Below are 115,343 nucleotides of genomic sequence, written 5' to 3'. Positions count from 1 at the left end.
CTGGTCGCGTAATGCCGCTCGGCCGTGCCCTCGCGGTATTCGACGTCGAAGTAGCCCTCGTCGACGTGGCGGTAGGTCTGGATGTAGTGCGCCGTCTCGGCGCGGGCGACCGCATCGCGCAGTTCGTAGATCAGGTAGTTGTTGCCCGGACTCAGGCCGGCGACGAGCTGCCGGAGTTGGGCCGGCGTGGGATCGGGCCGGACGCTGCCGTTCTCGGTGTGCGCCAGGTATTTCACTTCCCGCGCATCGGCGCTGCCGATGTCGCCGAGACGGAAACCGTTGAGCACCACGGCATCCTGGTCGACCGGATCCGGTTCGAGAAGCGTGCCGCCTTCCCCGTGAAAGCCGAACAGCTCCCCCAGCGCATCGTCGCCGAGGTCTGCGGCAAGGGGATCGCCGATGTCGTCCGGTAGATCTCCTGCCCGACAGGGCGATTCGAATGTCAGACGGTCACCGAGGTCCTCGAGCGTACGACCGTCGTAGGTCGAGAAGGACCGCACCAGGGCCCCGCCACGCCACACGGCGAAGCTGAGCCGATCGGTGACGCTGTGGCACGAGTGCAGGTGGATATCACGCCCATCGGCAGCGCCGAGGATATGACTCGGCAGCGCCGAGGGATGGTCCAGCGCGAGCAGCAGAGACCCGACAACGGTCAGTCCGGGAAACACCCCGGCGTAGACCACGTCCTCGTCCACCGGATACCTGGCCGACCAGAGCGCCTCGTCCTCGATGTCCTCGATGACGCGATACGGGAACATACGCCGCAACAGCTCCCGGGCCGCGGCACGGTCGGAGACCGGCGCCCGTTGCAGCACTCGCCCCGGCCGACCGTCCGTGTAGGCCAGCAAGGCCGTCTTGACACCCACCCGTTCACCCCTCGACAGCATCGGCTCGGCAGCATCGGCTCGGCCGATGGACAGCTTATTTCAGGCCCAGGTCGTTCTTACATCGCCGGGGCATGTCTGCCGTCCGGAAACCGTCGCGGCGACCGCCGGCCGGACCGTGGTCCTCCGAGTCGATCCGATCCGAAAAACGCTCTGCGCCAAGTATTTCGGTACTGTCTCATACGCTGCCACGCCCGCGGTACGCCACGTTGTGACCTGCGCTTTCGATCAGGTTCATCCCCAGTTTGGTTGCCGCGGAGGGATACCGGTGTCACCCTGACTAACGTGTCCACGCCAGAGCGGACGAAACGAGGGTACGCCGAGATCACCCCGGCCTACCGACTCCTCGACATCGTTCACGCCACGGCGCTCGCCCGCGCCGAACGCCGGCTGCACCGCGAGTTCACGATCTTGTTCGACGCCAACACGATCCACCGTTGCCTGCACGAGTCCTATACCGAGATCGGGGCCCGGGCACCGGTGAAGCTGTACCTGCCGCTGCTGGCCGAGCGTTTCGCCCGGCAGCAGCTGCACGCGCGGGCCAAGGTGGAGGGCCGCATCGAGCACACGATTCCGGTCGTGCTGTTCCTGTGCACGTTCAACGCCGGGCGTTCGCAGATGGCGCTGGGCTTCTGCGAGCACTACGCGCAGGGCCGGACGCTGGCCTGGTCCGGCGGGGCGGAGCCGAGCGGCGCGCTGAACTCCGCCGCGGTCGCGGCCATGGCCGAGGTGGGCATCGACATCTCCCACGAGTTCCCCAAGAGCTGGACCGACGAGATCATCCAGGCCGCCGACATCATCGTCACCATGGGCTGCGGTGACATGTGCCCGGAGCTCCCCGGCATCCGGTACGAGGAATGGAACGTCGACGACCCGGCCGGCCTGTCCGTCGCCGAGGTCCGGCCGATCCGCGACGATATCGCCCGCCGCGTCACCGACCTCCTGACCCGCCTCGACATCCCCCGCACCCGCTGAGCCCCGCCGCACAACCGAGCGGGCCGACAGCCGCAGGGAGTGGCGGATTCCGGGTGCCGGCCGCCGAGAGGCACGGCTCAGCATCACCGGGGCCGCCGGAAAGGAACGCTCGGACATGGCCGTACGACAGATTCCCTGGACCGGTCTCCGCCACCTGCCGCAGTTGCTGGGGCACAGGGCCGCACCTGTTCAGCTTCACCCGGTTCACCCCGAACAAGACCACCGGCATACCCGCGATCTGGCTCGCCGCAACGAGTTTGGCCGACCAGCTCGTGGGCATCGACGAAGCGGTCGGCGTCATGACGTACATCCGCCCCGCCCGCGGCCGCCAGATCGGATCGCTCTCGGTATGGACCGACGACAGCGGACTGGAGACCTTCATGTCCTTCCCCGACCGGCCGCCCTTACTACGCCGCCGATCCGCCCGTCCAGTACGGAAAAACGGGCCGGAGTGGCCGTAGGGGGTCGGCGCCCTGCGGGGTCGGATAACGCCGATGACCGCCCCCGCGAAGTTACCGCCGAGTTGGGCCTGACGGCCGACCTGTAAACGCCGATAATCCGGTAGGACATAAATATGGTGTAAGCCGTGTCGAGCCACACCGTGCCGGGCCCCGACCTGTGTGTCGTCGGGAAACATGCACGTCGCCCGGACACCGGGGAGCTGATTCGATAACGTGCTGCATCGCGGTGCGAGGCCGATCCGAATGCGGCCGCGTACCGCTGCCCGCAACACTTTCGTAGCCAATTTGGATACATATCGACAAGCGGATGTGGCTGCGCGGCAGCAGAATCTGAGAGATTCGAAGGGAGCCGGTCGGCCGGCCGGAGCTGTGGAGAGGAAGGGCTGCGGAGTTGTTCAGCCGTATCGCAATCGTCAACCGCGGAGAGGCCGCGATGCGGCTGATCCATGCCGTCCGGGATCTGTCCGCCCGGACCGCGACGCCGATCGAAACCGTCGCGCTGTACACCGATGTCGACCGCACCGCCACCTTCGTGCGCGAGGCAGACATCGCCTACGACCTCGGGCCCGCGTCCGCGCGCCCCTATCTCGACCTGAAGGTGCTGGAGCGCGCGCTGGTGGCGACCGGCGCCGACGCCGCCTGGGTCGGCTGGGGCTTCGTCGCGGAGGATCCGGCGTTCGCGGAGCTGTGCGCGGAGATCGGAGTCACCTTCGTCGGGCCGAGCGCCGAGGCGATGCGCAAGCTCGGCGACAAGATCGGCGCGAAGATGCTCGCCGAGGAGGTCGGCGTGCCGGTGGCGCCGTGGAGCCGCGGCGCGGTCGAGACCCTCGACGCCGCCGTGGCCGCCGCCGCGGAGATCGGCTATCCCCTGATGCTGAAGGCCACCGCGGGTGGCGGCGGGCGCGGCATCCGCGTGGTCCGCAGCGACGAGGAACTCGCCGACGCCTACGAGCGCACCAGCCAGGAGGCGGCGCGCGCGTTCGGCAGCGGCGTGGTGTTCCTGGAACGCCTGGTGACGGGCGCCCGGCACGTCGAGGTCCAGGTGATCGCCGACGGCCAGGGCACCGCGTGGGCACTCGGCGTCCGCGACTGCTCGGTGCAGCGGCGCAACCAGAAGATCATCGAGGAGTCGTCCTCGCCGATGCTCGCGCCGGACCAGTCGGCCGAGCTGAAGGCGTCGGCCGAGCGGCTGGCCAACGCGGTCGGTTACCGCGGCGCGGCCACCGTCGAGTTCCTCTACCACCCCGGCGAGAAGCTGTTCGCCTTCCTCGAGGTGAATACCCGCCTGCAGGTGGAACATCCGATCACCGAATACACCACCGGATTCGATCTGGTGGAGGCCCAGCTGCACGTGGCGTCGGGCGGCCGCCTGGAGGGCGAGCCGCCGGTGGAGCGCGGGCACGCCATCGAGGCCCGGCTCAACGCCGAGGATCCGGACCGCGATTTCGCGCCCGCCCCCGGCCGCATCGCCCGGCTCGACCTGCCGTCCGGTCCGGGCATCCGGGTCGACACCGGCGTGAGCGCGGGCGACACCATCCCCGCCGACTTCGACTCGATGATCGCGAAGATCATCGTCTACGGCCGCGACCGCCACGACGCGCTGGGCCGGCTGCGCCGCGCGATGGCGGAGACCACGGTGATCATCGAGGGCGGCGCGACGAACAAGAGCTTCGTGCTGGACCTGCTCGACCAGCCCGAGGTGATCGACGGCACCGCCGACACCGGCTGGATCGACCGCGTCCGCGCGGAGGGCCGGCTCGTCTCGCACCGGCATTCGGCCGTCGCGCTGGCCGCGGCCGCCATCGATGCCTACGAGGAGGGCGAGCGGGTCGAGCAGCAGCGGCTGCTGTCGACCGCGTTCGGCGGCCGCCCGCAGGTGCAGCACAAGAGCGGCCAGCCGCTGGACCTGCAACTGCGCGGCGCCACCTACCGCGTGCGTGTCGCCCGCGTCGGGGCGCACCGGTTCCGCGTCGGCGTCGAGTCGGGCGAGGAGATCCACACCGCCGACGTCGAACTCGACCGCTTCGACCGGCACACCGGCCGGATGGTCGTCAACGGCGCCCGCTATCGCGTGGTCACCGGCACGCACGGTCCGGTGCACCTGGTCGAGGTGGACGGCGTGGCACACCGGGTGACCCGCGACGAGGGCGGCGTCGTTCGTTCGCCCGCGCCCGCGCTGGTCGTGGCCACACCGCTGGAGGTCGGCGCCGAGGTCGAGGCGGGCGCACCCGTCCTCGTGCTGGAGAGCATGAAGATGGAGACGGTGCTGCGCGCACCGTTCAAGGCCCGGCTGAAGGAGTGCCTGGTCTCCGTCGGCACCCAGGTGGAGACGGGCGCGCCGCTGGTGCGGCTGGAGCCGATGGCCACCGAAGACGAGGCCGCCGAGGATGTTTCGGCCACCGAACCCGTCGACCTGGACCTGCCGGCCGAGCCCGAGCCCGCCCTCATCCCGGGCCGCCAGCGCGCCGTGCACGGCCACGAGAACCTGCGCAGCCTGCTGCTCGGCTTCGACGTCGACCCGCACGACGAGCGCCGCACCCTCGACGACTACCTCGCCGCCCGGCGCGCGGCCGATCAGGACGGCCACCGCACGCTCGCCATCGAGATCGAACTGGTCGACGTCTTCGCCGATCTCGCCGAGCTGAGCCACAACCGGCCGGCGGGCGAGGACGGCGGCGCCGACCACGTGCACAGCGCCCGCGAATATTTCCACACCTACCTGCAGAGCCTCGACGTCGAACGGGCCGGGCTCTCCTCGGCGTTCGAGGCGAAGCTCGCCAAGGCGCTGGGCCACTACGGCGTCACCGACCTGGAGCGCTCCCCGGAGCTCGAGGCCGCGGTGTTCCGGATCTTCCTGGCCCAGCAGCGCCCGGCGGCCACCGCCGGGGTGGTCACGACGCTGCTGCGGGAGTGGCTGCAGGAGCCGCAGCCCGACGAGATCCTGCGCGAGCCCGCCGGACTGGTGCTGGAACGGCTGGTGGCCGCGACGCAGGTCCGCTTCCCGGTGATCGCCGACCTGGCCCGCGGCGTGGTGTTCGCCTGGTTCGGCCAGCCGCTGCTGCGGCGCAACCGCGCCCGGGTCTACGCCGGCGTCCGCAAGCACCTGCGCCACCTGGACGCCCACCCCGACTCCCCGGACCGCGCCGAGCGGATCGGCGAGATGGTGCGCAGCACCGAGCCGCTGGTCCGGCTGCTGGGGCAGCGGCTGGTCCGCACCAACCGGAACAACGCCGACAACGCGATCATGCTGGAGGTGCTGACCCGCCGGTATTACGGCAACAAGGGCCTCACCGGCGTGCGCACCCACGAGGCCGCCGGATGCACGTTCGTGGTCGCCGAGCGCGAGAGCTCCCATATCGTCTCGGCCGCGGTGAGCTTCGATGCGCTGGGCAGCACGCTGCGCGGTCTCGCCGAACTGGCGAGCGGCGCGCACGCCATCGACGCCGACATCTACCTGGCCTGGGAGCCGCAGCCGGAGAACCCCGACGCGATCGCGACCGCGCTGCACGAGGCCGTCGGCGCGCACCGGCTGCCCGACCAGGTCCGCCGGCTCACCGTGGCCGTCGCCGGCAGCCGCGGCGCGGTCATGCACCACCACTTCACCTTCCGGCCGTCGGCCACCGGCATGGCCGAGGAGCGGCTGATCCGCGGGCTGCACCCGTACATCGCGCAGCGGATGCAGATCGAGCGGCTGAGCAAGTTCGACCTCACCCGGCTGCCCTCCTCGGACGAGGAGGTGTACCTGTTCCGGTGCGTGGCGCGGGAGAACCCGTCGGACGACCGCCTGGTCGCCTTCGCCCAGGTCCGCGACCTGACCGAGCTGCGCGACCACGACGGCCGCCTGGTCGCGCTGCCGACCGCCGAGGACACGCTCGCCACCTGCCTCGACTCGATCCGCCGCGAACAGTCCCGGCGCCCGTCGGCAAAGCGCCTGGGCACCAACCGGATCGTGGTCTACATCTGGCCGCCGAGCGATATGACCCGCGCCGAACTGGAGATGATCGCCGAGCGCGTGGTACCGACCGCCGCGGGCGCCGGGCTGGAGGAGATCCTGTTCATCGCGCGCCAGCGCGACCAGGAGACCGGCGAGCTGACCAAGATCGCGGTGCGGCTGGCGTTCGACGCCGCCGGCGGCACCGAGCTGACCGTCGGCGAGCCGTCGGACGCGCCGGTCGAGCCGCTGGACGGGTACCGGCAGAAGGTGCTGCGCGCACGCAGCCGCAACACCGTCTACCCGTACGAACTGACCGGCCAGCTCGGCGATTTCGCCGAGTACGACCTGGAGGGCGAGGCGCTGGTCCCGGTCGACCGGCCGAAGGGGCACAACACGGCCGGGATCGTCGCCGGCGTGGTCACCACCCCGACCGACCGGTACCCGCAGGGCGTCACGCGGGTGGTGCTGCTCGGCGATCCCACGAAATCGCTGGGCGCGCTGGCGGAACCGGAGTGCCGCCGGGTGATCGGCGCACTGGATCTGGCCGAGCGGATGCAGGTGCCGCTGGAGTGGTACACGCTCTCGTCCGGCGCCAAGATCTCGATGAAGTCGGGTACCGAGAACATGGACTGGGTGGCCGCCGCGCTCAAGCGGATCGTCGAGTTCACCCAGGACGGCGGCGAGATCAACATCGTGGTCACCGGCATCAACGTCGGCGCGCAGCCGTACTGGAACGCCGAGGCGACGATGCTCATGCACACCAAGGGCATCCTGGTGATGACCCCCGACTCGGCGATGGTGCTCACCGGTAAGCAGGCGCTGGACTTCTCCGGCGGCGTCTCGGCCGAGGACAACTTCGGCATCGGCGGCTACGACCGCGTGATGGGCCCGAACGGCCAGGCGCAGTACTGGGCGCCGGACCTCGCGTCGGCCCGCGACGTGCTGATGTCGCACTACGACCACACCTACGTCGCACCGGGCGAGCGGATGCCGCGGCGCACGCCGACGACCGACCCGGCCGACCGCGACATCACCGGCTTCCCGCACAACCTGGCGGGCAGCGACTTCACCACCGTCGGCGAGATCTTCTCGGCCACGGCCAACCCGGATCGCAAGAAGCCCTTCGACATTCGCACGGTGATGCGGGCGGTGGCCGACCAGGACCACCCGGTGCTGGAACGCTGGGCCGGCATGGCCGACGCCGAGACCTCGGTGGTCCAGGACGCGCATCTGGGCGGTATCCCGGTATGCCTGCTCGGCATGGAGTCGCGGGGCGTGCCGCGCCGCGGCTTCCCTCCCACCGACGGCCCCGACACCTACACCGCGGGCACCCTGTTCCCGCGGTCGTCGAAGAAGACGGCGCGGGCGATCAACGCGGCCAGCGGCAACCGGCCGCTGGTGGTGCTGGCGAACCTGTCGGGCTTCGACGGCTCGCCGGAGTCGATGCGCAAGCTGCAACTGGAGTACGGCGCCGAGATCGGCCGCGCGATCGTGAACTTCCAGGGGCCGATCGTGTTCTGCGTGATCTCGCGGTACCACGGCGGCGCGTTCGTCGTGTTCTCCAAGGCGCTGAACCCGAACATGACCGTGCTCGCGCTGGAGGGCTCGTTCGCCTCCGTGCTCGGCGGCGCCCCGGCCGCCGCGGTCGTGTTCTCCGGTGAGGTCGACGCCCGCACCGCGGCCGATCCGCGGGTACAGGAGCTGGAGGCTCGCGCGGCCGCCGGCACCGGCGCCGAACGCGCCGCGCTGACCGCGGAACTCGACGAGCTGCGCGCGTCGGTGCGCGCGGAGAAGCTCGGCGAGATGGCCACCGAATTCGATGGCGTGCACAGCATTCGGCGCGCCGTCGAGGTCGGCTCCGTCGACGCCGTCATCGGCGCGGCCGAGATGCGCCCGCGCATCATCGAGGCGATCGAGTCCCGGCTGGCCGCCTCCTAGGTCACATCCCGGCCGGCCGCCGCAGGGGCGGCCGGTTCAGGGCTTCCGGCCGATACCCGCCCAGTACCAGGCACTGTGCGGATCGCCGACGGCGGTGGGGCCGTCGGCGAGGTCGGGACGCCAGCTGGCGACGGGCACGATGCCCGGCTCGATCAGTTCGGTGCCGCCGAACAGGGTGCCGATCTCGGCGTGGCTGCGGGGTACGAACGCGATACCGGAGGCCTCGGCGGCCGCCGCGGCGGCGGCCATGGCCTCCGGATCGAAATCGGCCGTGGGATGGGTGAGGACGAGATAACTGCCGGACGGCACGGCGTCCAGCAGGGTGGCGACGACATCGCCCGGACGATCGGCGTCGCGGAAATACATCATGATCGCGACGAGCATGATGCCGACGGGCCGGTTCAGGTCGAGCGTCTCGACGAGCGCGGGATGGTCGAGAATGCCGCGCGGATCGTGCAGATCGGCGGGGATGAAGCGGGTGCTGCCGGTGGGCGTCCCGGTCATCAGCGCGCGGGCGTGCGCGAGCACGATCGGATCCTTGTCGACGTAGACCACGCGCGCACCCGGATCCAGGCGCTGGGCGACCTCGTGGGTGTTGCCGGCGGTCGGGATGCCCGTCCCGATGTCGAGGAACTGGGTGATCCCGGCATCGGACACCAGGTAGCGGACCGAGCGGGCGAGGAAGTCCCGGTTGGCGCGGGCCATCGTCTTGATCGTCGGGACGTGGGCGGCGACGGCATCGCCGAGCGCGCGGTCGGCGGGATAGTTGTCCTTACCGCCGAGCCAGTAGTCGTAGACGCGCGCCTCGTGGGCGATCGAGGTGTCGATCTCGATCTCCGGTGCGCCGGAATCCTGGTCGTCGATCATCAGCCTATCCAGTGGTCGGAATGGTCGGTCCGGCAACGATGGCCGCGGAGATCAGGTCGCGGGTCCGGCCGGGCGGGGCGGCGTGCACGCACAGCCTGTCCCAGATGCCATGGTAGGCGTCCAATTCGCCGCGCCGGTCCAGAAATTGGGCGCCGGTGGCGTGGTGCAGGTGCACGATGTCGCTCAGGTCCGGTGCGTCGAATCGGAGCAGGGTGAACGGGACCGCGCAGATGGCGGGCCCGCCGATGTGGTCGGGCACGATCTGCACGGTGGCGCCGGTCCGCTCGGCGACCTCGGCGACGTGGTCGAGCTGGTCGCGCCAGACCTCGAGCCCGCCGAACGGGCGGCGCAGCACCGCCTCCTCGATCGCCAGCCACACCTTCGGCCCGTCCGGGCGGCGCAGCAGCCGCTGCCGCCGCATCAGCAGTTCGACCCGGCGCTGCACGTCACCGGTCGGACCCGGCCTGGTGATCGTGGACACCGCGTGCGCGTACGCCGCGGTCTGCAACAGTTCGGGAATCACGCCCGGCGCATACGAACGGACCGCCGAGGCCGCATCCTCCAGCGCCAGGTAGGTGTCCATCCGCTGCGCGGCGAAATCGTCGTCGACCTGCCAGCGCACGCTGGCATTGGCGCGTTCGGCCAGGAGCAGGAATCCGGACCGGACATCCTCGTCCTCGACGCCGTAGAGGCTCAGCAGATCGTCGATATCGATCGCCCGGAACCCGACCCGGCCGGCCTCGAGGCGGCTGATCTTCGAATGGGAGGCACGGATCGCCCGGCCGGCCTCCTGCCCGCTGATCCCCGCGGCCTCGCGCAATTTTCGCAGCCGCGCGCCCAGCACCATGCGCAGCAGTGCGGGATCGGCGTCCGGACCGTCTCCGTCCGCCGCATCCGCACGGCCGGCAGTGCTCTCGATCACGGGTCCCTCCCGTCAGAGGCTGTGGTCACGCGTCATCGAGTGTGCCACAACATTTTCGGCGGCACCTCCGATGTCCGTGCCCGCGCCGCCGCCGATTGTGCACGTGCTGCTGCACGTGCATTCGGACGGTAGACTCGACGGGCACACCATCGGACCACGTCTCGTCAGGGGGACACCCGTGACCGATGCCATGAAGATCACCATGGACACCGCCGCGGACATGCATGCCGTCGCGACACCCGCGCCCTCGTATGCGAGCCGCATCGGAATACTCGACGTCACAAGGGAATACGGCATCAACGCCGTCTACGAGCGGATCGCGCAGCTGCGGGCGGCCGGGCAGCACCACGCCGCGCTGGCGATCGAACAGGAACTCTCCCGCCTCGGCGCGGCCTATCCGGACACGGCGTAATTCCTTGCGCGGGAGGCGAGTCCCGCAGGTAGCATGAGCCGATGACCGACGATCGCGCGGCTGTCGAGGGCGCGGCTGCCGAGGGCATCGATATCGAGACGCCCCAGGCCGCCCGCATCTGGAACTACTGGATGGGCGGTAGCGACAACTACCCGTCGGACCGCGCGGCCGGCGATGCGGTGGCCGAGGTCTATCCCGATATCGTGCGGATGGCCAAGCTGTCGCGGGAGTTCCTGGTCCAGGTGGTCGGCCATCTGGCCGGTGCGGCCGGAGTCCGGCAGTTCGTCGACGTGGGCACCGGCTTGCCCACGATGCAGAACACCCACGAGGTGGCCCAGCAGATCGCGCCCGAGTCCCGCATCGTCTACGTCGACAACGACCCGCTGGTCCTGGCGCACGCGCGCGCGTTGCTGACCAACACGAGCCCGGAGGGCATGACGACCTACGTGCACGCCGACTACCACGATCCCGACCGCATCCTCGACGAGGCCGCGAAGATCCTGGATTTCGACCGTCCGATAGCGGTGCTGTTCATGGGCGTGCTCGGCTACGAGCCGGATGCCGAGGTCGTCTCCGATATCGTCGCGCGCATGCTGCGCCCGTTGGCCCCGGGCAGCTACCTGGTGCTGTGGGACGGCACGAACACGGGCGACGCGGTGGTGGCCGGCGGCGAGAAGCTGATCGAATCGGGCGGCGTGCCGTACGTGCTGCGCAGCCCGCAGCAGCTGGGCGCGTGGTTCGACGGTCTGGAGATGGTGGAGCCCGGGCTGGTCCCGATCACCGACTGGCGCCCGCTGAAACACCGGATCGGCACGACCGACCTCCTCGACGCCTACGGCGCCGTCGCCCGCAAGCCTTAGCACCGGCCCACGAGCCCTAACACCAGCCCACGAGCCCTGGCACCGGCCGCGAACCGTAGCGCCCGCCCGGGATACCGCAGCGGCCCCACGGCACGTCCGACGATGTCGGCCCGCACGCCGCGCGACGGCAGCCCGTAAGGCACAGTGCCGCAGCGGCATTCCTGCCCGGCTTACTCGTCCACTGCCAACAGCTCGCCGCCCATGCTCTCGACGAACCGCCGGAACCGTCCGGTGGGGTAGATCGACACGTGATCGTCGTCGCCGCTGGTGGTGGCGGCCAGATCGAGCTGGCCGTCACGCCACCAGTACACCCACGGATTGATCGGCCCGGGCTCCTCGGCGTACGCCGTGACGGCCACCTGCGCGAGCGCCGTCACGGCCGAGACGACCTCTGCGCCGGCCACCGGGTAGGCGTAAACGGACTGTTGCGACGGCATGGTCAGCACCGCACCGCCGGGACCGACGACCGCGTACTCGCCGAGCCAGCGGACGTGCGCGGTCAGGTAGTCCGGACCGGTCAGCATCGACATCGGCGGCAGATCCTCGGCCACGGGCTCGCCGGACTCGTCGCGGTGCACGGTCACCCCGGCCGCGGCGCGGACATTGTGCTCGGCGAGGGCGAACAGCTCGAATTCGCCGATCCGCCACTGCCGCAGCAGATCGTAGGTGACGGGGGCGACGGTATCCCCCCGGTCGATCAGGATCCGCTGGATGATCCCCGGCGCGACGATCCGCCGCACCACATCCACGCCCGCGGATTCGGTGGAGTACAGCCTGGTCCGCAGCAACCCCCGCACGGTGGCGAAATCGATGCGGCCGCGCGGGGTTTCCCGCTCGCGCGCGCCCGCGACCGCGCGATGGTCGATATGGGCGGCGACCAGCGCGGGCCACTGATGTTCGGGTCGATCCGCCGCCTGCTGCCGCACGACCCCGAGCGGGACGGTGAAAGTCGTTGCTCCGGACAGGGTTACCACGTCGCGATCGGTCAGATGGCAGGCGTATCCGCGGTTGTTGGCGACGGCACGCACGATGGACAGCAACCGATCGTGATGTGCGACAGACATTGGCTGCCGGTCCCCTTTCGTGACTCGAAAGTTCGTTTGTGGCCGAAGGCGGTTCGATATGTGGCCGAGAGCCACGACTAGAACGGATCGCACCCGGCCGGGGTTCCCGGCGATCATGAACCCGTGTCGGCCCGGCCGGTGTTTCGACCTACGCGGTGCGGGTAGCGCGGGGATACGACCGTTGGCTCACGACAGGAGGGAGCAGGGCGATGACCCAGGCCACCGACACCCAGGCCACCGACACCCAGGCCACCGAAACGGGCGAGATCACCGGCACCATGGACAAGGATTACAACCTGATCCGGTTCACCGAGGCGTGCCTGAACAACGCGCTGAAGATGCAGACCTACGCGGCCGACGCCGACCGCGCGGGAGACACCGAACTGGCCGAATTCTTCCGTCGCGCGCAGGGCGAGAGCCGCAAGGGCGCCCAGCAGGGCAAGGACCTGCTGCGCCGCCGCCTGACGCAGTAGTAGCCCCCACAGACTGCGCCGGGCGCGCGGACAGTCCCCACAACACCGCCGCCCGCGTCGACCCGGCGCACCCCTTCGAACCTCAGCGCTCGGTGGGTTCCACCCACCGGCGTAAGGCGTCGATGGTGTTTTCAGGTGCGGTGTTGAAGCAGAAGCGGATTCCCGGAGCAAGGTCGGTGAGTGTGTTGACCAGGCACTCGAACAGGAGAGTGTGTTCGGGAGCCATGCGAACGCCTGCGCCGATCATGGCGACTCGGAAAGTCCGGCCCGTGACGCATTCGCGCACCTTCGTCTCGGCGGCCTCGGGATCGGCCGGAAGCCGGCAGGTAACGATGTCGAATCCGGCGTCGCGCAGTGCGGCTTCGCCCGCTTCGATACGCGCGGTGAGTGTCGCCTCATCCAACTGCGGGTACCGGCTGTAGTCCACGGCGCTGGGGTGCAATCCGACCGACAGCACGGTCGAGGTGTACGCGTTCCGGTGTTCCATCGGTCCTCCCGGTTTCGATCACGATCGTGCCAGTAACGGGGGACCACCGCCATCGCGACAGCATTGAACTGCACTGCGGGACTGTTCCTTGTCGTCGGAGTCCGGTTGACCGGTGGCTGTCCTGTCGGCAGGGCCGGTGAAACGCCGTGCGCGGCACGGCATAATCGATGTGGTGCACCGGCCGCCGAGATCTTGTTCCGCTCTTGACCTTCGGGTTTCGTGTGTGCAGCGGTGTACGCGGGCAACGACTTCGAGACGTCGCTGATATGTGGGGGCTGCGCCGGGCGGCGGTCGTGGTTGTCGTGTGCGTGCTCGCGGCGCTGGCCGGGGGTCCTGCGGCGATGGCCGACGGCGCGGCGTCCGGCGGTGATATCTCGGTGGCGCAGTCGCTCGGCGATCGGGAGCTGACCGTGATCGTGCGCCGGGCACAGCCGGTGCCCGGTCCGTTGCGGGTCGACATCGTCACCCATGCCGGATCCGCGCCGGGCACACTGACTCTCGGCGCGACACCGGCCGACCGCGCGGGCGCCGGCTCGTCCACCACCGTCGATCTCGGTGATCGCGCCGGGCCCCATCCGGCAACCTTGCGGGTGGACCACGCGGGCCCCTGGGAATTGACCGTCGCCGACGGCGAGCGCACGGCGCGGATCCCGTTCCTGGTGGCGGCGCAGGTCGTCACGCCGTGGGAACGCGCCGCGTACGGCGGTTTCTTCGCCGCGGGTGCGCTGTTGCTGATCTCGGTCGGCACGGCGCTGATCTCCCGGCGCGGCTGGGTCACGCTGCTGCCGGCGGGCGCGATGGTGGCGGCGCTGGCGGTCGGCATCACCGGTGCCACGCTGTCGTCGAGCGCGCCGCCGCCGCGGCCGGCGGGCAGCCTGCTAGACCCCACCTCCGCCACGGCCGGCGATCCCTATCCGGAACGCGACCTTCCGGCCATCACGAATTACTCGCGGCCACCGGCCAATCTGACCCTGCGGACCCCGGGCGGCGCCCGGCCCGGCGGCCCCGCCGAACTGAACCTGACGCTGACCGACAGCGCCACCGGCCGCCCTGTCGACGACCTGCTGATCACCGACGACGCGCTGATGCACCTCATGATCGTCGGACCGTCCGGGCAGTTCTGGCATGTCCATCCGATCCGGACGGCTCCCGGCGCGTTCCAGGTTCGGCTCGCGCTCCCCGAACCCGGCGATTACGCCGTCGCCGCGGAGGTCTCGCGCCGCGGCGGCGGGCTGCAACTGCTGCGGTCGGCGCTGCATGTCCCGGGAGGTCCGGCCGAGCCTCCGCCCCGCGCACCGATTCCCACCACGCCGCCCACATCGTCCGTATCGGAGCACCCCGGTACGACACCGCCGTCGAGCGAACTCTCGCTGAGGACAACCGATCCGATCGCGGGCAGCCCCAGCACCCTCACCGTCCGCTTCGGCGGCCCCGCCGATCTGCAACTCTGGCTGGGCATGCTCGGCCACCTCATCGCCGTCGGCCCGCTCCCCGAATCGGCGCCGGCGGGAACCGCCGCCACCGCCGCTCCCGTCTGGGCACACGCCCACGCCATGGCACCGATGCCGGCCCCGGGCACCCAGCCGCCCGACGAAACCGTCGCCGCCTACGGCCCGGACGTCTCGTTCACCTACACCTTCCCGCTCCCCGGCCGCTACCTGGTCTGGGCCCAGGCCGAACGCGACTACTCGATCCGCACGGTGCCGGCGATTCTGGACGTGAAAGCAGGTGCGCCGCAATGATCGGACGTCACTTCTCGTGCGGCGGTGCCGCGGTGAACCGGCGGGCCGCGCTCGGTGCCGCGGCGGTCGCGGTGGTGGTCGCCGGATCGGCAACGTGGTTCTGGTGGCCCGGCGGTGACGGCGAGGTGCAGCGAATTCCCGCGGGGCCCTATCTGGTTCGGCTGGACGGCTCGGTGCGCTCCGGCGCCGATACCGTCGAATTCGACATCACCGACCGGCAGGCCGCGCCCGCGTCGCCGACCCGGGTGCTGGTGGAGCCCGCGATGCCGCAGATGGGTCATGCCGTACCGCCCGCCACGGCCGAGGCGATCGGGCCGGGCCGCTATCGCGCCGCGCTGGATCTGCCGATGTCCGGGCAGTGGGAGATCACCGTGCGGTTGTCCGGCCCGTCCGGCGACGGCACCGCCACCTTCTCCGTCCGGGCCGCCTGACCACGAAGCACGCCGGAACACGAAGCACGCCGGAACACGAAGCACCTCGATGAGGAACCAGGAGCAGCCACCATGGATCTGACCGCCTCCCTACCGGGCACCGCCGCCCCGCCGGCCGCCCGCGCCACCGGCATCCGGCCCTGGCTGCCCGCCTCGATCCTGTTCGCCGCCACCATCATCTGGGCGGTCGGCTCCACTTGGGATATCCAATGGCACGCCGACGTCGGCCCGGACACCTTCTTCACGGTGCCGCACCTGTTCATCTACGCCAGCGCCGCCATCGCCGGAATCACCGGTCTCGCAGTGGTTCTCGCCACCACAGCGGCCGGGTGCGGCGGCCGCCCGGCCGACCCCGAACTCGGCGGACCGGGCATCGGCGTCTTCGGCCGGACCTTCACCGCCCCGCTCGGTTATCTGATCACCTGCCTCGGCGCGGCATCATTCCTGCTCTACGGCCTGTGGGATCTGTGGTGGCACAGCCTCTACGGCTTCGACGCGGTCATCGACTCGCCACCGCACATCGGGCTGTTCCTGTCCAGCACGGTCACCTCGGTGGGCACCGTGATCGTGTTCGCCGCCGCCCGCCACCGGCTGTGGGGCCGGCTCGGCACGCTGGCGAGCCTCGGGCACCTGGTGGTGTCGAGCGTGATCACCGCGCTGGCCGTGCAGCAGCTGTCCGCCGGCACCGTCCGGTGGACCACGGCGGTCACCGCATTCATCGTGGTGCTCCTGATCCTCGCCGGCGCCGGATTCCTGCGCTGGGGAGCGACGATCGTGGCCGTCTCGGCGGCCGTACTCCAGGCGGTGTTCTGGTGGTTCGCCCCGTGGGCGGCCCACGCCTACGCCGATGCGGTGGGACTGCCGATGCGCGAGAACGAGCAGTTCATCCCGGTCACGCCGACCCTGATTCCGCTGTGCCTGGTCCCCGTCGCGGTGATCGCCGATCTCGTCCTGCTGCGGGCGCAACGCACCGGATGGCTGGTGCCCACCCTGGCCGGCGGTCTCGGCGGGCTGATCATCGCCGTCTGCGCGCCCTGGCAGCGGGTGATGGTCTACGACTCGCTGCTGCCGGGCGTCGCGGTGATCGTCGCCACCGCCGTCGCCGGTGGCGTACTCGGTTGTCTCGGCGGCTTTCTCGGCCGGCGGTTCGGCGCCGTGCTGCGCCTGGCGGCGGAGGATCGCGCATGATCACCAGACTGTTGTCGGCGGCCACCGCGCTGCTCGTCGCGTTCGGCCTGACCATGATCCCGGCCGGCACCGCCGCCGCCTACGAACCGGTGAACATCGTGCACACCGAGCGCGTCCAGGCGGGGCCGTACGCGATCACCGTCGGATTCAGCACCTGGCCGCTGCGGGCCATGCAGTCGCTGGACTTCACCTTCATTCCCGACGGCGGTATCGAGGGCAGGTCCGGCACGCTGACCCCGATCGAACCGGACGGCCGCGCCTACCGTCCCACACCGCTGTCCCGGCATCCCCGCAAGCGCGACGTCTGGGGCCTGGACGTCACCTCCCTGGAAAAAGAGGGGAATTGGACCTTCCGGTTCGAAATCGACGGCCCCCAGGGACACGGCACCGGTGAACTGCGCAACCTCGCCGTGCTCCAGCAACCCGGCCCGCCACTCGGAATCAGCTGGGCGATAAGCACTGTCCCGCTGCTCGGCCTGGTGATCTTCCTGGCCTACGTCTGGCGGCGCACCCGGCGCGGCATCGGCGAATCCGCTCCGCCGGCGCCGCGACTCGTCGAAACCGATGCCGTATGAGAGGCCGTCCGCATTCCGCCTCTGGGCGCCCCACTGGTTTCACCGGCTTGACATGCTTGTTCCGCTCCCCCGGCATGCTTTCGGCCCGGTTCCTACGGCCGGGTAATATGCCGAATTTCACGCGCCTTACCCAGAATCCGAGTGCGCGAAACCCCCGGCACGACAACACGGCGGGACAAATTTTCCCGGCCCGAATCGCGAGTTGTCCACGGGATAACCATCCAGCTGGAAACGATTGCGCATATCACGGTCACCACTGGTAGACCGCGCATTCGGCGAGATCGGACGCACCGCGACCAGAGTTAGCCACGGCGCGATCGAACCAGCGTAGCCCCTCCGGGTACCCGGCCGAGTAGGCGGTACCCGCTGCGCCACCGCATGGGACGCTGTACGGTTGCTCAAACTAGTAATGGGGGCTTCAAGCAGCCTGCGCCCATACTCTGAAAGGAACTCGGATCTGATGTCGATAGACACCGACCGCATATCCGACGGATCAGATGACAGCGTCGAGAATCCGACCGCAGAGTCGCATCGCAATCGCGGCTTGGATCGGCTGGTATTCGGCGTCACCGCGATCGGCTCGTTGGCTTTTGTCGCCTGGGGCATCTTCGATCAGGCGGGCCTCGGGTCCGCGTCGTCGAATGCGCAATCCTGGGTCATTACCAATACCGGTTGGCTATTCGTCCTGATCGCGTCTGCTTTTGTCGTCTATGTCATCTGGCTGGCGGCCAGCCGGTACGGCAAGATCCCGCTCGGCGACGACGACGAGGGACCCGAGTTCAAAACCGTGTCCTGGATCGCGATGATGTTCAGCGCCGGCATGGGCATCGGCCTGATGTTCTGGGGCGTCGCCGAACCGCTGACGTACTTCGTGAAGCCGCCGCCGGGCACCGCCGACCCGGAGACCGACCAGGCGATCGAGGCGGCGATGGCGCAGACGCTGTTCCACTGGACGCTGCACCCGTGGGCCATCTACGCCGTGGCCGGCCTGGCCATCGCCTACGGCACCTTCCGCAAGGGCCGCTCACAGCTGATCTCGTCGGTGTTCCGCCCGATCATGGGCCGACGGTCCGAGGGGCTGGCCGGCCGCGCGATCGACATGATGGCGATCTGGGCGACCCTGTTCGGCTCGGCCGCCTCGCTGGGCCTGGGTGCGCTGCAGATCGGCGCGGGCATGGAGTTCAACGGCTGGGTCGATTCGATCGGCAAGGTCGGCTTGGTCTCGATCATCACGGCGCTGACCATCGCGTTCATCTTCTCCGCGATCTCGGGCATCGACCGCGGTATCCAGTGGCTGTCGAACATCAACATGGTGCTGGCCCTGATCATCGCGATCTTCGTCTTCGTGCTGGGCCCGACGCTGTTCATGCTCAACCTGCTGCCGACCACGTTCGGCGACTACATCGACAAGCTGCCCGCGATGGCCTCGCGCACCGCGGCGATCGGCGGCGACGCCGAGAAGAGCTGGCTGTCGCAGTGGACGATCTTCTACTGGGCGTGGTGGATCTCGTGGACCCCGTTCGTCGGCATGTTCATCGCGCGGATCAGCCGCGGGCGCACCATCCGCCAGTTCGTCACCGGCGTGCTGCTGGTGCCCAGCCTGGTGAGCCTGGTGTGGTTCGTGATCTTCGGTGGCGCGGCCATCTTCCAGCAGCGCGAGAGCCACGATCTGACCGAACCGGGCGGATCCGTCGATTCCAACTTCGCGCTGTTCCATCTGCTCGATGAATATCCGATCCCTTCGATCACCGCCGCGCTGGTGATGGTGCTGGTCGCGATCTTCTTCGTCTCCGGCGCCGACGCCGCCTCCATCGTGATGGGCACGCTGTCGGAGAAGGGCAGCCTGGAACCGTCCAAGGTGACGGTGACCTTCTGGGGCGCCGCCACCGGCGCGGTCGCCGCCATCATGCTGGTCATCGCCGACGCGAACGAACTCGACGGGGCCTTGAACGGTCTCCAGGCCCTCACGACAGTGGTATCACTACCGTTCGCCATCGTGATGGGCCTGATGTGTGTGGCGCTGTACAAGGACGTGTCCCAGGACCCGATCATCCTGCGCGAGAAACACGGCGCGCTGCTGATCGAGAATGCCGTGCTGGCCGGTACCGAACAGCACGACAGCGAGTTCGGCCTGGTCACCGAGCCGGTCGAGACGGAGGAGGTATCGGAGGGCGACAAGGACTCCGATACCAAGGACCCCGACGCCGAGGACTCCGACGAGGTGAAGGTGCCCGAGGACGGTAAGAAGCCGGACCCGACGACGACCGGTTAGCCGCCGCTTCCGCGAGTTCTGCCCCCGCCGCACCCGATGCGGCGGGGGCAGTTCTGTGTCCGCGTAGCTCGCATTCCGATAACAGTCGCCGCCGCCGGCCCGCCCAACCGGTAGCATCCCGACCAATCGGTCTGTATCGACTGCCTCTGCACCACCGCGTGATCCACACCGCAAGCACTCACGAGGGAGAGCGGCAATGGCGAAGAACGTCGCGGACGGTTTGTGGGAAATGCTCGCTTCGGCCGGGGTGCGGCGCTGCTACGGCATCGTCGGCGACGCGCTGAACCCGGTGATCGATGCGATGCGTCGCAACGGCTCCATCGACTTCGTCCACGTGCGACACGAGGAGTTCGGGGTGTTCGCCGCCGTCGCCGAGGCATGCCTGACCGGGCGGCCGGTCGCGGTGTGCGGCACCGCCGGCCCCGGCGTGGCGCACCTGATCAACGGCCTGCTCGACGCCCGCAAGGAGGGCGCCCCGGTGATCGCGATCGCCGGGGACAGCGAAACCGTTGTGCTGGACAGCGATACGGTCGAGGAGCTGAACCCCTACAAGTTCTTCGACACCGCGGCGCACTACATCGGCCGGATCGGCAATCCGGCGCAGCTGCACCACGTCGTCGGCAGCGCGATCACGGTCGCGCTCGCCGAACACGGCCCGACCGTCATCTCGCTCCCCGGCGATGTGGCCGCACAGGACGCACCGAATATCGCTCTGCGCGTTCCGATTCCATGCACCAAGATCGGTCCGGCCGCGCCCGCCGAGGTCGCCGCCACGGCCGACCTGATCAACGCCGCGGGAAATATCGCGATCTTCGGCGGCGACGGATGCGCGGACGCGGGACCGCAGGTTCGCGCGCTCGCCGCGAAACTGCAAGCCCCCGTGGGCTATTCGATGAAGGGCAAGCAGTGGCTGGAGTACGAGAACCCGAACGCGGTCGGGATGACCGGCTTGGTCGGCTACGGCGGCTGCTGGGAGGCGGTGAACAAGTGCGACGTGCTGCTCATGCTGGGCACCGACTTCCCGTTCGCCAACTTCCTGCCGCAGTCGAAGGTCAAGGTGGTCCAGATCGACCGCACGGCACGACATCTGGGCCGCCGGGTCCCGCTCGAGCTCGGCCTCGTGGGTGATGTCGGCGCCACCGTCGACGCGCTGCTGCCGCTGGTGGAACCGAAGAGCGACGACCATTTCCTGCACAAGTGCGTCGAACACACCGACCGCTTCCGCAGGCAGATGCAGCATTACGTCACCAAGGGCCCGGATATGACGCCGATCCGGCCGGAGTACCTGGCCACCATCCTGGACGAGGAGGCCGACGACGACGCCCTGTTCTTCGTCGACACCGGCACCGCGGTGATCTGGGCCTCGCGCTACATCACCTACGGGCCGAACCGGCGCATGTTCGGGTCGTTCTCGTGGGCGTCGATGGCGAACGCCTCGCCCAACGCCTTCGGCGCGCAACTGGCCTTCCCCGACCGCCAGACCATCGCGCTGTGCGGCGACGGCGGTTTCACCATGCTCGGCCTCGGGGACCTGCTCACCGAGGTGGAGCGCAGGACGCCGGTCGTGCACATCGTGCTGAACAACAGCATGCTCGACTTCGTCAATATCGAACAGCAGGAGGCCGGCCTCATCCCCTACGGCACCGGCTTCCGGAACCCGAACTTCGCCCGGGTCGCGGAAGCCCTGGGCGCCACCGGGATTCGGGTCGAACAGCCCAACGAGATCCGGGCCGCCCTGCGCGCCGCGCTGAATCACCGGGACGGCCCGTTCGTGCTGGACGTGCTGGTCGACAAGTACGCGCTGGCGATTCCGGGCCACGTCCCCGCCGAAACCGCCGCCGGCTTCACGCTCAGCCTCGCCAAGCAGACCCTCAGCGGCCACTTCGACGAGGTCCTGGAGACCGCGAAGCATAACGTCCGGCTCCTGTAGCAGCTACCGAAACCGCTGCGGCGGAACGGAACCGGAATCTACGGCTTACGGCCGACGCCGCCCACGATGCAGTGACGCACCGGGGACAGCGGCGCCAGCCGCGGCCCGTCCGGCCACCAGTCGTCGCACAGCACCAGGCCCGGCTCGACCAGCTCGAGGGTGCCGAACATCGCCCGGATCTCCGCGTGTGTGCGGAACCGCCCGCTGCCCATCGGGCTGTGTACGAACTTCTCCTCCATCTGCCGGGCCAGCTCGCTGGACTCGGGCGTCTCCGGATCGCAGAAATGAGCAATGGCGAGATAGGACCCCGACGGCATCGCATCGATATAGGTCTGCAGCAGCGCCGCACCGTCGTCGCCCAGATAGTGGTGCATCGTGCCGATATGGAAAATCGCCAGCGGCCGGCCGAAATCCAGCTCGCTGCGCACCACCGGATTCGCGAGCACGTCCAGTGGCCGGAAGATGTCGCCGGTGACGATGCTGGTATCCGGATTCTCCTCCAGCAGCGCCCGCGCATGCGCCAGCACCATCGGGTCGTTGTCGACATAGACCACCCGCGCCGCAGGCCGGACGCGCTGCACCACCTGGTGGGTGTTCTCCGCCGTCGGCAGGCCCGAGCCCAGGTCCAGGTACTGATCGATACCCGCCTGGCCGGCCAGGAAGCGGCAGATCCGGATGAGGAAATCCCGGTTGGCCCAGGCCAGGTCGTTCACCTGCGGGGCCACGGCGCGCACCTGTTCGAGAACCGTGCGGTCGACCTCGAAATTGTCCTTGCCGTTGAGGGCCGCGTCGTAGACGCGGGCGATGCTGGCGCGGGTGGTGTCCACCCCGACCGGCGCCACGCTCGGATAAGCGGCAGAAGGCTGGGCCATCGTTACTCCCTGACATCGTCCGGGTCGTTTCCGACACCGAGTTTCTCGCATTCGCGCGGATTTCGTATCGGTACCGGATATTTCGGAGGGCAAGTGCTCGATCGAATCCTGCCGGACCGAAGACGATCATGCCACGCCGGGTACCGTGGCGCGCATGTCGGAGACCTTCGTGCACCGAGCGGAACGGATCGTCGACGCCGTCCTGCGGGCGGACCCGGCCGTCGCGGCGGCGGTCGGCGATCACCGCGCCGACGATCGCCTGCCGGACTGGTCCGAGGACGCGGTGCGGGCGCAGACGGCGATGCTGCGGGAGGCGTCGCACACGCTGGCCGAGGTGGACGAGCTGGAGCTGCCGCCGGAGGATCGCATCGACCACGCGCTGCTGCAACAGGCGGCCGACGCGGAGCTGTTCGCGCTCACCGAGCTGCGCGAACACGAATGGAATCCGTTGCTGCACAATCCCGGACCGCTGCTCTACAACCTGCTCGAGCGGCCGTTCGCGCCGCCCGACCGGCGACTGGAACTGCTCGCCGCCCGGCTCGAGGCCCTGCCCGACGCGCTGGCCACCGCGCGCACGGTCCTGCGGGAGTGCCCGCGCATCCACGTCGAGACCGCGATCGGGCAGTTCGGCGGCGTCGCCGGGCTGATCCGCGACCAGGTCCCGAGGCTGGCCGAGCAGGTGCCGGGCGCCGATATCGGCCCGGCCGCCGCGGCCGCCTCGGCGGCGCTGAGCGAATTCACCGGCTGGCTCACCCATCGCCTCGAGCACTCCGCCCGGGACCCGCGGCTGGGCCGGCGGCTGTGGGAGGCCAAGCTGTGGCACACCCTCGACACCGAGCTGAGCGCCGCCGACCTGCTCGACCGCGCGCACCGTCACCTGGACCTGGTATCCGACGAAATACGCTCGGCCGCAGGCGAACTACTCGGCGTGGCCGACCCGGACGACGACACCGTCCGCACCGCACTGGCCAAGTTGTCGGCCGACCGCCCCGACGACGACACCGTCGTCTCGGTCGCCGAGACGGCGCTGGCCGATGCCGAATCCTTCACCCGCGCACACGATCTGGTCACGCCCGTCGACGATGCCCTGGTCGTGCTGGAAATGCCGGAATTCGCGCGGGGTGTCGCCGTCGCCTACTGCGATTCCGTGGGACCGCTCGAAACCAGTGATCTGCCAACCCTTTACGCCATTTCCCCGGCACCGGCGGACTGGCCGACCGAGCGGGTGGCGTCATTCTATCGCGAATACAACAATCACATGCTGTGCAATCTCGCCGTGCACGAGGCGATGCCGGGGCACTTCCTGCAACTGGCGCACGCGCGGCGGTTCCGCGGTTCGACGGCGGCGCGCGGGCTGTGCGCCAGCGGCACCTTCATCGAGGGCTGGGCCTGCTACGCGGAACGGCTGATGGCCGACCACGGTTTCGGTGGCGTGCCGGTGCGCCTGCAGCGGCTGAAGTCGCTGCTGCGCACGACCATCAACGCGATTCTGGATCAGGGCGTGCACTGCGACGGGCTGAGCGAGTCCGAGGCGATGGATCTGATGCTGCACCGCGGCTTCCAGGAGGAGGGCGAGGCGGCCGGCAAGTGGCGGCGTGCGCAGCTGAGCTCGACCCAGCTGTCCACCTATTTCGTGGGCTACACGGAGATGTCGGCGATCGCCGATGCCCGCCCTGCCGCCGTATCGCTGCGCGGGTGGCACGATGCCATGCTGGCCCACGGATCACCCTCGCCGCGGCACCTGCGGACACTACTCGGCATGGACATGTGACCTGAACCACAGACACGCCGGGGAACCTCTCCGCCCCTATCGATAACTAATGGTTTGCTCTTATTCGCACCATCGGCCTTTCGGGATTCGCATGCCGACGCGGAAGGAGCGTGCTCGCGATGCCGCAGCCGAGATCGCGCACTATGCGCTTGGCCCGTACGGCCATTGTCGTGGTTCTGGCAACGGGCGCCCTGACGGTTTGCGCCGCCGTCGCCGCCGCGGAGGATGCGGCGGCCTACGACGACCCGGTCTCCAGAGCCGCCGCCTGCACGGCACCGACCCGCACCGCCGGCACGGCTCTGGCCGACACCGCTCCGGCCGGTCCGGACGATGCGGTCCCCGGCCCGGCCGAGAACGATGCCGCGGCCGCCGAGCCCGCCGCGGCACCGGCCGGTCCGGACGGCTGGGCCCATTCCCTCGGCGACCAGCCCCTCAGCGACCAGCCCCTCGGCGACCACGCCCTCGACTCGGACGAGGCCGCCGACCGAGTGAAGGCGCAGGCCGCCCGGGCCCGGGACGCGGATACCTGCCTCGGACGCACGCAGGCGGGCTCGGCGCTGGTTCCCGACCTGGTCGGCATCGGTCTGGGCGTGGTGCTGCCGGCCTTCCGGCTCGCCCCGCAGACCATGGCCCGCTTCATCGTTCCACCGCACCAGTTCTCGTCCTTCGACAACGTCATCACCCGGGAGAGCAGCTGGAACGTCTTCGCCGTGAACCCGACGTCGGGCGCCTACGGGCTGGGCCAGGCACTTCCGGCACACAAGATGAGCACCGCCGGTCCGGACTGGTGCTGTAATCCGGTGACCCAGATCCGCTGGACCTACGACTACATGAACAAACGCTATGGCGGGCCGGACGGTGCGTGGGCGTTCTGGCAAGCCCACGGCTGGTACTGAGACCCACGGCTGGTACGAAGGAATGTATGGGGTTCCGGATAGGCTCACCCGATCTCACAATCTGTACCGATTGTCGTTTCTTCCATTTGGCTGCAACAATCGAGTGAGGGTTGCGGGCACTCTGGCTGCCGCTGCCCGTGGAGATCCACAAGACCCCCGCGGGTTCGGTCTACTGCGAAAGGCATCGGCATGTTCGTGCGTGTGTTCGCCCTGTCATTCATAGTTACCGCGCTCTCCCTGGTTGCCGCACTGATCTACGGCGGCCCGGAAGCCCTGCTCCTCGCGGTAATCCTCGGCATCCTCGAGGTGTCGCTGTCGTTCGACAACGCGGTGGTCAACGCCAGCGTGTTGCAGCGCATGAGCGTGTTCTGGCAACGGATGTTCCTCACCATCGGCGTGATCATCGCGGTGTTCGGCATGCGGCTGGTGTTCCCGCTGGTCATCGTCGCGATCACCGCCCACCTCGATCCGCTGAACGCCTTCGAGCTGGCCCTGAATCCCCCGCCCGACGGCGCGGCCTACTTCGCCGACGGACGACCGAGCTACGAGACGCTGCTGAACGAGGCCAATCCGAAGATCGCGGCATTCGGCGGGATGTTCCTGCTGATGCTGTTCCTCGACTTCGTCTGCAACAGCCGCGAATTCACCTGGCTGACCTGGCTGGAGCGGCCGCTGGCGCGGCTGGGCCGGTTCCCGATGTTCCCCACCGTCGTGTCGCTGCTGGCGCTCGTGGTGGCCGCGGGCTTCATCACCGCCGACAACAAGGCCGACGTGGTGATGGTCGCCGGTGTGCTGGGCATCGTCACCTACATCCTGGTCAACGGACTGAGCGAGGCGCTGGACGGCGAACACGAGGCGGAACGCAGCGGACCGGGCCCGCTGGTCGTCGCGACCGGAAAGGCCGGATTCTTCGGCTTCCTCTACCTCGAGGTATTGGACGCGTCGTTCTCCTTCGACGGTGTCATCGGAGCGTTCGCGATCACCGCCGACCCGATCATCATCGCCCTCGGGCTCGGCCTGATCGGGTCGATGTTCGTCCGCTCGATCACCGTGTTCCTGGTCCGGCACGGCACCCTGTCGGAGTACGTCTACCTCGAGCACGGCGCGCACTGGGCCATCGGCGCCCTGGCCGCCGTCCTGCTCTACTCCACCGGCCACCACCTCAACGAGATCGTCACCGGCCTGCTCGGCGTCACGATCATCGGGGCGGCGTTCATCAGCAGCATCGTGCACAACCGGCGCCATCGAAGCCGCGACGACGCGTCACAGGAGCACGACCTGACGGCCGCTACCTCGTCCGCTGGATGACGCCGCGCAGGTACGCGGCCTGACCGGCATGCTGTAGATCGTCACCGATCACGCTGACGAGCCGGACGCCGAGCGTCACCGGCGGCGTCCAGAAGGTGTCGACGACGCGATCCAGATCCGCGTCGGTGAGGCCGCGGAGGTAGTGCAGCGTCTGCTCGTGCACCGCGTCGTAGTAGCCGGTCAGCAGGTCGGCCGGGGCCTGAATGCGCGCGACGTCGGCGGGACCGTCGCCGTAGCCCGTGGCGTCCTTGCCGATCGGTAGCGCGAAACGGTCATACCAGCCCTGCGCGGTCCACACCTGTTCGGTGCCCGCCACATCCGCGACGTGATCGTCCTGCACCCGGGTCAGATGCCAGATCAGCCACGCAATCGAGTTCGCCCCCGGATCAATGCGGTAGGTCAGCGCCTGCTCGTCCAGGCCGTCGGCCGCCTCGTGCACCACCTCCCGGATCCGTTCGTATGCGTCGACCAGCACATCGGCGCTTGTCGCCACCTCTCCCCTCCTTCCTGGCGAAGCCGGCTCATTTCCCCTGGGACCGTCGAGTCCGACCGTACTCCGAGGCTCCGACAGGGAGGCGTTTCCCGGCTCCGAGCGGCGGTATCGTCGGAGCATGAGGTCCAGGCCGCTGACGTTGATCCAGGACGAGCTCGTCGACTACGACAAGGCGATGGAGCGCATGGCCGACATGGTGGACCAGCGCCACCGCGGCGAACGCCCGGACTCGCTGTGGCTGCTCAGCCATCCCCAGGTCTACACGATCGGCCGGCGCACCCCGCGCGAGCATCTGCCCGATCCGGCCCACCACATCCCGGTCGTCGAGACCACCCGCGGCGGCCAGCTCACCTACCACGGCCCCGGTCAGCTCGTCGGCTACCTGATCGTCCGGTTACAGCCGGGCGAGGGCGTGGTCGACTACATCCGCGAAGTCGAGTACCGCCTGATCGACGCGCTCGGCACGCTGGGCGTCGCCGCCGAGCGCCGCGACACACCGCCCGGCTCCGAACTTCTCACCGGCGTGTGGACCGCCGCGACCGGCCGCAAGATCGTCTCCATCGGCATGCGCCAGAGCCGCGGCATCACCAGCCACGGCTTCGCCCTGAACGTCGACGGCGATCTCGAGCCCTGGCGGTGGGCCGTGGCCTGCGGCCTCCCCGAGGTCGACATGACCTCGGTCGGCCGCGAAACCGGTTCCGCGACAATGGATCATGTCCGCCAGGTGGTAGCTACCACCTTCGAAGCAACCTAGCGAACCGCCGCCCCGGCCCCGGCGCCCGTCAACTCGCCAACCCCGCACTCCGCCATCCCGACATCCCGGCAACCGCACCCCGGCACCCCGCCGTCCCAGCACCCCGGCACCCCGGCATCCCGGCAACCCAGCACCCCGACAACCCGCCATCCCGGCACCCCGACAACCCGGCACCCCGACAACCCGGCAACCCGGCAACCCGCCATCCCGGCACGCTCTTGGCCGGGATCCACAGTGCCCAATGAGCCCGGTTGGATTCCGGACAAAGCACGCCGGAATGACGGCGGGCCCCGGAGGTCGGATCGACCTCAACGACGGTGGATGGCCGGAGGCCGAATGAGCACAGGACCGCCGGTCGGCCGTACACCGCAGGCCGGCGATCCGGCTCAAGCCAGATCCTGCGACTCCTCGTATCCCAGGCGCACGTCGTGGGTGAGTTCACCGCGGTCCACGACCACCCGGCTGGTCGACGGCGGGTAGCCGCGCGCCACCACCGTGTACTCGCCCTGCGGGAGGTCGCTGACCACGTACTGGCCGTTGGCGTCGGTGCGGGTGGAGGCGACCGGGTCGCCGTGTGCGTCGAGCACCAGGACCTGCGCGTCCGGGACCGCATGCCCGTCGGCCCAGGCCAGCCCGGCCACCACGCCCGTGGATCCGAGTTCGATGTCGTGGCGCAGCCGGCCGCTGTCGGGCACGGTCAATGTCGTTGCGGCGGGCCGCATGTGGTCGGTGACGGCGACCAGCGTGTAGCCGCCCGGCACCACCCCGTGACAGACGTAGCGGCCCTGGGTGTCGGTCACCGCCGATCCGACCACCTCACCCTGCGAATCGGTCAGTGTCACGGTCACCCCGGGTAGCGGGTCGCCGTGCCCCGTGCGCACCACGCCCACCACCTCACCGGTGCCCAGCAGCGTGATGTCCAGCGCCTGCGGCCATTCCCCGACGATGACGTTCACGGCGGACGGCTGGTATCCGTTCGCCGCGACGATGAGCACGTAGCCACCCGGACTCGGTGCGTCGATGCGGTAGCTCCCGTCGCCTCCGCCGGTGGCCCGCGAAACCTGGTGTCCGCGTTGATCGATCAGCGTCAGCGCGGCATCGCCGACGGGATGGCCGTCCTCGCGATGGATGCGGCCGTCGAGCGAATGTGCCGCGCTCGCACCGGATTCGGCCGACAGCAGCACCGCCGTCGCCGACGCGGATGCGCCGCCGGCGGTTTCGACCAAGGCACCGGAGCGCCGCTCCGTCGTCGCCGGGCCGCCCGCACCGACCAGCACCGGTTCCGGCTCGGCGAGTGCCGGCGCGGACTCCCATGCCGCCATCTCGTCCCACGGGTCGGTCGCGCTCGGCTCGGCCGCCCTATCCGAAGGATCCTGCAGCGGAATCTCTTTCACGAACATCAGCACCAGGCAGGCCAGCAGCGAGATGCCCGCGCCGACATAGAACACGCCGCTCAGCGAGTCGGTGAAGCCGGTCAGGATCGGCTCCTTCACCTCGGCCGGCAGGGCGGCGATACCGCTCGTGTTGCTTTGCAACTCGGTCATCGCGCCGGTGTCGAAGCCGGGCGGCAGCTGCCCGCCGAACGCATCGACGATGCGATGCGGCAGCAGGTTGAACAGGATGGTCAGGAACACCGTGACGCCGAGCGTGCCGCCCATCTGCCGGAAGAACGTCGCGGCGGCCGTGGACACGCCCATATCCGAGCGCGGGCACGCGGCCTGCGCCGCGATGATGAGCGTCTGCATGCATCCGCCGAGCCCGACCCCGATCACCCCGCTGTAGACCATCGGCTGCCACAGTGGGCTGTCGAACTGCACCTGCGCGAACAGCGCGGCCCCGACGGCGATGACGAATGTGCCCACCACCGGCAGGATCTTGTAGCGCCCCGTGGCCTTCGTGATCGCCCCGGCGATCCAGGAGCCGACCATGATGCCGATCACCAAGGGCAGCATCATCAGTCCGGACTCGGTCGGCGAATACTCGCGCACCACCTGCAAATACAGCGGCACCATCGAGATCGCCCCGAACATCGCGATGCCGACGATGAACCCGCCGATGATCGTGAGGGAGAACGTCGAACTCCGGAACAGCCGCAACGGAATCAGCGCCGCGTCCTTCATCAGGAACTCGACGGCGAGGAACAGCAACAGCCCGAGCACGCCGACGCCGTAGCACAGCAGCGCCCGATCCGACTGCCAGCCCCACACGCGCCCCTGTTCGGCCACCAGCAGCACCGGCACCACACAGACCGCCAGCATGATCGCGCCGAACCAGTCGACCCGATATCGCTGCCGTTGGTGCGGAACGTTCAGCACCTTCGCGACCACCAGCAGGGCGAGCACCCCGATCGGCACGTTCACCAGGAACACCCAGCGCCAGCCCTCCAGCGCCCACAGCTGGTCGTAATCGGAAAAGAAGCCGCCCAGCACCGGGCCCAGCACCGTCGAGATGCCGAACACCATCATGAAATAGCCCTGGTAGCGCACCTGCTGCCGCGGCGGCACGATATCGCCGATGATGGTCATCGCCAGCGACATCAGGCCGCCGGCGCCGAGCCCCTGGAATGCGCGGAAGGCCGCCAGCTGCGGCATCGACTGGGCGAAGGTGCAAGCCGCCGAGCCGATCACGAACAGGCCGATCGCGATCAGGTAGAACGGCTTGCGGCCGTAGATGTCGGCCAGCTTGCCGTAGAGCGGGGTGCTGATCGTGGCGGTGATCAGGTACGCCGTTGTCGCCCATGCCTGTTGGTCGAACCCGTGCAGGCTGTTGGCGATCCGCACGATCGCCACGGTCACGATGTTCTGGTCCAGCGCGGCCAGGAACAGGCCCAGCAGCAGGCCGGACATGATGGTGAGGATCTGCCGGTGCGACAGTGACGCGCCCGCAGCGTCCGCTTCGGTGTCCGGCCGCCCGGCCGGTTCCCGGGTGGTCGAAGTGGTCATGTTCAAGCCCTGATTCGGTTCGGCCGATCGTGAATAGATGACTTTTTCGATACTGCAGTCGAGCCGGTGGAGCAGAGTGAGTCGTCCTCCGGCGCGGGATCCGGCGCACGGCGTCTCGGGATCCCCTTCTCCCACACCAGCAGACGTGTTTAGCACACTTAACTAGTTGCCCGAGCCAACTATACAGATGGCTCCTTCGCGCGCCGCAAGGCCTCGGCGCGCCCGTACCCGGCCTCAGAACAACGTCATCGGCCCTGTTGGCGCGGGTTCCGGCAGCGGTTCGAGCTCGGGTATCCGCGCGCGGACCTCCGTATGGAAGCGACGCGCCAATAGTAGTGATTCGGAGTTGTCGGGCGTATGGATGAAAACGGTCGGCGACCGGCCCTCACGCAGCCATCCGGCCACGACGTCCAGCCAGGGCCGCCAGCCCGCCACCGTGGCCTCGTTGTCGTCGCGGCCGTGGTAGCGCAGGATCGGGAATTCGGTCAGGGCGCGGACGCGGCGCGGCACGCGCGGCTTCTTGGCCCACGCCTCGCGCTCCCCCGGACTGGTCGGCCGGCTCGCGAACAGGGTGGTGGTGTCGAACGGCAGCCACTCGGCGCCCACCCGCCCCAGCACGTACTCCAACCGCGCCGCCGTCCGCTCGTCGTCGAAGAAGGCGGGGTGGCGCACCTCGACGGCGCACCGATGGTGCTCGGGCAGCTGCCGCAGCAGCTCGGCCAGGGCACCGAGATCGGTGGGCCCGAACGACGCCGGCAGCTGCACCCACAGCGCGTGGATGCGCGGCCCGAGCGGCTCCACGGCGGAAAGGAATTCGCGCAGCGGCTGCTCGGCGCCGGACGTCCGGCGTTCGTGGGTAACGGTTTTCGGCAGCTTCACCACGAACCGGAACTCGGGTGCGGTCTGCGCGGCCCACGACCGGACCGTCTCCGGCTTGGGCGTCGCGTAGAAAGTGGTGTTGCCCTCCACCGCATTACACCACTGGGCATACGACCGCAGCCGTTCCCGCGGATTCGGCTGCCGATCCGCCCAGGCCGAGTGCGTCCACTGCGCACACCCCACGTGAAGCCGCATACCCGTCGACGTTAGTCGCTACCGCCCGGCCACCCGTCGCCGCGGCGGGCCGTCGCACGTCCGGTCCCGGACGAAACCCGCGCCGGCACATCTGTCGTGGCCTCTGCCGACGCCGCAGGAGGTCCCGCCCGCGCGCCGGCCCGGCCGGGCGATGGGCGCACCCGGCCGGCGAGTCAGCTCCGCTCCCGCTGGAAGAACAGGACGTGATCGCCGTAGTCGACCAGCGGCCGGGCCTGCCCGGCCTGCCGAATTCCGCTGGCGGGCAGGTGGGTCAGCTTGGTGAACATCGGCGTGTTGCCGAAGGCCGAGCGCACCTGCGTCTCCGAGGCGTAGTCGGCGCCGTAGTCGGCGAGGGCGGCGAAGTTCAGCGGGGACAGCGGAGCCGCGATCGGCGGCTGACCGGCGGGGCGGCCGAGGGCGGCGTACTGGGTGGCGGCGCCGTCGAGGTACCAGCACAATTCGTAGGACACGTCCTCGGTGGTGTTGACCGCGAGCACCGGCCAGCGCTGCGAAAGGTGCAGTGCCAGTGGATGTCCGCCGACCGGCGTGAGCTCCCAGTGCAGGCTCATCACCGCGATCCAGCTGCCGCCGCACCGTTCGATCAGCACCACGTCGTCGCCCAGCCGGGGATCCAGGTTGAGTTCGGGATCGGGGATGTGCCAATGAGTTTCGTGCACGCCATGGAATACGGTGCTGTCGGTGAGCCGGGCGCCGTCGGCCTCGTAGGCCGCGATCACCGCGGAGCGCACCTGCGCGATCGCGTCGGGGCTGGCGCAGCGCACGCTCAGCGCGCCGAACGAGGTGCCGATCTCCACCGGCCTGGACGGCGGGTCGGCCAGCGCGCCCGGGGCGAGCGGCTTGAGCCCGACCAGGCCCAGCTTCCAGTTGATCTCCTCGATCGTGCTCAGGTCGCCGGAGGTTTGGTACAGGATCTGCTGCTGGGTCAGATAGCCCGCCCGCTCCAGCGTCGGGCATTCCAGCTTGACCAGCGCGGCGCGGGTCTTGCTGGTGAAGTCGACGTCCTCGATGCGGATATCGCGCAGCCGGCTCGCCATCGCCGTGCTGGTCCAGGACGAGTACCGCTCGCGGTACATCGCCAGCGCCTGCTTGCGCGGGCGGCCGATCATCAGCGTGCGCAGCAACATGTTCAGGCTGACCAGGTAGCGGCCCGCCTGCTCCGGGTCGGTCGCGAACAGCCCGGCGCGGATGTGCACCGCCTCCGAGCTGGCGGCCACGGCCGAGTCGGGGTCCAGCCGGCACAGCCACACGCCGCACTTGGACAGCCCGTCGGCGCAGACCCCGGCGGCCGTCGGATAACGCTGCGCCACCAGGCGGTACGCCTCGCACGCCTGGCGTATGGTCGAGGTCGCCAGTTCCCGGTGCCCGATGGTGCGCGCGGCCTGCTCGAACAGCCGCAGCGCCTCCTGCACCTGCCCGGCGAACTGCGCGGTCACGTGCCCCTCGGTGAGCCAGCGCAGCCGGATCAGCACGGCCTCCTGGGCAGGCTCCAGCGCCGCCGCCGTGCGGTCGCGCCCCTGCTCCTTGGTGGCCAGGAACGCCTTGGCCAGTTCACACAGCGACGTGGCGAGCCGGAGGTCGGCCTCGGACGTTCGTTCGGCGGCGGCAGTCCTTCTGTCCTCGGACACCTGCAGCTCGATGGCGCTCAACTCCATCGCATTCTCAACTCCCGCATCACCTTCCACACACGGTCGTCGATCGGCCGCATCTGCCGTGGAGAGTGTGCCACATATCCCCGCCGACCGGCGGCCGGATGGTGCGGACAGGGGGCGGACATCACCCCGGCCGAGGTCGACAAATGGTTAGCGACCGACCGGTCGGGGTTCCGGAATCCGTGGACGGAGACGATGATCCGAGACAGCCCGGTCCGGGGGTGGCGCACATGAGGCATAGACACATACAAGACCGGCCGGTCGCAATTCTCACAGAGCCGGGCCGGAACGATTGCGGCGGCAGCACCGCCGATTCGACGTACACCGGACGAACTCGATCCGGTTTCACCACGGTCGTCCACCACCGGCGCCGAGCCCGTCGACCCACCCCCTGCCATGCCACCCCCGGAGTGCGAGCGACGCCGGTTTCCACGGCAGCAGCCCAGTTACTTTCGCGCCTGTTCTTCCTGCACCCCATGGACCACCCCCTACACCCGAAAGAGAACCCGTGTTAACTTAATGGGGTATTCGGTGAATGATCGGAGTGGCTATGACCTCGGCTGTGATCGTCGACGTGGTCCGGACCCCGTCCGGCAAGGGCAAGGCCGGCGGCGGCCTGTCGCAGGTGCATCCGGCGACGCTGCTCGCCGGGGTGCTGAGCGATCTGGTGTCGCGCAACGAGCTGGATCCGGCGGTGATCGACGACGTGGTCACCGGCTGCGTCACGCAGAGCGGCGAGCAGGCGTTCAATATCGGCCGCACCGCGGTGCTGGCCGCCGGATTCCCGGAGGCGGTACCGGCCACCACGGTGGACCGGCAGTGCGGATCCAGCCAGCAGGCAGCGCATTTCGCCGCTCAGGGCGTCATCGCCGGCGCCTACGACGTCGCCATCGCCTGCGGCGTGGAGTCGATGAGCCGGGCTCCGATGTTCTCCAACGGCCAAGGTGCGGACGCCAATCGGGGGCCAATCGCCCACCGGTATCCGGACGGCCTTGTGCAGCAGGGCATCTCGGCGGAGATCATCGCGGCCCGCTGGAAGCTGGACCGGAACACGTTGGACGAGTTCGCCGCCCGCTCGCACCGCCTGGCCGCCGAGACCGCGGCCGCGGGCGGCTTCGCGGGCGAACTCGTCGCGGCGGGCGAGCTGACCGCCGACGAGACCATCCGCGCGGCGACCACGGTCGAGAAGCTGGCCGGCCTGAAACCGGCCTTCGCCGACGACGCCCTGAAATCCCGCTTCCCCGAGATCGAATGGTCGATCACCCCGGGCAACTCCTCTCCCCTGACCGACGGCGCCTCGGCGGCACTGATCATGAGCGAGGAGAAGGCGAACCAACTCGGCCTGCGCCCGCGAGCCCGGTTCCACTCGTTCGCGGTGACCGGTGACGACCCCCTGCTGATGCTCACCGCGGTCGTCCCGGCAACCCGAAAGGTGTTGGCGCGCGCCGGATTGTCGATCGACGACATCGACGCCTACGAGGTGAACGAGGCCTTCGCCCCGGTCCCGCTGGTCTGGGCCCACGAATTGTCCGCCGACCCGGCCAAACTGAACCCCCGCGGCGGCGCCATCGCCCTCGGCCACCCCCTCGGCGCCTCCGGCGTCCGCATCCTCGCCACCCTGCTCAACCACCTCGACCAAACGGATGGCCGCTACGGCCTGATGACGATGTGCGAGGCCGGCGGCCTGGCCAACGCCACCGTCATCGAGCGCCTCTGAACCGACTCCACGCCTCGGTCCCGGCGCTCTCGGACCGGATGTCGCCGTGGCGGTGACGCCTCATCTCATGCGCATCGGGAACGTGCCGGGTAGCGATGGCCCGGTAGGGTTTCCGCCCGCACGACCGACGAGTTCCGCCTCGCCGCGTCGTCGAACCGCACTGACGTTGCACCCCAGCATGTTTCACGCCCAACGGTTTGTTCTCCGACTTCGCAGACTTCATCTGTTCGGATGAGGACTTTCTTCGCCGATGGTGGTGTCCTGGTGAATGCGAACCTCGGATCGCAGGCTCGCCGCCGAAATTCTGGTTCGCGGAAGAAGATTCGTGGCTCACAGAGAAGGTGGAAAGTTATGACCAAGAACAAGATCCGCGGCGTAATCGCAGCGGTGGCGGGTGCGTCGATGATCGCACTCGGATCCGGCGTCGCCGCCGCCGAAGCCACACCTGCTCCCGCTACATCGTCCTCGCCGGTCGAAGCCCAACCCGTGGTGTTGAGCCTCGCCGGACCGCTGGGCTGGCTCCCCTGCTGGGCTTTCTTGAGCCCACTCCCTTGGCCCTTCAGCGGGGCCCTCGGAGCGGCGTGCGTGGCGTGAGTCGGCAGTAGCCGTTCGATCGATGCAGCGGTCGCGGTTTCGGCGGGGCACGATATGATGCTCCCCTGACCGCGGCCGCCGCAGCGGTGGTGAATCGTCTTGCTCATACGGGATGAAAGCCTGATCCGACACCACCGCGACCATCGATGGCCGCGAGGATCGTGGTGAAGTTGACGCCGATTTGGGGTCCCAGGCACGGGATTTGGATGTACGCGTTGACCATGCCGACCAGTGTGGTCCCGACGGCTATCGGTCCGCCGGAGTCGCCGCTGACCACGCAGATCTGGGTGGCCGTCCACGTCTGCGTCCCGGATACGTCTCCGTAGACCAGTCCGCACGTCCGTCCCGTGGTGCGGCCCTGCTTGCAGCCGACCGCGGGAAACCGCGCTGGACCGCCGATGCCGGAGATCGTTGTTTCCGCAACGTTGTTCACCGGTACGACCGAGTTCGGATCGAATTCGATCACGGCATAGTCGAGCAACTCATCAACGTGCGAGAAGGTACCCACAACTCCCGCATCGCGATGCGCTTCGCCGGCGACTCGCGAGCCCGCTCTGCCACAGTGCGCTGCGGTGAACCCCACCAATCGGTCACGGGCATCCCACCCGATCGTGGTGAGCGAGCACAGGGAGTCGCCGTCTACGACGATGCCCGAGCCGCCACCCAACGTCGCTCGAGATTCGGCGTGCGCCCCGCCGGCAGACAGGATTACCAGTCCCGCGGCAAGAGCCGCGGTGGTCAGCCTGCCGGGAACGGCTCTCCAGCCGAGCACACCACGTGCCCGGGGCTTGCCTGCTGTGCGATGCGAACGAGCTTTATCGGATCCCATTGCTGTCGCTTTCCCGTCCTCTCGGCAAACCTGAATTCCTCGAGAGCAGCCGCCTTCCGGGGCTTCTCGATCACCAGGACACCACTGTTGACGAAAGAAATCCTCATCCGAACAGATGAAAGTTTCTCGGTGGTCGTGGTGGGCATGCTGACGTTCTCGAGCGAGGCAATCCGGACCGATAACGACCACCCTGGATTCATGCCCGGTCTAACTTGTCGCGGTGGTAACTGTCAGAAGCAGACGGATGAGTTCCGCCTGACGATGGGTGCTCGTCTTGGTGAAGATGTGTCTGAGGTGGGTACGAACCGTGGACGGCGAGAGGGACAGTTTTGTGGCGACCGCTTGCACCCCACCGCCGCCCAGCACTGCCGTCGCGACCGTTGCCTCGGCTTCGGTCAAACCGTACAACTGTTGTAGAACAGCCGGTTCGGGGTGCGTGTCACCATCTGGGTCGACGACGAGCACCAGAGCGACGCGGTTCGACAGCAGATCACCGTCGAGGGGCGCGACGTGCACCACGAGGGGACGGGGTCCCGACGGCCGCGTGAGAGCCAGGGAGTCTGCCGAAGACCCGGACTCGGCGACTCGGCGAATCACATGCCGGAGTGCGGCGCTCTGCGAACTTGTTGTGGCGCACAGCCGTCCGCACGCGTCCACGGTCAATCCCTCGTCGTGGCGGGTGATACTTTCGGCGACCGAATTGGCGAACAGCGGCTCGGCATCGGCGGATACGATCATGACCCCGTACCGGACCGCGTCCAGTGCGCGGTGCGCAAAGTTGCGTTCGTGAGTCAGTTTTGCCAGATCCGATTGTGTTCGCACAGCTTCCCCGAGATGCGGCACAAGTGCGCGCATCAATTTCAGCCCCTCTGTATTGCCGGATTCTTTGAGACGTTCCGGCCCGGCGAGGCAGATCCATGATGCCGGAACCCCTTCCGTGAGGCGCGTAACGAAGCAGTCCGAAACCGCCCGATCCGTCCTGTGCACACCACGCCACCGTTCGGGTGCCGAAATTACCTCGTCATAGGTCATGACGGTGCCGGCAGGCAGTTGCCGCACTCGCTCGGCGGCATGAGCAATGGGTCCGAGGAGTTCTGTGACAAGACTATCGATACCGGAAGACCGGACCACGAATCGGCCGGTGCTGGGCTCCGGGATGACAATGTGACCGCCCTCGGCGCCGAACGCCGCTGTGATGTCGCCTATCACGCTATCCCACCGAGAAGGGTCGGACACGGCGCCATAGATACCGACGACGAGGCATGAGAAATGCTCGAGAGTGATCGTCATGAAACTGCACCCTGTCGGTCGAAGTCGAAGGGGAAGGACATCCGCTCCCCGGGTCCCATTCGGAATCTACCGTTCGGTGGCCAACCGGAAACGAATTCCGATAGGGACCGGTCGGCGATGAAATTTGGCCCTACGTGAGCCTCGACAGATGAGCGATTCGGCTGGGGACGGCTGACTCCGCCGACGCGAACGGCACCCAGAAGTGAAGTCGGTGCCGGTCGTATCGGCCCGGCAGTCCGCGCCGCCCGCGTCCTCGCCACCCTGACCGACGATCTCGACCGAACCGATGGCCGCCGCGGCCGCATGCCGGGACTCAGGGACGATGCCGGACTCGGGCCGGCCGTTTCGGGTGCCCCGGCGGCTAGCCGACGTCCGTTTCCCGCGACGGCGCCGCCAGGACGTCGGCGAGTTCCTGGTACCACCGGCCGGTGGTCTCGACCAGCTCGGTGTGCAGCGTGATCAGGTGGTCGCGGGTTTCCTGGTCGAGGCGGATCTCCGGGCGCCGCAGGAAGGTCAGGGCGGCCCGGATCCAGCCGTCCAGCGTCCACCACGCCAGCACGACGTCCGGCGGGCCCAGCGCCAGGATCTCGTCCGACAGCTCGCCGTCGGCGTCCGGTAGCGGGCGGCCCAGCTTCTCGATCCACGCGTGCGCGAAACCCTGTGCGTAGCCCAGGTTCACGATCAGTTTCGTGAGCACCGGCACGCAGCACTCGGTAGCATCGGCGCCGTTCTCGGCACACCGGCCGATCAGGACCGCGATATTCGCCTGGCCGCCCAGCGGGACATCGTCGAGAATCGCCGCCAGCCTCGGACCGGCCTGCGCAAGCTCACTCGGGCTCGCGAAACCGGATGTCCTGGACAGCGTTTCGTGGGCGGTCCGGGTGGCGGCGATATCGTCGTCCCGCACCGTCCGCTCGAACTCCGCCAGCGCGTCCAGAAACCGGCTTGTCCCCGAGGTCACGCAGAGTCACGCTACCCGACCCCCGACCACCGCAGTCTCCGGCCACCTGTTCGAAGCACCTCTCCGTCGTCCCGCGCACTTCGCCCCGTCACTCCAGCATGCTTCGCCCGTCACTCCGGCATGCTTTTGGCCGGAATCCATCGGTGGATCCCGGCCAAAAGCGCGCCGGGAGGACGAAACACCCACACGCCGGGATGACGAACCCGGTACGCACCGAAACGACGGCACACCGGGACGACCGAACCCGCGCGCACCGGTACGACGGAAGCCCCTCGCCGCCGGCGGCGTGCGAAAACGCCCCTACTCCCCCGGCGCGTCGGGGAACGCCTGCTGCCGGTAGCCGCCGCGCAGGGTTCCCTCCAGGTACGCCGTCTTACAGGCCCGCCGGGCGATCTTGCCGCTGGAGGTGCGGGGAATCGAACCCGCGGGCACCAGCAGCAGATCGCGCACCGTCACGCCGTGCCGCTTGGCGATCGCCGTCCGCACGGTCTCGGCAATCGGCTCGGGGTCGAGTTTCGCTGCCCCACTGCCCCTTTCGGCCACGATCACCAAATGCTCGGAGCCGGAGGATCTCTCGGAGGCGGGCAGTTCGTTGCCGCCGACGGAGAACGCGGCCACGAACCCGGGCCGCAGCGCGTTCGACGACTCCTGCGCCGACATCTCCAGATCCTGCGGATAGTGATTGCGGCCGTCGACGATCACCAGATCCTTGACCCGCCCGGTGATGTACAGCTCGCCGGCGTGGTAGACGCCGAAATCCCCGGTGCGCATCCACGTCGCGTCGGCAGCGGTGCCCTCGGCATGGCTGCCCGGCTGCCGGGCGCTGAGCCGGTTGCGGAAGGTCGCCTCCGTCTCGTCGTCCCGGCCCCAGTAGCCGATGCCCATGTTCTCGCCGTGCAGCCAGATCTCGCCGACCTCGCCGTCGGGTCGCTCGGCACCCGTCTCCGGGTCCACGATCACCGCCCACTGCGAGCGCGCCACATGCCCGCACGACACCTGCGCCACCGCGTCTTCGGCGTCCTCGTCCACCTCGACCATGCGACCGGCGTTCAGCTCGCCGCGGTCGACGTACACCACCTTCGCCTCGTCCTCGCGCTTGGTGGCCGAGACGAACAGCGTCGCCTCCGCCATCCCGTAGCACGGTTTGATCGTCGTCTTCGGCAGCCCGTACGGCGCGAACGCATCGTTGAACTTCCGCATCGACGACACCGAGACGGGCTCGCTGCCGTTGATCAGGCCGATCACATTGGACAGATCCAGGCTCTCCCCCGCCTTCGGCAGGCCGCGCACCGCCGCATGCTCGAACGCGAAATTCGGTGCGGCGGCATAGGTCCCGGCACCGTCGGAGTGCGCGGCCAGCTCCTTGATCCACCGATACGGACGCCGCACGAACGCACTCGGCGACATGATGGTGATGAACTTGCCGCCGATCGCGGGCAGGATCACGCACAGCAGGCCCATGTCGTGGAACAGCGGCAGCCACGTGACGCCGCGGGTGTCCTCCTCGATACCCAGCGCGTCGATCATCTGGAGCAGATTCGTGCCCACCGCGCGGTGGGTGATCTCGACGCCGGCCGGGGTCCGGGTGGAACCCGAGGTGTATTGCAGGTAGGCCACGCTGTCGATATTGATCTCGGGCTCGGTCCAGCTCGAGCCGACGCTGTCGGGGATCGCGTCGACGGCGATGACGCGCGGCCGCTGCGCCGCCGGCAGCGCGCGGAAGAACTCCCGCACGCCCGCGGCCGCCGAACTGGCCGTGAGGATGGCCGTCGGCTCGCAATCGCCGAGCACGGCGTGCAGCCGGTCGGTATGGCCCGGCTCGTCCGGATCGAACAGCGGCACAGCGATATTGCCCGCGTAGACGGCGGCGAACATCCCGACCACGTAGTCCAGACCCTGCGGCGCCAGAATCGCCACCCGGTCACGCGGCTTCGTCACCTGCTGCAGCCGCGCCGCCACCGCCCGCAACCGAACCCCGAACTGGCGCCAGGTGAGTTCGTGATACTCACCGTCGCGCTCGCGCGAGTAGTCGATGTAGCGGTAGGCGAGATCGTCCCCGTTCGCCGCGCTGTGCTTGTCGACGAAGTCGATCAGGGTCGCATCGCCCAGGATCTTGATGTTGCCTTGCTCGTCCAGATAGTCATCGAAGGTCTCGCCGATCATTCCCTATCCCTTTTCACGCACGGACGACGCCGCGCGATGACACCGAACACACAGATCGACACCGGAGCACGAAGAGTAGCAGGAGCCCTGGCCACGTTCATGCTCAGTATCGGCCGAAGGCCAGCGACACATTGTGCCCGCCGAACCCGAACGAATTCTTCACCGCGTAGTCGATCCGGCCCGACCGAGCCTGCCCGGCCACCACGTCGAGGTCGATCCCCGGGTCGAGCTTGTCCAGGTTGAGCGTCGGCGGCACCACGCCGTCGCGGATCGACAGCACCGTCAGCACCGCCTCCAGCGCGCCGACCGCCCCGATCGAATGGCCCAGCGCGGATTTGGGGGCGTAGACCGAGGCGTGATTGCCGATGGAGGCGGCGATCGCCAGCGCCTCGGCCGTATCGCCGATCGGCGTGGCGGTGGCATGCGCGTTGACATGTCCGACATCGGTTTTCGACAGCCCGGCGGTCTCCAGGGCGCGCGTGATGGCGCGCGCGGCGCCCTTGCCCTCCAGATCCGGCGCCACCAGGTGGTAGGCGTCGGAGGTGATACCGGCGCCCATCAGCCGCGCGTGAATGGTGGCACCCCGCGCCCGGGCATGTTCCTCGGTCTCGATGACCATCATCGCGCCGGCCTCGCCGAAGACGAATCCGTCGCGGTCGACGTCGAACGGCCGGGACGCGCGCTTCGGATCGTCGTTGCGCGTGCTCATGGCCCGCATCATGGTGAACGCCGCGATCGGCACCGCCTGGATGGAACCTTCCACGCCCCCGGTGACGACCATGTCGGCATCGCCCATCACGATCATCTTCCAGGCGTTCGCGATCGCCTCGGATCCGGACGAACACGCCGAAACGGGTGTCGTGATACCCGCTTTCGCCCCCAGCTCGACCCCGACCACCGCGGCGGCGCCGTTCGGCATGATCATCTGGATCGCCATCGGCGTGACCCGCCGGTATCCGGCGTTGCGCAGCTTCTTGTTGACGTCGATGAGCATCTCCGCGCCGCCCAGACCGGTGCCGATCGCCACCCCGAGCCGCTCGGTGTCCACCTCCGGACTGCCGGCGTTGCGCCACGCCTCGCGCGCCAGCACCAGCGCCATCTGCTCGACGTAGGACAGCCGGCGGGTCTCCTCGCGGGTCAGCGACTCGCCCGGCGCGACCTTCAGATGTCCGCCGATGCGCACGGGAAGCTCGAACTGCTCGATGAACTCGTCCTCGAGGACGTCGATACCGCTCTCGCCGTGCAGGAGTCCCTTCCAGGTCGAGTCGACGTCGCCGGCGATGGAGGTGGTGGCCGCCAGACTGGTGACGACGACGTCGGGATACCGGAGGCTGGAACTCGTCATTCGTGTCTCACTTTCGCTGGCAACACGGAACGTGGGCAACACTGTGGCGACAACAAGCAGAGCAGCAGGGCGACACCGAACGATCTACGAATCAACCGGTTCCGCACCGCCGACCCGACCTCCGCGCACCCGTTCAACAGGAGATCGCTCCTCTTTAATGCGGCGCACCCTCCTGCCTCGAGCACCCGGCGAGGGCGGGTCTAGATTATCGAGGCGAACCCGACCGGAAAACTCAGTGGGGCAGGTAGCAATCCGGTCGTTAATGCACTGTACCGGTTTCTTTCCGCAACGTCGCACCGGCCGATCCATCTCCGTATGAGGAAGGGCATCATCGTGGCCAGGAACCTGACACAGCTCGAACTGCTGCTCGAGCTCGAGCCGGTCGCCGAGCAGAACGTGCACCGGCATCTGTCGATGGCCAAGAGCTGGCATCCGCACGACTACGTCCCGTGGGACGAGGGACGCAATTTCGCCGCCCTGGGCGGACACGATTGGGAGCAGGGGCAGTCCCGGCTGAGCGAGGTCGCGCGGGCGGCGATGATCACCAACCTGCTGACCGAGGACAACCTCCCCTCCTACCACCGCGAGATCTCCGAGAACTTCTCGCGGGACGGGGCCTGGGGCACCTGGGTCGGCCGCTGGACCGCCGAGGAGAACCGGCACGGCATCGTCATGCGCGACTACCTGGTGGTGACCCGCAGCGTGGACCCGGTGGCGCTGGAGCAGGCGCGGATGGTGCACATGACGCACGGCTACAACGCGATGAAACTGGTCCAGGAGGGCACCCAGGCGAGCGCCGAAATCCTGGCCGACACCGGATTCCTGCACTCGGTGGCGTATGTGACCTTCCAGGAGCTGGCCACCCGGGTCTCGCACCGCAACACCGGGCGGGTCTGCGACGATCCCGTGGCCGACCGCATGCTGCAGCGCATCGCCCTGGACGAGAACCTGCACATGATCTTCTACCGCAACCTGTGCGGCGCGGCCCTGGATCTGGTGCCGGATCAGGCCCTCGAGGCGATCAGCGACATCGTGCGGTACTTCCAGATGCCCGGCGCCGGCATGCCCGACTGGCGGCGCAACGGGGTGCTGATGGCCAAGCACGGGATCTACGATCTGCGCCAGCATCTGGAGGACGTGGTGATGCCGGTGTTGCGCAAGTGGAATGTGTTCGAACGCAACGACTTCACCGCCCGGGGCGAGCAGGTGCGCAACGAGCTCGGGGAGTTCCTGGAGAAGCTGCGCCGGGACTGCGCACGTTTCGAGGAGCAGCGCGACCGGGCCCTGGCGCGGGAGGCGCGCAAGCGGGAGTTGGTGGGGGCCAACGGGTGAGCCCGTCCCCCCGCGAGGTATAGGGGTGTGCACAACCGGACACACCGCCTCCGCTCTCGGTTCCCCGCACCGCCCGGGGCGTTCGCCGGGCCCTCGCCCAGTTCCACCGTCCCCGTGGAATTTCCGCCGGTCGAGAGCCGTTTTTCCTGCTCCGGGGCGCATTTCCGGGCGGCCGGATCCGGGGTGAATTACACGCTCGAGTTAGCTGATCGCGCCGCCCCGTAGCCGCGGAGAGCCGTCGTACCGGCGTAAGAGACTGCCCCTCCGAGTATTTCGAAACGATCTCACAGCGAAATAGCGCCGCAGAACACATTGCCAGGAAATAGCCGCAGGTGCACACTTGTCGTATGACTGCTTTACCCCGCGCCCCTCATGCCTCGGACCGTGATTCCGTGGCCCTGATCGGCGCACCCAAAGACACTGTGCACTTCGAGTTTCGCGTCTCCGATCCGCAGCGGCTGATGAAGGTCCGCGAGGCCCTCGCGCGGATCCACCCGCTCAGCCACTGATCGACCGGCGGCGCGACTCGCACGCACTCGGTACCCGGAACGGGCGTCAGCGCCACCGGGTTCCGTCACTCCGGTTGTTTCCGGCCGCCTGCTCCCCCGGTCCCGGCGCATGGTCGCTCCGGGCCGGGGTTTCTCATCTCGGGCCACGCCGCACCGGTTCGCGGCCTGCCGGCATCCCGCACGCCCCCGGCGGGGCGAACCACGCTCTCACCGCGCCGGGACGAACGGGCATTCGGCGGCCGTTTCACACGTCGAGCAGGCAAGCGGCGCGATCGCGCCACAGGCTCGTCATGCGCCGGCCACAACCGGCCGCTCCGGACAACGGCGTACAGGCGTATGGCAGCCGTGGCATTTCGACGGCGTCGAACAGCGAGTAATCGTCCGGTGCGGCCGGCTCGCCGCGCAGGAGACCGCCGCAGCCGCCGAAACCGTGCTCCGGGCGCGGCCGAGTGTGGCTGGGTGCTTCGACCTCGGCTCCGGTCGGCACCTTCGATCTCGACTCCGCTCGACGCGGGCGGCGGGCGATTCGACCCGCCGACGCATCGGGCCGGCCGAAGTCCGGAACCGGATGCCACCCCCCGACCGCCGAGCCAGCGGACCACCTTGCGCGGCCACGGGCCGATGGCGCCTGCCGGACCGGTGACAGTACAGGTCCGACCGGTCTACACCAGGTAAATGCGTTGTACAGCAATGGGTTTCCCGAACCCGGCCGGAACTGAACAAACCTCTCCCGTTCATAGGCAAACCGAATTATTGTTCTCCCATGGGATTTCGCACGGTCGTCGTCTCCGAGGACATCTACCTGGCTTTACCGCAGTGGTTCACCACCAAGCACACCGATCTCCACTTCGGCGCCCTGCTCGACGGAACCACCTCCTCGTTTCCGCTCGCGAGCCATTGCGAACGCAAGTTCTACAAGTCGAAAAAGGATGCGCTGTTCGTCGACCTGCGGCGGGTGCTGGTGGAGGCCGAGTACCAGCACACCGTGGAGCTGGTCCTGTTGCACGAATGCGGTGGCGTGACCAAGGTTTCGGTGCACCGCGACGGAATCCGGATGTTCGAACCGACCGCCTGGCGTGAGGTCGAGCAGATCAGCCACAGCTACTGCTACGGCTGCTCGGAACCGGCCGACTCCCCCGCCGCCGAGTCCGCACCGGGCGACAACGCGATAGGCGGCTGAACCGCTGCTCGCGCCGCGACACCAGAGCACGAAGTCCCCGACTCCCAGGACGTCCCGACACCCGAGTTGCCTGCCGAGGTCACCACTTCGCGAATCCGGCCATCGCCGAGCTAACGACCGCCGCACCGTCGTCGATCTGCGAGATGCCAGGTGATGAAGCCTGATAACGACACTCACAACAGGAGAATTCGTGTCGACCTATCGCAGCGTCCTGCTCGTCGCCGCCGTAGGGGTCGGGCTGCTCACCGCATGCACCGACGCCCAGCACACCACGACCACCCCGACGACGAGCGCACGCTCCGCTCTCACCGTCGTCGTTCCCACCGTCGTCCCGACCACGACGGCCGCACCGGTGACTACCTCGATCGCCCCGACTGCCTCGATCCCACCGACGACCGTCGCCGCGCCGCCCGTACTGCCGACGACCACCGTCGCCGCGGTGCGGCCGCCCGCACCGGCCGTGGCGCCGCCGCCCGCACCCGCGGTCCGGGCACCCGCACCGGAATCGCCGAGCGTCTATTACAAGAACTGCACCGAGGCCAGGGCGGCGGGAGCGGCCCCGCTGCATCCGGGCGAGCCGGGGTACCGGGCGGGACTCGACCGCGACAGCGACGGGGTCGCCTGCGAATAGTCGCCGGCAGCGGGCCGGCTCAACCGGCGACGATCGGCGTCAGGTAGGTCCGCGCGAAGTCCGACAGCTCCGCCTCGGTGTGCAGCCGAACCGCGCCCTCCGGCGCGAGCACCATGGAATGCACGACGCGACAGACGATTTCGGCGCGGGTCAGCATGTCCGGGGCGGGCTCCAGCAGCCCCCGCGCCACGGCACGGTCGAGCGCCGCCGCCGTCGCGGTGACCGACATGGCGAAGGTGGTACCGCCGTCGGCGGTCAGCTTCATGACCACTCGCTCGGGCTCGACGCTCAACATCCGCTCCACCAGCGGATTGGTCCGCCACCGGGTGATGACGGTGACGAACATGTCGGCGACGAGATCCGCGAGGGCGTCGTGCCGCTCCGGAATCGCCGAGATCTCCTCCAGCACCGCGCCGACTTCCCGGTTCACGACCGCCTGCACCAGATCGTCGCGCGAGCCCATGCGGCGGTAGACGGTCACCCGGTCGACGCCCGCTTCCCGGGCGATGTCCTCGACCGTCGTCTTCTTGACACCAACCTTCTGGAACCGGATCAATGCCCCGTCGAGGATCCGCGTTTCGATGTCATCGGTCGCATCGACGCGGCTCAGCGAGGTTTTCGATGCGGCTGCCACGATCTCCACCGTAGCAGCCACCCGGCGCTCTGCAACAAATGAAGTCTGTTTGTGGCCGCAACATTGCAATACGATTTGTTGCTGTGTACGTTCGGGGCATGGCTCCAGAGGTTGGTGCGGCGCGGCACCCCTACCGCGACGAAGCGCACGCGATCAACGCGCGGGATGTGCATTTCGACTTCGATTCGGTTCCGTTGCACTACATTCCGGGTGAGGTGCTGGCCACCCACATCGTCAACGTGATGCATCTGGTGCTGCCGGAGGGCGAGCGGGCGATGGCGCAGGCGCTGTCCGAGGCCCTGCCGCAGATCGAGGACGAGCGCCTGCGGGAGGCGGTACGCGGCTTCGTCGGCCAGGAAACCATGCACGCGAGCAGCCACGAGGCCGCGCGGCGGCATCTGCGGGAGATCGGGCTCGACGTCGACTCCTACGTCGACAAGATCGCGTGGCTGGTGGACCGGGTGCTAGGCGATCACGGCTGGGGCGGCCACGCCGAGCAGGAGTGGCTGAAGGAGCGGCTGGGCCTGTTCGCCGGCATGGAGCATTACACCGCGGTGCTGGGCGAATGGCTGCTGAACGCCGACGTCCTCGAGGCCAAGGGCATGCATCCGGCGATGCTGGATCTGGTCCGCTGGCACGGCGCCGAGGAAGTGGAGCATCGCAGCGTCGTCTACGACGCCTTCATGCACGTCGACGGCAGCTATGCCCGCAAGGCGCGCACGGCGATCGTGGCCGGTGCCACGCTGCTTCCGCTGTTCATCCTGTCGGCGGGCTATCTGTATCGAAAAGACCCGTCGCCGGACAAGGGCCGCAACTGGGGGATGCAGTTCCTCAACGCCACCCACCGCGGCGTGATCCCCAGCTGGACGGTGTTCTTCACCGAGCTGCCGCGGTATCTGCGGCCGGGATTCCATCCGTCCCAGCTGGGTTCGATGGACAAGGCGCTGCGGTATCTGGCGCATTCGCCGGCCGCGCGGGCCGCGGGGCACTGATGAGCGCCGAGACCGTCGCCTCGCCGGGCCTGCGGGTACTCGGCGGTGTGGTGGACCTGTACAAGTGGGTGTTCGTCAGCGGGCTCACCGCGCCGCTGCTCTCGCGCCCGAATCCGCTGCGGCGTAGCGGTTTCGATCTCGACCTCGTCGTCGATGCCACCGAGCGGCGGGCCGCCGATGTGGTGAGTCTGGTGTTGCGCGCGCCCGGCGGTGCGGCCTTGCCGACCTGGCGGCCCGGTGCGCATCTGGATGTCTTCCTGCCCTCCGGGCGGCAGCGGCAGTACTCGCTCTGTGGTGATCCGGCGGACCGGTTCCGGTACCGGATCGCGGTGCGGCTGATACCCGGTGGTGAGGGGTCCGGGGAGATCCACCGGGAGGTCCGGGTCGGTGACCGGTTGCGAATTCGCGGGCCGCGCAACGCGTTCGCCCTCGTGGACGCGCCGTCCTACTTGTTTCTCGCGGGCGGTATCGGTATCACGCCCATCCTCCCGATGGTCAAGGCGGCGGGAGCCCGCGGACGCCTGGTGTACACCGGGCGCTCACGCGACTCGATGCCGTTTCTCGACGAGTTGCCCGGCGCGGATGTCCGGCCCGACGACGAGTTCGGTGCGCCCGACGTGGCGGAACTGATCTCCGGTGCGGAACCCGGTGCGGCCGTGTATGTCTGCGGTCCGCCACCGATGCTGGCCGCCGCCCAGCGCTGCATGTTCGAACTCGATCCGACCGGCTCGCTGCACACCGAGCGGTTCTCCGCGGCACCGGTTGTCGACGGACGGGAGTTCACGCTCACGCTGGCCCGCACCGGGAGGACGATCCGCGTCGGCGCCGACGAGACCGCGCTCACCGCGATCCGCCGGGAGCTGCCCGATGTCGGATACTCCTGCCGGCAGGGCTATTGCGGGACCTGCCAGGTCCGGGTGCTCGGCGGGAACGTCGACCACCGCGACCACACCCTCACCGACCGGGACCGGCGCGATCGGATGCTCGTGTGCGTTTCCCGCGCGGCCGACGACGAGCTGGTGGTCGACCTGTGAAGCCGCGATCACACCCATACCACCACCATGCGGAAGGGAGGCCGATGACGGCGCCGACGACGATCCACGGCAACGCGACACCGTTCGAGGTGCGCAACCCCGCCAGTGGCGACCTGGTGGGAATTTATCCCGTCTATACGCGCGACGACGTCGACGCCGCAGTCTCCTCCGCGCACGCGGCCGGGAAGTGGTGGGCGGCACTCGGGTTCGCCGAGCGCGCGCGGCGACTGGATGCCTGGCGCGGTGAGATCGCGCGGGGGCGGAACGAACTCGCCGAGCTGATCCACCGAGAGATGGGTAAGCCGGTCTCCGACGCGAAGCTCGAAATCGCCATGGCCCTGGAGCATGTGCGGTGGGCGGCCCGCAATGCCGCCAAGGTGCTCGGGCGGCGATCGGTGCGGCCGAGTCTGCTGACCGCCGACCACGCCGCCACCGTGGAGTATCTGCCGTACGGGGTCGTGGGCGTGGTCGGGCCGTGGAACTATCCGATATTCACCCCGCTGGGTTCGGTGTCGTTCGCGCTCGCCGCGGGGAATGCGGTGGTGTTCAAGCCGAGCGAATACACGCCCGGTGTGGGCGTGTGGCTGGCCGATGCCTTCGCCCGGGTGACGCCGGAACAGCCCGTGTTCCAGGTCGTCACGGGGCTCGGGGACACCGGAAACGCACTGTGCCGCAGCGGCGTCGGCAAGATCGGGTTCACCGGTTCGACGGCCACGGGCAAGCTCGTGATGGCCGCGTGCGCCGAGAACCTGACTCCGCTGCTGATGGAATGCGGCGGCAAGGACGCGCTGATCGTCGACGCCGACGCGGACCTGGATGCGGCCGCCGACGCCGCCGTCTGGGGTGGGCTGTCCAATGCCGGGCAGACATGTCTTGCGGTGGAACGCATCTACGTGCATGCCGCCGTGTACGACAGATTCGCCGGGAAGCTGGTCGCGCTGGCCCGCGGAATCGATGCCGGCGGACCCGATGCGAAGATCGGCCCGATCACCATGCCCCAGCAGGTGGCCGTCATCCGCCGGCACATCGAGGACGCGGTCGCTCGCGGTGCGCAGGTTCTGTTGGGCGGAATCGACAGCATCCGCGGGCAATTCGTGCAACCGACCATCCTCGCCGATGTTCCCGAAGAGGCCGCGGCCGTGACCGAGGAGACCTTCGGACCCACCCTGACGGTCACCAAGGTGCGGGATATGGACGAGGCGGTCGAGCTGGTGAACGCCGGCACGTACGGGCTCGGCAGTACGGTGTTCTCCCGGCGCGACGGCGAGCGGATCGCCGCGCGGATCCGAGCCGGCGGCACGTCGATCAACTCCTTCGTCGCGCACGCGACCGTCCCGACACTTCCGCTCGGTGGGGTGGGCGGTTCCGGCTTCGGGCGAGTGCACGGGCCTGATGGACTGCGAGAGTTCGCCTACGCCAAAGCCACTACCCGCCAGCGCTTTCCCTCGCCTCTACCACTGACCACCTTCCGCCGCACCGACCGTATCGATGCCGTCGTCGATGTGCTGGTGGGACTCCTGCACGGAAGGTCTCACCGATGACCACCGAACACACGCACATCGCCGTGGTCGGGGCCGGATTCGGGGGCATCGGGCTGGGGGCCGAGCTCCGCGGGGCCGGGTTCGAGGACTTCGTGATTCTCGAGCGTGCCGACGATCTGGGCGGGACCTGGCTCGCGAACACGTATCCCGGCTGCGCGTGTGACGTACCGTCCCAGCTGTACAGCTACTCCTTCGCGCCCAATCCGAACTGGTCGCGCACCTACGGCAAGCAGGAGGAGATTCTCGAATACCTCCGTTCGGTGGCGACCGAACACGATGTCGTGCGGCACATCCGTTTCGGGGCCGAACTGCTCGATGCCCGGTGGGACGAGGACGATTCCGTGTGGCGCCTCGAGACCGCCGCCGGGTCGCTCACCGCCGACTTCCTGATCTCGGCGGCGGGAATCTTCGCCGAGGCCAAGTATCCGGATCTGCCCGGCCTGGAGTCGTTCGAGGGCAAGGCTTTCCACTCGCTGCACTGGGATCACGACCACGATCTCACCGGGGAGCGAGTGGCGGTGATCGGAACCGGCGCCTCCGCGGTGCAGTTCGTGCCCGAGATCCAGCCGAAGGTCGGCAAGCTGCTGCTGTTTCAGCGCTCGGCGCCGTGGATCGTGCCGCGAATGGATCGCCCGACGCTGCCGTTCGAGCGCTCCGTGTTGAAGCGTATCCCGCTGGCCCAGCGCGCCGTTCGCGGCGGATGGTATGCGGCGATCGAGGCGTTCGGCCTGATTTCCCTGGTGGATAAGCGTTTCCGGCATCCCTACGAGGCGCTGGGCAAGATGCAGCTGCTGCGCCAGGTGCGCGACTCGGCGCTCCGCAAGACACTCACACCGGACTATGTGATCGGCTGCAAGCGGGCCATCTTCTCCGATGCCTACCTGCCGTCGCTCGACCGGCCCAATGTCGAGGTCGTCACCCAGGGGATCGCCGAGGTGCGACCGCGGTCGATCGTCTTGCGCGACGGCACGGAGCATCCGGTGGACACGATCATCCACGGCACCGGATTCACTCCCATCCCCACGGCCTACGAGCGCTACATCGGCAGCGATGGACTGTCGGTTGCCGAGCTGTACGACAAACGGCCACAAAGCTATCTGGGCGTCGCGGTATCGGGCTTCCCCAACTACTTCATGACGCTGGGACCGTTCGGCGCGGCTGGAAATCAATCGGCGATCTACATGATCGAGTCGCAGATCAACTATATCGTCGACGCCCTGAAGATGGTGCGCCGCAACGGCGCTCGCCGCGTCGAGGTGCGGCCGCAGGTGCAGGAGGAATTCCTCGACGAGATGGCCCGGCGCAGCTCGACCAGCGTCTGGCTCACCGGCGGCTGCCGGAGCTACTACACCACGCCCGACGGCCTCAACGCCGGGCTGTATCCGAATTGGAGCTTCGAATACCGCCGTCGCACAAGTCGGTTCGATACGAGATCATACGAGGTGGTGCGATGAACAGTCACTCGGCACTCAACCCGCTCGCCGCGCTGACGGGCCTCGCGCGGGCTCTCGGGGCGCCTGCGGAACCACGCTGTCCCGTGGAGGGCAAGGTCGTCGCCGTGACCGGCGCGGGCCAGGGCATCGGCCGTGAGCTCGCCGTCATGCTGTATCGCCGTGGTGCGTCGGTCGCGCTCATCGACATCGACAAGGACAACGCGGCCGCCCTCGCCGACCGGCTCGGCGTGCGCGCCGCCGCGTTCGCCGCCGACGTTTCCGACCGGGACGCGATGCGGAACATCATCGGCCTCATCGCCAACGATTTCGGCCGCCTGGATGTGGTCGTGGCGAATGCGGGCGTAGTGCCTCCGCCGGCGACCCTGCGGACGATGAACCCCAGCGACTTCGACCGGGTTCTCGACATCAACCTCACCGGCGTCTTCAATACCGTGCACCCGGCGCTGGACCACGTGATCGCCGCGGAGGGCCACGTCGTGGTCGTATCGTCCTGCGCCGCATTCGCGCCCGGCATGACCGGATCGCCGTACATGATCAGCAAGGCCGCCGTCGAACAGCTCGGCCGAGCCTTGCGCGTCGAACTCGCCGCCGTCGGCGCCACCGCCGGCATCGCCTACTTCGGCGTGGTCGACACCGATATGACCCGTGACACCCTCGACCGTGACATCCTCGGCCGGGCGCTCGGCGACATGCTGCCGTGGCCGCTCAACGTCCGCATCACCGCGAACCAGGCGGCCGAGGTGATCGCCGACGGCATCGAACGCAGGGCCGCCCGCACCGTCGCCCCCAGCGGCTGGGAGGCATACGCACTGCTACGCGGGGCCGTCAACGTCGTTCTGGACAACCGGCTGGCCCGGGATCCGCGGGTGCACGAGCTGGTGCGGAAGGTCGAACAGCGGGTGCGGGGGTGAGGATCATGACCACCACTCGGTTCGAAACACTCTGTGCGGCTTTTCAACACAATGCCTCCCAGCAGCCGGATTCGGTCGCCCTGCGCACGCCCGGCGACGCCGCCACGCTCACCTGGCGCGAGTACGCCCGGCAGGTGCGCGATGTCGCCAACGGCCTGGCGGCGCTCGGTGTGCGGAGCGGCGACACCGTGGCATTGATGATGTCCAACCGCATCGAGTTCTATCCGCTGGAGGTCGGGGCCATGCACCTCGGGGCCACCTCGTTCTCGATCTACAACACGTTGCCCGCGGAGCAGATCGCACACGTACTCACCAATTCCGGTGCGCGCGTCGTGATCTGCGAGCCGCAGTACGTCGATCGGCTGCGTGCCGCCGGGGTCGAGCCGGATCACATCGTCTGCGTGGACGAGGCACCGTCCGGCACCCTCTCGGTCGCGGAGCTGATCGCTTCCGGTACAGCCGGTTTCGACTTCGAGGCCGTATGGCGTGCGGTCGGCCCCGACGACGTGGCGACCTTGATCTACACGTCCGGCACCACCGGCGCACCGAAGGGTGTCGAAACCACCCACGCCAACCTGCTTTTCGAGTGCTATGCCGTCGAAGAGGTGCTGGGGATCCGCTTCGGCGACACCATCACCTCCTACATGCCCTCCGCTCATATCGCCGACCGCTTGACGGCGCTGTACTTCCAGCTGGCCTTCGGAACTCAGGTGACCTGCGTCGACGACCCGAGCCGTATCGGCCCCGCCCTGGCCGATCTGCATCCGACGATCTGGGGTGCGGTCCCGCGGGTCTGGGAGAAGCTCCGCACGGCTATCGGTGCCGCCGTCGCGGCCGAACCCGAGGAGGCTCGCAACGGCATCGAATGGGCGCTCGGCGTGGCCACCCGCCGTGCCGACTACCAGCTCTCGGGACAGGCGATTCCCGATGACCTGCAAGCCGAGTGGTCTCGTGCCGACGAACTGGTGTTGTCCGGCCTGCGCGCCGAGCTGGGCCTGGACCGAGTCCGCTGGGCCCTGTCCGGCGCCGCCCCGATCCCCCGCGACACCCTGGCCTTCTTCGCCGGCCTCGGCATCCCCATCACCGAAATCTGGGGCATGTCCGAGCTCACCTGCCTCTGCACCGTCAGCCACCCGGCACAGGCCAGGCTGGGCACCACGGGAATGTTGCTCCCGGGGATGTCCGCGCGGTTCGCCGAGGACGGTGAACTACTCGTCCGCGGCCCGCTGGTCATGAAGGGTTACCGCGGCGAGCCGGAGAAGACCGCCGAGGCCGTCGACACCGACGGCTGGCTGCGCACCGGCGACGTGGTCACCCGCGACGAGGACGGCTACTTCACCGTCGTCGACCGCAAGAAGGAACTCCTCATCAACGCGTCGGGCAAGAACATGTCGCCGTCGCACATCGAGAACACGCTGGAGACCGAATGCGCACTCATCGGCGCCCTCTCGGTCATCGGCGACGGGCGACCGTACAACACGGCGCTCGTGGTGCTCGATACGGAGACCGCCAAAGCCTATGCGGCCCAACACCAGTTGCCCGAATCGGCCGCCGCGCTCGCCGCCGATGGATCAGTCATCGAGCAGATCGCAGCCGGGATCGGCTCGGGTAATGCGAAATTGGCCCGTGTGGAACAGGTCAAACGGTTCCGGATACTGCCCGTCTTCTGGGAGCCCGGCGGCGACGAGATCACAGTGACGATGAAGTTGAAGCGGAGAGTCATCGCCGATAAATACGCCGAGGAGATCGAACAGCTCTACGGGACGGCACCGCGAACCGCTGTGCACGAACCGATCCGAGAGACCGACTGAGCGAGTCCGAAAACGGGTCGACCTGCCACGACCGCGCTAGAGGTTGCGCACCTGTCGACGGCAAGGTAACAACATCCGGATGCGCCCGAGGTGATCCTGACTCAACCGGCGGCGCCGCTCGAACTCGAAACAACCCCGACAGGAAACTCGTTGTCCCCCATCCGCACTATCCTCGCTGTAGCCACCGTCGGGGTCGGCCTCCTCACCGCTTGCAGCAACACCGTCGCTCCCCGGGCCCTCCCTGCGGACCCGACCGGTTCGATCGTTCCCGAATCCGCATCGACACCGGAACCCACGGCCCCGCCTCCCACGCTCGATGCCCCGGTGGACACCAACGCCGCCGCAGCCGGACCGCCGCCACCGGCAGAGCCCCCACCGCCGGCCGAGTCCCCTGCACCGGCCGAGCCGCCGACGGCCGCCCCGCCGCCCTCTGCGACAACGCCGCCCGCGCACACCAAGCCGGCCCCGACCTCGGCATCGAAGGTCTATTACAAGTCCTGCAAAGACGCCAAAGCCGCAGGCGCGGCACCGTTGCGCAAGGGCGACCCGGGCTACCGGGCAGGTCTCGACGGTGACAATGACGGGGTTGCCTGCGAGAAGTGATTCGCGCGGCACATCCGCACGACCTGCTCGTCCGTACCGTTACTATCGGAATCCGTGTCACCGGTCGAACAGCAGCAGGACGAACGCGATGCCCGCTGGTCGACCTATCCGAACTCACGCACCGTACTGGCGGTGGTACACAACATCACCGCGGCAACGAGATTGTTCGATGTTCTCGGAGTCCTCGCGAGCGATCCACGAATCCGAATCGAGTTCTCCCGCACCGGATCCTCCGCCTTCGACGCCGACACCAGCGGCTTCCTGGAGGCTCGGGGAGCACGCGAAACACCCTGGCGGACCGCGCTGACCCAATCCTTCGACCTGGCCGTCGCCGCCAGCTACGGCGGCGAATTACACCGTATCCAAGCACCTTTGGCCGTGGTTCCGCACGGAATGGGATATAATAAATTCCTCGCCGCAAATCGCAAATCGCAAATCGCAAATCACGTTGAAAGTCCCGTTTTCGGGTTGTCCGAAGAGTGGTTGATGTACGACGGCCGGGTCGTACCGTCGCTCATCGTTCTCTCGCATTCCGAACAGCGCGACCGCCTACTGCGCTCATGCCCGGAGGCGGACCCGAAAGCGCTGGTCGCAGGCGACATCTGCTTCGACCGCCTGCATGCGAGCACTCCCCTGCGCGCCACCTACCGACGCGCATTCGATGTGCGGCCACAGCAGAAACTGATTGTCATATCCTCCACTTGGGGCCGTGACTCACTACTCGCCGTGCACCCCGAACTACCGCGAACCCTGGCCGCCGCACTCCCGGCCGACGACTATCGGGTAACCCTGGCAGTGCATCCGAACGTCCCGGCGCACCATTCGCGCTGGCAGCTGTCGGAGTACCTGTCCGGCGCGGCTCGCGCAGGGGTGCACATCCCGGACACGGTCGACGACTGGCGCACCGCCCTCGTCGCCGCCGATCTCGTCGTGGGAGACCACGGGTCCGTCTCGTTCTACGGCGCGGCACTCGGCCTTCCGCTCCTGCTGGCCACCGCACCCACCCACACCGTCGACCCCGGCTCCCCGATCGCGCAACTCCTCACGGCGGCACCACGATTCGACGAATCCGCCGATCCCACGCACCAGATTCGGAGCACGATCGCCGATCATGTCGCGGACCGATACGCCGAGATCACCACACTGACCACCTCCGAACCCGGATGCGGCGCGGCCGTGCTCCGCACGGCCCTGTACGAGCTACTCGACCTCGCCGAACCCACCGAACCGGCCGAACTCGATGCACTGCCACTGCCGCGCCGGCCCATCACCGGTCCGGATTCCCATGTCGTGCAGGTGGTTACCGGTTCGGACCGCACCGCCACGATCACGCGCTACCCGGCGGAGTCCTTGCGCGCCGGCACCTCGCCCCGCCCCGGAACACATCTGGCCGCCGGTGTCCGCGAGCCGCGCGTGCGATGGCTGCAACTCGCCGACCTCGTCATCGGCGGTGCGGGAAACGACACCGAACGGTGGATCACCGACACACTCACGCGGATGCCGGGATGCGCCTGGGCGACCGCTCCGGAATCACCCGGACGCTGGCTGCTCGGCGACGGCGAGCACCTGCTGCGAGTCGACGGATCCGACCATGCCTGCCGGTTGTTCGCCTCACTCGCTTACCATCTCGTCGCCCGCGGCGGAACGGTGCCGGACCTGGCCGGCCGCTGGACGATGCACTGCGGCGGAGAAGCCCTGTCCGTCACGGCGATCGAGACGACAGAGCGGAAGGCGACCCGCTCATCCGCCGGCAAGCCGTGACTCGACCTCCGCGACAGCGTCGGGGAAACACAGATCCCGATAGATTGCGAGAGCGGCGCCGTACCGCTCGGGCTCGGACTCACCAGCGGCCCGGGCACAATCACCCAGGGCCACAAGTATTTCCGCTTCGTCGAACCGCCTGCGACGACCTCGCATCACCGCCAGCGCATCGAGCAGCGGCTGCCGCGCTTCGTGCGGCCTGCCCGCATCGACAAGCTTGCGCCCGCGCCACATCCACACCTTCGCACGGTTCTCGGTCTCATCCGACACCAGCGAATCGAAGATCTCCTCGGCCTCGCCCAGCAGCGTCAGCGCCCGATCGGGTTCCTCGGCCTTCGCCAGATGCAGTGCCGCCAAGGCGATTCGGCGCGCGTCACCGATATCGGTGGCTATCCGGTGGTTGCTCCGCAGGGCATCTCGCGCCGCATCGGTCTGCCCGGCCGTGATGTAGGCGAGTCCGAGACCTTCCAAGCTCGACGCCTCCAACTGCACGGACGCGGCCGATCTCGGCAGTTCCCGGGCCAGCCGCATGGCCTCACCGAAAGCCGCTGCCGCAGCATCGAGTTCACGTAGCCAGTAGTGCCGGAAACCCAGTTGCATCTGTAGCAGGCTCTCCACCGCACGATTACCGGACCGCCGTGCCGAGGCCACTCCGTGTTCGTGGATCACCTGCATGGCATCCAGATTCTTGTCCTTCTCGTGGAACGACCACAGCAACACGCACCAGCGGGCAACCGTGTCGTCTCGCCCGCTCGCGTACGCGTAGTCGGCCGCCGCCGCGATGTTCGCCATGTGACTGCGCAGCCAGCGGCGGGCCTCGTCGGCGTCGCGGAATTCCGCTGTGCCCGTGGTGGGGAAGGACGCCCGCAGCACCAGCGCTCGCCAGGGCCGGGCCGGCGCCAGGAGTACATCGGCGGCGCCGATGCTCTCGTCGTAATAGCGGAGCAGACCGGTTTCGGCCTCGGCACGCACGTCATCGGGGTCTTGCTCGACCGACCGGGCGTGCACGCGCACCAGCTCCGCCACGTGGTAGCCGCCGTCCCACTCCGAGACCAGGTGCAGATCGGCGAGTTCCTGCAGGGCCCATGTTATTTCGGCCTCCGGAACGCGCAGGGCCCGGGAGAATGCGGCCGGATGGACATGACCGCCGTGCGCGCGCAGACCGAACGCCCGATAACACCGCGCGGGCAGCTCGTCCAGCGACCGGTACGCGGTATCGAACACCTTCGACAGCACCTGACGCGACCGCCACCGCTCGTCCCCGAGCCGGTCCGCCAAGCCACCGATAGACCGGCCGCGCTGCTGCCGCAGCATGCCACCGACGATGCACAGCGCACCGGGGAGGTTGTCGCACAAGGAGACCAGGCGATCGACCGCTTCCGGTTCCGCATCGGCCCGATCCGCGCCGACGATGCCGACCAGCAACTCGCGCGCCGCCGCGGCGTCGAGTCGCTCCAGCTCGAACACCTCCACTCCCCCTCCGCTGAGATCCGTTGCGGGAGAACGCTCGGTCACCAGCACCAGCGATTCCCCGTCGGCCGGCCGCAGTACCCGCACCTGGCGCTCGGTCGTGGCACCGTCGATGACGACGAGCAGCCGCAGTCCGGCCGTGCGAGCCAGATACCGGTTCCACCGCGCGTCGGCACGGTCGGGAATCTCCTCCCGCCGATCACCGAGCGCCAGCAGACCCTCCAGGAGCTTGTCCGACTCGGAGACGGCGTCGTCCAGCGTGTCGGACAGCCGATAGAACAACTGCCCGTCGGGATAGCTCGCACCCAGCAGATGCATCAATTCCGTTGCGGTCGCCGTCTTCCCGACCTTCGGTAACCCCTTGAACACGACCGTCACGTTCCCGGTGCTCGACGCGGCCAGCCCACGCACGGCCCGCAGCACCTGCTCCCGATCGACATGATTGCTGTTGCGCGGCGGAATTCGCATAACCCCTGCACTCGTCACGGCGGCACCTCCCCATCGCTGAGCGCAGCCTACCGGGAGGCAGCGCCGTCACGCGCGCGTACGCGCGAGGAAATCCGTGCGCTATGCCTTGAAATAGACGAGCTGATGACTGGTCGCGAGCAGAGTTCCCGCACCGGTCCACAGCTGGGCCGCCTGGTCGGCGAAGCCCGCGCCGAAATGCTGGGAGCGCGCGGTGGCCAGCACGGGCTCGTCACCTTGCTCGACGACGGTGGCGGCGTCGGCATGGAAGTAGATGCTCAGCGAGACGGTTCCCGCGGGGACCACACGGCCGAGCCGGAGCATGATCCGGGGAACGAAGACGTCGCTGATCGCCGTGAGCGAGAAGTGATCCAGCGAGCGCGGCGGGGCGTCACGCACCCAGAGCGTGGTCGTCGAGTCGTTCGCCGGTCCGCTCGGTGCGACATCGAAACTTCCGGCGGTGAAACGCATCTCGTAGTTGCGCATCCACGGGATGAACTCGGGGGTTTCCTGCGGCGCGATCGTCCGAGCCTCCGGAGCCCGCGGCGGCGCGATCTCGGTGGCGGCGAAGGTGTCGCGGCGGGTGCCGAAAACCGCTGTGGCGGTTGTCTTCACCACTCCGTCCTGCGTCATCGTCACGATCCAATGCTGGGTGGAGCGATTGGTCTGCGCCGGATCGGCCGTGATGACGAACGGCCCGTCGCCGATCGGCGACGCGTAGTTGACGGTGAGGGACAACGGCTCTCCGAGCCGCTGCGGATGCCGGGAGACCGCCCGCAGCAGCGTCGCCGCGGTGACGCCGCCGAACGGACCGACCATGTTCGCGTAATCCTGGCTCGTCTGCCCACCGAATGTCCCGTCGGGTTCGGGGGTGAGATGGACGGCCTGATCGAACGGGTGAGAAACAGTAGCGGTCACCTGGGCTCCTCGGACGGCAATCGACGGTGCGTCACTCGACGGTGGTCCGCGGCAGCAGACCAAGGGTCAGACGGGTCACGGTATCGTTCAGCAGATCGTCGATATCGTCAGGACCGACCATCCCGGATGTCACGAAGCCGACCAGGCCTTGCAGCGCAACGGCGATCGTCCGCCCGAGGCGCATGGGATCGCCCTCGACGACCTCGCCGCGAGCCTGCCCCTCGGCGGTCAGCCGCACCGGAACCGCGAACGCGCCCGCCACGGCCGCGGCCATGTCCGCGCCCGTGGCCGGGCTGTGTTTGCGGGCGAACATCAAGGTCAGCAGTGCCGAATTGTCGAGGGCGAAATCCAGATAGGCGCGCGCCAGCACCCGGAACCGCTCCTCGAACGGACGCCCCTCGGCCTCGACGGCGGCCGCACCGAAGGCGTTGCCGAGTCGTTGAAATCCCACGAGGGCCAACGCATCCAGCAATGCCTGCTTGTCCGGGAAATGACGGCTGGGCGCATTGTGGGTAACGCCCACCTCGCGCGCGAGACGGCGCAGCGAGAGCCGCTCCACGCCGTCCGCACGCAATGCCTGCTCCGCACGGCCGAGCAGTTGCTCCCGCAGATCACCGTGATGGTAGGGACGATCGGCACACATAGCGGTTATCAGCCTAGCATCGATGTTGACATTGACCACTTTGTGGACAATGCCTACATTGGACATGCCCATCCGCGCCGGAAATAGCGAGGACAGTCATGACCGACCTCTACCATCGCGTGTTGAACACCCACCAATGGATCTATGAGCGAACGAGCGGACTGCTGGGGCACCGCCTGCTACTCGGCACCCCAACTCTGTTGTTGCACACCATCGGTCGCAAGTCGGGCCGCCCCCGAACCGCCGCCCTGATCTACGCCCGGGACGACCGGGCATATCTGGTAGTCGCCTCCGCCGGCGGATCGCCCACACCCCCCGACTGGCTCGCCAACCTCAAAGCCGAGCCCGACTGCGAAATTCGGATCGGCACCCGCAAGAAGCGGGTCCACGCCCGCGTCACCCTGCCTTCCGACCCGGATTTCGCCCGCCGCTGGTCGCTCCTCGACGCCGCGAACCGAGGCCGGTACACCGGCTACCAGAAAAAGACACAGCGCACGATCCCGATCGTGGAGCTGCAACCGGCTTGACATTCTCGTGAAGCCGGCAATGAGCTTCAGGGATCGTCGTGGACTCACCGCTGCCTGCACCGCCCCCTCAGAAGAGCCCGCACCGCTGGGGTCAGCACTATCCCACCACGCGGTAGCCTCTCGGGCGATGAACGATGACCAGCTCGGCGAATTCGCCGCAGCCCTGCCCGGCAAGAGCCCGGAAGAACTGAGGGCGCTGCTCGGACACATCTTCGCCGTCGGGCGCGAGGAGGCCGAGGAGTTTCCCGTCCCGTCCCGGCGCACGCCTCGGCGAAGTGAGACGGTCACCTACCGCGTGCGCGTCGACCTCACCGACACCAAGCCTCCGCTGTGGCGACGCCTGGAGATCTCGTCGGACCTGTTCCTCGACGAACTGCACGAGATCCTCCAGATCGCATTCGGCTGGACCGACAGCCATCTGCACCAGTTCGGCAGCGGGCCAAGGTATTACGACCTCATGACCGAGTACTACCTGTGCCCCTATATGGCCGAGGAGGGCGACCGGCCAGGCATCCCCGAGCAGCAGGTCCGGCTGGACGAGGTGCTACGGAACAAGAGCGACACGCTGTTCTATTGCTACGACTTCGGCGACGACTGGCTGCACGCGATCACCCTCGAGGAGGTGCTACCCGACCGGCCCGGTGCGCCGGCCGCTGTGTGCATCAAGGGCCGGCTTCCAGGGCCGCCCGAGGATTGCGGAGGCGTTCCGGGATACGAACTACTCGCCGCCGCAACCGATCCCGAGCACCGTGACCACGACGCCGCTCGACTCGAGTTCATCGAAATATACGGAGCCGAGCCACCGCGAGACCTGCTCACGCCATTCGACCCGGACGACATCAACCAGGCTCTCGCCTCATTCGTGCGGCGGGAAACCACAGACCAGGTCGCGGAGAAACTACCGCCCGCCCTCGCGGACCTCCTCCGCACAGCCCACGGCATGCTCCGGCGCCACCTGCTGGTGCTGATCGATCGAGCCCGCCTCGACACTCCGGTGCCGATCGACACGAAAACAGCCGCCGCCATGGTGAGCCCATACTCCCATCTGCTCGAAATCATCGGCGACGGCGTCAAACTCACGAAGGCCGGCTTCCTACCACCGGCCATCGTCGAGGAGATCTTCACCCGGCTGCACATGGGCGACGAATGGATCGGCAAGGGCAACCGTGAGGACCTCACCCCACCCGTCCACGACCTGCGAACATCGGCAGTCACCCTGGGCCTGCTGCGCAAATACCAGGGCCGCCTCCGGACCACCGCCAAAGCCCGTGCGTTGCAAGGCGATCCACTCGCCCTGTGGCACCACATCACCGAACGATTCCCGGCCACGCTGAAGAAACACCACCAACAACACGGCACCCTGCTCTACCTCATCGCCCTCGCCGCCGGCGAAACAGACGACATCACCCAATTCGTCGGCGAGGTCATGCCGGCGATCGGGTGGCAGATCGACGGCGGCAGAATGGATCCGGCGGTCCACGACGCAGTTCGCCCGGTGACCGACATCCTGGATCGGATGGGACTGCTGCGGTGGGAGGGGTCGTGGCCGGGGAAGTATCGGCGGGCGACGGAGAAGGCCACCGTGTTCTCCCGGGCGGTGCTGGCGGCGTTACCGAAAGAGTGAGGTCGGCCTGCCCGTGCCGAGGCTCGCGTTGCCCACCGCGCGATGTGGCCATCGGACCTGGTGACACGGTGTCCGATTTGTTCAAGACCCGCTCCGCCGGCCGTGCGATCGTTGCACCCATGGATGTCGATCTGGCGCGTGCCGCATCGTTTCTCGCCGGCCACGGCCGGCAGCTCGACCGGCGCCGATTCGAGTTGGCTGTGGGGAAGGCGGGACCGGACGCCGTACTCGCCGCACTGGACGGCTACCGCAATGACGACGGCGGTTACGGCTGGGGATTGGAGCCCGACCTGCGCGCGCCGGAAAGTCAGCCCGGTGGCGCGCTGCACGCCTTCGAGGTTTTCGAAGACATCGCGCCGGCCACCACGGTACGCGCGGTCGAATTGTGCGACTGGCTGAACTCGGTGACGCTCCCCGACGGCGGCCTGCCGTTCGCGCTGCCGATGGCCGACGCCAGCGCCTGCGCGCCCTTCTGGGCCAACGCCGAGCCCACTGTCTCGACATTGCAGAGCACCGCCTTCGCCGCGGGCGCCGCCCTGCGGGTCGCCGCGCACGACCCAGCCGTCGCGGCGCACCCCTGGCCGGCGCGCGCCGGCAAGTACTGCCTCGACGCGATCAGCGCATTGGACTCGGCACCACACGCGATCGCGCTCTCGTTCGCGGTCCGCTTTCTGGACGCCGCGTACGAGCGGTACCCGGAGGCACCCCGCCTGCTGGCGCGGCTCGCCCGGTTCGTGCCCGATGACGGACTCGTCCCTGTTCAGGGCGGCCGTGCGGGAGAGACGATGCGTGCCCTCAATTTCGCCTCGGTCCCCGGCAGCCCGGCAAGCACACTGCTACGCGCCGGCGTGATCGAAGCCGAACTGGACGAGCTGGCCGCACAACAACAGGACGACGGTGGCTGGACCGTAGACTTCGACAGCTATTCTCCGGCCGCCGCACTGGAATGGCGCGGCTACATAACGGTGGGCACCATACTGACGCTGAAACGCGCCGGACGGCTACAGCTCTCACCACACTGACCCGATAGTCGGCGTCCAGCCAGCTCCTGATGGCACTGGACGCTGCGCGTAAAATTGGATAGCACCGCGGTCGCGGAAAACACCAGAGCAGACATCCTCGAGGAGATCTTCACCCGACTGCGCATGGGCGACGAAGAAACGCCACCAACAACACGGCACTCTGCTCTACCTCATCGCCCCTCGACTTTCGCGGTTTCTGACGAACGGGTGTTCGATGGCGTGCCACGCGCTCCGTCCACCGTTCGGACTACTCCACGGCTCCGAGGTCGGAAGTGAGCTTGGCTGAATCGAACCCGCCGCTGGCGGGGGCGGTGTCAAAATCACCGGCCGCCTTTCCTGTTCGAATCGGAACTGTCAGTTGGCCAGGATGTCGTCGATCAGGGCGTACAGTCCCCAGATCGACAGTGCGGCCATGAGCAGGTATTCGCGCCAGGCGAACGCCGGGCGTGCCTGAATAGCCCACGACATCAGCTTGACCGGCGGGTATGGGCTTTCCGGGAGCTTGTCGGGCGCCAGCGGGTGGATGAAGCGGTGGAAGTAGATCTGTATCAAGCTCATTCCGACGAACAGGCCGGTGAGGAAGCTCAGTGCGTCCATGCCCGTCGCGAACAGCAACACGACGAGGATTACCTGTACCAGCAAGGTGATGTCGTCGTAGATGGCGATGACCCGGTGGTTCTGGCTGTAGTTGCGCTCCATCGCCCGGATCCGCTTGTCGTAGGGCAGCAGGAAGTGCACGGCGAATCTCACCAGCGACTGTACGCAGTACAGGATCAGCAGAACGATGAGTGCGATTTTCATATCGAGTCTTTCTTATCTGAATTCGGATCGAACCAGGCGTGCAGGATCGATGGCTCCACCAAGGTGATCGCCCCTGATGGAACCCCCAGCATCCGTTCGATCGCAGCGGTATACGAGGTGACGGTTCGGTCGATTGTGTCCAGGGTTATCTGCGCGGACTCGGAGTTCACCGGCTCGGAGGCGAGGAACAGCTCGGCCAGCCGCCCGTTCAGGTCGTGGATCAGATCCACCAGAACGCGGCCGAAGTTGCCGGGGACGGGCACAGTGAACACGCCCTCGCCGACACCTTGTTCGATGACCTGCCCGAACAGCGGCGCCAACCGCTCTGTGGTGATTGCACGGGTTCGCTGCCGCAACAGAGCATTATGATCGGATTGCCACACCTCGAGTAGTGCAACCAACCCGGTGCGATGCCCGGTCTTCCAGCCCGCGAGTGCCGCGAACATTCGGCCGAGCTTGGCGAGCGGATCGCGGCCCTCCGCGTGAGTTTCCGGCTCGAGCTGGGCTCGTATCGTCTCCGCGGTCCGCTCCACGACCCCGGCCAGCAGAGCCTGCTTCGAGCCGAAGTAGTGGTACAGCGCGCCCCGGGAGATACCCAGGTCGCCGAGCACGTCCTGGATGCTCATCTGGGCATAGCCCTTGGCGATGAGCAAACGCTGTGCGGCGTCGAGGATCTCGCCGCGCCGCACTGCGTAGGCCGCCGGATCCACCGTTCGGGCCACTCCAACTCCCTCCGCAATTAATAAACCGTTGAACGGTCTAATAATAGACTGGCAACGGTTCTGCGGGCAAGGCACATCTGTGGCCACTGGTCCGGCTGGGCCGTTCGGTGTGTGGCGAGGAAGGTGCGCACCGCGTGCTCGGCGTAGCGGTCGAGTTCTGCTGCGGGTGGGGTGTCGTCGATACCGAGGAGCATGGCGCGTTCGAGCGGTTCGGCCATCAGCAGCCAGTTGAACTGGGTTGCCGCCAGGTGTGGATCGTCGATCTGGAGTGCACCGTCGGTGGCGAGCTTGTCGAACATGGCCGCCAGCGAATTAGAACACCTCTTCGACCGTCACGTAGTCCTCGCCCCCGGTGTTCGACTGGTTCCCTACCGCCATGGGTCGGGGTTCTACGCACTACCTGCACAGAACGGTCCGAGCCAGTCACCGGGCGCGTACACGCCGGAACGGTCCGGCTACCGCTGCGTCCATGCAGGTGATCATCAGTGTGCCGGAGTGCGCGAAAGGTGCCTTGCACGCGCCGGCGGTGACCGGCGGCGCAGGACTCATTCGGGCGTTCTGGCGTACCCCCTATCGGATCATCCGTTCGGGGCGCATGCTGATTCTGTAGCTGCCGTAGTACCCGTGGTGGTCGGTGCTGATCATCGCACCCGATGTCGGCGCCGTCCGAGCGGTGTCGACCACATCAGACCCCTGCGCGAATGAAATCCAGTGGCGGCGATATTCGCCGCCGATTGAGGCGGATTCTATGAATGCCGCACGAAACGAACTGCTCGATAACGCCGAGCACGAAAAGTTGCAATGCCTGCGCCGGGAGTCGGCGGATCCGCGTGGCGACGGTGTTACCGCATACCGGACCAGGAGCGAACGGGCGCGACACGGGAAGGCTGCGCGCCGCGACCTTCCGCTCGCCGCGCTCGCGCAGCACGACAGCACCGCGACACGCGATCCCGTCGGCCTGCTCGAGCGTCAGGCCGGCGATCGGGTCGCGGAGCTCGTCCCGATCCGCTACGGCCGCATGGCGGCCTCGGCGTTCTCCTTCTATCGAGGCGCGGCCGCGGTCATGACCGACGACCTGTCCCACACGCCTGCCACCGGCCTGCGCACCCAGCTGTGCGGGGACGCCCACCTGAGCAACTTCGGGCTCTTCGCCACTCCCGAACGCAGGCTCGCATTCGACGTCGACGACTTCGACGAAACGTATCCCGGACCGTTCGAATGGGATGTCAAGCGACTGGCCGCGAGCCTGGCGATCGCGGCGGCCGCGAACGGATTCACCGGCAAACAATGCAACAGGGTGGTGCGGGCCTGCGCCGCCGAATACCGCGAGACCATGACCGGGCAGGCGCAACGGGGGAATCTGGCGGTCTGGTATTCCCGCATCGACGCCGCGGCCGAACTCGAAGCCCTTCGCACCCAACTCGATTCAGCACAGCGCAAACGGACCCGCTCGGCATTGCAGAAGGCGCGGCGCCGCGACAGCATCCAAGCCTTGTCGAAGCTGACCAGGGTCGTGGACGGTACGAGACGTATCGTCAGCGATCCGCCACTGATAGTCCCGATCGAAGAGTTGTACACCGAAACCGATGGGGAATCGCTGTATCGAGACCTGCACCAGCGACTCGACGCATACACCCGCACACTGCAACGAGATCGGCGCCTCCTGATCGAGCAGTATCGGCTGGTCCAGTTCGCGCGCAAAGTGGTCGGTGTCGGCAGCGTCGGAACCCGCACATGGATCGCCCTGCTACTCGGGGCCGACGACGGTGACCCACTGTTTCTCCAGGTCAAAGAGGCAAGCAGGTCGGTCCTCGCGGATTACGTCGAAGGCCCGCCGTTCACGACCGAAGGCGAACGGGTGGTCACCGGGCAGCAACTGATGCAATCCGCCAGCGACATCTTCCTGGGCTGGACTCGCAACCCGGGCCCCGACGGCGTGGAGCGCGACTTCTATATACGTCAGCTCCGTGACGGCAAAGGTTCGGCGGTGATCGAGACGATGGCGCCCGACTTCATGACGTTGTACGGGCGACTGTGCGGCCGAGTCCTCGCCTTCGCCCACGCCCGGTCCGGGGACCGGATCGCGATTGCCGCCTACCTCGGGACCGGCACCGAATTCGATTACGCCCTGACCGAATTCGCGGCAACCTACGCCGAACAGAACGACCGCGACCATGCGGAGCTGACCAAGGCGATCGATCGGCACCGCATCACCGCGCACACGGGAATCTGACCCACGGCGCCCCAGCAACGAGACCGCGAAAGGGGTTCTTCCGCAGCAAGATACGAGGAGTCGACTCATGGCAACGGACCGAAAGCCAACCGCGGCAACAGGCTCCGGCCTGGTGCTCACCGTGCTGGCGTCCAGCCAGTTCCTGATGACACTGGACGCCTCCGTGATGAACGTATCCCTGGCCACCGTGGCCGCGGACCTCGGCACCACGATCACCGGCATCCAGACGGCCGTCACCTTGTACACGCTCGTGATGGCGACCCTGATGATCACCGGCGGCAAAATAGGGACGATCCTGGGCCGGCGCCGGGCATTCGCAGTCGGCCTCGGCATCTACGGACTGGGCTCGTTCGTCACCACCGTGGCGCCGAACCTGACGGTGCTGCTGATCGGCTGGTCTCTGCTCGAGGGAATCGGCGCCGCGTTGATCATGCCCGCGATCGTCGCCCTGGTCGCCGCGAACTTCCCGCCCGAACGACGTTCGGCCGCTTACGGTCTGGTGGCCGCGGCCGGGGCGGCGGCGATCGCGGCGGGCCCGCTCATCGGCGGCGCCGTGACCACGTTCGCCTCGTGGCGGTACGTCTTCCTCGGCGAGGTCGTCCTCGTGGTGATCATTCTGCTGATGCTCCGCCGGATCAAGGACGTCGCACCCGCGAAGGTACATCTCGACCTGGCCGGCTCGGCCCTGTCGGTGCTGAGCCTGGGCATGCTCGTCTTCGGTGTGCTGCGGTCGAGCGAGTGGGGCTGGATCCAGGCCAAGCCCGGCGGAACGGAGATCCTCGGACTGTCCCCGGTGGTATGGCTGCTGCTCGGCGGCTCGGTGCTGCTGTACGTCTTCCTACGGTGGCAAACCCATCTGGCCGACCGCGGCGGCGAACCGCTGATCGACCCCCGGCTGCTGCGGAATCGGCAGCTCACCGGCGGACTCAGCATGTTCTTCGCCCAATTCACGGTGCAGGCCGGAGTGTTCTTCGCCGTCCCCCTGTTCCTGTCGGTGGTGCTCGAACTCAACGCGCTACAGACCGGGCTCCGAATTCTCCCCCTGTCCTTGGCGCTGCTGGTAGCCGCGGGCGGAATCCCCAAACTCTGGCCGCACGCGAGCCCCCGCCGCGTCGTCCGGTTGGGCCTGATGTCGATGATCGCCGGCATCCTGTTCCTCGTGGCGGGCATGGATCCCGGCGCCAATGCCGCCGTCGTCGCCGTCCCCATGGTGCTGCTGGGCCTCGGATTGGGCGCTCTGGCAGCACAACTCGGCGCCGTCACCGTGTCGGCCGTGACCGATTCGCAGAGCGCCGAGGTCGGCGGACTACAGAACACGGCCACCAATCTCGGCGCCTCCCTGGGGACGGCATTGATCGGATCGGTACTCATCGCAACCCTGAGCGCCTCGATCGTCGCCGGAATCCAAGCCGACCCCGCCGTACCACCGTCGGTGAAAGAACAGGCCACCACCGAACTGGCCACCGGCGTCCCGTTCCTGTCCGATACGGAACTGCGCACAAAACTGGAGAGCGCCGCGGTCCCCGAAGACACCAGTGCGAACATCCTCGAGGTCAACTCCACCGCACGCCTCGACGCATTGCGAGTCGCGTTCTCCCTCGCCGCATTTCTCGCCGTCGGAGCATTGTTCTTCACCGGGCGGATACCCCGGCAACCCGTGGGTGCACCCGACCGGAACGACATCGACGCCACCCCGGCCTCGGACAATCCCGAGTAGATCCGCGAGCCACCGGCGATGCCGGATCGGGGACCTTCTGCTCTGGTACACGAGAGTCCTTCGCACTACCTTGAATTCGTGTAGTCGAGGCTGGAGGCACGACTCATAGGAGGACACGCGATCCGCAAGCCGCGTGCGACAGCCTCAGTGCCGTACGAACTCGCGCTTCATGAACGCCTGACCGGACGGCCTCTATCCCGCGGCCACGGCCGCAGCGGCACCCACCGCGACCTGCCTCCGAGCAGGCCACCCGCGGACTGCCGTCGCCAAAGAAGGGCAATCGCAAATGTCTGTGTGGGAAGTGTTCTGGCTCATCATCATGAGCTTCTTGTTCGTTGCATACCTGATGGTGCTTTTCTCGATCATCGCCGACCTGTTCCGCGATCGCGACACCTCGGGCGTCGTCAAAGCACTCTGGATGGTCAGCCTGATCATCCTGCCCCTGATCACCGCCGTCCTCTACCTGATCCTGCGCGGAAACAGCATGGCCGACCGCGCCACCGCACACGCCGTACGCGCCCGCGACGCCCAGGACACATACATCAGAGACGTCGCAGGCACCAACTCCGTATCCCAGATCGCCGACGCAAAGAAACTACTCGACGCAGGAACAATCACCACCAAGGAATTCGACCAGATCAAACACACAGCCCTCACCTGACGGGCGGTCCGGACCGAGCGGTGGGCTGCGGGCACCCGTATCTATCCGAAACGGAAGCCGAACAGCCCACCGGTCTCGGTCTCATCGGTCAGGTGGGTTCCGAGGACATAGGGCCCCGAATCGAACGCCCCGTCGCTCTGCGCCTCGACGCTGGCTAGAAAATCGGAGTTCAGGGTCACGATGTACTGGAATCCGACTTCGTCGGCGAGCCTGGCGCCGATATTCAAACAGGATGCGACCTGCCGACCGTCGATCGAGTCGAAGAGGTGGCTGTCGTGGACGAGGATTCGCGGACCGCGCCCGGCTTTGATCGCCGCGACCGTGCAGACCATATCGAGCATGAAGATTTCCACACTGCGGATCCCGGAACTCGCGTCGCCGGAGATTTGTGGCTCGACCGTGAGTATTCCCTTGGGACTGGGTGATACGAGCAGGGATGCCTCGCGGTCGGTGTAGATCTCCGCACCGAGTTCGCCGAAGAGGGCGATCGATTCGTCGAGCTGATCGGATCGGTCATGGGTTTCCGCCCGCACCGCCGCGACCAGTTCCGCGGTCTTCAATTTGATGGTGTCGTTGATCATGGTGATCGACTGGGCCGCGTCGAGTCGCCGCTCGATATCCGCGACCTCCGCCTCGCGTTCGGCCAGATCGCGTTGTGCACTCAGGAATGTATCGAGAGCGACCGTTTCGCTGAGCAACCGCATGACCTGCGCCCTCCGGGCGTCGAGGACTCGGCGTTCCCGGTCGATGACGGCGAGACGTGAACGGACCGCCTCGAGCTCTTGTTCGAGGAACAGGCGCCGGTTGCGTACAACAGACTGATGGAACGCGGCGACATCCTCGTAGCGGCGAGTGACGGTATCCGGCAGCGCCACACCTATTTCCGCATAGACCCGATCCAATTTCGCGGTCAAGCTGTCGTTCACGGCACTGACCATCTCGTCACGGAGGGTGTCTTCGAGTTCTCGTTGTCGCCGTTGAAGGGCCAGCCCTTCCTCGTTCCGCCGGCGGATATCTGCACTCAACCGATCAGCTTCCCGCTGATGGTCGGCGTAGCGATCGTCGACCTTGAAGGCCCGGAGATCCTCGCGCATGCGATCGCGGCGCCGTCGCGCGGTTGCCACACCTGCGCGCAGTGCCGACTCGTCGAGTGACAGGTGTGCGAGTGCGCCCTCCTGAACCGCCTTACGAATTGCCTTGCTCTGCTTGGTGAGCCGGTCCAGTTCGCCGGCCTTGCCGAGAATTTCAGGAGACAGGCCCAGCATGAAGCCCAGTTTCACACCGGATTCCCAGTCCGGTTCCGCCTGATGACCTTTGATGGGGTTGAGGAACGAGGTTCTGATCAGCTGCGCCCACAGCTGGCCTACCGTGGGACGAGCAACGCCTTCGGGTATGCGAAATACCCGGCGTGACAAGAGCTCCCGCCACTCGTCGACTTTCATTTTCGTTTCGCCGACGGTCGCGGACCAACCGTGGACCTGCACCTTACTGCTGGGCGATACCGCCCGGTCCACCGATACCTCTTCCTGTCCAGTCGAAGTCGACGCCGGGAGGGTGAGCTGGGCATGGAAGCAATGTTCGGTTAGTTCGGCCGCCTTGAACTCCGGCGGCAGTTCACCACCGAAAAGGTAGCGGAGGATCTTGACGAAGCTCGTCTTACCACTGCTGTTACGGCTCTCCCCCTGTTCCGACCGCGCAGTGCGGTCGGCGAGAAGTATGTTGAGTCCCTCTCGGAAGTACAACGTTTTGAAACGATGATCCGATGCGGAAATCTCATTGAGGAACATGTGCACGCCTCAACCGGCCGTCGTCGAATGCGTCGATCAGGCCCATCGCGTACAGAGATGCCAGCGCCAGGGAGAACCAGTCGAAAGTGATCCGACGTGGTCTCACCGCCGCGCGCTGGCGGTCACTGTAGCGCTCCCACAGCGCCGACACCGACATCGGGCTGCGAAGCTCCTCGAGCAGTTCCGACCCGACCGTGAGAAGGGCACGTTCCGGCGATACACCCTTAGTGGGCAAAAGCATCGGGCACCTCCACAGTCGACGTCGTGGCCTCCTCATCGGGCGGCATCTCGAAGATATGGCACGAGTCGAAGAAATAGGAGACTACGGCGAATGCGGCGTTGGCTCTTGTGCCGTCCATGCGCACGTTGGGCCCGGCCACCGCGACGTAGAGCCGCTCGAGGATCTCGCCGGGACTCTCGGTAACAGCGCGGATCTCCTGGTACAGACCACGAAAACGTTCGCCGTGGGCGTCGTAGAGACCGGGATCCGACGACTCCGCGTACCACCGATCGATTTGCGGAGCCAGGAGCCGGCCGGAGTTGAACTCTGTCCGGCTCGCCTCCGACAGGGCGTTGAAGTCCATCTTGGTCGCCGGTATGGGCGACACGGCGCTGATCGACCCGACCACCTCGCCATCGGTACCCAGCGTGTCCAGCAAGGGAATGAGGTCTTCCAGCTCGACGTGGGCGATCCCCGGCGCCCCGGGGAACAGCTCGTTCAGGACGTCCATGCCCAGCTTCACGACGATCTCGCGCCATAGCTTGTCGGTACCGAACGCACGAATCGTCAACGGGCGTACGGACTCCGGGCCGTGTGCCTGCTGGAGATCGACAATCGTCTGCGTCGCCTTCGGCCCCATGGGCGCGTTGGTCACAAATCGCCAGGTATGGAACGCGGGCCACTGGTCGTACACTCGCGCGAAGTCCCCACCGATCTTCTTGACCAGCTCATCTTCGGCGTTGCGCCCCGGCCGCTGGCCGTAACAGGCATAGGCGATCGTTCCGGCCTCGGCCACCCCGTCACACCCACCGTCACCCCATCGCCCCGTTGGCGCCGGATTGAGGAAATCATCGTGGAAGCGTCCGAGAACCCCCTCCACATACTGCTCGAACGGCGTACCCGACCGAGCGCAGGCCACCAGATGGCGGCTGTAGTACCAGTCGAGCCAGTTGGCCGACAGCAAGCTCGGCGTCTCCATAGTGACTCCCCCTCCGGATCACAAGTCGAATGCTTTCCAGACCACTGCACGCAATCATCGAGTCTAACCGATCACCCACACCCGTTCTGCCGCGCCGAATCGATGAATCGGCCGGGTTGTCTGATCGGTTCCGTTGCAGGGCAACGTCCCCGGCAACGGCAGCCCGTTGTTACTGCCCACCCGAAAGGCGATGTGCGCGGCGACCCTGGCGACACGCTCCGATGCGCCGGATGTCTCCGAGCAGACCGCCGATCCCCACCGTGTCGTTCATCGCGAAGCTCCTGCTCGCATCTGGTCGTGATCGGGCGGCGGGTAAACGAGGTTCGGCAGTTTCCGCAGGCCGGCCGTGATCTCGACGGCGAGATCGGTGTAGGCGACGGCAAGCTCGCCGAGCCGTTGCCAGAGAAAGTGCCGATGCAGCTCCGTTGCGTCATCCTCGAGGGCGGCGAGGGCAGCTACGCAGTACTCGGCGAAGCGGTCGACGATCATCCCCACCGATTCGGAGTGCAGATAGGCCGCACCGATCGGCCGGGGCATATGAGTCGTCACCCAGCGGTCGATATGGTACACCAATTCCGCACGAGCACAATCTGTTTCGTCAGCGCCGTGAACATCGTCGGCGCGTCTCGTCGCGTGTAGCCTCGCCAACTCGCAGGCGTCGTGCAGAACAGGATGGTCCAACAGACCCGTTCCTGTGCAGGCATCCAGGAGCTGGTCTTTCGAGGGAAGTTTCACCATCGGTCGACCACGGTTCGCGAGGTGAAATCGTTGCCGACCGGATGGATGCGAAGTGCCGATGTATTCATGTCTCATTGATCCTTTGCTGCTCGAATATCTGCTCTGTTCAATAGATTTCGGACAAGATCGCGGACACGAGACTTCGCGATCTCTGACACACATGGACCATCAGCCATCTGGCGCGGTCAACCGCGGCCAGAGCTTCAGCGGCTCGAGCGTCCACACGTGGACCTCATGCCTGATGACGTCGAGCCAGCCGACGATGTGCGTAATCGATGGAACGAACAATGTGGAGATCCGGGATGGCTCGAACGAGGCCACGAGCAGCGCGAAGTCAGCGTCGCTAGTCGCCTCCAGGACACCGCGGAGGTCGAAGTGTCGACGCTTGGCGAGTTCACGTATCCGTTCGATGTGAAGATCCGTCGATTCTCCCGAGATATCCTGTCGCACAATCGCGTACGCCCGCATAGTCACGGTGGTCGGCCCTTATACCCGCCCCGGCAGCCACAATCGTGGCCGGGCCGGAAGCGAAGGCGGCTTCGGAATCTCGCAGTCGACATCGAGAACCCCGGCGAGATCACCAACAGTCAGCCCGAGTAGGTACGCCCCGGCGTGAATCGTTCGCCAGACCGGATCGCCCTTCGGCGGCCGACGCTGGAGTGCCTCACCGGCGCAGACTGCCGCGATCGCCTGCTGCGTGGTGAGCGTGCGGCCAGGCAACCAGGGCGGCGTCCACGACTCCGGCCCGATGTACCACGCCGACAGTCCCTCGGCATCGGTACCGGACACCAGCTGCATAGCGACCACCTGCCCTATCGATAGCCGCGGAGGTTCGAGACAAGGACAGATGGAGCGCCTGAGCGGTGCACCAACCCCCGCGTTGTGACTGTTGCCACAACAACATAAGCTCCAACGACAGTTTTGACAACTGTCTAGACGAGGCAATGGTGTAGATTCCGTGCAACATCCAGACGAACGGCAGGACCGATGACACCGACATCACCGACAGTCGCCCGCTGGGAACTCATCCGCCGGTTGCGCGAACGCCGTCAGCAGCTCGGCCTCGACGCCGCGGCCGTGTCGAAGGCCGTCTCCATCTCGCCGGCCAACTGGTCCCACGTCGAAGCCGACCGCCGCATGCTGACCGAAGAGAAACTGCAGATCATGTGCGACCTGCTCGAAATCGACGGCGCCGAGCGCGAGCTGATCTTCGAACTCCGCGCCACCGGCAAGCAGCGCGGCTGGTGGCAGGACTACAGCGCCCTGTTCTCCACCGAACTACTCCGCTTCTACGGCCTCGAATACGGCGCCGAACTGGTACGCACCTACGACAGCGTCCTCATCCCCGGACTCCTGCAGACCGCCGACTACGCCCACGCCCTGATCGCCTCCGACACGACGTTCATTCCGAAGGCATAGGTCAAGCAGCGTGTGGACGTGAGGATGCGCCGCCAGCAGCGGCTCACCGACAAAGACGACCCGTTGCAGCTAACCGCGGTGGTCAGTGAGGCTGCGCTTCGCCAGAAGATCGGCGGCGAGGATGTTCTGCGCGGTCAGCTCCGGCACCTGGCGGACTTGATCGAACAGCATCCGAGCATCGACATCCGTTTCATCCCGTTCGACGCAACCGGCGGCATGCACTCCGGCGCGACGTTCCACCTGCTCGATTTCGCGAGCACGATCCTGCCCACCATGGGCTGGTACGAGTCGCCAGGACCGTCCGGGTTGATCGAAGACCCGAACTCCGTTCAGGCCCTTGAGGTTACCCACGAACTCGCCCAGCAGTACGCACTCAGCCGCGACGACTCAAATGCCTTGGTCCAGGAGCAAATACGTCGGCTAGGCTGACTCCATGAGCACTTCCAAGGCCACCTCGGTACGAACAGACTGGTTCAAGTCCAGCTTCTCCAAGGACACCACCAGCTGTGTCGAGGTCCGGTTCGACGGAGACGTAGTGCTCATGCGAGACAGCAAGTACGACGGGCCGCCGGCCGATCAGCCGGTGATCGTCATCCCCGCCCGCCACTGGGCCGAGTTTCTCACGATCGCGGCGAGACCTATTGGGTTCGGTTCCGAACTGGGCATCCCGACGACCGAAATCGACTCCACCACAGGCACTGTCATCGCCAGGGATGCGGTCGGCACCGAACTCACCTACACGTTCCGCGAATGGAACGCCTTCACAGCAGGCATCACCGCCGGAGAATTCACCACCGTGGCAGCCTGATCGACCCGACTGCCAGAGTTGTCACCTCAAGTCCTACTCGAGGTGACCACGAGTTCTTCGCATGTGCCGCCGATTACTTCCTGGCGTGCGCTGTGCAGCAAGCGTTCCAATAGACGAAGCCGAAAAGTATCATCGGACGCTCCGGCACCACACGACAGCCCCACATGGGCGCGATACTGGACCTCGCTCAGATGCGGCTGCACGATAACGATCTCGAAACCGTCGGTCGGACTGCGGCTGTCCAGCATCTCCAGCAGCTCCCACCGATCCCCAGCACGTACGCCGTTGTTCCATGTCGCAGGCCGCGCAACGCTGGGACGTTCAAGATGTCGACGCAGCCGTTCGACGTCGGTGTAGACCAAGTTCTTGAGGGCCTGGCTGACCACCACTTCGTAGGGTGTAACGGCAATACGCCTGCCCGATCCTGCGTTCTCGGCCTTCTTGACATGTATCAGCCGCAACTTGCCATCAGTGTCGATGTGAATGAAGTCGGCAGCTTCTCTCGACCCGTCATCGCATGTCAACCACCCTTCTCCGTAGCGACGGCAAACCCAGCCGAACAGCGATCTGTCATCCTCCAGACCAATTCTGTCGTGTATCTCCTGCGGCTTCTTGGTATCCGGCTTCTCAAGATCGATCCGATAGCCTTCGAAGCTCTTCCAATCCCATTTCGGAAAATGCACGTCCGGAACCTGATCTTTGTAAAAATGGCCGTCATAGAGCATATGGCCCGATCGATAGTACACGCGCACGAGTTCGCCGCTGCCGATCGCATTCTTGACCGGTATGACCAAGTCTTCCCGACTCGGCTGTTTGCCTGGCATGTGGCCAACTTTCAACGAGTGCCTACCGCCCTCCCATCGCTGCGCAACCGTCAACGAGCCGCCGATCGTTCCGTCGATGCCGGCCTCTACCACGAAATCGGGGGAGTCTGGGCGGCCGGTAACCACGAAGGTCGCATGCTCGAGCACCGCGACGGCCGCCGCGCGGTCGGCATCCGATTCCGCGATGTCGGGAGGCTCATCGAAGAGGACGGGAACCATATCGATGGCGCCGAAAATCCCGTCGGTCTCGGTCGTCGGCTGCGCCAGCTGCGATAGCACCGGTATAGCGGTGGCCGTATCGGCCATTTGCTTTTCGATCATTCGCACCAGCTCACCGACTGCCTGCACGAACACGGCGAACTCGAGCCGGCGCGATGACCAGACTCGAGAGTTCCGCGGTGTCGTTCCGATCTTTCCCTTCAGGGCTACACGCTCCGGATCGTCGGGCAGCGAAGCCCGCCCGGACCCCAGCGCGAATGTCGCATCGCCCGCACGGTCGAGAGCTTCGCCGACACTCGTTCCACTGATCATTTTCGAGTCCGGCTTATTTCGCCTCGGCCGATGCACACCGTACAGCCACAGAGCTTTGATTTCATCCTGAAGTAGCGCATTTTCGAGCACGCTTGCAGTAACCATCTTCCATCGGCACAGCGGCTGCCGAAGCCACCGCTTCAGACGGTCCATCTCTGTGGGGCAAGCATGGATTACCGCGAACCTCCCCACACGAAAGAGAACGACGAGCGGAAACTCCCGCCCGACATAATCCGACCAGAGGCCGGAGTCCTTGCACAGCCAGCCGGCCGCACGGTTCTTCTCTACGACGAAGCTCGCCATCCGGTCAACCCCCGCCTCGGCCAGTGCCTCATCCAGATCCGGCGAGATTTTTTCGCCGGATACCCAAGAATTCCGCGCCGTCAATCGAACATCGGCACCTCGACGATTCGCACTGCCGCGCAGCAAGAACTGGTCGAGAGCAGTGAAGCCGGAGTCGATGTCACCTTCCGTGGCTTGAAGGACCATCAGCGACAAGGACGGCTGCAAGTCGCCCCAGGGCAAGAGAGCAGGCAACTCCGAGCCGCCCTCAGGACCGTTTTCGTCGACGTTCGATGTGGTTGTGACCGTCATGCTTCCTCCTGAAATTCGATGAAAGTTCGGACCGGGACCCCGAGTCCTTGTGTCGGCCGGGCTGACAGGAGCCCTGACTACAAGCGATCAACCAACAGCGACCATAGGCAAGCATGAAAACATTGTCAATCATCATCTCCTTAGTTGACTTTGACACCGACTTGGTTACGATCGCTCACATGAAGACAACGGGCAGCCCGGACGGTCCGCTACTGGTGACCGCGGCAGAGGTGTCTCGATATGCGGGTGTCACTCGCGCAACGGTGAGCAACTGGCGCCGCCGTCACGCCGACTTCCCGGCGATGACGGCCGGCACCGAGGCACGCCCCCTCTTCGATCTCGGCGAGGTAAGGACCTGGCTCGCCACGCATGGCTATGAATCGGCCCGGTCCCCCGTGTCCGAGCTACGGACGCTTCTTCAAACTCAGGTACGACCGGAAGACATCGCGCCTGCTCTTGCCGGTATCCGCGTCGACTCCGGACGGCTAAAGGTTTCCGAGTCACCACACCGGTTGTCACCCGAGCTATCCGCAGCGATTCGGGAAGTGGCTACCGCCAACGGCGCGCGCATGGTCCTGGAGATCGCGGCCGAGCGAGCCCTACAAGGCTCGCTCGAGTCCGGTCAGTACTGGACTCCACCCATACTTGCCCGGTTGATGGCAGATCTGCTCGCGATACCGGGCACCGACTACCCGCGCAGTGTTCTCGATCCTGCATGTGGCAGCGGGGGCTTATTGATCGAGGCAGCGCGCCTAGGTGCAGCCGAGTTGTACGGACAAGACCTGATCGCATCGCAGACAGAGCTGGCCCGGCTGACGGTTGGCCTGGATACCGACATTGATCCCGAGGTTCGAACCGGCGACAGCCTCCGCGATGATGGTTTCCCCGTTCTGCAAGCTGACGCGGTGCTGTGCAATCCGCCTTTCGGACAACGGGATTGGGGCATCGATCAGCTGGCGTTCGACTCACGCTGGGAGTACGGGCAACCGCCGCGCATCGAATCCGAACTCGCGTGGATACAACACGGCCTGGCGCATCTCCGTCCGGGCGGCACCGCCGTATTTCTGTTACCGCCTGCCGTGGCTGCCCGCAACTCCGGGCGCCGGATTCGTGCGGCCCTGCTCCGAGCCGGCACAGTCCGCTCAGTGATCGCGCTTCCCACAGGCTCCGTCCCGTCTATGTCGATCGGGCTGCATCTGTGGGTGCTACGCCGACCGGAGGTGGGCGCGGTGGTCCCCGACCGAGTGCTCTTCGTGGATGCCCCACCCGAGCGAGAGTCACTCGACGTATTTGCCGGCCGAGTAGTGAAGTTGTGGCATGCGTTCGGCACCACACCGGAATCGTTCGAACCGGTCCCCGATGCTGCGGAATCGGTGCCCGTGGTCACCCTGCTCGACGATCTGGTCGATCTCACGCCTGCCCGCCACACACACGTACCGCTGGATCCGCACATGCTGTCGGCCCGAGTCGATGAGCTTGCGGCCAATCTTTCGGCTCAGACCGACGAAATACGTACACATGCGGGAATTTTCCGTGGCTGGCCGGTAACGCATTCGGCAGCATGGCGCACCGCAACTCTGTCGAGCCTTACTCAAGGTGGTGCCCTTCAGATCCTGCGAACGGTATCGCGGCCGGAGGAAACGCCCGACACCGTAAGAGATTCATCATTGCTCGTGCTGACCAGCAAAGATGTCATCTCGGACACCAGGGCCTCCACACCCGCCGGAGAGCTGGCAATCTCATCGAAACTGATCGTGATCGCTGTCGGCGATGTCGTTCTCCCAGCCGTTCGCGCCCAGCGAAGCCTCCTCACCCTCCGGGTTGCCGACGAAGCCGACGCCGGAGTAGCGGCCGGTCCCGGCGTTGTCGTACTACGCCCGGATCGCGAACGCCTCGACTCCTGGTTCCTCGCCGGCTTCGCGGCCTATGCGGACAATGCCGGTCACACAACGGGTTCCACGGCCCGCACAGAAACGAATCGGATCCGGGTACCGATACTGCCGCTGCACAAACAGCAGCAGTATGGTGCGGCGTTCCGCCGCATCAATGCGATGCGGTGTGCCGCACGACAGACTTCCGAGTCTGCTGACAAACTGATTGGACTCATGTCCGCCAGCCTGACCGCCGGTGCCATGACCCCACCTGACGATGACGAGGGGAGCATCCGGTGGAACGACTGAAGGACGCCGACCCGAAGCGGCTCGGCACGGTCACGCTGCGCGGTCGACTCGGCCGAGGCGGAATGGGCACGGTGTACTTCGGCGTCACAGACGACGGGGAAGCGGTGGCCGTCAAGGTGATTCGCGACGACCTCGCAGACCGGGCCGACATTCATGCCCGTTTCGTCCGCGAAATGGACGCACTGCGATCGGTCTCGAGCCCGCACCTCGCCGCTCTCCTGGCCTCGTCGGAGGACAGCGACGAGCGCCCGTGGATGGCGCTGGAATACATCCGCGGCCTCAGCCTCAAGGAATATCTGGATGCCCACGGCCCGCTTACAGTGGAGCAGACCGCAACCCTCGGTCTGTTGATCGCAAAGGCGTTGGCCGACATTCACGCTGCCGGTCTGTTGCACCGAGACCTCAAGCCGGGCAACATCCTGATGGGCCCGGAGGGCCCGAAAGTGATCGACCTCGGATTGGTGGCTCTCGCGGAGGGACCCACCGATCTCACGTCCAGTGGCATTCCGCTGGGAACTGTGGTCTGCATGTCGCCAGAACAGGTGGACTCACCGAAGCAGGTTTCCGCAGCCACAGATATCTACGGTCTCGGCGCTACCTTGTTGTATTCGCTGGCAAGACACTTCCCGTACGAAGCTCCCGCCGGCCCGATGCTGATGCTGAAGATTTCGAATCCGACAATCCCGCCGGATCTGGGTGGCGTCCCGGATCCGTTCGTGCCGATCCTGCAGCGCATGGTGGCCTCCGATCCCATCGCCCGACCGACCATCACCGAGGTGCACAACCTGCTCGAGCGATTGATCGGAGGTCAGTTGCCCGCGTCGATCCGCAATCTGGCTGTGACGACCTATGTGGAGCGAGAATCCGATCCGGAGGACCCGACCCCTCAGCAACGCCCGGCCCGTAAGGACCTGTCTCACGTCGCTCCGCCCGGTTCGGTGATCCATCGGCTCGCCGAGCGTCTTCGCAAGAACTACGCCGCCACCGCCCGTTTCTGACTGTCAGAAGGAATTCTTGTGGCCGAGACCGCATTTCCACCAGGCGCCCGCATCGAGGTTCGCGATGCCGAGTGGATCGTTCGCACGTGCGCGCCGATTACGCGCGCGGAAAAAACCACCTACCGAGTAACCGCAGTTGGCGCCTCCGAGTTCGTACGCGATGAGGAAGCGGTCTTCTTCACCGAGCTGGACATCGTGAGCCTGCTGCAGCCCGAGGACACCGTCCTCGAACTCGACGAGACGAAGCGATTCGCCCAGAGTCGGCTGTTCCTCGAGGCAGTGCTGCGGCGCACCCCGTTGCCGCAGACTGAGAAGGGGCTCGCGCTGGCCGACCGGTTCCTGCTGGACACCAACATCTATCAGCAGCGTCCAGCGATCAAGGCATTGCAGGCACTGCGCCCGCGCATACTGCTCGCCGATGTGGTGGGTCTGGGGAAGACCCTGGAGATCGGTCTGATTCTGGCGGAACTGATCCGACGGGGCCGCGGCGAGCGGATTCTGGTGGTGACCCCCCAGCAGGTGTTGGAGCAGTTCCAGCGCGAGTTGTGGACCCGCTTTGCTATCCCACTGATCCGCCTTGACTCCGTGGGCATCGAGCGTATCCAGCGCGACATCCCCGCCGGACGCAACCCGTTCACCTACTACAAACGGATCATCGTCTCCATCGACACCCTCAAGAACGAGGGCAAGTACGGACAGCACCTGGAGAAGATGCAGTGGGACGCGGTGGTCATCGACGAGTCGCACAACCTGATCGGAGAGACCAGTCTCCGTAACCGGTTGGCCAAACTTCTCGCCCGCCAGACGGATGCGCTGCTGCTGGCCAGCGCCACGCCGCACAACGGGAACAGTGAGTCGTTCGCGGAACTGATACGGATGCTGGATCCGGCGGCGATTGCCGACAGAACCAAGTACGAGGCGAGCGACATTGCGCACCTGTACATTCGCCGCACCAAGACCGATCCCGAGGTGCGCAACCAGATCGGCACCAAGTGGCCGGATCGCGGCCCGTCGGTACCGATCCGGTGTGTGGCTACACCGGCGGAAGAGAAGGTCTTTACCGAGCTGACTCAGGTTTGGTTGGCCAGCGACGAACGTACCGATCACCCCGTGGTCGGTTCCTCGAACCGCCTGTTCCCGTACACGCTGTTGAAGTCGTTCTTGTCCTCGCACAAGGCGTTGGCGAAGACGGTTGCCAACCGTTTGAAGTCCGCCACTGAACAGCGTGAGGTCGATGCGTTGAAGACGCTGCTGCAGTTGACTTCTCGGATCTCGGATGCCGATTCGGCGAAGCTGGACGCACTGCTGCGCGAGTTGAAAGAAATCGGAATCGGCAAGAAGAGCACTACCCGTGCGGTGGTGTTCTCCGAGAGCATCGAAACCGTCAACTGGCTGCATGCGCTGCTGCCCGGCGCAATGGGCCTGCCGAGCGACGCTGTCGACAAACTGCTCGGCAACGGCATGTCGGATACCACCCAGCAGGGCATCATCGAACGATTCGGCTTGTCCGACAGCCCGGTTCGGGTATTGGTGACTACCGACGTCACATCCGAAGGTGTCAACCTGCATCGGCAGTGTCACCATCTGATCCATTGGGATGTGCCGTGGAGCCTGATCCGGATCGAACAGCGCAACGGCCGTATCGACCGCTACGGCCAGCGGTTCGAACCGCAATTCCGGGCGCTGATCCTCACTTCGGAGGTCGACGGCGCCAAAGACGACCGCACGGTGGCCGAGAAGCTGCTAACGAAGGAGGAGTCCGCGCACCGGAGTATCGGCACCGCGGAGGCGGTGAGTGGCCAGTTCCGCCCCGAACGCGAGGAGCGGCGGCTGGTCCAGGATCTGCTGGAGGGCAAGACCGTCGAAGAGTCACTCGAGGCGGCACCGCCCGAAGACCTGCTGTCGGATCTACTCGGATCGATCGGTACCGACGCGCAGGACGCCGACCCGGCCTGCGCCGACGTCCCGCATCTGTTCGACAGCACGCAGATGTTCGTGCGGGAGGCGATCGACGCTTTGAGGCTGCTGGACGACCTCGAGGACGATGGGGCGATGCTGGCATTCACGCCACCGCCGGATCTGGTGCACCGACTGTCTTCACTGCCCGCCGAGTACCTGCGCCGGCACAAGCTACGGGACCGTATGAAAGTGACGTTCGACAAGGAGCTGGCGGACCGCAAGCTGTCCGAGGCCCACGCCACCAAAACCATGTGGCCGGAGATCGCATACCTGTCGGACCTGCACCCACTGGTGGACTGGGTCACCGACAAGGTGCTGGTCCGATTGGGCCGGCAGAAGGCACCGGTGATCGTCGCCGATGTCCCGGAGCCGACATTCCTGATCCAAGGCATCTACTCCAACAAGCTGGGGCAGCCCACGGTCGTGGAATGGATGGCCGTGACTGGTGACGGTGTGCTACCGAAACGGATGACCGAGGTACTGGATGCGGCAAAGGTGGGGCCTGGCATGACCAATACTGGCCGAGCCCGCGACCTGACGGATTTGCAAGCTCAGGTGCCAGAGGTAGTCGCTGTTGCCCGCCGCCTCCTGGAGAGCCGCCGCAGCGACTACGACGCCGAGGTCGCTGCACCACTGAACGAATACCGAGACCGACTGCAAACGTGGGAGCAGCTCAGCCTCGACCGCATGCCCGTCGCCCACCGCAGTCGCGGACAGCAGCACATCGATGACACCGTCGAGCGCCAGCAGCGGCTGCTCGATGCCATGCAGACCACCGGCTCTCCCCTACTGCGGGTGCTGGCCGTTCTCGTCCCGGAGCAGGAGGCAGTGCGATGAGGCTCGACTCCCTGGTGAATCGCGGCGATTACTTCTCGGCGCACTACCTGGCCGAGGTCTTGCCCAAGGAGTTGAAGAAGAAGGACGGCACGTTCGCCCAGTGGACTGAGCTGGAGAAACAGCACCGACAGCAAACCGATACGGCATCGGCCGAGACTGCCGAACCCGCCGAGTCGGAGGACAACATAGGCTCGGACCAGGCGACCGAATCGCAGCAGCCCCCAATCCCGGTGACGCCGCGGCAAGGCTTGCGGGCACTCGGCAAACCATACTTCGCGGACCGCCCGTACTTCGCCGACCTCGACGTCCGTCGCCGGGACGGAGACCCCCTGACCACCGTCGAGTTGACGGAACTCCATAAGAAACTCGGCGAACTGCACGGCGATGTGCTGCGCGCGTTGGGTTTCGACGCGCAGCCACGGGAGCTGACCGTCGAACGCGCGGGAGGTGAGCACACTGTTGCAGTCGCCTATGCTGACGACCATCTCATGGCGATCGAATGCGGCTGGGCCGTGGATGTGGATGCCGCGCTCGATGACGACCAAGCCGGACGACTGCTGACGCCGGTCACGCTGGACAACCGGGAGGAGATCAGCTCCGGCCCGAAGCTGGCGAAGTGGCTGTTCGCCATCGAGAAACCGCCCCGTTACGTGCTGATGCTGGCCGGTGGTGTGCTGATTCTTGCCGATCGCGCCGCTTGGGGTGAGGGCCGCTACTTGGGTGTCAGCCTCGATGTCGCCCTGGGCCGCAATGACATCGAGGAACTTTCGATCATCGGGGCGCTGTTCGGCGCGGGCGCCTTGCTCCCGCCCGCCGAGGGCGGCACCGAACCACTCGCGGAGCTACTCACCAAGTCGCGCAATCACGCAGTCGGAGTGTCCAAGGAGCTGCGGGACGGATTGAAGGACTCGGTCGAACTGATCGCCAACGAGGTACTCGACAGGCTCCGCGCACAGGGGATCCGTCCCGACGACATCATGGAGCCGACAGCCCTGGCGAAGGAACTCAGCAGAGAAGCTCTGCGCTACCTGTATCGAATCCTATTCCTGCTGTACGCAGAAGCACGCCCGGAACTCGGGATCCTGCCTACCGACGATCAGGACTACGGCAGTGGCTACGGCCTCGCCCGACTGGGCGACCTGGTGTGGCGGGATCTCAGCGGTGAGGAGGCGCGCAACAGTTTCCACCTGTATGAGTCGCTGGATCTGCTGTTCCGGCTGGTCAACTTGGGACATCGACCCCGCAGAGGCGACGAGGTATCCGACGGCGAAGGCCTGCGTTTCGAGCCGATGCGCTCGGACTTGTTCGAGCCGCAAGCAATCGGATTGATCAGCAGAGAACTCCTGATCGATGACGACGAAGGCGTCACCGTCGACACCCGGCTGCGCAACACCTGCCTGTACCAGGTGCTGCGCAAACTGATGCTCGCCAAGGGCCGACGCAGGGAGCGCGGCGGGTTCATCTCATACGCCCAGCTGGGTATCAACCAGCTGGGCGCAGTGTACGAGGGATTGATGTCTTATACGGGCTTCATCGCCACCGAGGAACTGCTGGAGGTCGCCAAGAATGGTGACCCCAAGGACGGGTCGTGGATGATCCCCGCGTCCAAGGAAGACGAGTACTCCTCCGATGTCTTCGTCCGCCGCGTCGACGAAGACGGCACGAAAACCGGAGAGTACATGCGGTATCCGGAGGGTTCCTTTGTTTACCGGCTCGCCGGGCGTGACCGGGAGACCAGCGCCTCCTACTACACACCCGAATCGCTGACCAGCGTCACTGTCCAGCTCGCCCTGAAATACCGCCTCGATCAAGAGGATACGACCACCACCGCTCAAGAGATCCTCGGCTGGAAGATCTGTGAGCCGGCCCTAGGCTCAGGGGCGTTCCTCAACGAAGCAATCAACCAGGTGGCTGCGGAGTATCTGAAGCGGCGACAGAAGGAACTCGGCGTCGACATCGACCCGGAACAGTACGAATTCGAGCTGCAGAAGACGAAAGCATATATCGCGCTACACAACTCGTACGGTGTGGACCTCAATGACACCGCCGTCGAGCTGGCCGAGGTGTCCTTGTGGCTGAACGTCATGCACCCGGGGTTGCAGGCGCCGTGGTTCGGGCTGCACCTGCGGCGGGGTAACTCGCTGATCGGTGCGGGGCGGAAGGTGTACACCGCGAAGCAGCTGACCTCGGGCGAATGGTTGAAGCAGGCACCGGAGGACCTGCCGTTCTCGGCCGGGGCGCTGCCCTCCGGGAAGATCCACCACTTCCTTTTGCCCGCCGATGGCTGGGGTGCAGTCGCGGGCGTCAAGGAAGCCAAGGCTCTTGCGCCGGAACAGGCCAGACAGCTGAGCGACTGGCGTAAGGGCATGAAGAGGAGGGTCTCCGACAAGAAGATCAACGGGCGCAAGCTCTCCCAAGTCCAGCGCCTACAAGCGCTCTCGGGTCGCGTCGAGTACCTGTGGGATCTGGTAATCAAGCGACTGGAGATGTCGGAGCGGGAGATCAGCCGACGGATCGACGTGTGGGGTGCCGACTGGATCACCCAGCCTACGGAATCGATCTCCAAGGAGAAGGTCTTCCAGGATCTCACCGCACCGGGCACACCGTACTGGCGGTTGAAGAAGGTCATGGATGCTTGGTGTGCACTATGGTTCTGGCCGCTGGATAAAGCCGGACTGTTGGACGGTACCGACGAGGCGTACGCGCAGGAGCACATCGGAGAATCGCCACTGGATTCGCTTGCACCGGCATCCGGCCATGCCGAGCAATCACTCCGCCTCGAATCCAGTGGGTTCGAACAGGTCTACGTCACCGAGTCCCTGTTCAGCCTCGGAGACGAACAACTCGACCTCGCGGACTACGCCCAGTCGCAGCTAACCTCGAGCCCGAAGCCCAAGACTGCGCGACGCAAACTTGAACCGGTCCGCGAAATCATCCCTCTGAAGAATCTGGACGACTGGCTAGATTTCGCGGAAGCCGTCGTGGGGCGAGCAGACGTACCTGAGGACTCGCTTGTTACCAACTTCGCGAGCCTAGCCGACCTTGAGCCGTATGAGGACGACCTGCCAACGTGGATGGGCATGGATCCGTGGCTGAAACTGGACGAGAGGTTTCCCTGGCTATGGAGGGTACAGAAGATCGTGGAAGACGAGGCATTCTTCCACTGGGAACTACAGTTCTCGCAGATCTTCAGCGGCGGTGGATTCGATCTTCAGGTAGGGAACCCGCCATGGGTTCGCCCGCGCTGGGAAGAAGCTCCTATTCTTGCAGAGGTTGATCCTTGGTTCATGTTGGCGGAGAGACCTGACCCCTCAGAGATTCAATTGCGCAGAAGTATGGCACTCAAGAGTAGCGGCAACCATACGTATCTCGCGAACGAACTCTCTTCTGTAATGGCAGTTGTCGAGTATCTCGGAAAAGGAATTGCCTACCCAACCTTGGTTGGCACACAACCCGACCTGTATAGAGGTTTCATGATCCGCTCCTGGGGGAACAATAGAACGAATGGCACCGTTGGATTAATTCACCCAGATTCTCATTTCGGCGGAGCACGAGAAGGGTGTCTGCGAGCGGCCGCGTATCACCACCTCCACTTGCATGCTAAATTTATCAATGCCGCGAACTGGGCATTCGAAGATCTGAGCCGAACACAAGAGTTCGGTCTGCATATCTATGGTTCACCACGCGAGATATCATTTGTCCACTTCAGCGACCTGTACAATGCTGATGCTATACCCCAGTCATTGAAACACAATGGAAAGGGTCCGATACCTGCAATCAAACATGGTGGCCGATGGGATACCCGACCACATCGTGCGCGAATTATTCGAGTAAACAGCGCACTGCTGGGCGACTGGCAACGACTACTTGACACAAGGAGTGCTCCCGTAGATCAAACGCCACTACTTTACCCAATTAGCACAGCAGAAGCAGGCGCTATGGAGGCCTTGTCGAATTTTGGACGCAGACTTGGAGTCGACCAGCCAAGAATTAGCCGTGGCTTCGATGAGGCTGGGGCAAAATCAACGGGCTTGATCAGATGGGATACATGCAGACCGGAATCGCTGACAGACGTAATACTTCAAGGCCCGCACTTCGGTATCGCTACTCCTTTCAATAAACAGCCGAACATACCCTGCAACACGAATCGCGATTGGGTTGCATTCGATGCAACCAGCCTGGGTGAATCTGTAGTACCGGTTACTAACTATCAAAGAGCAAGCGATCTAGGGAATTTTCAATCTTCTCAAGACCGCTGGAATTCAAATAGCAACGAGAATCGTCTATACACGGAGTTCTATCGGCTCGCCTGGCGGGCCATGATAGACGCGAAAAGCATGGAAAGATCGCTCTTTGCAGCACTTATCCCGCCGGGGCCTGCTCATGTGCACGCCGTGCATTCACTTGCGATGAAGAGTCATGATCGCACGGTCCTGGCCGCGGGGTTCTGGGCGGCACTGCCGTTGGACTACCTACTCCGCATTACCGGGCGGACGCACCTCCAATACACCGAGGCTCGAGCCATGCCCGCGGCCGACACGAACCACCCGCTCGCGACCCCTTTGATGCTTCGCACACTTCGACTCAACTGCATGTCGAACGCATACGAAGTGTTGTGGAACTCACTCTACGATTCGACTTGGAGGGACGAGCCCTGGACTACCACGCAGCAAAATCTCCGTCCACTCGGCGATGTGTCACCCCGGTGGTTGTACGAAACCCCGCTCCGCACCGAACAGGAACGCCGCGCCGCACTAGTTGAAATCGATGCGCTCGTCGCGGTATGGCTCGGTATGACCGCTGAGCAGCTAATTGCAATTTACCTTTCTCGATTCCCTGTTCTAGCAGGATTCGAGGAGAACATGTGGTTTGATAATACCGGCAGGAAGATTGCGGGAAATTTCAACACCTTCGGTCGCGGCCAAACCAAAGAACACTATCAGCAACTGGTGTCCCACCTGGACCCCGAAATAAACGGCCCGATCCCCGCCGGCTACCAGGCTCCCTTCTACAAAGCCGACCGCGAAAAGGAATACCGCCAGGCTCATAAGGTTTTCTCTGATCGCCTACGCGCGGCCGGTTACCCGGTACCCAACGATGACATCACTAAGGACAGTCAGGCATGAAGCCGACCCTCGCGGCAGAGGAGCTGCGAAAGAGCCTCACTCAGTACCTCTCCACCACATTCGCACTGGCCGAACCCACCGTCCGGGAAGCCTTGGAGCGCTTTCTCGAACACCCCCAGCAGGGCATCTTCCGCGGTCCCTACGTACGCATCCGCACGAAGTTCCGGAAGGTGGACGAGCGCACCTGGCACAATCCGCTCGGCTGGGCTCCTGCCGGTTTCGTCCCGCATCTACATCAGGCGCGAGCATGGGAGCGCCTGAGCACCGTGGGCAAGCGGGCGGAGCCCTCGCTGATCACCACCGGCACTGGTTCGGGTAAGACGGAATCGTTCCTGATTCCAGTCCTGGACCACTGCCGACGGGAGCGTGCGTCAGGCCACGACGGTGTGAAGGCAATAATCCTCTATCCGATGAATGCTCTGGCCACCGACCAGGCGAACCGTCTGAACGATTACCTGACGAAAACCGGTATGGAGCAGGTGACCGCAGCCCTTTACATCGGCGATACCCCGGAGGTCGGCTATCAGAAGGTGATGACGAACCGCTCGGAGATCCGGCGCCACCCACCAGACATCCTCGTAACCAACTACAAGATGCTGGACCTGCTGTTGCAGCGGGCCGACGATCTGCCGCTGTGGGAGGACGCCCGGATCGCTTTCGTCGTGGTGGACGAGTTCCACACCTATGACGGTGCGCAAGCCACCGATGTGGCAATGTTGCTGCGCCGCTTGGCCGCCGCCAGCGGGCACTCCCGACCCGGGAAGCCGCTGGGTGACATCTGCCCAGTGGCCACCTCGGCGACCCTCGGCGAGGGCGGCGACAGCGAGACGATCCGGGCGGTTGCCGAGAAGGTTTTCGGGGTGTCCTTCTCGGCGCAGTCAGTGATCGGCGAAGATCGGCTCACCGTCGGTGAGTTCATGGACGAGAATCTCGACTACGGCCTGCCGCTGCCCAGCCCGGAGCAATTGTGGTCCTGTCCGGATCCGCTGCACTATCAGCCGGCTATTGACGAGATCGCCGCGGTCGTTACAGGGTCCACAACGCTCAGTCGGGTCGAGCTCGGCGCGTGTCTGCGCAAGCACATCCTCACCCACGCGGTACTGCAAATACTCAATGATCCACTGTCGCAGTCTCGTCCGCGCACGATGCCGGAACTCCTGGAACTACTCCCCAAGCGCGGTGCCTATACGTGGGGTCCGGCGATCCGCGACAATCCACGCAAGGCTGCGATCGCTCTGGCCAGGTTCATCGCCTTGCTGTCGATGGCCCGTGACCCGGACGATCCGGAACGTTCGTTGTTGCTGATCGAAACACACATGTGGGTTCGCGCCGTCACCCGCGTAACACGGGTGGTCGACGCCGCACCCGCCTTCGCCTGGCAGGGCGAACCGCCGGTCCGCGACGCGGACACGCTGCTGGATCCGGTAGGCCACACCGCGCTGCCAGCGATCTACTGCCGACATTGCGGCCGCTCCGGGTGGGCGGCATTTTCGCCGGAGCGCGATCCCGCCGAGTTGGTCGTCGACCCGGACAAGATCTATCGGGCCAACGTCGGTGCGGACCACAAGCGGGTCCGGGCCCTGATCCAGGCGACACCGGAAGAAGTCAAGGCCGGGGTACGTGGCCTACTGGTACTTCACAACGACCGGGTACGGCCGTTCGACCCGCAAGAATCCCTCGGCGACGACGCTGTGTACGTGTTGTGCGATGTCGGCACCAGCCGGGAGTCGAGTCGGAACGCCGAGAAGGATCGGTGCCCCGCCTGCGATATGGACGAAGGAATCCGATTCCTGGGTGCCGGCTTGGCCAGTCTCGCATCGGTGGCGATCACCCAACTGTTCTCCCGCGACCAGTTGGAACCCGAGCAGCGGAAAACCCTGCTGTTCAACGACTCTGTGCAGGACGCCGCGCATCGCGCCGGGTTCGTCGCCAACCGGTCCTACGCCTTCTCGTTGCGCCGCTTGATTACCGATCGCCTAGACCCGCTGGGCGCACCGATGCTGCTGCACGACCTGATCGCCGAGTTGGTTGCCGCCGCAACCGAAGCCGCTGTGCTGCCAGCTGTGGTTCCACCCGACCTGCACGACCTCCCGGAGATCGATGCGATCCTGGCCGAGCAGACCACGGGAACGGCGAAGTCCTGGGACCTCATCGGAGAGAGACTGGCCTTCCAGACGATCTTGGAATTCGGGCTGCGTTCTCGCCAAGGCCGAACGCTCGAACTGACCGGCACCGCCGCCGCCGACGTCGTCCTCGTAGATCCCCAAGTAATCGCCGATCTCGCCCGCGACGTCCATACCCGGCTGTCGGCCGACCGCATCGAACTCCAGTCGCCGCAACGGTATCTGGTTTTCATCCGGGGGCTGCTGGAGCGCATGCGCTATCGCGGCGCGATCAAGCACGAGTGGCTGGACGGGTGGATCGACAACGTCGGGACCAAACGGTTCGGCACCATCTGGGGACGGCGCCCGGAAGGTATGCCCGCCTTCCCGCGCGATATGTCCGCCCCAGCGTTCGTCCGCGACCGCGCCAAGAACAAGTCTGACTTCGACGGCATCGAGTCTGAACAGAGTTGGATGCAGGACTGGGCAACCCGCTGCCTCGGTATTCCGAAAGGCCAAGCAGGAGAATATCTCTCAAGGATCCTTCCGGTTCTCGCCGGGCAGGGCGTCATTGCGAAACGTACGGCCGCCGACAGCACGACACGGATATATGGACTACAGCCCGGCCACATCCGCGTTCGATTCCTCGACCACAAGCAGGTTCGCGACGCCGGTATCGGCTGCGATCGTTGTTCCTGGCAGCAGACGGTGCCACCGGACCAGACCGGCGACTGGTTCGGGCAGCCCTGCCCTCGGTACCGCTGCGGCGGAACGCTGTCCGTGCGTGGTCTGCTCGACCGCAACGACTACTATCGCAATCTTTACCTGGACAAACCGTTCCATGTGGTGACGGCCGAACATACCGGCGCTCTGACCCGCAGCCAACGGGAGCGGGTCGAGCAGCAATTCAAAGACGGCACCCGCTACAACGACCCCAATGTGCTGTCCTGCACGCCCACTTTGGAGCTGGGTATCGACATCGGCGATCTGTCGGCGGTCGTTCTCGCGTCGTTGCCCCCTGGCCCGGCCAACTATGTGCAGCGGGTCGGCCGCGCCGGCCGCAAGACGGGCAACGCTTTCCTGGTCACACTGGTGGGGCGGCGACCGCGCGACCTCTACTTCCTCGACCAACCGTTGTCGATGATCGATGGAAAGATCATCCCTCCCGGCAGCTACCTGTCGGCCGTAGAGATCCTGCATCGGCAATACTTCGCCCATCTGGTAGACCTCGCCGCCCGAGACCGGCTACCCGGCGTGCTGCCGATACCGCGCCGCGCCTCGGCATTGTTCGGCGATACGGCCTGGCTGGCCACCTTCGTCCCCGCCGCGCTGACCGCCGCCGCAGTGGAGCCGTTCCTCGACCTGTTCGGCGCCAACGTCACCGCCGATGCCGCCGATAACCTGCGCGCCTTCGCTGCCGGCGGGATCGCCGACGCGGTGCGGGCGGCCGAGGTGGTGTGGGACGAGCGCCTGGCCGACCTCCGTGATCGCCTGCGGCTCATCGACACCGCTCTCGAGACGATGCAGGACGATGCCGACAACCGGGTCGTGAAGCGAGCGATGACCGGTGAACGCAAGGGAATCCTGCGACGCATCAACGAGGTCGGCAGCCAGAACGCGCAGAGTGCACTGGTCGAACTCGGTCTGCTCCCCAACTACTCGCTCATCGACACCGCCACCACGCTGGAAGCGACACTCACCTGGGAGGAGGAATCCGAAGACGGCAACCGCACGTACCACGGCGAGGTTCGCGAATACCGCCGTTCGGCTCGTACGGCCCTGACCGAACTCGCCCCGGGCAATACCTTCTATATGCAGGGCTACCAGCACAACATCACAGGACTGGATGTCGGCACCACGAACCGGCCCGCTTGGCAGCAGTGGCGGGTGTGCCCCGAATGCGGGTACGTGCGCACATTCCGGGCCGAGACCGATACCGCCCCATGCCCACGCTGCCGTGCTCGCGATATCGGGGAAGTCGGTGCGCTGCACAAGGTTCTGGTGCCGACCCGGGTGACCGCACACGACCGCCGCGACGACGTCCGCATCCAGGATGACCGCGACGACCGGCAACGGCGATACTACGAAACGGTCGCGGCCGTCGACATCGACGCGACCGACATCGACCCCGGATCCTGGCGACACGCCACCGCCGTCTTCGGTGTGGACTACACCCGCCGCGCGGTGGTGCGCCGCTTCAACCTCGGCATCGCGCTCTCCGATCGCCCCGCCGGTGACAGCTTCGCCGGGGAAACTGTCCGGCTCAATCCCTTCTATACCTGCCCGGTCTGCGGCGGCACCATCTTCGACGGACCACCGGCGATGGTCTCCGACGGGACCACAACGCCCTCGATCTGGGACCCGGCGCGTAAGCATCACCGCCCCTGGTGCCCGCACCGCCGCACCGCACGCGACGCCGAGTACCTAAAGGTGATCCTGGCCCACGAACTCCACACCGAGGCACTGCGCATCCTGCTGCCGATCGCCACCCTGAACGCCGAGGAACGCACCGCAACCTTCCACACTGCCCTCATGGCAGGCGTTGCGCGACGGTACGGCGGCGATCCCGCCCATTTGCAGATCGTCACCGCCACCATGCCCGATCAGGAGACGGGACGGCGACGGCGCTTCCTGGTCCTGCACGACACGCTCCCTGGCGGCACGGGCTATCTCCACCGGCTCGCAAGCGCCGAGGACTTTCGCGATGTGCTGATCGCGGCGCGCGACGTTGTCGTCAACTGCCCGTGCCGGGACGAGACCCCACCGAAGGCAGCCTGCCACCATTGTCTGCTCGCGCACATTCCCATCGACAAGGCCGACTGGTACGGCAAGGTCAGCCGCCTCGACGCCGTCGAGATGCTGGACGAGCTACTCGACAGCTGGGAGGTTGCGGAAGTGACTGCCACTGACCAGATCTCGCTGTGGGACCAGGTCGAGAGCGAACTCGAGTCGCGGTTCCTCGACGGCGTCACCCGGTGGGCCGCCCGGCCTGACACGCCCGGCACACTCGCGCGCGGTGAACGCGTCAACGGCAAACGCACGGCCGATCTGCGCGTCGAAGGACCCGATGGCCAGGTGCGGCATTGGAAGATGCTGCTGCAGAACACCATTCGCGGCACCCGGCCGGACGTCGTTTTCCGGCTGATGGCCGACAAACCGCAGGAGATCTCGGTCTACCTGGACGGCTACGAGTACCACGCCTCGCCGGAACACAACCGTCTCGCCGACGACGCCGCCAAACGCGCCCGGTTGCGCGCTCACCGTGGCCTTGTCTTCCAGTTCACCTGGACGGACATCGACAAGTGGGAGTTGCGGAACTTTGGGCCGAGCACCACGAAGGAGCCGCTCAACGCCCCCTATCAGGGCAATGCTCAGAACGCGGCACGTGCGATCTACGGCCAGACCGGGCGCAACCCGGACGAGTTGGTGACCACCATGTGGACCAATCCGGTCGACACTATGCTGGCTTATCTGACCGATCCCGATCCGCAGGTATGGCTCAGTCGAGCCGAAGCGGTGGTCGCGGGAGCGACAAGGACAGCGACTGAGCGGCCCAGCACCTCTGACACCGCCGGCGTTGCCGAGCGGGTATCGGCGGCAGTGCGCGGCCTGCCGCTGCCCGCAGCACAGTCCGGCGCGATAGCGACCGTGGCCGGTGACACGGCAACCGTGGTCCTCGATCAACGCGCGGGTGCCGTGTGGAGCGCGTTCACGGTGATAGACGACCGTGATGCGACCATCGTCTTGGATGCCGACGCCCACAAGCAGCGGTGGATGCGCTGGTTGTATTGGGGGAACCTTATGCAGTTCCTCGATTTCGGGACGGGCGACAGCGCACAGCTGGCACTGTCCACCCTGGACGAGTTCGATCTGTCCGCACTCGCTGCAGCCGGAGGTAGCGGCATGCTCACCATGCTAAGCCAGGCGCCGCTCGACACGGATCTCGTCGATGACACTCTCCCTCCTCCTCCGCCACGGCCCTCGCCCCAGTCCGAGCCCGGCCCAGCGAAACCGAGTGCGGCGTCTGAAGAATGGCAGCGCAAGCTCGATGAGATCGACCCCGACGAGCCCGGTCTTGCCGATCTCGCCCACGATCTGGCTGCGCTCGCCGTGCCGGCCCCGATCGTCGGGTACGAGCTTGGCGACCACGCGTGGCAGGCCGAATTAGCCTGGCCTGCAGCTAAAGCCGCAGTAGTTCTGGCTGACGATCCGGAAGCGGCCAAGCGCGACAAGGCATATACGGAGGCGGGCTGGCAAGTCCGCACCGCGGCCGGCTGGACCGCCAGTGAACTCGCCGATCTGATCGGAGGAACGCAATGAGCGCGAAGCTCCGCATGCTCGACAAGGCTTACGACGAAGTACTGAAGCTGCCACGGGCAGTAAAGGGCGCGATCTACGATTTCCAGCACAAGTTCCGGGAAAATCCGAACTCTCCCGGATTGCAGTTCAAACAGCTGCAAGGCACCACATTGTTCTCGGCTCGGGTGAATCTGGACTACCGAGCGCTGTTGCTCCATGCTGGAGGTTCCGAGTACGTGATCGTCGCCGTCAAGCCGCGCCAAGAGGTGTACGACAACCTCGACAAGTATGCCCATCAGATCAATCCGGTCACCGGCGGCATCGAGTTCGTCGACCTGGTCACAGCCGAATCCGCCGTCGCGACGGAACACGTGGGTAGCGCGGGGCCGGTGCCGCTGTTTGCGCAGTACTCGGAGCAGACGCTGATGGAACTCGGTGTCGCCGAGCCGCTCCTGCCATTGATCGCGAAAATCACCAGCGAGGACGAACTCGAAGCACTCATCTCTTATACGCCACAGCTCACGAGTGAGGTCCTGCTCGAGCTTTTCTCCGGGAAGACCCCCGCGGAGGTGCTGGAACAAATCACAGCCCCCGTCAAGGCAAGCGACGCCGTCGATACCGGCGACTACCGGGCCGCGCTGGCCAGGCCGGCCACCGTGACCACCGAAGACGGTGCGCTGCACGCGATCCTGGAAGAAGGCGACTTCGGCCGATGGAAGGTGTTCCTGCACCCCGCACAGCGGGCGATCGTCGAGCGAAACTACAACGGCCCAGCGCGGGTGAGTGGCGGGCCCGGTACCGGCAAGACGATCGTCGCGTTGCACCGAGTGAAGCAGTTGGCGGACCGGCTAGAGCCCGGAGGTGGCAAGGACATTCTGCTCACCACGTTCAACACCAACCTGGCGGCAGATCTGCGCCAACGACTGATCGATCTGGCCGGTCCTGAGATTCTTTCTCGCGTCGATATATTCAACATCGACAAGCTCGCATTCAAGGTGGCCAACGGCTCCGGCGTCGACTCCCGCACCCGCATCAACGACGCCAAGGCCGTCGAAGAGTGGCGGCTACTTCTCGCCGAACAGAGTGAGCGGCAATGGGATCCGCAGTTCCTACACGACGAGTGGACGCAGGTCATCCTCGGACAAGGACTGACTACGCGGGCGGAATACTTCAAGGCTCGCCGCGCCGGACGCGGACAGCGCATCAGCCGTGACATGCGCGCGGCGATCTGGAATCTGACTGAACGTTTCGTTAAACGTCTTGATGATCAACAGGTTTGGACATTTCGACAAGTGGCCGAACGAGCGGCAACCCTAGCCGGATCGCCAGGCGGCCAGGTCGACCGCTACCGACATGTCGTGGTGGACGAAGCTCAGGATCTCAGCCCCACTCACTGGCGTCTGCTGCGCCAGCTGGTTCCCGAGAGCCCGAACGACCTGTTCATTGCCGGCGACCCTCACCAGCGGATCTACGGTCAGTACGCATCGCTCGGCCAGCTCGGCATCAACATCCGAGGCCGGTCAGCGAAACTGACCTTGAGTTACCGGACCACGCACGAAATCCTTAGTGTGGCAGCAGGACTACTCGGCGAGGAGGAATGGGACGACCTCGATGAGGGCCAGGACGACCTCGTCGGCTACCGCTCGGTGCTGCGCGGCCAGACACCCGAGCCACGACCCTACCTCACTTGGGAGGCCGAACTCGACGGAACCCTCGACCAGATCAACGAGTGGGGCGGCAGGTCGATCGGAGTCGCAGTTCCCGAGCGGTGGATGACAACTGCTGTCGCGAAAAGGCTGTCCCAGAGCGGGATTACGGCTACTGTCATCGGGTCCGACGGGCCCCGGGACATCGATGCGGCAGTACACGTCGGCACTATGCACCGATTCAAAGGCTTGGAATACCAGCGCATGATCCTCGCAGGCGTCGCCGACGGTCTACTACCGAGCAGCCATGCACTCGCACTGAGACAACAGGATCCAGCACGGTATCGTGTGGAAATAAAGCAGGCCAGGTCGTTGTTGTTCGTCGCCGCGACCCGAGCTCGCGACAGCCTCGTCATCAGCTGGAACGGGAAGAAGAGCAGATTCCTGCCATGAGGACTTTGGTCGATCGGTACCGCATCACCTCCCCCATCGGGCGTGGTGGCATGGGGGAAGTATGGAGCGGAACCGACGTACGCCTCAACCGTGAGGTGGCGATCAAGCTGGTGTCATCGGAGCACACGAGGGATTCCGATGCTCGCCGACGCTTCCACCGGGAAGCCCGGATCACCGCACGGCTCCACCATCCCGGTGTGCCTGCGGTATTCGACTTCGGTGAGGACAAGTCCGGTGAGGACGACGAACTGTTCCTGATTATGGAATTGGTACCCGGGCAGACCGTCGGCACCCTCCTCGGCGAATACGACGGCCTTACCGTCGGCTGGGCAGCGTCGATCACTGCTCAGGTCTGCGCGGTCCTCGCCGCCGCCCACTCGGTAGATTTGATCCATCGCGACATCAAGCCGGAGAACCTCGTCCTCGCTCCGAACGGGACGATCAAACTCATCGATTTTGGCGCGGCTACATCGCTGAGAGTCGGCGAGTACTCCAGCATCACGCAGAATGACCAACCCCCGCTGTCGCTGAACTACATGGCACCCGAACTCTGGGAGTCCATGCCCGCGAGCCGGGCCAGCGACGTATTCGCTGTCGGCGTGCTGCTGCACGAGCTGCTTACTGGATCGAAACCCTTCGCCTACGGCCCCGGCCCGATCGGGTACGGCAATACCGTGGAACTCGAACCTCTGGTCGAGGTGCCGACGGAGTTGGATGCACTCATCCGCCAGTTACTTTCTGTCGACGCGAGCCAACGGCCCAGCGCACTCGCTGTTCATGGCGTCCTGATCCCCTGGGTTCGCGACCTTCCGTCACTTCCAGGCTGGCTCGACCGCAACCTGTCCGAGGACCCTGTGCATCTGTATCTGGATGCAATGCCGAACCCAGAATGAGATCGCCGAGAGCCCCTAGAACGCACACCGGCAAAGGCATCCAACCCGATCGCAAGAAGGACGAACGCGAGCCCAGTGTGTCACTCGTCGACTGCACTGATCCACGTCGCTTTTGCCGACCCGAGCCCTCGAACCAACCGGTAGACCTCCGCATAGGTGATGCCGAACTTGGTGATGGTGGCTACCGGGATGGTGTCGTCGTCGGGGAGTGCGCGGAGGAACAACGCGTCGCGGCGACGCCGGGCAGCCGCGAAATCCGCTATGGCCGTGAGCATCCTCTGGTTCGAGTCCTGATGTTGAGTGTGTAGAGACTCCCTGGCCGCATGCAGCGTGGACTGTGCTCGTGTGTATCGGGTGACAGCTGCAGAGATCCGATCGTCCGGAACATGACAGATCGGCGGTGGGTACGAATGGACCTCCGGGGCAACGCATTGCAGCCCACGGCGTTTCGGGCAACACACCGCCTCGTCGCAGTCGTGGTGGATCTCCAACAGCATTCGGCCGAGACGCTCCGGGGTAGGGCCGGGAGCGATCCGGCAGTATACGAAAGGCATTTCGAGAGGTCTTGTTTCGGACATCAGGGCACCAACCAGTTTCGTTCGCAGGGAAGTCGAGGGGCGAGCGCCGGCGCGGCCGATTCGACGACCGTCACGGTGTCGTCGGCATGAGTCGCGTTGAAAGAGTTCGCAAATCGGTAGGCCGCCGGTGCGCATGCTCGGTAGAACAAGTCGAGACTGTGGCCGTTGATGTCGGCCCAGTGGACGTGGATCGTCACATCGGCGTCGGGCGGCAGGGGACGCCCCGGGGGCATCGGGTCACCGCGAGTTGCCGACACAGTTGCGAATGACATCGAGAACGGCATCCGCAGTAGGTCTGAAGTCGTTGGGCGGGAGTAGGTTCCACGTCCGGTACGCCACTTGAAGATCGGCCGGCGAGGGAAGCATGATCTGACCGCCCACCGGAACCACCGAAATCCATTGGCGGAACAGCTGGGCATGTACGGTCAGGTCACTGAGGTCCACGCCGGTCCGGTCGGCGAAGAACGTCCAACGGTGGGATCGGGGATGGGAGATGATCGGCCCGTTACGGCCGAAACAGCCCTTCAACAGGGCCTTCACCTGCATACCGAGCGCGCTCGGCACCGTGAAGGCGGCAATCGAACCTCCTCGGATGACGATACGTCCGGACGACAGCAGCACTCTGGCATCGAGCCCGCACACGGTCCGGTAGTAATCGGCCCGGGATTGCGGAGTTTCTTCTCCCGGCTCGGCAACTTTCCCTGTAACGTAATGGCTCATCGACACCTCGACTCATCGGTTTGTCTGGGTGGTCCCGGTCCCTTGGGCATAGGCTTTGCGCCACAAGCGGTTCCGGTGGGCTGATCGGTACGCTGCCACGGCCGATCAGCAGTACGGCTGAGGGACTTCCACCTCGCATCGGACCAAGTTGTCCGTCCCTGCCGGGCGCTGGTTCAGCACACCAGTCGCCAGATATCCGCACCAGGTTGAAACGAATGTTCAGGCCAACTGGTGCAAAGCCCCAGGAGCATGTGCGGAATTGCGGCAATAGCTGTTCAAGGTCAGTTGACATGCGGGTTCAGTCGAGGAGGAACACAGATGTCCCACGATGAGTCGCCCACTCTGTTGCGGCGCCAGCTCGGTCGCTTTCTTCGCGAGATGCGTGAGAGCCAGGGCCTGACTATCCAGGATGCGGCCAAGGAGGTGCAGTTGAGCTATAACGCGTTGCAGCGCTTGGAATCCGGGCGCACCATCAACCCGCGCAAGCAGGATGTTCGAGAGCTGTGCATGCTGTACGAGGTCGATGCCGAAGAGACGAAGCAGGCGGTTGATCTCGCCGCTCGCGCGGCGGCTGCTCGGGGCGACGACGATGTCATAGCGCTCGGCGGCATGTTCTCCGATGCGTTCAATATGTACGTCGGTCTGGAGCGGTCCGCCCGGCGCCTCACGTCTTACCAGGTGCAGGTTCCCGGCTTGCTACAGACTGCGGACTACGCCCGCGCGCTGATCGGCTCGTTCCTGCACAACGGCACGAACGACGAAATCGAGCGCAGCGTGCAAATCCGCCTCCGCCGCCAGGTGATCGTCACGCGGAAGGCCCGCCCGGTCGCGTTGGAGATTCTGCTCGACGAGTCCGCTTTGCATCGCATCGTCGGCAATCGGCGCGTGATGCGAGCGCAGCTCGCGCAACTCACCGAGGCAGGAAAGCGCGAGAACGTCAGCCTCCGAATCCACCCTCACTCAGCCGGTTTCACTCGCGGCATACTGCACGGCTCGTTCGTCATCCTCGATTTCGGCACCGACCGTAGGGGAGATCCAGTCGAACCACCGGTGGTCTACCTCGACGGCGGCATGAGCAGCGATCTCTACTTGGAGAAGCAGGAACTGGTCCAGCGATACACTGAAATGGTCGACTGCATCCGGCGGACAGCACTCGATGAAACGAGCACGCGAGACCTGCTACGACAGGTGGCGAAGGAGAAGTACGGTGACCGTTGACCTGTCCACCGCACACTGGTTCAAGAGCAGCCGCAGCGAGTCCAACGGCCAATGCGTGGAAGTCGCGTTCCTCGACCGGGGCGAGGTCGGGGTACGCGACTCGAAGAACCCAGCCGGCCCGGCGCTCGTCTTCGGCGCCGGGGAATGGGATGCCTTCGTCGCCTACGCGTCCGCCGGTTCGTTCAATCGTGCAGGGTGACCGGTTGGCAACGGTGCGCGGAATCCCCACCCCCTGCTCACCAATGGGTTCAGCCACATAGGCATTTCCCGGCAAGATCGGGCAAGGCTCCACATGTCCGGCATAGCTCAAGCGGTAGCAAACTCGACCGTGGCAGCGGCTGGTCCACCGCTTGCTCCTGGACGTACGGCTTGCAACCGGCCGAATGGCCGGCGCAGCGCACTCCTCGTCGTTCGCCTGTGGCCGGCTTACCCCTCGGACGCATCAACCACGCGAGCAGAACCAGTACCCGATCAGCCGACTCCTGCGGAAAAATCTCGCGTACAAAGGTGGTCAGTACACGCGCGACCGCGACGATCATGAGTAGACTGGTCCCGGTCCACCAGGGCGCACCGAGTACAGTGCTCAGGAGGATTCCGGACCCAATCGACAACCCGGAGAAACCGTTCCTCATGAGCCGAACCCCCTCTCCGACAACAGATCCGGGTCAGCGCAGCGAGTCCCGGAGTTCACGCAGCGACTTACCCGAACGCACGTGGACCCAGGCCTTCCACCCGTCGATCTGACTGCCGACGAGCTCCCTCAAAGCCGGAGACGGTGCCTCATAGACTCCACGCTTCGTCTGTAGGCATCCATTCGCGGTAACGACCGCTTCCAACGTCTGCCCCCTTCGAATACGCTCATGACGAAGTTGGTCCCCCGCCGCTATCAGGCCGGCATCGATCAGCTGCGCCAAACGGCCTGGACGCAGTGGGTCTGTCCCATACACGTTCGATTCGCCGCTCGGAGCGAAGCCGTCGCTGGTGTTTCCCGCGTTAGAACCGTTATCCGAGCCGACAGGATCGACATCGCCCGTGATCAACAGCCGACGCAGGACGTCGTTCGGTTGCTCGAAACCCCTCCTGTGCTGGACAAGGACGTTGAACACCTCGTCCTCCACCACGATCGTGTGCCTCATATGGGGACATCTCCTGACCTTGTATCGTGCAGTCTTGTCACCTCCAAGACTATTCTCCATCGGCCGCGACCGTCAAGTCCGCAACCCCGACGGTCTTATCCCGCAGGCTAGTTGCGTAAACAACAGAGAACGGGGGACCGTTCGTGGTCCCGATGTCACGGGCAGCCTGATACTTGGATTCAAGACTCCAAGTACAAAGATTTGTCTGGCGAAGTCGCTGCTACATCGCCAAGACGCAGACACGGCGCAACCGGACACCCCGGTTCGCTCTCGAACACAGCATCTATGGTTGCCGCCCACACCCACCCGGCTCTCCGAGACACGGGCTTGGATCCGGAACAGTCCGTTGATCATTCGGCGTCCACAACCGCTCGGATCCCTCGTGCCGTGCCGAACCGCGGACCTGCCCCGCTGTTGGCAGGCCCCAGGACGATGCCGAACCCGACGAACGGTGCAGGACAAGGGCCAGCCGTTGTAATGTGCAGAGCATGGAGGCGATCGCCCACAGCGGGCTGCTGATCACGGTGAGCGCCGGAACCTACACCGGTCTCGGCTCGACGCCGGCCGGTTCCGCCGCTGGACGCTGAGTCATCACCGGATGAAACAATATCGAAAACTATTGTGGTGCAGGGGTTCTGACCGTTCAGATCGTGGCGCCTGATTCCGCAAGCAACTCCACCCCGTCCCACGTGAACCGCGCCGTCGTCACCGCATCATCCCCATCCCCCGCCAGGATTTGGTGGATCGCAATACCGTCCAGCTCGGCGTACGTGCACCACTCGTGGTCGGAGGTGAGCACCAGATCCAGATCGAGTGCCGAGAGTAGGGCGAAGATTTGGCCGCGATTCGTGCTGTCGACGCCGACGAAAACCTCGTCCAGCAGGATTACCCGGGGCGCCTGCGGAGATGCCTGATAGTGCGCGGCAACGGCGGCGAACAGCGGCAAGTGGAGGGCGATGGCCTTTTCGCCACCGGACAATGCCCCGTGCAGCTTCTTGGTGAGCAGCTGGTAGCCCTGTCCGTTTCCCCGGTCGATCTTCACCACGAACTGATGCCACTTCGTGTAATCGAAGACTTGGGCCAGTTGTTGTTCCCAGCTGGTGGCGGTGTCGTCCGCCTTGGCCTCCTCGATGCGGTCGCGCAGGAAACGGTGCAGTGCTTCGTGATCGGCCTCGGTCAAGCGAATCGGGTCGCGCAGGAGCAGGTCGCGGGCGGCCTTGGTGCCGGGTGGGAGGTCGGGGGCGATCTGCCAGACCAGCTTGACCGAGACGTTGGAGGCGGTGCGGACCTTTTCGAGCCGGGCATTCATGCCGTCGACGAGGTCGTTGGCCTGGCGGATGCGGGCGGCGAGATGACGGCGGGTATCGCCGGTCAGGGTTTGGTCGAACAGGTGGCGCTCGCGTTCGGTGATCTCGTTGCGGGACTGGTCGGCCTCGCGACGCAGGGTTGCCAGCAGTTCGGCGGCGCCGACTCGGACGCCGTCGATGATGGCGGTGAAAACCTGTACGTCCTCGTCGGTTTCGAGTTCCAGGTCGGCGCGGGAGCTGAGTGCGGTGCGGCTTTCGTGGACCGAGTCGGCGAGCCGGCCCAGGGCATCGGTCACATTGTTCGGGGCGCACGGGATGGTGGGCCAGGCGGCCGCGACCAGGCGGGCGGCGTCCAGCGCGGCGCGAACACCCTCCGAATCCGCCAGTGTTTGCCGGAACTTGTCGAGTTCGGGGATTTCGCTGTCGGTCGGGAAGTCGCCGATCGTCAGGCGACGGAAACGTTGCGCGAGTGCGTCTCTGGTCGTCGATGCGGCGTCGCGGGCCTGGATGTCGGTCTCCTGCTTGGCGGCCAGACCGCCGAGCTGGTTGGCCAGATCGTTTTGTTCGCGCCGCGCCGCCGTCAGCTGTCTGTTGAGTTCCCGGAGTCGCTCGCGGAACTGCTGGAGTTTGTCGAGCACACCGCGGTAGTCGAGTCCGACGGTCCGATCGATCTCGTCGGCCTTCGCCGCTAGGGCGCGGTGGTTGCTCTCGGCAATCTCGGCGTCTTGTTCGAATTGCACGGCGAGTTCGGCTGAGCGGGCGGACTTTTCGGCGCGTTCCTCGGCGACCGCCGCGGCCGAACGGCGCTCGCCATCGGTGTCGAGCCACTTCTCGGTATGTTCACTGAAATGGTCAAGCCCTTCTCGGACCCGATCGAGTGCCCCGGCGTCGGCAGGCAAGCCGGCGTCGGCGGCGACACCCGACAGCTCGATCAACGCCGCACGCACCCTGCCTTCCTGCTCGGTGACCGCCGCGATCCGCTGGCGCACCAGGGTATCGATTGCCTCGAGATCAGCCTCGGCTCGGTCCAGAACACGCTGTGCCGCAATCAATTCGTCGCTACCGGGGCGACTGGCGAGTTCGGCCTCGACCGTCTGCTCCCGGATATCGAGACGGGCGCGCAGGCTCTCCAACTCCGCCAGCCGCGAATCGTGCCCAGCGATCTGCTCGTTCAACTCCCGGATACGCCGTTCCCGTGCTCGCTGCCTGGTCAGGGCACCGATATAGGACGCCTCGTCCTTGTGTGCGCTGCCGGTCAGATTGCCCAGCCGCCAGCTGCCGTCGGCGGCTATCGCCGCAACTGCCTCGGGCAGGTTGTCGCCGAACGCAATGCCAGCCAGCAGCCTGGCGACGACGGCGGAATCCACCTCGGCGTCCGGGACCACCGTCAAGACCTCGGCCAGCGAGCGACCCGACACCGGCGCCACCGCATCGGGATCGGCGAACACGTCGTGACCCACGATCTCCCCGCGCGCACCGAGCCAGGCGTCCAGCAGGCCGGAAGCCTCGAGGGCCGCCTCGACACTCGCGCGGACGGATTCGGTGGTGTTGTCGGCGAAGTCGACCACTCGCCACAGCGGCGCCCCTGCCATCCGAGTGCGGTCGGCCGTCCGCCAATGCGGCGCGGCCGGAGGGATATCGTGTTCGGCCGCGAGGCCGTCACGTTCGGCGATCAGTCTTCCGCGTTCCGCTCCCACCGCCGTGGTTTCGGCTTCGACGCGTTCCCGCTGCTGCGCGATGTCGCTCAGGACGACTTGGGACGCATACCGAATCTGCTCTGCCAGAGCCGATTCCGATTCAGCGGACTCGAGCAGGGCATCGAGGTCGGTGAACGACAGCTCGTGGCAACCGCCCGCCCAGGCACGGAGCCGATCGCGCAGCGCTTCCGCGGCATCGGCGCGATCAGCGACTGCCTTCTCGTGGCGTGATCCAGCGCGAGAGGACTCCTCACGCGCACGGTCCAGATCCTGTTCGGCCCTTTGCCGCAACGCAATTGCCTGTTCGTGAGCCCTGAGGGCCTGGTCGACCGCCGCGATCTGTTGCCGCTTGCTCCGCACCGCTGCACGCAACAACCCCCGCGGACGATCGGACTCCGCCGCGGAAGCGATCTCCTCATACACCCCGGACAACGCCACTCGAGCCGCCGCCTGACGCGCCTCCTCGGCCAGCGCCGCGACGCGGATCTCGTATCCGCGCAGCGTTTCCTCGGCTCGACGGTGGCGCTCCGCATCCCCGTCCGCGTGCTCCCGTTGACTAGTCGCGTCCCGGCGTGCCCGGTCGGCACGGATTCGCGCCCGCTCGACCTCCTGCCGTAGGTTGTCCAGTTGCTGGCCTTGCTTGTAGGCGTCGGTCTCCATCAGGCCGTCTTTGCGAGCATCGACCTCCTCGTGCTCGTTGTCCAGGGTCTGGATGCGCTCGACTATCTCGCCCTTGCGATGTTCCACGTCGGTGTACTGTTCGGCCGATTGCTTTGCGGCAGCGGATAACCGGTCCAGTTCGGTAGTTGCCGAGATCAACGAGGCCGCACCGGCGCGCAGGACGCGTTGCGCATAGGTCCGCTGCCGACGGGCCAGCACGCGGGTGGCTTCGACCTCCTCCTCGAGGCGCCGCAACCTCTCCCGCTGCGCATCCAGCCGTTCGAAACCCTCTGCCAGGTCGGCGATCTCGGACTGACCCAACGGAGGCAGCGCCCGCGAAAGCAAGCTGGACAGCAGAGACGGGTCGAGCCGCTGCGAGAGTTTCGGTGTCCGCAACTGGAGCAGCGCTGTGATGAAGGCGTCGTAACGCTGCTCGTTCAGCTCGGGAAACAGCGTGGTGCGCACAGCCTCCCGGTACTCCGACGCTGTCGAGTACACATCGCCGTGTTCTCCGATACCCTGCTCGAGAGCGCCGCGAGTCAGCGGGCGCCCCTCGATGGTCAGATAGAGACCATCGGGCATGCCGATGCGTTGATCTGTCGTGAAGTAGTCCGGGTGCACGGCGCTGGTGTGGCTGCTGGCCTGCAGGCGGGCACCGCAGGTGAACCACCGATACTCCGCGAGCCGGAACTCCAGCCACACGTAGCCGACACGTGTGGTCCCGGAGGCGCCCTCCCCCATGAGATTCCAATGCATCGTGCGCTCGGCGGTGCCGAAGGTGGACAGCCGGTTGGCCTTCAGGTTCGCGTCGAACAGGAACGGCAGCAACAACTCCAGCGCCTTCGACTTCCCGCTGCCGTTCGGTCCGCGCAACAGCAAGCGGCCACGATGGAACTCGAAGACCTCGTCGTAGTATCTCCACACATTGAGGATTCCGGCCCGAGACGGCATCCATCGCACGTCGCTCTCCGTGGACTCCTCGGATGTTTTCCGCGACAGGACGGTTACGGTCACGAATCCTCCCTCGGCTCAGTGGTTTTGATGTCGCCCACTCGGTAGCGAGCCGACGCGGGCAAGGGGACCACAAGCCCGGAGTCGGTTGTGCGCACCAAGCCGAAGCCGACCAGAACCGCGACCGCGTCGGCCACGAGCCGGCCGACTCCGTCGTCGCCACGATAGCTGCGCGCCCAGCGCGGAAATCTGTCCAGCAGCTCGGTGGCCACGCGCCACAACCGCTCCACAGTGGTGGGGCCGGATATGTCGTCCAGCAACAACAGCGCGGCCACCTTCGCCGTCCCTGAGTCGTCGGGGAATCGGCTGTCGGTGGCTATGCCGTCGGGATCCACCAGCAGCGCTCCCTCGGCCCGCTCCTCCAGGACGAAACCGCCCTGCTCGGCGCAGCGGCGCAACAGCTGGCGGCCGGTCGGCGACGATACGTAGGCGCGCTCGTCGGCGGACAATTCCTCGTAGTACAGCACCGGGTCGTCTACCAGGCGCCGAAATATACTGTGCCGCAACCATAAGTTGCGTTGGACGTCCGAGCCCCCACTCTCCCTGTGCCGGCCGGTCGAGCCGTAACGGCGCTCCCGCGAGATCCCGGCCAGTAGATCTCTGCCACGCAGCGCGATCTCTTCGGCAGGCACCGCAAGCTGCGAGGGGCCGACCGGTGATGCCAGCATCCGCAGCAGCAGCGTGGTGTCGACCTGATAGAGCACCTTGGCGGCCGCAGACTCCACATACATCTCCGCCGAACCGTCCACCGGTTTCAGCACGCCGAACGATTCGAGCAACCGCAGTACGTCCACCAGAGCCATGCGCTCGGACCGGCCGGCGCTGTCGAACGCGTCCAGTACGGGGTCGGCCGCGGTCGCGGCCTTCACCCGGTCGGCGAGCAGGCCGATGGTAGTGACCGGGGCGGCGAACAGCTCGGCCGCGACCACGCACAGCAGCACATAGCGACGGCGATCGAACGGCGCGCGGCCGGACCGCGGGCGGCGCGCGGGGCGGCTGGGATCGTCGCAGACGCGCACCTTGGTCAGTCGCGCGTATCCCAGCCGCGGTTCCACGGTGAGCGTCCAGCCGCAGTAGTAGTCGAACCACTTCGCGATCGGTTCGCGCCTGCGGCGGATCGTGTCGAAGGCGTCCGGTGCACCGGATTCGGTGATCAGCGGGGCTGCCAGCAGTGACCGGATACCGCGCGAGATCTCCTCGCGCTCGGCGATGACCAGCTGATTGGCAAGATCGCTCATCGCTCTCCCCCTGCCCGCCCCATCGGTGTCCGACCGGGGGCTGCGACGTCGAGAACGTAGTCCGGACCTTCGAAAAGCCCACGCGGCGTCGACAATCGCGCCCGGCTGCCATCGCCCGGCCTCCGCAGGACGATCTCGATTCGGCCGTCGCCGGTGGTGGCGCGCCGGGTTCCGTCCGCCGCCGGTGCGGTCGACAGCGCCCGGCCGAGCAGATCCAGTAGCCGCTCGAACATCGTGTGGTCGAGCCTGCCGAAACTCGACAGGCGCACTTGTCCGCCGGTATCGAGCATGTCCCATGCGGCCTCGAGTTGGGCACGCTCCGTCGCCGCCTGCTCGGCGCGAGCGGCCCTGAGCGCGGCCACATCTCGCACCCGGCCGGTTCGGCTGAACCGTTCGGTGCGGCCCGACGACCGCAACAGCGGCGAAACCTCCACCGGCGGCGCCTCGTGCCAGGAAGTGTTCGAATTCACCAGTTCCGGGTCCGGATGCGCCAGATGAGTGTGGCGCGCCGGGCTGAGCCCGAACGCGGTGGACCACAGGCGATGCATGTCGTCCTGGCTCGGCAGCAGCGTGAACCAGCGCGCCAGTTCCCGGAAGTCGGCGGCCGCGCTCGACGACCTGCGGCGCGAATCGGTTATCCGTTCGAGTACCTGCAACAGGGTGATGATCGCCTTGCGCCCCACCAGATTCAGCTGTTCGATACGCGGTGTGGCACCGTCCTCGGGGGCGAACCACGCGCACAGGCCGTCCCACCGCGCACGACGGTGCTCCAGCCAGGCAATCGACGGATCGGTGCCGGACAGCTGCGGCAGTTCTGCACCGGCCAGGGCACGGTGATGCATCAGCGCGACACCGTATTCCGCCACGAGCCGAATGCGTTCGGCGATGGTGTGCGTCCGATGCTCGATGTTGGTGAGAAACTCCTGGAGGTAGGCCACGGTCGCGGCCTTGACCTCATGGAAGACGGTCAGGTCCACACCTTCGGCGCGTAGCAGACGCTGCAACTCTCCGTTGAACTGTTTCGTATTGGCGCGCAGCGCGTCCAGGTGCGACTCCAGTTCGCTGAGCACCGTGAACACGCGCCGATCGGTGCCGGATTCGAGTTCGGTGATCAGATCGCGCAGCCGGTCGGCGATGGCGTCCAGGACGGCGGTCTGCAGCGCGCCGGTCGCCGCCAGCACCGTCATGGCGTGTACGACGCCTGCGAACGCCGCCTCGCCCTGGCGAGTCAGCGAGTACTGGAGATTGCGTCGCTCGTATTCGACTGCCGTGCGGTAGTTTTCGGAATGGTTCTGGATGACGTCGACCAGATTCCAGTCGCGCAGCTGCGCAAGGGCCGCGGCGAGGTCGTCGAGATCTATCGGCTCCAGCCAGCCGACCGAACGCAGTCTCTCGCACACGTCGTCGATGCCCAGGGTTGTCTCCAACCGTTCGTTGGCCTCACCGAAGGCATGCAGGACAGCGACGTAGAGCCCCGACCGGTCCGCGGTGGCGAACCGGAACATTTCAGGCGGGACACGAATCGGGTCCACGAAACCTCCCGGGGGTGCGCTTCAGTGGCCGACCATACTCGCCGGAACCGACACGAACGGCCTGCCGACGGGCGGTGACCGGCGCGTGCTGCTACCTCGGACGATCGTCGACGGTCCGCCGAATGTCACACTCGGGCCCGCCGCCTGGTCGCGTCCGGCACGGTCATGGCTGGTAGGAGTACCAGCGGGCCCAGGCCACCGGAGTGGGCAACACACGAGAGCCCGGTCGGCATCGCGGCCGCGGCGACGAGTGCCGACACCATCAGTCCGGCTCCTTCGACAGCGATCAGCGGTCCGCCGCCAACTCATCGAGGAGTTGCTCGGCAACGCGTTCCTCCGATACGGCGGTCCCGTGACTCACCATGTGCTCGGCGAGTTCGGCGTCCCACGGTACCGGCGTGACACGGCCGACCGATGGCCCACGGCCCACCGCGGCCAGATAGTCGGCGCTGCTCATGTGCCACGGCTCGGCGCCCACGCGCGCAACGACGTGGGCAGCGATTCGCAAACCCTCGCCGTCGAGGTCACCGTGATATCGTAAGCGGACGCCCGCATCCGAAAGATGCTGCATCAGAAGGACTCCCGCCCCACTAGGCCAGCCGGAAATACATACCAGGGGCGGGCAACGATCATCGAACCGGTGCAGAGCCAACGCCAGAACGCTGGGATTCTCGACCACCGTCACTCGTCTCGGTGCCGGCGCCAGAGCCGGTACGGACCGAAGCTGCCGAAGCGTGAGCGATGCTGCCTCACCGGATTCGGCACCGATATTCAGCACCCGGCTCACGGAATCCTCACCCGCGCAGCGCATGCCGGCGACCAGTACGGTGGACGACAACTCGTCGGCGGTTACTCCGGCCCGCTCCCATAGTGCACGAACCTGCCAGGCATCCGAGGGCGGTTCGACATCGTGAATGGCGCTCAGAGCGCGAACGACCATCGTGTGCAGGCGGGTGCCGTCGTCCAGACCGTGCGGACGGTCGAGCACCTCCTGCGCGAAGACCGGCAGCGGTTTCCCCGCACCGGGCAATTCCCGCACAACGCGCAGCGCCAGCTCCAATTCGCCCCGCGTACGTTGCACCGATCCGTCGATCAGCCCGGACCGCTGCATCGCCGTGACCCACGTTTCCAGCGCCGGTTGCGCCCGCACAACAGGATGATCGGACAACCACCGCCACAGTTCGTCTCGTTCGGTTGCGGCCACTCGTCGCTGTTCGGCACGATCCTCGATCGGCCCTACAAGTTGTTCGACAACCTGATACGCACCGATACCGACGGTATCCACCAACACCGAATCCAACTTCGACACCGTGATCGAGGCAAAGCCGCCGGGCGCACGCGCGAGACCGAACAGTTCGGCGATCGCACCCCGCTGCTCCTCGTCGAGTGGACCGATACGCACGCGCGATACGGGCAACCCCGTACTGAAACGCCGATGCAGCTCTCGCCACAGCGGCTCGAGGGCCGGCGAGAGACCGGCAGCGGTGCGTTCCACAACCTCTCCCATCGCGGTTGAAATGGGCGTCGTACTCACATCGTGCCCGAACGGCTCGTAGTGTTTCGCATGACGCCGAGCAGAGGACGGAGTGAACGATAGTTGATTGACGGATCACAGAAAGGCCGGTCGGCACAGGCAAGCCGCCGATCGTGGTTGTTGCGGCTGGTGCTGATCCTCGGCTCGGTGTTGGTGGTGGCGTTCGTTGGCTCGATCGGTTTTCTCTATCTCTTTTCCTCGACAATCGATTCCGAACCACCGACCATAATTTCCAATGAGGAGCAGATCAGAGGGACCGTCGAATATGCATTCAGATCGTTGAACGCCGGAGATTTCGCAACATTCAACAAGTTGCAGTGTCAACGTTACAGGTCGGAGGGTACGGGAGAACCCAGCCCTTACGATGAGGTTCTTCGAGGTGTCATCCTCGACGGCGTGGACGAGATCACCGTCAACGGCAACACCGCGACAGCTGTTACCCACCATCACTCTCCGGAATTACCCGGCCAGCAGATTTCGAATACCGTCAATGTGGTCCGAGAGAGCGACGGCTGGAAACTCTGCTGAAGCGACATCGGGGCAGCCTGGCATGCCCGACGCCGAATTGGCCGGTGATCGCTTGTGGAAGAACACTATTCGCTACAGCGGCTGAACTCGAGATTTCAGGGGGAAGCTGTCGTAGCGTGTCGATCAGATAAGCGACGATCTGGAGCGCAGCCGGCGAACCGATCGGTCAGGCAAAGATCTCTTCGATCGTCTGCGCGCGGAGAACCCGCTTGGTCCAGGCGCGGAGCTGATCCAGGCTTGCCGATCTGATCCGCTGAATAGTGTCGTCGGGCAGAGTGCCGAACCGGTCGGTCATCTCCTCGATCAACACTGCCGCCCACCCCTCAGCTCGCCCTTGAGCGAGCCCCTCAGCGCGGCCTTGAGCGAGTCCCTCTTCGCGGCCGCGCGCTTCGAGTCGTTCCGCCAGGGTCATCATCGCCCCTTTCGCTCGTGAACCGGCCAGTCAGGCAAAGATCTCCTCGATGGTCTGCGCGCGGAGAACCCGCTTGTTCCAGGCGCGGAGCTGATCCAGGCTTGCCGATCTGATCCGCTGAATGGTGTCGCCGGGCAGAGTGCCGAACCGGTCGGTCATCTGCTCGATCAGCACTGCCGCGCGCCCCTCAGTGCGTCCTTGAGCGCGCCCCTCTTCACGGCCGCGTGCTTCGAGTCGTTCTGCCAGGGTCATCGTCGCCCCCTTCCGCTCGTGAACCGGCCGGTCAGGCAAAGATCTCTTCGATCGTCTGCGCGCGGAGAACCCGCTTGGTCCAGGCGCGGAGCTGATCCGGGCTTGCCGATTCGACCCGCTGGATCGTGGCGACGGGCAGAGTGCCGAACCGGTCGGTCATCAGCTCGATCAGCACTGCGGCGCGCTCCTCAGCGCGCCCCTCCTCACGACCGCGTGCTTCGAGTCGTTCTGCCAAGGTCATCGTCGCCTCCTCTGCTCGTGGACCGATCTGGGCCATCCCCGCGGCCAGCTTGCCGGGATCGGGATCGCCGACTTTCATCACGTAGCTGATCACGATCTGTAGCTTCCTCGCCGCGTTCGGCCCGGCCTCCAAGGCGCGGAGGTCGTCTGCGAGCCACTTCAGGATATCTTCTACTACCTGGTCGTTGCCTGGGACTATCTGCTGCAACACCAGGACCGTCCGGGCCGCGGGGGTCAGGTCACGCTCGCGCAGTGCTTCCAGGCCGAGACGGGAGACGTCATCGAGCAGGAACCGGAACTGCGGCATGTACGGCGCTATCGCGGTCTTGGCGGCGGCGTCGAGGTCGATGAGGTCGGTGAACTGCAGCGGTGCCGACCAGGCCCGTCCGGTAGCGGTGTTGTGCACGACCAGGGGGATGATCGCGGGCAGCATCCGCGGCGGGGGCGGTACCGGCTCACCGGCCTCGCGGGCACGCGTACGTTCGGTCTCCTCCTGGTCGAGGTAGCGCCACCAGATGTTGACCATGTACTCCAGCATTCGCAGCGCCATGAACCGGTCGCTGCTGGATTGGTGCTCGGCGAGGACATAGAGGAAGGCGGGGCGGTCGTCGAGGGTGGTGCGGAACAGTAAGTCGCCGTAGCGGTTCGACAATTCGGGGTCGACGAAACTGCAGTGCTGCAACTCCATGTGGCGCCAATCGATACGGCCGGCGAACTCGGGACTGGCATGCGCCGCTACGACGGGGCGGAATTCGGAGGCGGCGTCGTCGGCGTCGGCGAGGAGGCTGCGGAAGAGCGAATCGTGCGGGTTGAACCGCTGATCGGTCATGGCCGGCGACACTACGGGCGGACACCGACAGGAAGGCAATCCGACAGCCCGCCCACCAGGACGGGTGTACCCGGCCCTCAGCCTGTTCGGACGGGATACGTGCCCGCGGCCCGGCCCGGCTGTCGACCGCGCTGACCACCGGAGCAGCATTGCCGATCCGGACCTTGTGACCGGCGTGCCGCCTCGGAGTCCGCTGCCCGGGCCAGTGGCCGCGACCGTTCGAAATGTGTCCGGTGCGGCCACAACGGCCATAGGGAGTCGGAGGCGCTACTGTGCCCAGTCGGTGATCCGCCCTTCGGCCCGGAAGCGAAGTGCCGGGTCTACGTAGCGGGCCTCGGGGACGGCATAGAGGGCGTCCACCTCGGCCCGCTGGATAGCGAAACCGGAAGCGTAGGCAGCGATTTCGGTTTCCGACGCAGGCAGGCTTGCGAGGTCCAGGAGGGTTTTCACTACGTCGTTCATGCGGCCACTCCTTGGGTGAGGGAGGTGGGGGCTTGGCGGTGCCAATCGGTGGACTGCTGGAAAACGTCTGCTACGCGGAGGATTTCGGCCTCGGCGAAGGCGGGGCCCGCTAGTTGGAGGGACAGTGGGAGGCCGATGGCGGTGAAACCCATGGGCACGGCCAGGACCGGGTTGCCGACCGTGTCCCAGTACGGGGTGTGGACCAGACTGAACAGTCTGCCGAAGTCGAGTTGGCCGCCGGGGCCCGTGAGCGATTCGAAGGTCGGTGCGCCGGCGGCGGCGGTGGGGCAGACGATGACGTCCACGGTGTCGAAGAGTCGTCCGAGGGCGTCCTGGGCTACTCGGCGAACCCGTTGGGCCTGTACGTAATCGGCGCCGGATACCTGTGCGCCGATCGACGCCATCGCTCGGGTGGCGACGAAGTAGTCGTCCCAGCGCGTGGACAGGTCGGTGCGGTGGTAGGCCAGCGCCTCGGATCCCGCGGTGATCATGTCGGCGGTGATCATCTCCTGCCGGTACGGCAGTGTCACCTCGGTGGTGGTGGCGCCGGCGCCGGTCAGGACCGTGAGCGCGGCGTCGAATGCGGCGGACAGTGCCGGATCGCTGTGCTCGGGGAAGTGCCCCTCACGCACGACCCCGATCCGCACTCCGCTGAGATCCTCGGTCCAGCCGGGAACGGTGAACGGTGCGTCCACGCAGTCCGGATCGCTGGCGTGCAGGCCGGCGATCACCTCGAGCACGACCGCGCAGTCCCGTGCGCTGCGTGCCAGCGGGCCGATGTGATCGAGGCTGTATCCTAAAGGCACACAGCCCGATTTGGGCACCCGGCCGAACGTCGGCATCAGGCCGCTCACCCCGCAGAACGCCGCGGGTATCCGGATGCTGCCCCCGGTGTCGGTCCCGAGTCCGGCCAGGAACATGCCGGCGGCGACGCCGATCCCGGTGCCCGAACTCGAACCGCCCGGCCAGGTTTCGGGGTTCCACGGATTGCGTGGCACGGGAAAGGGTTTCGTGGGATCGGGCATGCCGCAGGCGAATTCCATGGTGGTCGTCTTGCCGGTGATCACCGCGCCCGCTGCCTTGAGTCGCGCTACCACCGGTGCGTCCTTGCCCGCGCCCCACTCGGGGTCGAGGATGAGGCTCTGCGCCGTCGTCGGGCCCTCGGCGACGGCGAGAATGTCCTTGACGCCGAAGGGAATTCCGTGCAGTGGACCCCGGTCGTGTCCGGCGGCGAATTCGGCGTCCGCGGCGGCGGCGCGTTCCAGTGCGTACTCGTCGAACCGGCTCAGATAGCAGCCCAGGGGGTCGTCGAGGCGATCGGCCGCGGCGATCGCCGAGCGGGTGAGGTCGACGGACGTTACGGTGCCCGCGCGCAGCGCCGCGGCCGCGTCGGTGAGGGTGAGCGGGATATCTGCTGTCATGACAATTCCTTGCTGCTGCCGCGCGACACGAATCGGAAACGCTCGCCGCGGGTGTGGATGTAGGCGACGTCGAACGGTCTGCCGTCGAGGTCGTAGATGATCTGTTCCATCGAGATCAGCGGGACGCCCTCGCTGATGCCCAGCGACTCGGCCAGCGACGCGTCGGCCAGCTCGCAGTCGAAGATGAATTCCGAATCCGACAGTGCCACACCGGCATCGGCGAGCAGCTGGTACCAGTCGGAGACGAACGGGGTGTCGCGGAGTTTGCCGGCCTGGGGGTAGCGCACGTAGTTGGTCGCGATGGCGACCGGCTCCTCGTCGTGCAGCGCCACGTATTCCATTCGCAGACACGGTTTTCCGGGATCGATCTCGAGCCGCTCGGCCACGGCGCCCGGCGCGCTCACCACCGATCGGTCCAGTTCACGCGGCCGCATCCGGTGGTTGAACATGCTGTCGCCGGTGGGTTTGATCACGCCGTGCGCCTCGGGCAGCGACGTGGTCACCGGTTCGATCACGGCGTGGGTGCCCACGCCCTGCGTCCGTTCTATCAGGCCCTCGGTGCGCAGCATCGCCAGCGCGGCCCGCACGGTGGCCCGCGACGCCCGGTAGGAGGCCATCAGCTCGGCCTCGCTGGGCAGCTGGCCGTGCGCGTACCGGCCGCCGCGCACGGTGGCCCGCAGGATGTCGCGCAACCGGCGCACCTCGTGGACCCGTTGCCGCCCGGAGGCAGTCCTCACACCCCCGGACGGTAGGCATTCGCCGTTGCTGACGGATCTCTCGCCGATGACTCCGGCGTTACGGCCGAGCGTGATCATAGAAGTGCCGGTTCTTCCCGAACGGCCGCCGCATCGCTGTTCACGAAGTCGGCGACCCCGATCACCTCCG

Annotated in this window: 92 protein-coding genes and 2 pseudogenes (2 of these 94 only partly in view); 48 read left to right on the top strand and 46 right to left on the bottom strand. The window is 66.3% G+C overall.

What is annotated here, in order from left to right; all coding sequences use genetic code 11:
• On the bottom strand, positions 1–866 hold the 5' portion of the coding sequence (locus tag D892_RS45275; RefSeq protein WP_024802673.1) for a hypothetical protein. 100 nt of this gene lie to the left of the window's left edge; 866 of the gene's 966 nt are visible here — the first part of the coding sequence; the start codon lies at positions 864–866; the stop codon falls past the left edge of the window.
• 303 nt (positions 867–1,169) lie between these two features.
• Here D892_RS45275 and D892_RS48605 point away from each other — a divergent pair, with 303 nt between their 5' ends.
• Positions 1,170–1,859, top strand: a complete 690-nt coding sequence (locus D892_RS48605) for a three-helix bundle dimerization domain-containing protein (protein ID WP_024802672.1) — start codon at positions 1,170–1,172, stop codon at positions 1,857–1,859.
• Positions 1,860–2,711: 852 nt separating this feature from the next.
• Positions 2,712–8,192: a carboxyl transferase domain-containing protein gene (locus D892_RS0118455; protein WP_024802670.1), complete on the top strand. Its 5,481-nt coding sequence runs from the start codon at positions 2,712–2,714 to the stop codon at positions 8,190–8,192.
• A gap of 36 nt (positions 8,193–8,228) precedes the next feature.
• Here D892_RS0118455 and D892_RS0118450 read toward each other — a convergent pair whose 3' ends face one another.
• Complete coding sequence (locus D892_RS0118450) at positions 8,229–9,059, bottom strand: SAM-dependent methyltransferase (RefSeq protein WP_024802669.1); 831 nt, start codon at positions 9,057–9,059, stop codon at positions 8,229–8,231.
• Positions 9,060–9,063: 4 nt separating this feature from the next.
• Complete coding sequence (locus D892_RS0118445) at positions 9,064–9,981, bottom strand: helix-turn-helix transcriptional regulator (RefSeq protein ID WP_024802668.1); 918 nt, start codon at positions 9,979–9,981, stop codon at positions 9,064–9,066.
• A gap of 178 nt (positions 9,982–10,159) precedes the next feature.
• Between D892_RS0118445 and D892_RS0118440 the strand changes: the two genes are divergently transcribed.
• Both D892_RS0118440 and D892_RS0118435 read left to right on the top strand, forming a co-directional pair.
• The gene (locus tag D892_RS0118440) at positions 10,160–10,393 is read left to right on the top strand and encodes a hypothetical protein (protein WP_156959561.1); all 234 of its coding nucleotides are present in this window, start codon (positions 10,160–10,162) and stop codon (positions 10,391–10,393) included.
• 41 nt (positions 10,394–10,434) lie between these two features.
• Complete coding sequence (locus D892_RS0118435; protein ID WP_024802666.1) at positions 10,435–11,253, top strand: SAM-dependent methyltransferase; 819 nt, start codon at positions 10,435–10,437, stop codon at positions 11,251–11,253.
• A 170-nt stretch (positions 11,254–11,423) separates the two neighbouring features.
• Here D892_RS0118435 and D892_RS0118430 read toward each other — a convergent pair whose 3' ends face one another.
• On the bottom strand, positions 11,424–12,317 hold the full coding sequence (locus D892_RS0118430) for a hypothetical protein (RefSeq protein ID WP_024802665.1): 894 nt from the start codon (positions 12,315–12,317) through the stop codon (positions 11,424–11,426).
• A 209-nt stretch (positions 12,318–12,526) separates the two neighbouring features.
• On the opposite strand from D892_RS0118430, the gene D892_RS41460 reads away from it, so the two are divergent.
• Positions 12,527–12,790, top strand: a complete 264-nt coding sequence (locus D892_RS41460; RefSeq protein ID WP_024802664.1) for a hypothetical protein — start codon at positions 12,527–12,529, stop codon at positions 12,788–12,790.
• An 82-nt stretch (positions 12,791–12,872) separates the two neighbouring features.
• On the opposite strand, the gene D892_RS0118420 is transcribed toward D892_RS41460, so the two are convergent.
• Positions 12,873–13,277 (bottom strand): hypothetical protein, encoded by a 405-nt coding sequence (locus D892_RS0118420; protein WP_024802663.1) that lies wholly within the window; start codon positions 13,275–13,277, stop codon positions 12,873–12,875.
• A 266-nt stretch (positions 13,278–13,543) separates the two neighbouring features.
• Between D892_RS0118420 and D892_RS0118415 the strand changes: the two genes are divergently transcribed.
• From D892_RS0118415 to D892_RS0118390, 6 genes are all read left to right on the top strand, one after another.
• A complete protein-coding gene (locus tag D892_RS0118415; protein ID WP_024802662.1) occupies positions 13,544–15,019 on the top strand; it encodes a hypothetical protein in 1,476 nt (491 codons plus the stop codon).
• Positions 15,016–15,450 (top strand): FixH family protein, encoded by a 435-nt coding sequence (locus tag D892_RS0118410; RefSeq protein ID WP_063629962.1) that lies wholly within the window; start codon positions 15,016–15,018, stop codon positions 15,448–15,450. Before D892_RS0118415 ends, D892_RS0118410 begins: the two co-directional genes overlap by 4 nt.
• A gap of 72 nt (positions 15,451–15,522) precedes the next feature.
• Positions 15,523–16,638 (top strand): hypothetical protein, encoded by a 1,116-nt coding sequence (locus D892_RS0118405; RefSeq protein WP_024802660.1) that lies wholly within the window; start codon positions 15,523–15,525, stop codon positions 16,636–16,638.
• Positions 16,635–17,213, top strand: a complete 579-nt coding sequence (locus D892_RS0118400) for a hypothetical protein (RefSeq protein ID WP_024802659.1) — start codon at positions 16,635–16,637, stop codon at positions 17,211–17,213. The genes D892_RS0118405 and D892_RS0118400 overlap by 4 nt, the downstream gene beginning before the upstream one ends.
• A gap of 460 nt (positions 17,214–17,673) precedes the next feature.
• Complete coding sequence (locus D892_RS0118395) at positions 17,674–19,485, top strand: BCCT family transporter (RefSeq protein ID WP_084161116.1); 1,812 nt, start codon at positions 17,674–17,676, stop codon at positions 19,483–19,485.
• 196 nt (positions 19,486–19,681) lie between these two features.
• Positions 19,682–21,415 carry a thiamine pyrophosphate-dependent enzyme gene (locus D892_RS0118390; RefSeq protein ID WP_024802657.1) on the top strand — a complete coding sequence of 578 codons (1,734 nt, stop codon included), beginning with the start codon at positions 19,682–19,684 and terminating at the stop codon, positions 21,413–21,415.
• Between the two features lie 38 nt (positions 21,416–21,453).
• On the opposite strand, the gene D892_RS0118385 is transcribed toward D892_RS0118390, so the two are convergent.
• Positions 21,454–22,287, bottom strand: coding sequence for an SAM-dependent methyltransferase (locus D892_RS0118385; protein ID WP_024802656.1), 834 nt, complete (start codon positions 22,285–22,287; stop codon positions 21,454–21,456).
• Between the two features lie 154 nt (positions 22,288–22,441).
• Here D892_RS0118385 and D892_RS0118380 point away from each other — a divergent pair, with 154 nt between their 5' ends.
• The 3 genes from D892_RS0118380 to D892_RS0118370 all read left to right on the top strand — a co-directional run bounded on the left by D892_RS0118380 (position 22,442) and on the right by D892_RS0118370 (position 26,262).
• A complete protein-coding gene (locus D892_RS0118380; protein ID WP_024802655.1) occupies positions 22,442–24,058 on the top strand; it encodes a DUF885 domain-containing protein in 1,617 nt (538 codons plus the stop codon).
• A gap of 170 nt (positions 24,059–24,228) precedes the next feature.
• The gene (locus D892_RS48600; RefSeq protein ID WP_232236109.1) at positions 24,229–24,954 is read left to right on the top strand and encodes a transglycosylase SLT domain-containing protein; all 726 of its coding nucleotides are present in this window, start codon (positions 24,229–24,231) and stop codon (positions 24,952–24,954) included.
• A gap of 189 nt (positions 24,955–25,143) precedes the next feature.
• Positions 25,144–26,262: a DUF475 domain-containing protein gene (locus D892_RS0118370; protein ID WP_024802653.1), complete on the top strand. Its 1,119-nt coding sequence runs from the start codon at positions 25,144–25,146 to the stop codon at positions 26,260–26,262.
• Here the strand turns inward: D892_RS0118370 and D892_RS0118365 are convergent.
• On the bottom strand, positions 26,243–26,755 hold the full coding sequence (locus tag D892_RS0118365) for a DUF664 domain-containing protein (protein ID WP_024802652.1): 513 nt from the start codon (positions 26,753–26,755) through the stop codon (positions 26,243–26,245). The genes D892_RS0118370 and D892_RS0118365 overlap by 20 nt on opposite strands.
• Before the next feature lie 118 nt (positions 26,756–26,873).
• Between D892_RS0118365 and lipB the strand changes: the two genes are divergently transcribed.
• The gene (gene lipB, locus D892_RS0118360; RefSeq protein ID WP_036567209.1) at positions 26,874–27,509 is read left to right on the top strand and encodes a lipoyl(octanoyl) transferase LipB; all 636 of its coding nucleotides are present in this window, start codon (positions 26,874–26,876) and stop codon (positions 27,507–27,509) included.
• Between the two features lie 386 nt (positions 27,510–27,895).
• Here the strand turns inward: lipB and D892_RS0118355 are convergent, their stop codons facing one another.
• The 3 genes from D892_RS0118355 to D892_RS0118345 all read right to left on the bottom strand — a co-directional run bounded on the left by D892_RS0118355 (position 27,896) and on the right by D892_RS0118345 (position 33,198).
• Complete coding sequence (locus D892_RS0118355) at positions 27,896–30,451, bottom strand: MFS transporter (protein ID WP_024802650.1); 2,556 nt, start codon at positions 30,449–30,451, stop codon at positions 27,896–27,898.
• A 234-nt stretch (positions 30,452–30,685) separates the two neighbouring features.
• Complete coding sequence (locus D892_RS0118350) at positions 30,686–31,525, bottom strand: DUF72 domain-containing protein (RefSeq protein WP_024802649.1); 840 nt, start codon at positions 31,523–31,525, stop codon at positions 30,686–30,688.
• Positions 31,526–31,698: 173 nt separating this feature from the next.
• Entirely contained in the window at positions 31,699–33,198 is a 1,500-nt protein-coding gene (locus tag D892_RS0118345) for a hypothetical protein (protein WP_024802648.1), read from the bottom strand.
• 547 nt (positions 33,199–33,745) lie between these two features.
• Between D892_RS0118345 and D892_RS0118340 the strand changes: the two genes are divergently transcribed.
• Both D892_RS0118340 and D892_RS46760 read left to right on the top strand, forming a co-directional pair.
• Complete coding sequence (locus D892_RS0118340) at positions 33,746–34,912, top strand: thiolase family protein (RefSeq protein WP_024802647.1); 1,167 nt, start codon at positions 33,746–33,748, stop codon at positions 34,910–34,912.
• 351 nt (positions 34,913–35,263) lie between these two features.
• Positions 35,264–35,506, top strand: coding sequence for a hypothetical protein (locus D892_RS46760; protein WP_156959560.1), 243 nt, complete (start codon positions 35,264–35,266; stop codon positions 35,504–35,506).
• Between the two features lie 103 nt (positions 35,507–35,609).
• On the opposite strand, the gene D892_RS0118335 is transcribed toward D892_RS46760, so the two are convergent.
• The 6 genes from D892_RS0118335 to D892_RS0118315 form a co-directional block, all read right to left on the bottom strand.
• On the bottom strand, positions 35,610–36,248 hold the full coding sequence (locus tag D892_RS0118335) for a hypothetical protein (RefSeq protein WP_036569079.1): 639 nt from the start codon (positions 36,246–36,248) through the stop codon (positions 35,610–35,612).
• Positions 36,245–36,481 (bottom strand): hypothetical protein, encoded by a 237-nt coding sequence (locus tag D892_RS47765; protein ID WP_198037215.1) that lies wholly within the window; start codon positions 36,479–36,481, stop codon positions 36,245–36,247. The genes D892_RS0118335 and D892_RS47765 overlap by 4 nt, the downstream gene beginning before the upstream one ends.
• Before the next feature lie 61 nt (positions 36,482–36,542).
• Positions 36,543–37,625 (bottom strand): helix-turn-helix transcriptional regulator, encoded by a 1,083-nt coding sequence (locus tag D892_RS44550; protein ID WP_024802645.1) that lies wholly within the window; start codon positions 37,623–37,625, stop codon positions 36,543–36,545.
• A gap of 361 nt (positions 37,626–37,986) precedes the next feature.
• Positions 37,987–38,586 (bottom strand): hypothetical protein, encoded by a 600-nt coding sequence (locus D892_RS41450; protein WP_024802644.1) that lies wholly within the window; start codon positions 38,584–38,586, stop codon positions 37,987–37,989.
• Positions 38,587–38,886: 300 nt separating this feature from the next.
• A complete protein-coding gene (gene fadD32, locus D892_RS0118320) occupies positions 38,887–40,749 on the bottom strand; it encodes a long-chain-fatty-acid--AMP ligase FadD32 (protein WP_036567207.1) in 1,863 nt (620 codons plus the stop codon).
• A gap of 103 nt (positions 40,750–40,852) precedes the next feature.
• Entirely contained in the window at positions 40,853–42,094 is a 1,242-nt protein-coding gene (locus tag D892_RS0118315) for a KasA/KasB family beta-ketoacyl-ACP synthase (protein ID WP_024802642.1), read from the bottom strand.
• Positions 42,095–42,427: 333 nt separating this feature from the next.
• On the opposite strand from D892_RS0118315, the gene D892_RS0118310 reads away from it, so the two are divergent.
• A complete protein-coding gene (locus tag D892_RS0118310; RefSeq protein WP_024802641.1) occupies positions 42,428–43,426 on the top strand; it encodes an acyl-ACP desaturase in 999 nt (332 codons plus the stop codon).
• 347 nt (positions 43,427–43,773) lie between these two features.
• The gene (locus D892_RS46755; RefSeq protein ID WP_156959559.1) at positions 43,774–43,935 is read left to right on the top strand and encodes a hypothetical protein; all 162 of its coding nucleotides are present in this window, start codon (positions 43,774–43,776) and stop codon (positions 43,933–43,935) included.
• Positions 43,936–44,179: 244 nt separating this feature from the next.
• On the opposite strand, the gene D892_RS0118300 is transcribed toward D892_RS46755, so the two are convergent.
• Positions 44,180–44,422: a hypothetical protein gene (locus D892_RS0118300; RefSeq protein ID WP_024802640.1), complete on the bottom strand. Its 243-nt coding sequence runs from the start codon at positions 44,420–44,422 to the stop codon at positions 44,180–44,182.
• 276 nt (positions 44,423–44,698) lie between these two features.
• Here D892_RS0118300 and D892_RS0118295 point away from each other — a divergent pair, with 276 nt between their 5' ends.
• Both D892_RS0118295 and D892_RS0118290 read left to right on the top strand, forming a co-directional pair.
• Positions 44,699–45,115, top strand: coding sequence for a hypothetical protein (locus D892_RS0118295; protein ID WP_024802639.1), 417 nt, complete (start codon positions 44,699–44,701; stop codon positions 45,113–45,115).
• 190 nt (positions 45,116–45,305) lie between these two features.
• Entirely contained in the window at positions 45,306–45,746 is a 441-nt protein-coding gene (locus tag D892_RS0118290) for an excalibur calcium-binding domain-containing protein (RefSeq protein WP_024802638.1), read from the top strand.
• A 19-nt stretch (positions 45,747–45,765) separates the two neighbouring features.
• Here the strand turns inward: D892_RS0118290 and D892_RS49400 are convergent, their stop codons facing one another.
• Entirely contained in the window at positions 45,766–46,380 is a 615-nt protein-coding gene (locus D892_RS49400) for a TetR/AcrR family transcriptional regulator (RefSeq protein WP_051499759.1), read from the bottom strand.
• 98 nt (positions 46,381–46,478) lie between these two features.
• Between D892_RS49400 and D892_RS0118280 the strand changes: the two genes are divergently transcribed.
• From D892_RS0118280 to D892_RS0118250, 8 genes are all read left to right on the top strand, one after another.
• Entirely contained in the window at positions 46,479–47,372 is an 894-nt protein-coding gene (locus D892_RS0118280; protein WP_036567205.1) for a metal-dependent hydrolase, read from the top strand.
• A complete protein-coding gene (locus D892_RS0118275) occupies positions 47,372–48,406 on the top strand; it encodes a PDR/VanB family oxidoreductase (RefSeq protein ID WP_024802635.1) in 1,035 nt (344 codons plus the stop codon). Before D892_RS0118280 ends, D892_RS0118275 begins: the two co-directional genes overlap by 1 nt.
• A 44-nt stretch (positions 48,407–48,450) precedes the next feature.
• Positions 48,451–49,947 carry an aldehyde dehydrogenase family protein gene (locus D892_RS0118270; protein WP_024802634.1) on the top strand — a complete coding sequence of 499 codons (1,497 nt, stop codon included), beginning with the start codon at positions 48,451–48,453 and terminating at the stop codon, positions 49,945–49,947.
• Positions 49,944–51,401: an NAD(P)/FAD-dependent oxidoreductase gene (locus D892_RS0118265; protein ID WP_024802633.1), complete on the top strand. Its 1,458-nt coding sequence runs from the start codon at positions 49,944–49,946 to the stop codon at positions 51,399–51,401. Before D892_RS0118270 ends, D892_RS0118265 begins: the two co-directional genes overlap by 4 nt.
• Positions 51,398–52,312 (top strand): short-chain dehydrogenase/reductase, encoded by a 915-nt coding sequence (locus D892_RS0118260; protein WP_024802632.1) that lies wholly within the window; start codon positions 51,398–51,400, stop codon positions 52,310–52,312. Before D892_RS0118265 ends, D892_RS0118260 begins: the two co-directional genes overlap by 4 nt.
• 5 nt (positions 52,313–52,317) lie before the next feature.
• Entirely contained in the window at positions 52,318–54,123 is a 1,806-nt protein-coding gene (fadD11, locus tag D892_RS0118255; protein WP_024802631.1) for a fatty acid--CoA ligase FadD11, read from the top strand.
• A 90-nt stretch (positions 54,124–54,213) separates the two neighbouring features.
• Positions 54,214–54,726 carry an excalibur calcium-binding domain-containing protein gene (locus D892_RS49635; RefSeq protein WP_084161113.1) on the top strand — a complete coding sequence of 171 codons (513 nt, stop codon included), beginning with the start codon at positions 54,214–54,216 and terminating at the stop codon, positions 54,724–54,726.
• 54 nt (positions 54,727–54,780) lie between these two features.
• Positions 54,781–56,487, top strand: coding sequence for a hypothetical protein (locus tag D892_RS0118250; RefSeq protein WP_024802630.1), 1,707 nt, complete (start codon positions 54,781–54,783; stop codon positions 56,485–56,487).
• On the opposite strand, the gene D892_RS0118245 is transcribed toward D892_RS0118250, so the two are convergent.
• The 3 genes from D892_RS0118245 to D892_RS0118235 form a co-directional block, all read right to left on the bottom strand.
• Positions 56,467–58,443 carry a hypothetical protein gene (locus D892_RS0118245; RefSeq protein ID WP_156959558.1) on the bottom strand — a complete coding sequence of 659 codons (1,977 nt, stop codon included), beginning with the start codon at positions 58,441–58,443 and terminating at the stop codon, positions 56,467–56,469. The two genes, D892_RS0118250 and D892_RS0118245, sit on opposite strands and share 21 nt — an antisense overlap.
• 81 nt (positions 58,444–58,524) lie before the next feature.
• Positions 58,525–59,340, bottom strand: a complete 816-nt coding sequence (locus tag D892_RS0118240; RefSeq protein WP_024802628.1) for an acyl-CoA thioesterase II — start codon at positions 59,338–59,340, stop codon at positions 58,525–58,527.
• A gap of 31 nt (positions 59,341–59,371) precedes the next feature.
• Positions 59,372–60,055, bottom strand: a complete 684-nt coding sequence (locus D892_RS0118235; RefSeq protein WP_232236108.1) for a TetR/AcrR family transcriptional regulator — start codon at positions 60,053–60,055, stop codon at positions 59,372–59,374.
• A 26-nt stretch (positions 60,056–60,081) separates the two neighbouring features.
• Between D892_RS0118235 and D892_RS0118230 the strand changes: the two genes are divergently transcribed.
• The 3 genes from D892_RS0118230 (at position 60,082) to D892_RS0118220 (ending at position 63,156) form a co-directional block, all read left to right on the top strand.
• Positions 60,082–60,510 carry a nitroreductase/quinone reductase family protein gene (locus D892_RS0118230; protein WP_024802626.1) on the top strand — a complete coding sequence of 143 codons (429 nt, stop codon included), beginning with the start codon at positions 60,082–60,084 and terminating at the stop codon, positions 60,508–60,510.
• A 127-nt stretch (positions 60,511–60,637) separates the two neighbouring features.
• Positions 60,638–62,134: a plasmid pRiA4b ORF-3 family protein gene (locus tag D892_RS41445; RefSeq protein WP_024802625.1), complete on the top strand. Its 1,497-nt coding sequence runs from the start codon at positions 60,638–60,640 to the stop codon at positions 62,132–62,134.
• 119 nt (positions 62,135–62,253) lie between these two features.
• Complete coding sequence (locus D892_RS0118220) at positions 62,254–63,156, top strand: hypothetical protein (RefSeq protein WP_024802624.1); 903 nt, start codon at positions 62,254–62,256, stop codon at positions 63,154–63,156.
• A 354-nt stretch (positions 63,157–63,510) separates the two neighbouring features.
• On the opposite strand, the gene D892_RS0118215 is transcribed toward D892_RS0118220, so the two are convergent.
• The 3 genes and pseudogenes from D892_RS0118215 to D892_RS41440 form a co-directional block, all read right to left on the bottom strand.
• The gene (locus D892_RS0118215) at positions 63,511–63,957 is read right to left on the bottom strand and encodes a hypothetical protein (RefSeq protein ID WP_024802623.1); all 447 of its coding nucleotides are present in this window, start codon (positions 63,955–63,957) and stop codon (positions 63,511–63,513) included.
• Positions 63,954–64,679 (bottom strand): TetR/AcrR family transcriptional regulator, encoded by a 726-nt coding sequence (locus D892_RS0118210; RefSeq protein ID WP_024802622.1) that lies wholly within the window; start codon positions 64,677–64,679, stop codon positions 63,954–63,956. The genes D892_RS0118215 and D892_RS0118210 overlap by 4 nt, the downstream gene beginning before the upstream one ends.
• 17 nt (positions 64,680–64,696) lie before the next feature.
• A pseudogene (locus D892_RS41440) lies at positions 64,697–64,990 on the bottom strand (TetR/AcrR family transcriptional regulator C-terminal domain-containing protein); the annotation flags it as partial.
• 158 nt (positions 64,991–65,148) lie between these two features.
• On the opposite strand from D892_RS41440, the gene D892_RS46750 reads away from it, so the two are divergent.
• The 4 genes from D892_RS46750 (at position 65,149) to D892_RS0118185 (ending at position 69,290) form a co-directional block, all read left to right on the top strand.
• Complete coding sequence (locus tag D892_RS46750) at positions 65,149–65,289, top strand: hypothetical protein (protein WP_156959556.1); 141 nt, start codon at positions 65,149–65,151, stop codon at positions 65,287–65,289.
• A 24-nt stretch (positions 65,290–65,313) separates the two neighbouring features.
• Positions 65,314–66,912 (top strand): DUF2252 domain-containing protein, encoded by a 1,599-nt coding sequence (locus D892_RS0118195; protein ID WP_232236107.1) that lies wholly within the window; start codon positions 65,314–65,316, stop codon positions 66,910–66,912.
• A gap of 67 nt (positions 66,913–66,979) precedes the next feature.
• Positions 66,980–68,629 (top strand): MFS transporter, encoded by a 1,650-nt coding sequence (locus D892_RS0118190; protein ID WP_024802619.1) that lies wholly within the window; start codon positions 66,980–66,982, stop codon positions 68,627–68,629.
• A gap of 286 nt (positions 68,630–68,915) precedes the next feature.
• The gene (locus D892_RS0118185) at positions 68,916–69,290 is read left to right on the top strand and encodes a PLDc N-terminal domain-containing protein (protein WP_024802618.1); all 375 of its coding nucleotides are present in this window, start codon (positions 68,916–68,918) and stop codon (positions 69,288–69,290) included.
• Positions 69,291–69,331: 41 nt separating this feature from the next.
• Here the strand turns inward: D892_RS0118185 and D892_RS0118180 are convergent, their stop codons facing one another.
• The 6 genes from D892_RS0118180 to D892_RS41430 form a co-directional block, all read right to left on the bottom strand.
• Positions 69,332–71,077 carry an ABC-three component system protein gene (locus D892_RS0118180; RefSeq protein WP_024802617.1) on the bottom strand — a complete coding sequence of 582 codons (1,746 nt, stop codon included), beginning with the start codon at positions 71,075–71,077 and terminating at the stop codon, positions 69,332–69,334.
• The gene (locus D892_RS45255) at positions 71,064–71,318 is read right to left on the bottom strand and encodes an ABC-three component system middle component 6 (RefSeq protein ID WP_084161110.1); all 255 of its coding nucleotides are present in this window, start codon (positions 71,316–71,318) and stop codon (positions 71,064–71,066) included. The genes D892_RS0118180 and D892_RS45255 overlap by 14 nt, the downstream gene beginning before the upstream one ends.
• Positions 71,302–72,276 carry an ABC-three component system protein gene (locus D892_RS41435; RefSeq protein WP_024802616.1) on the bottom strand — a complete coding sequence of 325 codons (975 nt, stop codon included), beginning with the start codon at positions 72,274–72,276 and terminating at the stop codon, positions 71,302–71,304. The genes D892_RS45255 and D892_RS41435 overlap by 17 nt, the downstream gene beginning before the upstream one ends.
• 267 nt (positions 72,277–72,543) lie before the next feature.
• Positions 72,544–73,014: a DUF4254 domain-containing protein gene (locus tag D892_RS44545; protein ID WP_024802615.1), complete on the bottom strand. Its 471-nt coding sequence runs from the start codon at positions 73,012–73,014 to the stop codon at positions 72,544–72,546.
• Positions 73,015–73,182: 168 nt separating this feature from the next.
• Positions 73,183–73,488, bottom strand: coding sequence for a hypothetical protein (locus D892_RS0118165; RefSeq protein WP_198036922.1), 306 nt, complete (start codon positions 73,486–73,488; stop codon positions 73,183–73,185).
• Between the two features lie 12 nt (positions 73,489–73,500).
• Positions 73,501–73,812: a hypothetical protein gene (locus tag D892_RS41430; protein WP_036567199.1), complete on the bottom strand. Its 312-nt coding sequence runs from the start codon at positions 73,810–73,812 to the stop codon at positions 73,501–73,503.
• A 189-nt stretch (positions 73,813–74,001) separates the two neighbouring features.
• On the opposite strand from D892_RS41430, the pseudogene D892_RS48585 reads away from it, so the two are divergent.
• Together D892_RS48585 and D892_RS0118150 are read left to right on the top strand one after the other, a co-directional pair.
• A pseudogene (locus D892_RS48585) lies at positions 74,002–74,862 on the top strand (helix-turn-helix domain-containing protein).
• A 4-nt stretch (positions 74,863–74,866) separates the two neighbouring features.
• Positions 74,867–75,241 carry a DUF397 domain-containing protein gene (locus tag D892_RS0118150; RefSeq protein WP_024802612.1) on the top strand — a complete coding sequence of 125 codons (375 nt, stop codon included), beginning with the start codon at positions 74,867–74,869 and terminating at the stop codon, positions 75,239–75,241.
• 26 nt (positions 75,242–75,267) lie between these two features.
• On the opposite strand, the gene D892_RS0118145 is transcribed toward D892_RS0118150, so the two are convergent.
• The gene (locus D892_RS0118145) at positions 75,268–77,190 is read right to left on the bottom strand and encodes a hypothetical protein (RefSeq protein ID WP_024802611.1); all 1,923 of its coding nucleotides are present in this window, start codon (positions 77,188–77,190) and stop codon (positions 75,268–75,270) included.
• Between the two features lie 113 nt (positions 77,191–77,303).
• On the opposite strand from D892_RS0118145, the gene D892_RS44540 reads away from it, so the two are divergent.
• The 7 genes from D892_RS44540 to D892_RS0118100 are packed head-to-tail and all read left to right on the top strand — an operon-like array spanning position 77,304 to position 97,683.
• Positions 77,304–79,370 (top strand): N-6 DNA methylase, encoded by a 2,067-nt coding sequence (locus D892_RS44540; RefSeq protein ID WP_198036919.1) that lies wholly within the window; start codon positions 77,304–77,306, stop codon positions 79,368–79,370.
• Positions 79,358–80,368 carry a serine/threonine-protein kinase gene (locus tag D892_RS41415; RefSeq protein WP_024802607.1) on the top strand — a complete coding sequence of 337 codons (1,011 nt, stop codon included), beginning with the start codon at positions 79,358–79,360 and terminating at the stop codon, positions 80,366–80,368. The genes D892_RS44540 and D892_RS41415 overlap by 13 nt, the downstream gene beginning before the upstream one ends.
• Positions 80,369–80,386: 18 nt before the next feature.
• Positions 80,387–83,164 carry a helicase-related protein gene (locus D892_RS0118120; protein WP_024802606.1) on the top strand — a complete coding sequence of 926 codons (2,778 nt, stop codon included), beginning with the start codon at positions 80,387–80,389 and terminating at the stop codon, positions 83,162–83,164.
• On the top strand, positions 83,161–88,290 hold the full coding sequence (locus D892_RS0118115; RefSeq protein WP_024802605.1) for a hypothetical protein: 5,130 nt from the start codon (positions 83,161–83,163) through the stop codon (positions 88,288–88,290). The genes D892_RS0118120 and D892_RS0118115 overlap by 4 nt, the downstream gene beginning before the upstream one ends.
• Positions 88,287–94,712, top strand: a complete 6,426-nt coding sequence (locus D892_RS0118110) for a DEAD/DEAH box helicase (protein ID WP_024802604.1) — start codon at positions 88,287–88,289, stop codon at positions 94,710–94,712. The genes D892_RS0118115 and D892_RS0118110 overlap by 4 nt, the downstream gene beginning before the upstream one ends.
• Positions 94,709–96,790 (top strand): UvrD-helicase domain-containing protein, encoded by a 2,082-nt coding sequence (locus D892_RS0118105; protein ID WP_024802603.1) that lies wholly within the window; start codon positions 94,709–94,711, stop codon positions 96,788–96,790. The genes D892_RS0118110 and D892_RS0118105 overlap by 4 nt, the downstream gene beginning before the upstream one ends.
• Entirely contained in the window at positions 96,787–97,683 is an 897-nt protein-coding gene (locus D892_RS0118100; RefSeq protein ID WP_084161107.1) for a serine/threonine-protein kinase, read from the top strand. Before D892_RS0118105 ends, D892_RS0118100 begins: the two co-directional genes overlap by 4 nt.
• A gap of 80 nt (positions 97,684–97,763) precedes the next feature.
• On the opposite strand, the gene D892_RS0118095 is transcribed toward D892_RS0118100, so the two are convergent.
• Positions 97,764–97,958, bottom strand: a complete 195-nt coding sequence (locus tag D892_RS0118095) for a hypothetical protein (protein WP_024802601.1) — start codon at positions 97,956–97,958, stop codon at positions 97,764–97,766.
• A 540-nt stretch (positions 97,959–98,498) separates the two neighbouring features.
• Entirely contained in the window at positions 98,499–98,981 is a 483-nt protein-coding gene (locus tag D892_RS41410; RefSeq protein WP_036567191.1) for a hypothetical protein, read from the bottom strand.
• A 318-nt stretch (positions 98,982–99,299) separates the two neighbouring features.
• Here D892_RS41410 and D892_RS0118080 point away from each other — a divergent pair, with 318 nt between their 5' ends.
• Complete coding sequence (locus D892_RS0118080; RefSeq protein ID WP_024802598.1) at positions 99,300–100,199, top strand: helix-turn-helix transcriptional regulator; 900 nt, start codon at positions 99,300–99,302, stop codon at positions 100,197–100,199.
• Positions 100,189–100,398 (top strand): DUF397 domain-containing protein, encoded by a 210-nt coding sequence (locus D892_RS0118075; protein WP_024802597.1) that lies wholly within the window; start codon positions 100,189–100,191, stop codon positions 100,396–100,398. Before D892_RS0118080 ends, D892_RS0118075 begins: the two co-directional genes overlap by 11 nt.
• A 466-nt stretch (positions 100,399–100,864) precedes the next feature.
• Here D892_RS0118075 and D892_RS0118070 read toward each other — a convergent pair whose 3' ends face one another.
• From D892_RS0118070 to D892_RS0118045, 6 genes are all read right to left on the bottom strand, one after another.
• Positions 100,865–101,335 carry a hypothetical protein gene (locus D892_RS0118070; protein WP_024802596.1) on the bottom strand — a complete coding sequence of 157 codons (471 nt, stop codon included), beginning with the start codon at positions 101,333–101,335 and terminating at the stop codon, positions 100,865–100,867.
• A 643-nt stretch (positions 101,336–101,978) separates the two neighbouring features.
• Positions 101,979–106,013 (bottom strand): TIGR02680 family protein, encoded by a 4,035-nt coding sequence (locus D892_RS0118060; protein WP_024802595.1) that lies wholly within the window; start codon positions 106,011–106,013, stop codon positions 101,979–101,981.
• Complete coding sequence (locus tag D892_RS0118055; protein WP_024802594.1) at positions 106,010–107,248, bottom strand: TIGR02678 family protein; 1,239 nt, start codon at positions 107,246–107,248, stop codon at positions 106,010–106,012. Before D892_RS0118055 ends, D892_RS0118060 begins: the two co-directional genes overlap by 4 nt.
• Entirely contained in the window at positions 107,245–108,780 is a 1,536-nt protein-coding gene (locus tag D892_RS0118050; RefSeq protein ID WP_024802593.1) for a TIGR02677 family protein, read from the bottom strand. The genes D892_RS0118055 and D892_RS0118050 overlap by 4 nt, the downstream gene beginning before the upstream one ends.
• A 125-nt stretch (positions 108,781–108,905) precedes the next feature.
• Positions 108,906–109,043, bottom strand: a complete 138-nt coding sequence (locus tag D892_RS46745) for a hypothetical protein (RefSeq protein WP_156959554.1) — start codon at positions 109,041–109,043, stop codon at positions 108,906–108,908.
• A gap of 23 nt (positions 109,044–109,066) precedes the next feature.
• The gene (locus D892_RS0118045) at positions 109,067–110,182 is read right to left on the bottom strand and encodes a TIGR02679 family protein (protein ID WP_198036918.1); all 1,116 of its coding nucleotides are present in this window, start codon (positions 110,180–110,182) and stop codon (positions 109,067–109,069) included.
• Positions 110,183–110,377: 195 nt separating this feature from the next.
• Here D892_RS0118045 and D892_RS0118040 point away from each other — a divergent pair, with 195 nt between their 5' ends.
• Positions 110,378–110,842, top strand: a complete 465-nt coding sequence (locus D892_RS0118040) for a hypothetical protein (RefSeq protein ID WP_156959553.1) — start codon at positions 110,378–110,380, stop codon at positions 110,840–110,842.
• Between the two features lie 166 nt (positions 110,843–111,008).
• On the opposite strand, the gene D892_RS0118035 is transcribed toward D892_RS0118040, so the two are convergent.
• The 7 genes from D892_RS0118035 to D892_RS0118005 form a co-directional block, all read right to left on the bottom strand.
• Positions 111,009–111,257: a DUF4351 domain-containing protein gene (locus tag D892_RS0118035; RefSeq protein WP_024802590.1), complete on the bottom strand. Its 249-nt coding sequence runs from the start codon at positions 111,255–111,257 to the stop codon at positions 111,009–111,011.
• Positions 111,258–111,284: 27 nt separating this feature from the next.
• Positions 111,285–111,506 carry a DUF4351 domain-containing protein gene (locus D892_RS46740; protein ID WP_036569053.1) on the bottom strand — a complete coding sequence of 74 codons (222 nt, stop codon included), beginning with the start codon at positions 111,504–111,506 and terminating at the stop codon, positions 111,285–111,287.
• 31 nt (positions 111,507–111,537) lie between these two features.
• The gene (locus tag D892_RS0118025) at positions 111,538–112,575 is read right to left on the bottom strand and encodes an Rpn family recombination-promoting nuclease/putative transposase (RefSeq protein ID WP_024802588.1); all 1,038 of its coding nucleotides are present in this window, start codon (positions 112,573–112,575) and stop codon (positions 111,538–111,540) included.
• Positions 112,576–112,842: 267 nt separating this feature from the next.
• Positions 112,843–113,037, bottom strand: a complete 195-nt coding sequence (locus D892_RS0118020) for a hypothetical protein (protein ID WP_024802587.1) — start codon at positions 113,035–113,037, stop codon at positions 112,843–112,845.
• Complete coding sequence (locus D892_RS0118015; RefSeq protein WP_036567183.1) at positions 113,034–114,458, bottom strand: amidase; 1,425 nt, start codon at positions 114,456–114,458, stop codon at positions 113,034–113,036. The genes D892_RS0118020 and D892_RS0118015 overlap by 4 nt, the downstream gene beginning before the upstream one ends.
• Complete coding sequence (locus D892_RS0118010; protein WP_232236106.1) at positions 114,455–115,195, bottom strand: GntR family transcriptional regulator; 741 nt, start codon at positions 115,193–115,195, stop codon at positions 114,455–114,457. Before D892_RS0118010 ends, D892_RS0118015 begins: the two co-directional genes overlap by 4 nt.
• A 74-nt stretch (positions 115,196–115,269) precedes the next feature.
• Positions 115,270–115,343 carry the end of a cysteine hydrolase family protein gene (locus D892_RS0118005; RefSeq protein ID WP_024802584.1) on the bottom strand. 544 nt of this gene lie beyond the right edge of the window, so only the last 74 of its 618 coding nucleotides appear in the window; its start codon lies beyond the right edge, outside the window; its stop codon occupies positions 115,270–115,272.

It is taken from the genome of Nocardia sp. BMG51109 (assembly GCF_000526215.1).
Classification (GTDB): domain Bacteria; phylum Actinomycetota; class Actinomycetes; order Mycobacteriales; family Mycobacteriaceae; genus Nocardia.
The sequence above is the reverse complement of the archived record's forward strand: the minus strand, read 5'-3'. Positions and strand labels throughout refer to the sequence as shown.

Excerpts from the sequence above, each read along its gene's own strand:
- D892_RS0118450 (WP_024802669.1), bottom strand. The coding sequence starts at position 9,059 with ATGATCGACGACCAGGATTCCGGCGCACCGGAGATCGAGATCGACACC.
- D892_RS0118435 (WP_024802666.1), top strand. The coding sequence starts at position 10,435 with ATGACCGACGATCGCGCGGCTGTCGAGGGCGCGGCTGCCGAGGGCATC.
- D892_RS0118430 (WP_024802665.1), bottom strand. The coding sequence starts at position 12,317 with ATGTCTGTCGCACATCACGATCGGTTGCTGTCCATCGTGCGTGCCGTC.
- D892_RS41460 (WP_024802664.1), top strand. The coding sequence starts at position 12,527 with ATGACCCAGGCCACCGACACCCAGGCCACCGACACCCAGGCCACCGAA.
- D892_RS0118420 (WP_024802663.1), bottom strand. The coding sequence starts at position 13,277 with ATGGAACACCGGAACGCGTACACCTCGACCGTGCTGTCGGTCGGATTG.
- D892_RS0118415 (WP_024802662.1), top strand. The coding sequence starts at position 13,544 with ATGTGGGGGCTGCGCCGGGCGGCGGTCGTGGTTGTCGTGTGCGTGCTC.
- D892_RS0118410 (WP_063629962.1), top strand. The coding sequence starts at position 15,016 with ATGATCGGACGTCACTTCTCGTGCGGCGGTGCCGCGGTGAACCGGCGG.
- D892_RS0118405 (WP_024802660.1), top strand. The coding sequence starts at position 15,523 with ATGGATCTGACCGCCTCCCTACCGGGCACCGCCGCCCCGCCGGCCGCC.
- D892_RS0118400 (WP_024802659.1), top strand. The coding sequence starts at position 16,635 with ATGATCACCAGACTGTTGTCGGCGGCCACCGCGCTGCTCGTCGCGTTC.
- D892_RS0118395 (WP_084161116.1), top strand. The coding sequence starts at position 17,674 with ATGTCGATAGACACCGACCGCATATCCGACGGATCAGATGACAGCGTC.
- D892_RS0118390 (WP_024802657.1), top strand. The coding sequence starts at position 19,682 with ATGGCGAAGAACGTCGCGGACGGTTTGTGGGAAATGCTCGCTTCGGCC.
- D892_RS0118385 (WP_024802656.1), bottom strand. The coding sequence starts at position 22,287 with ATGGCCCAGCCTTCTGCCGCTTATCCGAGCGTGGCGCCGGTCGGGGTG.
- D892_RS0118380 (WP_024802655.1), top strand. The coding sequence starts at position 22,442 with ATGTCGGAGACCTTCGTGCACCGAGCGGAACGGATCGTCGACGCCGTC.
- D892_RS0118370 (WP_024802653.1), top strand. The coding sequence starts at position 25,144 with ATGTTCGTGCGTGTGTTCGCCCTGTCATTCATAGTTACCGCGCTCTCC.
- lipB (WP_036567209.1), top strand. The coding sequence starts at position 26,874 with ATGAGGTCCAGGCCGCTGACGTTGATCCAGGACGAGCTCGTCGACTAC.
- D892_RS0118355 (WP_024802650.1), bottom strand. The coding sequence starts at position 30,451 with ATGACCACTTCGACCACCCGGGAACCGGCCGGGCGGCCGGACACCGAA.
- D892_RS0118350 (WP_024802649.1), bottom strand. The coding sequence starts at position 31,525 with ATGCGGCTTCACGTGGGGTGTGCGCAGTGGACGCACTCGGCCTGGGCG.
- D892_RS0118345 (WP_024802648.1), bottom strand. The coding sequence starts at position 33,198 with ATGGAGTTGAGCGCCATCGAGCTGCAGGTGTCCGAGGACAGAAGGACT.
- D892_RS0118340 (WP_024802647.1), top strand. The coding sequence starts at position 33,746 with ATGACCTCGGCTGTGATCGTCGACGTGGTCCGGACCCCGTCCGGCAAG.
- D892_RS46760 (WP_156959560.1), top strand. The coding sequence starts at position 35,264 with ATGACCAAGAACAAGATCCGCGGCGTAATCGCAGCGGTGGCGGGTGCG.
- D892_RS47765 (WP_198037215.1), bottom strand. The coding sequence starts at position 36,481 with ATGCCCACCACGACCACCGAGAAACTTTCATCTGTTCGGATGAGGATT.
- D892_RS44550 (WP_024802645.1), bottom strand. The coding sequence starts at position 37,625 with ATGACGATCACTCTCGAGCATTTCTCATGCCTCGTCGTCGGTATCTAT.
- fadD32 (WP_036567207.1), bottom strand. The coding sequence starts at position 40,749 with ATGATCGGCGAGACCTTCGATGACTATCTGGACGAGCAAGGCAACATC.
- D892_RS0118315 (WP_024802642.1), bottom strand. The coding sequence starts at position 42,094 with ATGACGAGTTCCAGCCTCCGGTATCCCGACGTCGTCGTCACCAGTCTG.
- D892_RS46755 (WP_156959559.1), top strand. The coding sequence starts at position 43,774 with ATGACTGCTTTACCCCGCGCCCCTCATGCCTCGGACCGTGATTCCGTG.
- D892_RS0118295 (WP_024802639.1), top strand. The coding sequence starts at position 44,699 with ATGGGATTTCGCACGGTCGTCGTCTCCGAGGACATCTACCTGGCTTTA.
- D892_RS0118280 (WP_036567205.1), top strand. The coding sequence starts at position 46,479 with ATGGCTCCAGAGGTTGGTGCGGCGCGGCACCCCTACCGCGACGAAGCG.
- D892_RS0118275 (WP_024802635.1), top strand. The coding sequence starts at position 47,372 with ATGAGCGCCGAGACCGTCGCCTCGCCGGGCCTGCGGGTACTCGGCGGT.
- D892_RS0118270 (WP_024802634.1), top strand. The coding sequence starts at position 48,451 with ATGACGGCGCCGACGACGATCCACGGCAACGCGACACCGTTCGAGGTG.
- D892_RS0118265 (WP_024802633.1), top strand. The coding sequence starts at position 49,944 with ATGACCACCGAACACACGCACATCGCCGTGGTCGGGGCCGGATTCGGG.
- D892_RS0118260 (WP_024802632.1), top strand. The coding sequence starts at position 51,398 with ATGAACAGTCACTCGGCACTCAACCCGCTCGCCGCGCTGACGGGCCTC.
- fadD11 (WP_024802631.1), top strand. The coding sequence starts at position 52,318 with ATGACCACCACTCGGTTCGAAACACTCTGTGCGGCTTTTCAACACAAT.
- D892_RS0118235 (WP_232236108.1), bottom strand. The coding sequence starts at position 60,055 with ATGGGCATGTCCAATGTAGGCATTGTCCACAAAGTGGTCAATGTCAAC.
- D892_RS0118230 (WP_024802626.1), top strand. The coding sequence starts at position 60,082 with ATGACCGACCTCTACCATCGCGTGTTGAACACCCACCAATGGATCTAT.
- D892_RS41445 (WP_024802625.1), top strand. The coding sequence starts at position 60,638 with ATGAACGATGACCAGCTCGGCGAATTCGCCGCAGCCCTGCCCGGCAAG.
- D892_RS0118220 (WP_024802624.1), top strand. The coding sequence starts at position 62,254 with ATGGATGTCGATCTGGCGCGTGCCGCATCGTTTCTCGCCGGCCACGGC.
- D892_RS0118215 (WP_024802623.1), bottom strand. The coding sequence starts at position 63,957 with ATGAAAATCGCACTCATCGTTCTGCTGATCCTGTACTGCGTACAGTCG.
- D892_RS46750 (WP_156959556.1), top strand. The coding sequence starts at position 65,149 with ATGCAGGTGATCATCAGTGTGCCGGAGTGCGCGAAAGGTGCCTTGCAC.
- D892_RS0118190 (WP_024802619.1), top strand. The coding sequence starts at position 66,980 with ATGGCAACGGACCGAAAGCCAACCGCGGCAACAGGCTCCGGCCTGGTG.
- D892_RS0118185 (WP_024802618.1), top strand. The coding sequence starts at position 68,916 with ATGTCTGTGTGGGAAGTGTTCTGGCTCATCATCATGAGCTTCTTGTTC.
- D892_RS0118180 (WP_024802617.1), bottom strand. The coding sequence starts at position 71,077 with ATGTTCCTCAATGAGATTTCCGCATCGGATCATCGTTTCAAAACGTTG.
- D892_RS45255 (WP_084161110.1), bottom strand. The coding sequence starts at position 71,318 with ATGCTTTTGCCCACTAAGGGTGTATCGCCGGAACGTGCCCTTCTCACG.
- D892_RS41435 (WP_024802616.1), bottom strand. The coding sequence starts at position 72,276 with ATGGAGACGCCGAGCTTGCTGTCGGCCAACTGGCTCGACTGGTACTAC.
- D892_RS44545 (WP_024802615.1), bottom strand. The coding sequence starts at position 73,014 with ATGGTGAAACTTCCCTCGAAAGACCAGCTCCTGGATGCCTGCACAGGA.
- D892_RS41430 (WP_036567199.1), bottom strand. The coding sequence starts at position 73,812 with ATGCAGCTGGTGTCCGGTACCGATGCCGAGGGACTGTCGGCGTGGTAC.
- D892_RS0118150 (WP_024802612.1), top strand. The coding sequence starts at position 74,867 with ATGAGCACTTCCAAGGCCACCTCGGTACGAACAGACTGGTTCAAGTCC.
- D892_RS0118145 (WP_024802611.1), bottom strand. The coding sequence starts at position 77,190 with ATGACGGTCACAACCACATCGAACGTCGACGAAAACGGTCCTGAGGGC.
- D892_RS44540 (WP_198036919.1), top strand. The coding sequence starts at position 77,304 with ATGAAAACATTGTCAATCATCATCTCCTTAGTTGACTTTGACACCGAC.
- D892_RS0118115 (WP_024802605.1), top strand. The coding sequence starts at position 83,161 with ATGAGGCTCGACTCCCTGGTGAATCGCGGCGATTACTTCTCGGCGCAC.
- D892_RS0118110 (WP_024802604.1), top strand. The coding sequence starts at position 88,287 with ATGAAGCCGACCCTCGCGGCAGAGGAGCTGCGAAAGAGCCTCACTCAG.
- D892_RS0118105 (WP_024802603.1), top strand. The coding sequence starts at position 94,709 with ATGAGCGCGAAGCTCCGCATGCTCGACAAGGCTTACGACGAAGTACTG.
- D892_RS0118100 (WP_084161107.1), top strand. The coding sequence starts at position 96,787 with ATGAGGACTTTGGTCGATCGGTACCGCATCACCTCCCCCATCGGGCGT.
- D892_RS0118095 (WP_024802601.1), bottom strand. The coding sequence starts at position 97,958 with ATGCTCACGGCCATAGCGGATTTCGCGGCTGCCCGGCGTCGCCGCGAC.
- D892_RS41410 (WP_036567191.1), bottom strand. The coding sequence starts at position 98,981 with ATGAGCCATTACGTTACAGGGAAAGTTGCCGAGCCGGGAGAAGAAACT.
- D892_RS0118080 (WP_024802598.1), top strand. The coding sequence starts at position 99,300 with ATGTCCCACGATGAGTCGCCCACTCTGTTGCGGCGCCAGCTCGGTCGC.
- D892_RS0118070 (WP_024802596.1), bottom strand. The coding sequence starts at position 101,335 with ATGAGGCACACGATCGTGGTGGAGGACGAGGTGTTCAACGTCCTTGTC.
- D892_RS0118055 (WP_024802594.1), bottom strand. The coding sequence starts at position 107,248 with ATGAGCGATCTTGCCAATCAGCTGGTCATCGCCGAGCGCGAGGAGATC.
- D892_RS46745 (WP_156959554.1), bottom strand. The coding sequence starts at position 109,043 with ATGGTGTCGGCACTCGTCGCCGCGGCCGCGATGCCGACCGGGCTCTCG.
- D892_RS0118035 (WP_024802590.1), bottom strand. The coding sequence starts at position 111,257 with ATGATGACCCTGGCGGAACGACTCGAAGCGCGCGGCCGCGAAGAGGGA.
- D892_RS46740 (WP_036569053.1), bottom strand. The coding sequence starts at position 111,506 with ATGACCCTGGCAGAACGACTCGAAGCACGCGGCCGTGAAGAGGGGCGC.
- D892_RS0118025 (WP_024802588.1), bottom strand. The coding sequence starts at position 112,575 with ATGACCGATCAGCGGTTCAACCCGCACGATTCGCTCTTCCGCAGCCTC.
- D892_RS0118020 (WP_024802587.1), bottom strand. The coding sequence starts at position 113,037 with ATGAACGACGTAGTGAAAACCCTCCTGGACCTCGCAAGCCTGCCTGCG.
- D892_RS0118015 (WP_036567183.1), bottom strand. The coding sequence starts at position 114,458 with ATGACAGCAGATATCCCGCTCACCCTCACCGACGCGGCCGCGGCGCTG.